Source organism: Aneurinibacillus tyrosinisolvens (assembly GCF_001015055.1).
GTDB lineage: Bacteria > Bacillota > Bacilli > Aneurinibacillales > Aneurinibacillaceae > Aneurinibacillus_A > Aneurinibacillus_A tyrosinisolvens.
In genome coordinates, this window is the sequence record NZ_BBWZ01000010.1 from 57,672 (window position 1) to 154,813 (window position 97,142).

Consider the following 97,142-nt stretch of genomic DNA (forward strand, 5'->3'; position numbering starts at 1 on the left):
CAGCGCTGCTCCTGAAAGAGATATTCCTCGAAATCATTATGGCTCCTGGCTTCACGGAAGAGGCACTGGAAATCCTGCGTGAGAAGAAGAACTTACGGCTTCTGCAATTGGGCGATATAAGCAGAGGAGAAAAAGCGGACTGGAAGCTCGCTTCTGTCGAGGGAGGGCTGCTTGTCCAGCAAGAAGACGCCAAACAGGTAACGGAAGCGGATCTGGAGGTTGTAACGGATCGGAAACCGACAAAAGAAGAAATCGAGCAGCTGCTCTTTGCATGGAAGGTCGTCAAGCATGTGAAATCGAATGCGATCGTTCTTGCCAAAGACAGCATGACGGTCGGCATCGGCGCAGGGCAGATGAACCGGGTAGGCTCCGCACGCATTGCCATCGAGCAGGCAGGAGAGAAAGCGTTCCGAAGCGTAATGGCTTCTGATGCGTTCTTCCCGATGCCGGACACGCTGGAGGAAGCGGTAAAAGCGGGGGTTACAGCCGTGATTCAGCCGGGCGGCTCGATTCGTGACGAGGACTCAATCAAAGTGGCGAATGAACATGGCATTGCCATGGTTTTCACAGGTGTTCGCCACTTTAAACACTAAGGAGGACGGGGAATGAAAGTGCTTGTTGTTGGCAGCGGCGGACGGGAGCATGCTCTCGTGTGGAAGCTTGCTCAAAGTCCTAAAGTTTCTCAAGTTTTTTGCGCGCCGGGAAATGCGGGCATCGCTTCTCTAGCCACATGCGTTGCGATTGGCGTTAATGACTTCGCGTCGCTGGCTGAATTCGCACAGAAGGAACAGGTCGATTTAACGGTTATCGGTCCGGAAGACCCGTTGTTGGGCGGCATTGTTGATTATTTTGAAGAGCGCGGCCTTGCCGTATTTGGCCCGGCAAAAGAGGCGGCTCTCCTTGAAGGAAGCAAAACGTTTGCGAAAGATATCATGAAGAAATACGAAATCCCTACAGGCGCCTACCGCTCCTTTACGGCTCACAATGAGGCGCTTGCTTACGTTCGCGAGCAGGGTGCTCCCATTGTAATCAAGGCCGACGGGCTGGCCGCAGGCAAAGGCGTAACCGTTGCCCATGCGCTCTCAGAAGCAGAAGAGGCGCTGGCGGCCATGATGCTTGATGGGGTGTTTGCGGAAGCAGGCTCCACCGTTGTCGTGGAAGAATATCTGGCCGGTGAAGAAATGACGATCCTTTCCTTTGTTGACGGAGAAACGGTGATTCCTATGGTTCCTTCTCAGGATCATAAACCTGTCTATGATGGCGACAAAGGGCCGAATACAGGTGGGATGGGCACGTATTCCCCGGTGCCTCATATCGATGAATCCATTGTCCGGCAGGCGATTGATACGATTATCGTTCCGACCGCTAAGGCGATGGTTGCGGAGGGGCGCCCGTTTCGCGGCATTCTGTATACGGGTTTAATCATGACGCAGGAAGGACCGAAAGTCATTGAATACAATGCGCGTTTCGGCGATCCAGAAACCCAGGTTATCCTGCCGCGCCTTCAAAGCGACCTTGTTGACATTTTTCTTGCGGCTGTTGAGGGAAGGCTGGCGGGCTGTAAAGTTGAATGGAAAAACAATGCGGCGGTCTGTGTCATTATGGCAGCGGGAGGGTATCCTGGTCCCTATACAAAAGGAGAAGAAATCACCGGCTTGCCTGAGAATACAGAAGAACTCATTGTATTTCACGCCGGCACGGCGGAAACGAACGGCCGGATTGTTACGAATGGCGGACGCGTCCTTGGCGTAACGGCGCTCGGAAAAGATTTGTATGAAGCGCAGGACAAGGCATACGAAGCGGCCCGGTCCATTTCTTTTGAAGGGGCACACTACAGAAAAGATATCGGGAACAAAGCGCTTCGGCAGGCGGAGGACAGGGGAAGAGCATAAAATCCCCATCCTATGACTTATAGCGGCTGTTTTTCTTGCTATTGTAAGTCAGCCAAACATAAACAACAATGGCAAGTGAAGCGAGTACAGTAACAATCACATAAGTGTTATCGCTCAACATTTCCCAGGTGAAACGGTTCATATGTACACCTCTTTTTTAAACAAGCGGCATACTCAGCCATTGAGTATGCCGCTTGTTGTCTTTTTATTTCATGCTGCGGGGATAATCGGCAATCTGGTACGGTTTCTTATCCACATTCCCTCTCGTGTTGGTTCTCATCAAGGCAAGCATCGGGCAAAAACGGGTAATCCCCTCCGCTACTTTCATGGCGGATAAAATGGCAATAATAAAAGGCGACGTCTTGTATGGGTACCTTGCCATCCTGGCGGTACTCCAGGACAGGCCGATTAAGCCGAGCATAATACGAAGAAGGGCGTCAATTGTGCCTACATTTTTTTTCATTGGTTACCTCCCTGCAAAAGTACGGCATAATGAAGGGCCAGTTCGTAGTTAGGATGTGAAAAATAGAAGAGAATATACGCCTAATTTATTAGGGTTGATAAAGTAATAAACCCCTTATATTTACATCAAAATTATCCCTTCCACATATTTGATAATTCAAATAAAAAGATAAATAGTGTAAAGTTTGACATTTTTAAAAAGTTAATGTTTTTTAGCTAGACGGGCAGGTAGGAATCAGTTAAAATAGTTTTCAGAACAATTAATCTGTTTTAAACATTAGATCAATAGGGGGTCAGAAGATGAAGAGAAAACTGCCGGTATTTTTACTTGTTTTTCTTCTTGTAGCAGGAATGCTCGCTGGTTGCAGCGGAGCGAAAGAATCAGCCGGAACCGCAAATAGCGGAGGCGGAGCAGGCGGTGGCGGTGACACAATTAAAATTGGGGCTAACCTTGAACTGTCCGGGGGGACTGCATCCTTTGGATCATCCATCGCAAAAGGCCTTGACCTTGCGTTAGAGGAAATTAACAAAGAGGGAATTAACGGCAAGAAGCTGGAAGTTATAAAAGTGGACAACAAGTCTGACGCCGCAGAAGCGACAAGCGGTGCGATTAAATTAGTGAGCCAGGATAAAGTAGTGGCGATTCTCGGTTCGGCTACAAGTACAAACACACTGGCCCAGACCCAGATTGCGCAGGACAATAAAGTTATTTTATTAACGCCAACCGGAACCAACCCGAAAATTACAGTACAGGATGACGGCAAGACGGCAAAGGATTATGTATTCCGTGCATGCTTCATCGATCCTTTCCAGGGAACGGTAGCGGCTAACTTCGCCAGCACTACACTGAAAGTAAAGAATGCGGCTGTGTTCATCGACAGCTCCAGTGACTACGCAAAAGGCCTTGCGGATGCTTTTAAAGAATCATTCGGCAAGAACGGCGGAAAAATCGTGGGGGAAGAAGCGTATGTTGCCAAAGATACGGATTTCCGTGCGACCCTCACTCGTCTTAAAGCGAAAAATCCAGAATTTATTTTCGTGCCAGGCTATTATGAAGAAGTAGGCCTTATTGTAAAGCAGGCGCGTGAAATGGGAATTAAAGCTCCAATCATGGGCGGAGACGGCTGGGATTCTCCAAAACTTGTTGAAATCGCGGGTAAAGACGCGCTTAACAATACGTTCATCACAAACCACTATTCACCTGAAGATAAGAGCCCGAAAGTTCAAGATTTTGTAAAAGCCTTCCAGGCAAAAAACAATGCCAAACCTGATGCGTTTGCCGCTCTGGGCTATGACGCTGCTTACTTCCTGGCTGATGCGATCAAACGTGCTGGAAGTGCAGAGCCGGATAAGATTAAAGCCGCTCTTGAGCAAACGAAAGACCTTGAGCTTGTATCTGGAAAAGTAACATTAGATGCGAGCCACAACCCGATTAAATCGGCTGCCATCCTTGAATACAAAAATGGAGAGCAAACATATAACTCAACGGTAAATCCATAGAAAATAGTTAGACCAAATGAGTGGGGGGCTTGCCCCCCATTCATAATTTTATAGAGTACAGCAGCGCGTTATTGCGCGAAAGTATGACTCAAGAGGAGTGCGTGTTATGGAATTTGTACAGCAGCTTATCAATGGCATTTCGCTCGGAAGCATTTATGCCCTCATCGCCCTTGGTTATACGATGGTATACGGGATTATTAAACTAATTAACTTCGCGCACGGTGACGTGTTTATGGTAGGGGCGTTTGTAGGGTTTTACGCCATTACCGGCCTTGGGCTCGGATTTGTGCCGGCATTATTAATCGCCATGGTTGTTTGCGCTATTTTCGGCATGTTAATCGAGCGGATCGCTTATAAGCCGCTCCGAAACGCAACAAGAATCGCAGCATTAATAACCGCTATCGGTGTTTCCCTCCTCATTGAGTACGGGACGATTTATATTCGTGGTCCGCAGCCGGAAGCGTATCCGGGTGATGCGGTACCGACAAAAACATTTGAGATTTTTGGAGCAACGGTAAACAGCCAATCCCTGCTTATTCTTGGTGTATCCCTCGGCTTAATGATTTTGCTTCAATTTATTGTTCACCGCACAAAAATCGGAAAAGCGATGAGAGCGGTGTCGTTTGACGCAGAAGCAGCCCGCCTGATGGGAATTAACGTAGATAATACAATCTCTGCCACGTTTGCTATCGGTTCTGCTCTTGCAGGAGCGGCAGGCGTTATTTTCGGGATTTACTATATTAAGATTGAACCTTTAATGGGCATCATTCCAGGGCTTAAAGCCTTCGTTGCCGCTGTTCTCGGAGGCATCGGCATTATCCCGGGTGCGATGGTCGGCGGACTGGTGCTTGGCGTAGTAGAATCCCTGGTAAGCGCAGTAGGATATTCACTCTGGAGAGACGGAGTTGCTTTCGTCGTACTGATTCTTATCCTTATCTTCAAACCGTCGGGTCTCTTCGGTAAAAATATCAGGGAGAAAGTGTAGGTGGGACAAGTGAAACGCATGCAATCCAAAGGATTTTGGTTTTCCATTGTCCTTGCGCTTATCGGTTACGGAATTATTGAGTTTCTTATTTCTTCTTCCGCATTGAATCCGTTTTATGTTAATACTCTTTTCTTTATGGGAATAAACATTATTTTGGCTGTTAGTTTGCACCTTATTATTGGAATTACAGGCCAGTTTTCGATTGGGCATGCCGGTTTCCTGGCGGTGGGCGCGTATGCGTCGGCTATTTTCACAATGAAGCTTCACCTTCCTTTCGGAGTTGGGCTGCTGGCCGGTGGGATCGCTGCAGCGGCTGCCGGGCTTATCATCGGAATCCCAAGCTTGCGCTTAAAAGGGGACTACCTTGCGATTGCGACACTCGGATTCGGGGAAATTGTCCGGATTGTTTTCCTGAATTTCCAGTACGTTGGAGGAGCCAGCGGGATGCAGGTATCCCACCTGGCAACCTGGTCCTGGGTGTTTTTTAGTCTGCTTGCAACGATTATCGTTATCACGAATTTCACCAACTCAACGCACGGCCGGGCTTGTATTTCTATCCGCGAAAATGAAATTGCCTCCGATGCAATGGGAATTAACACAACCTACTACAAGGTTATTGCTTTTGCAATCGGTTCTTTCTTCGCCGGTATTGCCGGCGGACTGTATGCACATAACTTCTATATTATCCAGCCGACGAATTTCGGCTTTCTTAAATCATTTGATATCCTGATTTTTGTTGTATTGGGCGGGCTTGGCAGCATGTCCGGCGCAGTCATTGCCGCGATTCTATTAACGATTATTTCTACGTTCCTCCAGGATTATCCGGAAACACGGATGATTTTCTACAGTCTCGTGCTGATTGTTACGATGCTGTACCGTCCACAGGGCTTAATGGGAACAAAGGAAATTACGCAGCTGTTTACAAAACGTTCCCGTACGGAAGGAGGTAAGTCTGATGGCAAACACACCGCTGCTTAAGGTTGACAAGGTCGGAATACAATTCGGCGGGCTAAAGGCTGTCTCCGACGTGAACGTTGAATTGCACGAGGGCGAGCTTATCGGATTAATCGGGCCGAACGGTGCCGGTAAAACAACGTTCTTTAACCTGCTGACAGGTGTTTATGTACCTACAGAAGGAGAAATTAGCTTTAATGGGGCTAAACTGAACGGATTGCCGCCATACCAGATTACCCGCAGAGGAATCAGCCGGACATTCCAGAACATCCGGTTGTTCAGTGAACTTTCTGTGCTTGATAATGTAAAAGTAGCCTACCATTCTTTATCCAAGCATACGATTTTCAGTTCTATCTTCCGCCTGCCGGGGCATTTTGCAGGAGAGAGGGAAATGGAAGAAAAAGCACTTCAATTCCTAAAAATCTTTAACCTGGATCAGGCGAAGGATGAGCAGGCGAAAAATCTTCCTTACGGGCAGCAGCGCCGCCTCGAAATTGCCCGCGCGCTGGCCGCGGGGCCGAAGCTGCTGTTGCTTGATGAGCCGGCGGCAGGGATGAACCCGCAGGAAACACATCAACTGATGGAGCTTATTGCTTTTATCCGCAAAGAGTTCAATTTAACGATTTTATTAATTGAGCATGACATGCCGCTCGTCATGGGCGTATGCGAACGTATCTACGTTCTGGACCACGGCCAGTTAATTGCTCATGGTTCACCATCGGAGATTCGCAACAATCCGAAGGTAATTGAAGCTTATCTCGGCGAGGAGGTCTCCTAATGTTAAAAGTAGAAGGAATCGATGTTTACTATGGAAATATCCAGGCATTGCGAGGCGTGTCGCTTGAGGTAAACGAAGGAGAGATTGTGACCCTTATCGGCGCGAACGGAGCGGGAAAGAGCACACTGCTTAAAGCAATTTCGGGGCTTTTGAAACCGAAAGCAGGAACCATCTCGTACCTTGGGCAATCAATCGGCGGCAAAGCCGCCCAGGTCATCGTTAAAGGCGGAATCTCGCACGTGCCGGAAGGACGGCGCGTGTTTGCAAATATGACGGTAGAAGAAAATCTGGAGCTGGGCGCGTTTCTGCGTAAAGATGCGGACGGCATTAAAAAAGATTTTCAGCGGGTGTATGACTTGTTCCCTCGTTTAAATGAGCGCCGCAAGCAATTGTCCGGCACGCTCTCCGGCGGGGAACAGCAAATGCTCGCCATGGGAAGAGCCCTGATGGCCCGGCCGAAGCTTTTATTGCTGGATGAGCCATCAATGGGACTGGCCCCTCTGCTCGTTAAAACGATTTTTAATATTATTAAAGAAATTAACGAGAGCGGCACAACGGTTTTGCTCGTTGAGCAGAATGCCCATATGGCCCTCTCTATCGCAAGCCGTGCCTACGTAATTGAAACAGGCCGCGTTGTTCTGTCAGGTACTGCTGAAGAGCTTAACGCCAGCGACCAGATTAAGATGGCGTATCTCGGCGGGCACTAAGGCCGAAACACGGTATAACAAAACTTCAAATCATCCCCACTTTCCCGGTCTTTTTCTGGAAAGTGGGGATTTTTTCCGTACAGGCTAATAAAATAGAGTATGAGGTTTCCCATTATATTGCCGATACAAATGGGGAAGGCTAATTTTTGGCAGAACAGAAAAGAGGTACATAAATGAAATATAAACGGATAACGACCGCTTTGCTCACGCTGGCAGTAACACTCACTGCGGCATGCAGCCACCAAACGGCTGCGCTAAACGGGGGAGCGAACCCGCCACAGACACAGCCAGTACCGGCTGCACCGGCCGATGCACCGAGCCCTGTATTCACCGCTCCACTGACCGGGCTTCCCATAAAGGAAGAGAGTAAAAAACGGGTAGTGCTCGTCATGGTTAATAATCATTCCAAAGCCCGGCCGCAATCCGGGCTCGATAAAGCCGACATCGTCTACGAGCTTCTCGAAGAAGGCCTGATTACACGATTTATGGCATTCTACCAGAGCCAGTCCCCTGAAGTCGTCGGACCGGTGCGCAGCATCCGGCCTTACAATGTAGACATCAGTGAAGGATTTGATTCCATCATCTCCCACGCCGGCGGAAGCGTAACCGCGCTGAGCATGCTGCGGGCAGGAAGCTACGCCGACATGGACGAAATCTACTCCTACAGCAAAGCATACTGGCGGGTGAAAACGCGCAAGGCCCCGCACAACTTGTATACAAGCATTGACAAACTGCGCAAAGGGGCAGAGGAAAAAGGGTACGCGGCGGAAGGGACAATCCCTTCCTTTCACTTCATGAAGGAGTCAGATCAGGTGCAGGGAGAGCCCGGAACAAGCATCCATGTTACGTATTCAAAGCGGAATACGGCGGGCTACGAATATGATGAAGTATCCAAGCAATATAAGCGTTTTACAGCGGAGAAGCCTCACATGGATAAAGAAACGGGCAAGCAGTTAACCGCCACCAACGTTCTTGTCATTGGTGCACGCCATCGCACCATTGACCGTGAAGGGCGCCTGGAAATCGACAGCAATGGACCGGGAGACGGCTACCTCTTCCAGCACGGAAAAGCAATACGAATTAGGTGGGAACGAAAAGACGGCGCCATTCGGGCTTATCGCAACGGAACGGAGATGCTGTTATATCCGGGAACAACCTGGATCAATGTCGTCCCTACAGCGCCGTCCCTTGCCAGCCATGTGAGCTTCCGCTAGAAGTTTTCCGGCAAAAGAAAACGTTTTCCTTGTCAAAGTTCCTTTTATTGCATATTATAAAAATAGCAAACACTTTAGTTCTTAAAAATTTTAAAGTAATGCTGAGATAAAGTATAATGTGCACGGGACGGAGGAATAGGTTCATGCAATTAGATAAAATCAAAGGGAAAGAACTGGAGCAGTTGTTTGAAGCCGTTCTGAAATTGAATACGATGGAAGAGTGCTATCTGTTCTTTGATGATTTATGCACGGTAAATGAAATGAAGTCGATGGCGCAGCGCCTGGAAGTAGCACGAATGCTGCGTGAAAAACAAACATACAGCCAGATTGAAGAAGAAACGGGCGCGAGCACCGCAACGATATCGCGGGTAAAGCGCTGCCTGAATTACGGAAACGGCGGCTACACCATGGCGCTTGATCGGGTGGGCGAACCGGAAAAAGCATAGGAATCAAGGAAGGTGTGAATCTCACTGCCGGTGGGGTTCACACCTTTCTTTTTGGAGAACGAAAATATTCTGTATAATGTAGGCAGATGCAAATAGAGGAGGATATTTACCTTGGAAATGGAAAAATGGCGGCACGTATTTAAATTAGATCCAGATAAGGAGATAGGTGAGGAGGCGCTCGAAGGATTGTGTGAATCGAGGACGGACGCCATCATTGTCGGAGGGACAACGAACGTTACCTTCGACAATACGATTGATTTGCTGGCCCGCATCAGGCGCCACGCCGTTCCTTGTGCGCTTGAAGTATCCAATGTCGATGCGATTGTTCCCGGCTTTGATGTTTATTTCATTCCTCTTGTTCTCAACGCGCAAAACCCGGAATGGATTCTGAATGCGCACGTGAAAGGATTGGAAGAACATGGGCCGTTTATTAACTGGAAAGATGTTTACGTAGAAGGGTATGTTGTCTGCAACGAGAACTCGTCAGTGGCCCGGCTTACGGAAAGCCGGGCTGACCTCGATGAAGACAAAATAAAAGCGTACGCCCGCCTTGCGGATCAAATGCTGAAGCTGCCGATTTTTTATATTGAATACAGCGGTATATACGGAGATGTGAGGAAGGTGCAGGCTGCTCACAAGGTCATACATAACAGTAGAATTTTTTACGGCGGCGGCATCAGCGGACCGGAGCAGGCGGCGGAAATGGCGGAATGGGCTGATACGATTATTGTCGGCAACATTGTATATGAAGATATTGAGCAGGCGCTTGCTACTGTATCAGCAGTAAAAAAATAGAAAAAAACTTTCTTGTAGCTGAAACAAATTCTCCTAAATTTAAGTATATAAAGAGAGGGATTCCAATTACAAAGAGAGGTCAGGTTCACCTATGAGAAAAATAATGGCGGTTCTGCTATTTACCGCATGCCTGTTTTTGCTGCGGGCAGCGCCTGGAATGGCGGCAGGAGAGATCGGAATCAAGGTAAGCCCCGGGCTAAACGGAGAATATAAAACATCCAGTTGGACGCCTGTCCGGGTTACAGTAACGAATAACGGAGAAGATGTTGAAGGGAAAATCGCGCTTGAAATCATAGGCAGTGATCAGTTCTCCGGAACGTATTATCAGCCTGTCAGCATTGCTAGAGGAGCGGAGAAGCAGGTGACGCTGCTTGTGCCGGGGCAGGGACTGCACGCCAACCTTCAGGTGAAGTTTATGAAAGAAAACACAGAGCTGGCAAAGGCGAAGCTTGGAGGCACGGGCATCTCACCGGAAACGCTGTTTGTCGGTATGCTGGCTGCCGATCCGGATACAGGGAACTTCCTGGCGGCTCTGCCTAAAAATAAGTTCTCCGCCCCCGTGCGGATTGTCGATTTAAAAGCCGAAGACATCCCTGCGTTTGCAGCTCCCTTGAAGGGGCTCGATGTTCTCGTGCTTAATAATTTTCCGCTTGACCGGTTAACTAAGCAGCAGGTGCAAGCGGTTAAAGAGTGGACGGAATCAGGCGGGCTGCTCATTCTCGGCGGCGGGGCGCAGTTTACGAAAACCGCGGGGGAACTTGCCTCTCTATCTCCCGTACAGGTGAATGGAACGGCACAGGTAAACCGCCTGGCGAGCCTGGAGAAAGCTGCAAATAAACCGCTGCAGCTGCAGCAGCCGTTCACGGTCAGCAGCGGCACTTTAAAGCAGGGGAATGTACTGTTCTCCGAAAACGGCCTGCCTATTTTTGCGATGGGAAAGGCCAGATCAGGCGAGGTGCTGTACGCAGCGTATGATTTAGTCGAAGAGCCGGTTGCCAGCTGGTCCGGAAACAGCGAGCTGTGGGGAAACCTGCTGTACAAGGCGGTGGGAACCCGGTTAATGAAAGGCGATATGGGATTGATGAACGGCAGCTATCAACTGGGAAGCGCATCAGAGCGGATTCCTTCCCTTCAACTGCCCGATACATCGTCCCTTGTGCTCGTTTTCGGAGGATACATACTTATCGTTGGACCGATTCTATATTTCGTGCTTAAACGAAGAGATAAGCGGGAGTGGAATTGGGTTGCCGTTCCTGTGCTTGCGTTTCTTACGGCATTTGCCGTCTATGAATACGGTGCGGCAAAGCGCGGAGACCGCGTAATGGTGCATAACGTAGCGTACCTGGATGTACAGGGTTCCGGACAGGCGGAATTAAACGGTGCTTCGGCCCTTTTCGTTCCAAGCGGCGGAGATTATACACTTACATTTAAGGATCGAAGTCTCGCGTTGCCTTTGCAAACGGATCCATTCCCCATGAATGCAGAACGAGTAAAAAATACGCAAATCTCTATGAATGCGGACCGTGCGGACGTCCAGTTTAAAAATGTAGAATTCTGGTCGCTTCGAAAAGCAACTGTGCAGAAAAAGGTAGATGACGCTGGCCGATTTGCTTCCGATCTCATGTATAAAGACGGGCAGCTCATCGGTACGGTTACAAATAAAACAAAATATGCACTGAAAGATGTACGCATTATGCAAGGCCGGCACGTACAGGACTTGCCTGATTTAGCTGCGGGAGCTTCTGCACAGGTTCACCTGAAGATGGATGCGGCGATCCAGCCAAATAATAATGGAGGCATCTACCCGATTCGCCAGCTGATGCCTGCCCGCCTCAGGAATACCAATATGGGAACGCCGGGCTCATCCCGGGAAGAAATGATGCTTCAAATGATGAATGATATGGCTACACAGCCCGGACCGGGGCCTGCCATGTGGTCCACTCCTGTTACCGTCATCGGATGGACGGGAGAGACCGTCATCACAAATGAAATTGCGGACCACACGTTCGATGCGTTCAACCTAACGCTCGTAAGGGGAACAGTCGATGTGAAGCCTTCGAAAGACGGGTATATGTACTTCCCGGCCGGGACGTTTGAGCCGGAAATGACAGAAAGTTCGGTGCAGGCTGATTTTACAGGCGACGGGTACTTCATGCCTGCAGGCGACATCACATTCGAGTTTCCGCTTGAAAAACCGGGCATGAAGTTTAACGTGAGCAGCATCCAGTTGTATACGTGGTCAAATGACGGAACGCGCGCCGATAAACAGGTATACAACTGGAAAACGAATGCGTACGAACCGTATGAAAAGGTGTTCACCGGAAGTAAACTGACAGGCGATAAGGTAAACGCATATCTTTCTCCTGATAAGCGCCTGCGGGTAAAACTGTCCCACTCGTTCCAGGGGGGCAACCGGCACATCGGGCAGCCGGCGATTAGTGTAGAAGGCAAGGTGGTGAAGTAAATGATCGGAATTCAAGATTTAAGCAAGAGCTATGGGAAGATGCACGCGTTAAAAAACCTTACCCTTGAAATCGAGAAAGGGACAGTGTTCGGATTTGTCGGACCCAACGGCGCCGGGAAATCGACGACCATGTCTATTCTGGCTACACTGCTGGCCCCAACGAGCGGCACGGCCTACGTGGGCGGATACGAAGTAACCAAACATCCGAAGGAAGTGCGCAGGCTCATTGGATATATGCCCGACTTTTTTGGCGTGTACGATAATTTAACGGCGTATGAGTACCTCGATTTCTACGGAGCAAGCTACGGAATCGCACAGGCGGAGCGCCAGCAAATTATTCCCCAGCTGCTTGAGCTTGTAAACCTAACGCAGAAAAGAGACGCCTATGTGGATTCGCTTTCGCGCGGGATGAAGCAGCGCTTAGGGCTTGCGCGCTGCCTTGTACACGATCCGGAGGTGCTCCTTCTCGATGAGCCGGCATCCGGCCTGGACCCACGTGCCCGCATTGAGCTGCGTGAAATACTAAAGGAGCTTCGGAATATGGGGAAGACTATTCTGATTAGCTCGCATATTCTTCCCGAACTGGCGGAGATGTGTGATGTAATCGGGATTATCGAGGCAGGAGAGTTGATTGCATTCGGTAACGTGGATGAAATTCATGCGAGGATGCAGGGGCAGAAGCTGCTTAAAATCCGCCTGCTGGGGCGCCTGGAGGAAGCCGAGGACAGCTTAAAAGAGCACCCGCTCGTGACGACGGTGTCCCGCCAGCAGCAGACGCTGTTCGCTGGCTTCACCGGAGCGGACGAAGAACAGGCTGCTCTTCTTGCACAGCTTATCCAGGCGGGCTATCCGCTCGCATCGTTCGGTGAAACGGAAGGAAACCTGGAAGAAATCTTCCTTGAGGTCACGAAGGGGGTTGGAACATGATACAGCGTATGGCAAATCCGGTATTATCCAAAGAACTCCGCCTGCGCATGCGCTCGAAGCGGACGCCCTGGGCCATTGTGTTTTATCTTGCCGCCCTGGGCGGAATTGCCTTCACCTTTATTTTTATGGAGACACAGGGGCGGGGCTACTACAGTCCTTCCAGCGCCCGTACGATTTTTATTATGCTGTGCATTCTGCAGTTCGCGCTTGTCGCTTTCGTGACACCGGGGCTTACGGCGGGCGTCATCAGCGGAGAGCGGGAGCGGCAGACATTAAACATCCTGCTGACGACGAACCTTTCGCCGGCCAAAATCATTTTCGGCAAATGGCTCTCTTCCCTTAGCTTTATGATTTTGCTTGTCCTTTCCTCCATTCCGCTCTACAGCATTGTTTTTCTGTTTGGCGGGATTTCCCCGGGCCAGCTGGTGCAGGTGTTTGGTGTTTACATCGTTACGATGCTTGCGATTGGAGCGGTGGGGGTGCTCGTTTCGACACTCATTAAGCGCACGGGAGTGGCCACGGTCGTCACCTATGCGATTATTTTCGGCTATACGGCCGGAATTACCGTTCTCATTATCGCGATCCAGCAAATGCTTATGCGTACACCCAATCAAGGATATGGCCCGCCGAAGCAGCTTCCTGTATGGGATCAGCTTCTCGTCAGTTTCCATCCGGCAGTCGGGCTCTTTTCCATTTTCGGTGAGGATGCCTTCTTTGGTCCGGTTATCACTCAATTGTGGAAGCTTCCGATCAGTCCATACTGGGTGTTTATGATATTCTATATAGTCATTGCCATTGTATGTATTTCACTGGCCATTTACTTCGTTAGGCCTGTAAGGCGCAGGTTGTTTAAAAAGTAGAGGAGGATTTGCATGGAGGAGAGGCAAGGAAACCGTTTGCTGGAATTGCTGCAGCCGATACGCAGGCAGCTGCTGTACCGGAAAATGTACAGCCACATCGGGCGTTTTTCTTTTTATGCGGTATGCACAGGGATGGTGCTTTTGCTCATCTCCTACTTCCTTCCGTTTCCTTCTGTGAGGGAAGCAGCCGTGCTGCTTGTCAGCGTTTCTACCATATCCGGCTTTGTTCTCGCCTGGCTTTGGGGGCCGGATAACCGTCAGGCCGCAGCCGTTGCCGACCGGAACGGTTTACAGGAAAGAGTAACGACCGCGCTTGACAATGTTGGCGCGGTCTCTCCTTTTTCCGCTGCGCAACGGGAAGATGCGGTCAAGCGGCTGCAAAAGGCGCTTCCATCCATTCTCAAAGCAATAAACGTATGGCCTTTCTCCAGGAAAGAAGTATACATTGGCGGCTTTCTCTTCACTTTCTGGTTCGTACTGCTTCTCAGCCCGAATTCCATGGACAGCATCCTGCGGCAGAAGGCACTGGAGCGAAAGGCGGTTTCCACTGTTGAGAAGAAAGTGGAAGAGACGGCGAAGAAAATCCAGGAGAATAACCGCCTGGCTGATCAGCAGAAGAAAGAAGCGGCAAAAGTGCTCGATGATTTAAAAAAGGATTTGAAAGAGTCCCGGACGATGACAGATAAACTAAATGCGCTGGAAACAGCCGGGAAAAGGCTGGATAAGCTTCAGGAAAAAGCAAATCAGAAGCAAAGCGCGCTGGCTGACATGAACAAAAAGCTGGCCGAAAATAAAATGATGAAGGAAGCGGCCGCTGCTCTTGAGAAGAAAGACAAAGAAGCGCTGCTTCGCGCCATGGAGCAGGTAAGAAACCAACTGGCTTCCCTCCCGCAAAAAGAAAGAGAAGAGATGGCAAGGCTAATGGAGGAAGTGGCCAGGAAGTGGCAGGAATCGGCTGGCAAAGCCGGTGAGCCGCAGGCGGGACAGCTTGCCGAAAATTTAAGAAAAGCCGCGGAAAATATTCGCAGCGGGAACCTGCCGCAATCTTATGAGGATATGAGAGAAGCGATGCTGCAGGCGCTGCAGGAAAGCGGGCAGGCGGAACAGATGAACCGGCAGCTGGCGCAGGCGATGGCTTCCCTGCAGCAATCGCAAATGACGCTGGCCGCAGGCGGAGCAGGACAGCCGGGGAGCGCGGCATCTCCTGGCAGCAGTACGGGTGGAACAGCGGGGACAGGCGCACCCGGGCAGTCCGGAGACAGTAGTGCACCGCCCAATTCCAGCCAAAGCGGTCAGGGAGCAGGTGGACAGGGGACCGGAGCCGGCTCAGGTAACGGTTCCGGCTCGGGCAGCGGCTCCGGTTCAGGCACTGGGACCGGCGGCACAGGCAGTGGAACAGGCACGGGTGGTTCAGCCGGCGGCCAGGGCAACGGAGCAGGAACGGGAGCGGGAACGCATGAGATGGTAAACATTCCATCCGAACGCCTAAACGGCCCGGGTCCTGAAGGTACGGTCGGCGGGCCGCTCGGGCAGGGACCGGCTGAATCGAGACAAAGCGGTAAAAGCCAGGTCTCTCCCGGTGTCTCGCGGCCTTACGAAGAGGTGTATCAGCAGTATGAGAAGTTTGCGCGGGAAAGCATGGATCGAAACGAGATTCCCGCAGACTACGAGAAAATCGTAAAAGACTATTTCAGCAATATTGAACCGTAAGGAAAACCGGAATGAAAATGAGAATAGAGGTGTGGCCATGCCATCTGTAAGCGGTGAAAACCGATTGATAGAATACCGGAATCACATAGACAAGGTTCGAAATGAAATTGCCAAAGTTATGATCGGACAGCGTGACGTCATCGACCAAATGCTGTGGGCGGTTTTCGCCGGAGGGCACGCGCTGCTTGAAGGCGTGCCGGGCCTTGGGAAAACGCTGCTCGTCCGCACGCTGGCGGAGGCTTTTGAACTGTCGTTTCGCAGAATTCAATTTACGCCGGATTTAATGCCTGCGGACATCCTCGGAACGAACATATTGCAGGTGGACGAAGAAGGGAGGCAGCACTTCTCCTTCCAGCAGGGCCCAATTTTTGCCCATGTGGTGCTCGCCGATGAGATTAACCGGGCCACACCGAAAACACAGAGCGCCATGCTTGAAGCGATGCAGGAGCACACCGTATCGGTTGGCGGCGTAACCCGCCCGCTGCCCGAGCCTTTCTTTGTGCTGGCCACCCAGAACCCGCTTGAGAATGAAGGGACGTATCCGCTGCCAGAAGCGCAGCTCGACCGCTTCATGATTAAAATCGACGTTCCCTTCCCCACAGAATCGGAATTACAGCAAATTGTAAGCCGCACTACGTCCGCTCCTTCCAACAATGTAGAAAAAGTAGCAGACGGATCCGTCATTCAGGAAATTCAGCGGGCGGCCCGCGACATCCTCATCGCCGACCGGGTGATTGAATATGCGGTAAAGCTGCTGCTCGCCACCCATCCTGGAGACAATGCGGCAGAATCTGTCCGGAAATACGTGCGCGCGGGGGCGGGGCCGCGCGGCGTGCAGGCCATGGTGACGCTGGCCAAGGTGCGTGCCCTGTGTGACGGCCGTTACAATGTTGCGTTCGAAGATATTACAGCCGTTATCCTGCCCGCGCTCCGCCACCGTATTTTCCTTAACTTCGAGGGAGAAGCGAACGGCATTCGCACCGATGAGATTATCCGTGATATTCTGCAGGCAGCGGGGAATGAAAAATGAGTACGGAACAGCCACTGCTTGAACCGGATTTTTTGCGAAGGCTGGAAAGAATGTGTGTCGCAGGTAAGCAGGCGATGCGGGGCACGCAGGCGGGGAAACGGCGTTCCCGGAACCTCGGCAGTTCGATCGAGTTCGCCGATTACCGCTCCTACACACCCGGGGACGACCTGAGGCAGCTGGACTGGAACGCCTACGCCCGGCTCGGAAAACTATTCTTAAAAACGTACCTTGATGAACAGGAAGTACATGTTTCATTTTACATTGACTGCAGCAAGTCCATGGCTTTCGGATCGCCTTCGAAGTTTCACCGGGCAGTGCAGCTTGTGGCAGCGCTCGGCTATTTATCCTTGCACCATTTTGATAGAATCTCCGTCTATGCATTTGATAGCGGGATTCGGGCGGCGCTGCCCTCATTGCTCGGAAAGGGGAAAACACACCGGCTCTTTCCATTTCTCGCTTCGCTCAAACCGGAGGGGACGGGAAATCTGAACGAAGCGCTCTTCGGCGGGCGTGCCGTGCACGGGAAACCCGGGATTTCGCTCATTTTTTCTGACTTCCTCTATGAGAATGGCTATGAAAAAGGCGTGAATTATATTCAGGCAGCGCGGCAGGAGGTCTCTCTCGTCCATCTTCTCGCTGAGGAGGAACGTACACCGGCCATGCAGGGGGATCTGCGCCTGGTGGACAGCGAGACACAGAGCAAAACAGAGGTCGCCGTGTCGCAGGCCCTTCTGCATACATACGAGCGATCGCTGCGTGAATTCAGGCAGGGAATGGCCGATTATGCGCACAGGCGGGGCTTAACGTACATCGATGTTCGTCCCGAAGCAAGCATTGAAGAAATCATCTTTCAAGTATTTCAGCAGGCAGGGCTCGTCCGCTAGAAGGGAGGAAAACAATGCAGTGGCTTGCGCTTTATAATCTTGGATTTTTACTTATGATTCCCGCCATTCTTGCTCTCTATCTTCTGAAGCGGAAATACGAGGAACAGGAAATATCGAGCACCTTCCTCTGGCAGCGCCTGCTTCGCGACCGCGAGGCGAATCGGCCCTGGCAGAAGCTGAAGCGGAATTTGCTTCTCCTCCTGCAGCTGGCTGCGGCAGCTCTGCTTATCCTCGCCCTTCTGAAGCCGGCAGTGCCCATAGAAGGCGCTTCGGCGGCACACACGATTCTTGTCGTTGACTCCTCGGGAAGCATGCTTGCAAAGGAAGGGGAGGGCACAAGGTTCCAACTGGCACAGAAGGAAGCGGAGACGGTCATTGAACACCTCAGCGGAAAACAAACCGTGACTCTGCTGGAGGCGGGCATTCAGCCGAGAGTTGTCCTTACCAGAAGTTCGGATACAAAGGCGCTTCGCGGAGCGCTTGCCTCCATTTACGCCCGGCCAGGGACAGCCGACTACCATGCTGCGTTTTCACTTGCGAAAGCGATTGCACTTTCAGATCGGGGCAGCGAAATCATCTGGCTGGGGGACGGAGCACAGGAAGGCCTGCTTGCCTCGTCTGATCATTTGCCGGCAGGAAGTTTCCGCCACATTCAAATCGGCAGCAGTAGAGAGAATACAGCCATTGCCGTCTTTGCGGCGCAAAGAAGGGAGAAGGCGGTGGAAGCGCTGCTCCGCATTGATAATTACGGAACACGCAAGCAAAAAGGAAGCGTCATCGTGTACGGGGCAGATAACCGTATGCTTGACGTGTCCGGTTTTGAAGTGGACGGGAACAGCAGCCGTTCCGTTACCTTTTCTAACCTGCCTCAGCGCCCGGCTTATCATGCCGTACTAAAAATCGACGGGGACGCGCTGGCGGAGGATAACGAGCGGTGGAGCGTTCCTTTCTCACAGGAAAAAGCAAAAGTGATGCTTGTCTCACCGCAAGGGAACCGCTTTGTAAGCCAGGCCTTATCGCTCGATCCGCGGGTGGAGGTAGAGAAGGCGGAGCGCATGCCGGATGGGAAAAAAGAGCCTGTTAACGTCTGGGTGTTAGACAGGTATGTTCCGGAGCGGCTGCCGGAAGGGGATGTTCTACTGCTTGCTCCCGGTAAGAGCACCGACTGGCTTCCGTATAAGACGGAAGGGGAGATAACGAAAGCGATCGAAGTAAAAAAGCAGGACCACCCCCTCCTAAAGCATGTCGATTGGAAGAACGTACATATTGCAAGCGCTGCTTCCTTCGGTGAAATGAATGGCATCGAACCCCTTGTTGTCTCCGGTGGGAAAACGCTCGTTGCCGCAGGAAACATTGGCGCTAGCAGAGTTGTCATTCTCGGATTTGACATCCATGCGTCTGATTTTGCGCTCCGTCCCGCATTTCCGATCTTCATCCAGAATGCGCTGTCCTGGCTGTCGCCTGCACAGGCCACTTCTGCAGGAGCCGCCTACCCCGGTGAAACGATGACGCTCTCCTTTGCGCCGGGTGCGGAAAGCCGGACGATGATTAGGCCGGATGGAACGAGGGAAGAACTGCAGACCCGGGGGACCGCTTTGCTTTACCGTATCCCTGAGCAGACAGGCTTGTACCAGCTGGAGGAAGTGGAAGGGGGCCGGAAGACGGTCCGCTTTTTTACGGCGGAAATGAGAGAAGAAGAATCCCGGATTACGCCGCGGGCCATTCAGGTGGCTGCGGTACAGCCGGATAGTAAAGAAGAACAATCCGGTGACGGTGAGAAGAAAACGCCCGGAAAAGGAGGGGGAGGACAGATGGAACTGACCTTCTGGCTTGCGGCCCTTGCGCTTCTCGTCGCTTTCATGGAATGGGTGGTGTATCAGCGTGGCTATTAGTTTCCAACAGCCTCTTTTCCTTTTTCTATTCATACCCGCGGTCGCACTCATTCTGTGGTGGTGGAGAAGCCGGCATAAGGCAGGCGCAGGCGGCAGCAAGCGGCACTGGATTGCGGGAATCCGCCTGCTTTTTTTCAGCTGTCTCATTCTTTCCCTTTCAGGCATTCTGCTTTTGTTTCCTGTACGGGGAGAAACGGTTGTATTTGTCGTGGACCGTTCGGCATCGATGAATGATGACGGGCGAATCGTGCCGTTTCTGCGGGATGCCGTCCAGGCGAAGAAACCGGAGGACAGCTTCGGGATTGTTTCCGTCGGCGGCGAGGCGGGGGTTGAGCAGCCGGTGAAGGACAGCAGGCAGCTGACCACTCTCGGTGTCCCGGTGAACCCGCATGCGACGAATCTCGCGGAAGGTATCCGCCTGGCAACCGGCATGATTCCAAGCCAGGCGAGAGGACGGATTGTTGTGCTGACTGACGGGCTGGAAACGCGCGGGGATGCGGCGGCAGAAGCTCGCCTCGCCAAAGAGCGGGGCATTGTCACCGATGCGGTGTATCTTCCCCAGCGTGCGGGCGATGAAGTGATGATTACTTCCCTCCAGCTCCCCGACCGGCTCTTTATTGGAGAAGCGTTTCAGGGGAAAGTTACGGTAAACAGCACGACCGCAACCAGAGGAATGCTTCGTTTCTATGAAGGAAACCGGGAAGCGGGCCAGCAGTCTGTTGCAATCGAAAAAGGAGAAAATCGTTTCGTTTTCGACGGCAAAGCGGCTGCAGAAGGATTCCATCGGTACCGGGCGGAGTTAACGGCGGATAAAGATACGATCCGGGTAAACAACGAGGCGTACGCGTTCACGCGGGTGAGCGGATCGCCGAAGATATTGATTGTGCAGGGACATGATGGAGCGGCGGATAACCTCGTTCATGCTTTGCAGGCGGGCGGGCTGAACGTCGAATTGAAAAACCCGGCGATGCTTCCGAGGGAATTGAATGATTACAAAGGATACGCCAGCCTCGTTTTTGCTCATGTCCAGGCCACGCAGATAAGCGACATTGATATGGGGCGAATTCGGACGGCGGTTCGCGATCTCGGGATGGGCTTTGTCATGACAGGCGGGCCGGACAGCTTCGGGATGGGCGGGTGGTTTAAGACGCCGATTGAGGAAGCGCTGCCGGTTGAGATGGATTTGAAGGGAAAAGAAGAGCTTCCTTCGCTCGGGCTTACGCTTGTAATCGATAAGTCAGGAAGCATGGCGTCCGGCATGGGCGGTCCGAACAAAATGGAGCTTGCCAAAGAAGCGGCCAACCGCGCAACGGAAATGCTGAACAGCAAGGACCAGGTAAGCGTGGTCGCCTTCGACAGTACGCCGTGGACGGTCGTTGAACCGACGCCGGTCACGAAGCTTTCGGACATTCAGGAAAAAATCGGCAGCATCTATGCAGACGGCGGAACCGAAATTTTCTCCGCCCTCGAGGTCGCCTACGAGAAAGCCCAGGAGATGAAAACGCAGCGCAAGCACGTGATTTTACTGACCGACGGCCAATCAAGCCAGCAGAGCGATTACGAAAGCCTGCTTGAAGAGATGAAGCAAAAGAACATTACCGTTTCAACAGTGGCCGTCGGAGGGGATGCGGACACAGCCCTTCTGGAGCAAATCGCACAGTTTGGAAAAGGCCGCTACTACCAAAGCAATGATGCGAGCAGCATCCCGAAAATATTTAGTAAAGAGACCGCGCTGTCGACGCGGACATTTATCGTGGAAAAACCACACGTTCCTAAACACCCGGCAGCGCATGACTGGTCCGTGCTTAATCAGCCGATCCCGCTGCTGCATACGTACATCGCAACGACTCCGAAGCAGACGGCGGAGCTTGCGCTTGTCAGCGCTGACTCGGATCCGGTTCTGGCCAGGTGGCAGTATGGGCTCGGGCGAACGGTGGCCTGGACGAGTGACCTGGAAGGGAAGTGGGCGCCGGGTTGGGCGGCATGGAATATGAGCAGCCGCCTGTGGAGCGACATTATAAGCTGGACGTTTCCGCAGATTTCCCATGCGGGATGGGAAACGGAAACCGGGGTGGATGGCACGCGGGCGACGGTAAAAGTGCAGCTTCCGCCGAACAGCCCGCTGCCGCAGAGCATGGAGGCGGTCATCCTGGACAATGAGCTGAAAAGGCAGGTTATCCGGCTGCAGCCGACAGCCCCCGGAAAGCTGCAGGGGGAGTTTGCCGCCGACAGGCCCGGCACGTATATGCTGCAAATCGTGCAGAAAGAGGGAGATAAAATCACCGCCAGCCAGACAGAGGGATTGACCCTTTCGTATTCCCCGGAGTACGGAATCAGGTCGGGCGGGGAGCAGAAGGCAGCCGCGATGGTGAAGGCGGGAGGCGGCAAGCTTCTGGAAAAACCGAAAGCGTCTTTCGCGGGGGATTTGCCCGGCAAGTGGGATAGGCAGGACATCAGCGATTTGCTTTTGATGGTGGCGGCGCTCCTCTGGCCGCTCGATATCGCACTGCGCAGAGTGCAAGTTCCCGCTTCCTGGATTCAGCGAATGAAAGCAAAGCTGCCCTTCTCCGCGAGAGAACAGGCACCTTCCTCGGAGAGGGCAGCCGCGCTCGGTACACTGGCGGCAAAAAAAGAGCAATACAAAGAAAAAGCGCCTGCCCCCCAGACACGGCCGGCACCGGTAAAACTGAGAGAGCCGCTGATAGCGAAGCAGAAAAAAGCGGCAAACAGCGGGGATAATCCCGCGGCACGCGGTGCTACGTTCAATCGTTTGCTTGAAGCGAAGAAAAACCATCGAAAAGAAGAATAGATGTTTGGTATAATGGCAGGGAGATGTTTGCTTTTGAAAGGAGTAAATTCCCTTGTTTATAAATAGTGAAGATGCATTAAAAGGCTTAAACCCGCAGCAGAGAGAAGCCGTGCTGGCCACGGACGGACCTCTGCTGCTTCTCGCCGGGGCGGGAAGCGGAAAGACGCGGGTGCTGACACAGAGGATCGCTTATCTGCTGAAAGAAAAAAGAATCACACCGTGGAATATACTAGCCCTTACATTTACAAATAAAGCCGCGCGCGAGATGAAAGACCGTGTTGCAGCTATTGTCGGCCCTGAAGCGGAAGACATCTGGATTTCCACGTTTCACTCGATGTGCGTGCGGATCTTGCGCCGCGACATCGACCGGATCGGCTACAACCGGAATTTTACGATTCTGGATGCCGGAGATCAGCTTTCTGTCGTGAAGCAGTGTGAGAAAGAATTAAACATTGATCCGAAAAAATATGACCCCCGCGCCGTACTCGGCATTATCAGCACAGCGAAGAATGAATTGAAGAGCCCGGAACAGCTTACCCAGGTGCCCGCAGGCCCGATCGAACAGATGGCATATAAGGTGTATGCGCTGTACCAGAAAAAGCTGAAGAGCAACAACTCGCTCGACTTTGATGATCTCATTATGAAAACGATCCAGCTCTTTAAAGAAGTTCCGGAAGTGCTGGGGTTCTACCAGAAGAAGTTCCAGTATGTGCACGTGGACGAGTACCAGGATACGAACCGGGCGCAGTACATACTCGTAAAGATGCTGGCCGAGCGTTTCCAGAACATCTGCGTCGTCGGTGATTCGGATCAGTCGATTTACAGCTGGCGTGGCGCTGATATTACGAACATCCTCAATTTTGAGAAGGACTACCCCGCTGCCAGGGCCATTTTGTTAGAGCAAAACTATCGCTCGACGAAAAAAATTCTCGAAGCAGCCAATAAAGTAATCGGCAACAATATAGGACGTAAGCCGAAAAACCTGTGGACGGAGAACGATGACGGGATTCCGATCCGGTATTATACGGCGGACAGCGAGCATTCAGAGGCGTACTTTATCGTGAATGAAATTCAGCATTCGATCCGCGAGGAAGGAAGAAACTACCGCGATGTCGCCATCCTTTACCGCACAAATGCCCAGTCCCGTGTGATAGAGGAAGTGTTCGTTAAATCGAACATTCCGTATAACATCGTCGGCGGCACGAAATTCTATGACAGGAAAGAAATTAAGGACATGCTGGCGTACCTGCGCCTTATTTCCAACCCGGATGATGATTTAAGCCTGACGCGCATCATTAATGTGCCGAAGCGCGGCATCGGTGCCAGCACCGTGGAGAAGATTGCTGCCTATGCCGCACAGCAGGGTATTTCCATGTACCACGCGATTCAGGAAATCGAGCAAATCGGATTGAGTGCAAGGCTGTCCGGCTTTGTGGCCGATTTTGCCAGGCTCATCCGCGATATGGAAGCGATGCAGGAATACTTGAGCGTCACGGAACTAACGGAAGAAATCTTGAAGCGGACCGGCTATAAGGATGAGCTTCGCAGAGAAGGGACGATTGAAGCGCGCAGCCGCCTGGAAAACATCGACGAATTTATTACTGTAACGATGGAGTTCGAGCGTACGAACGAGGACAAATCGCTCGTCGCGTTCCTCACTGACCTGGCGCTTGTTGCTGATATCGATAAGCTGGACGAGTCTGAAGAGGATAAGGGCAATTCCGTTGTGCTTATGACCCTGCACAGCGCTAAAGGGCTAGAGTTTCCTGTCGTCTTCCTTATCGGGATGGAGGAAGGGATATTCCCGCATTCCCGTGCGCTATTTGAAGAAGTGGAGATGGAGGAAGAGCGGCGCCTTGCTTACGTGGGCATTACGCGAGCGGAGCAGCAGCTGTTTTTAACGCGCGCGATGATGCGCACGTTATATGGTCAGACGAAAATGAACCCGCCGTCCCGCTTTATTGATGAAATTCCGGAGCACCTGCTGCAGCCGGAAGGAACGGTCCAGGAAAGACTCGCCGCGCGCAACAGCAGCTGGATGGGAATGGACAGCGGAAGAGCCGGCGCTGCAGACAGAGTTGTTTCCTTCCGCAGGGAGACGCCACGGGTAGAACCGCAATCCGTCAAAGGAGCGGATCTCTCCGAATCGTGGAGCACTGGCGATAAGGTGAAGCATGGCAAGTGGGGAACCGGTACAATTGTTACGACAAAGGGAAGCGGGCAGGACTTGGAGCTTACGATTGCCTTCCCGAATCCGGTCGGCGTAAAGAAACTGCTGGCCAAGTTTGCCCCGATTGAGAAAGCGTAGGAAAAGGAGCGGAACCAGGGATGGATCGAACGGAAGCGACTGCGCGCGTGGAAGAGCTGCGCCGGATTATTGAACAGCACAATTATTTGTACTATGTAAAAGACGACCCGCAAATCTCAGATTATGAGTGGGACCAGCTCATGCGGGAGCTCATTCAGCTCGAAGGAGAATTCCCCGAGCTTCTCACGCCGGACTCTCCGACGCAGCGGGTAGGCGCTACGCCGCTTGCGTTTTTTGAGAAGGTGGAGCACACCATTCCGATGCTCAGCCTGGCCAATGCCTTTGATGAACAGGATTTGCGTGATTTTGACCGGCGCGTACAGCAGGGCATCGGAACGGATGCCCCGATTGCCTACGTATGTGAGCTCAAAATCGACGGGCTGGCGGTTTCTCTCCGCTACGAAAATGGGCGTTTTGTCCGGGGAGCGACAAGGGGAGACGGCCGCACGGGCGAAGACATTACGCAAAACCTCCGGACGATCCGTTCGATCCCGCTCGCCTTTAATAAGCCGATGAGCTTCGAGGTTCGCGGGGAAGCGTATATGCCGCGCCGCGTTTTCGAGAGGGTGAACAAAGAGCGGGCAGAGAGGGGGGAACCGCTGTTTGCGAACCCGCGGAATGCGGCGGCCGGTTCCCTGCGCCAGTTGGATCCGAAAATCGCAGCTGAGCGCTCGCTTGATATTTTCCTTTACTCCATGGTCGGAGAAGAAGCGCTTCCTGCGGATTCGCACAGCGAAGCCCTGGCCCTTCTGGAGGAGCTCGGATTTAAGGTAAACCCGGAACGCCGGACGTTTGTCGGCATTGACGGGGTGATTGAGTTTATTGCCGGCTGGATAGAGAAACGGAGCCAACTCCCGTACGATATCGACGGCATGGTTGTGAAGGTGGACAGCTTTGCCTACCAGGAAGAGCTCGGATTTACGGCCAAAAGCCCGCGCTGGGCGATTGCGTATAAGTTTCCAGCTGAAGAAGCGGTGACCGTCCTGCGCGGCATTGAAATAACGGTGGGGCGCACGGGCGCTGTCACGCCGACGGCGATCCTCGATCCTGTTAGCCTTGCCGGGACAACCGTAAAACGCGCCTCCCTGCATAATGAGGATATGATTCGCGAAAAAGGCATTATGATCGGCGACCATGTTGTTGTGAAAAAAGCGGGCGACATCATTCCGGAAGTGGTGGAAGTAAAAACGGAGCAGCGGACGGGTGAAGAGCAGCCATACCATATGCCGACCCACTGCCCGGCCTGCGGCAGCGGACTCGTTCGCCTGGACGAAGAAGTGGCCCTGCGCTGCATTAATCCGCAGTGCCCGGCGCAAATCCGGGAGGGAATCATTCACTTTGTTTCCCGCAACGCCATGAATATTGAAGGGCTTGGGGAGAAGGTCGTTACACAGCTGTATGAGCACCAGCTTATTCGGGATGTGGCGGACCTGTATTACTTGAAGCGTGACGAACTGATTTCACTTGAAAGAATGGGCGAGAAATCAGTGGATAATATGCTGGCTGCCATCGAGAAGAGCAAAAACAATTCGCTGGAGCGCCTTCTTTTTGGCCTGGGCATCCGGTTTGTCGGGGAGAAAGCGGCCCGCCTGCTGGCCCGGCATTTCGGAACGATGGAAGCGCTGCAGGAAGCGTCTGAAGAGGAAATTCTCTCTATCCATGAAATCGGCACGAAAATAGCCGAGAGCATTGCTTTATACTTCTCCAAGCCGGAAGTAACGGAGACGTTGAACCGTTTGCGGGCTGCAGGGGTAAATATGACGTACAAAGGGCTGCGCCCCGAGGAAGTCGATCAGGATTCACCGTTTTCCGGTAAAACCGTTGTTTTAACCGGAACGCTTGAGCAAGTAACCCGCAAAGAGGCCCAGCAACTCATTGAGGGGAAGGGCGGAAAAGTATCAGGCAGCGTGAGCAAGAAAACGGATCTTGTTGTAGCGGGAGAGAGCGCCGGCTCCAAGCTGGAAAAAGCCAATGAGCTCGGCATCCAGGTTATTGATGAGCAGACTTTTATTGACTGGACAAAAGCATAATCATTGCAGAAGCTTCTCCTATTACAGGGGAAGCTTTTGTTCCTCATTGGCATGCGTGATAAATCTTATTCTTTTACGGCATGCTAAGCCTAACATGCTAAATTGAAGGCGGTTGTTCTATGCTAATCGTGCTCTTTTCCTTTCTTTTCAGCTTTTTTATCGTTCAGTTTCTCATGCCGTTTACCCGCAGGGTTGCCCTGCAATTCCGGCTTGTTGATAAACCGGGCGGCCGTAAAATCCACAACCAGCCCATCCCTCTCTCCGGTGGTCCGGCAGTATTTATCGGGATTGCCGTCACGCTTCTTCTCTTTATCCCCCAGAGTTATATGACCCCTATTCTGCTTGTCGGTGCACTTGCCCTTGGGATTGCCGGGTTAATCGACGATGCATACAAAGCCAAAGGAAAAGATTTTCCTGCATGGCCCAAGCTTGCGGCCCAGATTCTCACTGCATTGTTCGTCTACCAGAGCGGCATCGAATTATACGGAATTACAAACCCCATGCATATCGACGGATTTATCGTGTTTCCGGAATGGATCTCACTTCCGGCCACCATTCTATGGATTGTTAGCTTCATTAATATGTTTAACTTTATCGACGGTGTGGACGGGCTTGCCAGCGGCGTAAGCACGATCTCGGGGATTACGCTGTTTTTTATCGGATTCGTCAGAGGGCAGGCGGACATCCTGCTGCCGATCGCCGTTCTTGTCGGAGCGAGCGTTGCTTTTTTGCGCCATAACTTCCACCCGGCTACCGTGTTTTTAGGTGATACAGGATCGATGGTTCTCGGGTATATGCTGGCGGTCATTTCGCTGGCAGGCGCGATGAAAGGGGCGACCCTTGTGACAATCGGGGTAACATTGCTTGCGCTCGGCTTCCCTGTTCTCGACACGATCCAGGTTATGATTCGCCGGATTAAGGAAGGCAGCCCGGTCTATAAGGCAGACCGCAGGCATGTTCACCACCGGCTGCTGGCCAGCGGACTAACCCAACGCCAGACGGTATGGGTTGTTTATGCGATTAGTATTATTTTTTCTATGATTGCCATTGTATTGCTGTTCCTTACTATGTAGCTCCTTCCCTCCAAAACATTTCAATAAAAAAATTGATTGAAATGTTTGATTTCTAATGCTACGGTGCTTTTATAGGAGATTCGTACCGGGTAAAAACAAGTGTTACGAATTTTGCGGAGGGAAAAGCGATATGGGGAAGCAGCTTGAATGGTGGAGTTCACGCTTTGAGGATACAGCGCTGAATGATGAGCGCACCGGCATGCGGGAGAGCGGCTCCGGCCTCGGGCTTGCCATCTCCCAGCAAATCGTACAGCAGCACGGGGGAGAAATCGAACTGAACAGCACGCCGCATGAAGGGACAACGGTCACCATCCGCCTGCCGCTTCTGGCCTGGGATTAGTTGCGACTCCTCGCCTTCTCTGTTATTATCGTACGTAGATTTATAGAAGAACGGGAGGTGGAAAACATGAGTGCAATCTCACGTAATGAAGTTGAATATGTAGCAAAATTAGCCCGCCTGAACCTCACGGAGGAGGAGGCGGTAAAATATACGGAACAGTTGAACGGAATTCTTGAATTCGCCGGAAAGCTGAATGAATTGGATACAAGCGATGTCCCCCCTACGAGCCACGTATTGGATGTGTACAATGTCATGCGGGAAGACGAAGCCCGTCCATCGGCGAAGCGGGAAGACGTTCTGCGCAACGCGCCGGATGAGGAAGACGGACAGTTCAAAGTACCGGCTGTTATGGAGTAGAGAGGAGGAGTATACGTGTCGTTATTTCACAAGCGTTTAATGGAGATACACAGCGAGATTGACAGCGGCAGCCTTGCCGTATCTGATCTGGTACAGGCTTCTTTCGAGCGGATTGGCCAGGTGGAAGAGAAGGTGAAGGCGTTCATTTCGCTGGATGAAGAAAATGCCCGCCGCCGGGCGAAAGAATTGGACGAGCAGCAATCGAGAGGGGAGGAGAAAGGGCTTCTCTTCGGCCTGCCCGCCGGAATTAAAGATAACATCGTGACACAGAACGTAACAACAACATGCGCAAGCAAGCTTCTGGCGAATTACAAGCCGATTTATAACGCGTCTGTTATGGACCGCTTGCGTGCCGCGCAGTCTGTTATGGTCGGAAAAGCAAACATGGATGAATTCGCGATGGGAGGCTCTAATGAGAACTCCGGTTTCCACAATACATACAATCCATGGAATCTTGACTATGTTCCAGGCGGTTCCAGCGGCGGTTCTGCGGCGGCTGTAGCAGCCGGTGAAGTATATTATGCGCTGGGCTCCGATACGGGCGGATCGATCCGCCAGCCTGCCGCATTCTGCGGGGTTGTTGGCCTGAAGCGACATACGGGCTTGTGTCCCGTTTCGGCCTGGTAGCCTTTGCATCTTCTCTTGACCAAATCGGGCCCATTACGAAGAACGTTGAGGATTCTGCTTATGTGCTGCAGACGATTGCCGCGCACGATCCGTTTGACTCGACTTCCGCAGAAGTGGACATTCCCGATTACCTCTCTGCATTAACGGGAGACGTGCAGGGACTGCGGATTGGCGTGCCGAAAGAAATGATGGGTGAAGGAATCCATCCGGAAGTGAAAGAGAAAGTGACGGCAGCGTTAAAACTACTCGAAGGAATGGGTGCGATTGTAGAAGAGGTAACCCTTCCGCACACGGAATATGCGGTGCCGTCCTATTACATCATTGCTCCATCGGAAGCTTCCTCTAACCTTGCACGTTACGACGGCGTGCGTTACGGTGTGCGTGCCGACAATGCAGAAAACCTAATTGAGATGTACCGTGAAACGCGCAGCCAGGGATTCGGGCCGGAAGTAAAGCGCCGGATCATGCTGGGAACGTACGCGCTCAGTTCTGGCTACTATGATGCCTATTATAAAAAAGCGCAGCAGGTCCGCACGCTCATTAAGCGTGACTTCGATGAAGCGTTCGCGAAATACGATGTGCTCATTTCACCGACCGCGCCGACGACAGCTTTTAAAATCGGCGAAAAAGTGAACGATCCGCTCACGATGTACCTGGAGGATATTTGTACGATTCCTGTGAATCTGGCCGGCATTCCTGCCATCAGCGTGCCGTGCGGCTTTGCGTCTAACGGGCTGCCGGTAGGGCTGCAGATTATGGGAAAAGCATTTGATGAATCAACCATTCTGCGCGTTGCGCATGCGTACGAACAAAGCACCGAGCATCATAAAGCTCGGCCTGAGCTGTAGAGGGGGGACACGAAGCAATGGAATTTGAAACCGTCATTGGGCTTGAGGTTCACTCAGAACTATCAACCGAATCGAAAATTTTCTGCGGCTGTTCCACTGAATTCGGAGCGCCGCCGAATACACATACATGCCCGATTTGCCTTGGGCACCCGGGCGTGCTCCCGGTTTTAAACAAGCGGGCCGTTGAGTTTGCCATGAAAGCGGCGCTTGCGTTAAACTGCACGATCGGGGAAGAGAGCAAATTCGACCGGAAGAATTACTTCTATCCCGATCTTCCGAAGGCATACCAGATTTCCCAGTATGACAAGCCGATCGGCGAGAACGGCTGGATTGATATTGAAGTGAACGGACAGACAAAGCGAATCGGCATTACGCGCCTTCACCTGGAAGAGGATGCGGGCAAGCTAATCCATGCACCGGGAGGATATGCCACACTCGCTGATTACAACCGGGTCGGGACGCCGCTCGTCGAAATCGTCTCTGAGCCGGATCTTCGTTCACCAGAGGAAGCGCGCGCCTATCTGGAGAAGCTGAAAGCGATTCTGCAGTACTGCGAAGTTTCAGATGTGAAAATGGAAGAAGGGTCCCTGCGCTGCGATGCGAACGTCAGCCTTCGCCCCGCTGGCCAGCAGGAGTTCGGCATTCGTGCCGAGCTGAAAAACATGAACTCCTTCCGCAATGTTCAGCGCGGGTTGGAATACGAAGAAGTCCGCCAGGCGGAAATTCTGCGCGGCGGCGGACAGGTTGTCCAGGAAACGCGCCGCTGGGACGATGCCAACGGGCGCACGGTATCTATGCGCGGCAAAGAAGAAGCACATGATTACCGGTATTTCCCGGATCCGGATCTAATCAAGCTGAAAATTAACCAGGAATGGATCGAGGAAATTCGCTCGACGATTCCGGAGCTTCCGGATGCCCGCAAGGCACGCTATGTTTCTGACTTCGGTCTGTCGGAATATGATGCCGGCGTTATTACAATGTCCAAGGATACATCCGACTTCTTCGATGAAGCCGTGCAAACGGGTGCGGATCCGAAGGCAGTGTCCAACTGGGTGATGGGTGAACTGACGGGTTATCTCAATGCGAATCAGATTGAATTAAAAGATGTTAAAGTTACGCCGCAGGGTCTTGGTGAGTTGATTAAATTAATCGATAAAGGCACGATCAGCATCAAAATCGCGAAAACCGTCTTTAAGGAAATGATTGAAACCGGGAAATCACCGGATAAAATCGTGGAAGAGAAGGGGCTCGTGCAGATTAGCGATGAGGGCGAGCTGAAGAGGATCGTAGATGAGGTCATTGCAGCCAATCCGCAGTCTGTTGCTGATTTTAAAGCAGGGAAGGATAAGGCCATTGGGTTCCTTGTCGGCCAGTTGATGAAGGCGACAAAAGGAAAGGCCAATCCGGGTGTTGTAAACGAGCTGCTGCGGGATGCGTTAAATAAGTTATAAGATGATTAATCGTATCACGTAGAAAAGCCGGCCCCTCCAGGAGCCGGCTTTCTTCAGACACGAATTTCAATTTTACTAATACATGATATTGAGATATCGTAAAAGAAACGGAAAGAATAGAAAGGATAATTTTATTGGTGAGAAAATGAGTAGAAGAATACATTATGCCTGGGTTATATTAGCTGTCTCCTTTATCGGTGTTTTAGCTGCCCAAGGAGTGCGATACTCTTTTGGTGCCTTTATGGATCCGTGGGAGCAGGATTTTGCTTCCTCCAGAGGTACAGTTTCAGCCATTTCATTTTTAAGTTTCATTGTATTTGCACTATCACAGCCTATTGTCGGGAAGTTAATTGATCGGTTTGGAATTAGATTAATATTTTTGTCCAGTATGATTATTTTAGGTGTAGCAACTATTCTCAGCTTTTTCGCAACCTCGATTTGGCAATTGTTTTTTTTATATGGCATTATTTCTTCATTAGGATTCGGAGGAGCCTCAGGCGTAACAGCCTCTGTTGCTGTAACAAAGTGGTTTCATAAAAGGCAGGGATTGGCGTTAGGTATTGTTGAGGCTGGATTTGGGGCAGGACAAATGGTGTTGGTTCCCAGCTCCCTTCTTTTAATAAGCCAATTTGGCTGGAGAATGACAGTTCTTTTGCTGGGGGGAGGAGCAAAAGAAAAATAAAATAGAAACAAAGGAACTACCACTAGAAAAAATAACAGGACGAGTTCTTTTGTTTAATCGTGGATTTTGGTTTCTCATCATTCCATTCTTTGTTTGTGGATTTACAACCACTGGATTAATGGATACCCATCTTATTCCTTTTGCCCAGCATTGTGGGTTCTCTGTCTCTACTACGAGTGCTGCTGTAAGTTTATTAGCGGTATTTAATACAGCAGGAACGCTTGTAGCAGGGATTTTAGCTGATCGTTGGAACAATAGCAGATTGCTGGCTATCATTTATCTGGTTCGGGCTTTTACGCTTGCCTTCTTAGTGATCATGACAAGCAATCATGGACTTATGAGCATCTTTTTGGAGCATTCATGGTTACTTGTGCTATTTTCCATTTCCTTTGGCCTGGTTGATTTTTCAGTAGTAGCTCCTACTCTTAAGCTATTATCTAGTTATTTTCCAACAGGGGCCATTGGCATGGTTACAGGATTACTCTATATGAGCCATCAACTGGGATCTGCATTAGGTTCCTATCTTCCTGGAATATTATTTGACAAAACAAACAGCTATCAAATTTCATTTGAAATATCTTTTATCTTATTGATAATTGCAAGCATAGTGTCTGTGTGCTTCCCGAAAATTCAAGAATATAAGCAATTGAGCCGAGTATCGTAACAATACTTATCATAGAGATGTAAAACCGAAGACCTTCAGCTTTGAAGGTCTTTTGGTATGCTTATTGAACTACCCCATGACCAAGTGCGACATGACGATGATAATAATAATTTGAAACGTACCTTGAACAGCGGCGAGGATATTGTTTCTTTGATTTAAATGAAATATTTTCTGGATGTCAGGTTTTGCTTTTTGAAGCTCCAAATACGTTCGAATGGAATTAGGTAATAGGATACCCATTCCGGTAATCGCAAGAAACGTAATGATAACCAGTGCCGCCACGATCCAGGAACGTGCCGCGCTTTCCGGTGAAAGCATACCAAGCCAGTTAGCCATATACCATCCGGAGGTGCCTGTTGTGATGGCCAGGACAGGGAAATAAAGCATCGTTTTGGGTGTGAGCCCATAGCCATCAAGTTAAGGCTCAAAAACGAAAAGTTTTTGAGCCTTTTATCCATTCTTTATCTATAATCATTATTTTTTTCCATGCCAAAGAAACCTCTGTTCTTACCATTTTTATAATTCGCGATCAACCAACCTATCGTGAATCAACATGGCAAAGTTTCTAGAATATCAAGGGGACTGCTCTTTTTATCTCTCTTTGATTTTTTTCCATTTTTTCTAATGAGATCATACAGACCATCAAAAAAGGCCGTAATTTTTTCATGTGTTTCAAACAAGTGGAGATAAATCGTGGGTAACGCTTCTTTCACGATGTACATGGTTTTATATTCACTGATCTCCTTTCTCTCTTTTTGATAAAGGAGATTTCGTATTTTAAACGTAATCGTCGATGAAATCAGAATCGAAATGAGGGTACCGTATAAATGGCAATCCAATCGCTCTTTTTTCATTTTTTTAACCCGGTGAATCCGAAAAATCGACTTCCATACTTTAAACAGAATTTCAATTTGCCATGCAACGAATACAGTGGATAGACAGCTTCTTTCCCTATGTCTTCTGCGGATGTGTTGGTGATATAAGCGTAAATCGGGTGCGTTTGGCGATGTTTGGAGGTATGTTTCATCTTTTTTTGCCGCTGCTCCCACTTTTCCTCTCTGGCTCTTTCCTGTTGTTCGGTTAAACGATACAGAATGAGACGGGGTTGCGGCATTCTTTTTTGGCTGATATATACATTACGTACTTCCATGGTTTCTCCAGGTGCCAGCTCTTTCATGAAATCCTCCGCACATTTCGGTTCTTCTGTTCGGTCTTTGGTACGATATATTTTGACGTTATGCTTGACTCTGGAAATATAATATCCGCCTTGTTGATGAATGGCTTCGAGCCCTTCTAACGAGAAATATCCTAAATCACGGAGAAGTAAATCTCCTGGTTGTACGGTGTTTAGTAAGGCCGCAGCATACATGGCATCGTGTTCTTTCCCGTTTCGAATATCAAGATGGAGAAATTCACCTTGTTTCATTTCATACTCCACCTGAACTTTTAATGAAGGCTGCGCACAACCTTGATACCCTGTATCCGGATCATCCGTTGGCGTTTTAAAGCCGGTGGAATCGAGAATTCGAATCCGATGAAACGGTAGACTTTCTATGGGGAACAGGGAGTCTGAAAGCTGTTTCTGAAAAAGGGACTGAAACATCGCCTTAAGAAAAGCTACGGCTTGTTTATTAAACCGTTGATTCAAGGCTTCTCCTGTGATATTTACCTTTTTGACATCATACAAAGTAGCACATAACTGGCTTAACGGCTTCACGCCTGTTTCTTCGTTATAAAGAGCACATAAGGCGATAAAGTCCTCTGGTTTCATTTTTCGATTTCGCTTTTTAAAACCGTGCCGTACGGCGATTTCATTTACATATTCGGCAGAAAAAATTTGTTTGAACGTATGAACAAAAGGTATCCAATCTATCTTTTGAGGAGATAATGTAGGGCAAGACAAAGCAAAGACCATCCTTTCATTTTCAGCTTCACACTGAATAAGGATGGTCATTTTTTTGTCTTTTTATATCATGTTCTTAACTTGATGGCTATGGGGTGTGAGCCATTTAATCACAGCTCCTCGCTGCTCGGGTGACAGCCGCTTTCCCATAATTGGACCTAGAAAAAAGCCCATAAAAATATCTGCCCCTGTCCAAAGTACACCGGATAAAACATGCGTAAAATTAAGCAGCGAAAGATTGTGGCCAAGCAATGCGGCAGCCATAAGTGCCGGTAGGATCAAAACCCACCATGCCATTTTCCTTGCAAGGGACACATTTTCTTGCTGACCTATAGGTGCCATCTCAGGTGTTGTTTGCATGTCATTTTCACCTCCAGAAAGTTCTCGCTACACATACCGTTTCTATACCATAATGCTGATTTTTCGAATATATGCCTTTATCCTTTATAGCAGGAAATCAGATTTTTCATAGGTGGCTACCAAGCCGCCATTTGTCCATCCGTTCTTGGTTCGGTGCCTCCTGTTAACACACCGGTTTCAGGGTTTCTCCATATAATTTGTCCTCTCCCAAAACCATTGGAATCCTGTGCTCTTTTTATATGATGGCCCTTGCGGGAAAGAGCCTGGGCAATATAATCAGGGAAAGCGGGTTCCACTTCGATTACTTTGTCCTTCAACCATCGCCATCTTGGGCGGTCGAGAGCAGCTTGCGGATTTAACAGAAAATCAATCGTATTCATAATGACCTGTACATGCCCCTGGGGCTGCATGTAAGCTCCCATCACTCCGAACGGTCCAACAGGCTGATTATCTTTTGTTACAAATCCCGGGATAATCGTATGATACGTTTTCTTTCCTGGCTGCAGCGCATTCTCATGTTTTGGATTCAGGGAGAAATCCTTTCCCCGATTATGCAGGCTGATGCCTGTTCCGGGAACAACAAGCCCGGAACCGAATCCGTTGTAATTGCTCTGGATAAAAGAAACCATGTTGCCATCACCATCAGCCGTTGCTAAATACACGGTTCCGCCTGCGGCCGGGTTGCCCGCTTCTGGCTGCAGTGCTTCCTGTGTGATAAGCCCTCTTCTTTGCTTTGCATAAGATTCGGAGAGCAGCTGTTCCACAGACATGCTCATTCTGTCCGAATCGGTAATATACGTTACCCCATCGGCAAAGGCCAGCTTCATCGCTTCTATTTGTTTGTGATAGGTTTCCACGCTGTCTTTGTCGGCAAAATCAAACCCTTTTAATATGTTTAAGGCGATAAGGGCGACGAGGCCCTGTCCATTCGGCGGAATTTCCCAAACATCGTATCCACGGTAATTTACCTTAATAGGTTCCACCCATTGCGGATAGTAATCGGCTAAATCCTCTGCTGATAAAAATCCATCATACTTTTTGAAAAAGTCAATTATCTTTTCAGCCAGCTGACCGCGATAGAAAGACTCCCCCTTTGTCTCTGCGATGGAATGCAGCGTTTCGGCATGGGCAGGTGAACGCCACATCTGGCCGATTTCCGGCGGCTTGTCACCAGGGGCAAAAACGTTAAACCAGTTGGCAAATTCCTCGCCTTTTACATTCGATTTAAATGTATGAAAGGCGGATTTCCAGTACTGTCCAAGCGTAGGAGAGAGAGGGAATCCCTCTTCGGCATATTGGATAGCAGGGCGTAAAACTTCAGTAAGAGGAAGCTTGCCAAAGCGTTCGGATAAGGCAGCCCACGCTGAGGGAGCACCGGGAACGGTTACAGGAATAAGGCCGTATTTTGGCATGTCTGTGTAGCCGGCTTTTTGCAAAGCTTCGACGGAAATGCTTTTTGGGGCGGGACCGCTGGCATTTAGGCCGTGCAGCGTTCCTTCTGTCCAAACGAGGGCGAAGGCATCTCCGCCAATCCCGTTAGAGGTTGGCTCGACAACGGTTAAACAGGCAGCTGTCGCGATCGCTGCATCGATTGCATTCCCTCCTTTTTTAAGAATTTCCAATCCTGCTTGTGCAGCAAGCGGCTGGGACGTACCGACCATGCCTTTGCTGGAATAGACGGCATTTCTTCTGGATGCATAAGGGTAAAATAACGGATCATAGTTTATCATTGCAAGCGCCTTCTTTCTCTATAAACTCTTATTAAGATTCGTCTGCTTCCATGTCCGGAACAAGAAAATCAAAGTCACAGCCTTCGTTCGCTTGCAGAACATGGTTTTGATAGAGGCGGGTATAACCGCGGCTTGCGATGACAGGCGGCTTCCATTCAGCCCGCCTTTTCTCCAGTTCTTCTTCGTCTACAAGCAGTTCGAGCTTCCGGTTCTCGACATCCAAGTCGATCATATCACCGTTTCGAACGAGTCCAAGCGGCCCTCCGATAACAGCTTCAGGAGCAACATGGAGAACGACAGTGCCAAACGCAGTTCCGCTCATTCTCGCATCGGAAATTCGAACCATATCACGGACACCTTCCCGCAGAAGCTTTTCCGGTATCGGCAGCATCCCGGCTTCCGGCATTCCGGGCGCTCCAACCGGGCCTGCATTTTGCAGGACAAGAATATCCTCAGCGCTGACTTCAAGGTGAGGATCATGGATTCTAGCTTCCAAATCCTGAGTCGAGGTAAATACGACAGCTCTTCCCCGGTGCTTAAGGAGCGCAGGAGAAGCAGCTTTTGGCTTAATGATAGCGCCGTCCGGAGCCAGGTTTCCCCGCAGGACAGCAATCCCGCCATCTTTATGTAAAGGATCATCAAAAGGTTTTATAATATCCCGGTATACTTCGGAGATTTTTATATCTTTAATATTTTCCCCTATGGTTTTCCCTGTCACCGTCATCTCGTTAAGGTGGAGCAGGGATTCAAGTTCTTTTAGCAGAGCAGGGGTTCCGCCGGCACGGGAAAAATCCTCCATCTGGTATTTTCCGGCAGGGCGAAGATTACCGATGAATGGAGTTGTTCTTCCTAACTCGTCAAACCATTCTAGAGGAAGATCGATTTTTAAACGCCTTGCGATTGCGATAAGGTGAATCACCGCATTGGTAGAACCGCCAACAGCCATTAAAGCCCGGATCGCATTTTCAAACGCGTTTTTTGTCATGATTTTTGAAGGGGTTAATTCTTTTTCTACGAGTTCAACCATTTTCTTCCCGGTTTCCTGTGCAAGTTGAAGGCGCCGGTTATGTGTAGCAGGAACAGCGGCGGCTCCCGGGAGCATCATCCCCATCGCTTCTGCACATACTGCAATCGTACTTGCACTGCCCATCACCATACAATGGCCTGCAGTAGGGGCAAGTTCTGCGTTGATTTTTGACAACTCTTCTTCGCTAATTTTCCCTGCCCGGTATTCCTGCCAGTAGTACCGGCAGTCGGAGCAGGCACCAAGGGTTTTCCCCTCGTATTCCCCGTTGGCCATCGGGCCGCCTGTAAACATAATGGCCGGGATGTCGGCGCTTGCTGCACCCATAAGCTGCGCAGGCGTCATCTTGTCGCATCCGCCGATTAATACGACCCCATCCAGCGGCTGGGCTTTAATCATTTCTTCCGTATCCATTGCTGCAAGGTTTCGATAGAGCATCGTAGTAGGGCTCGTAAAGATTTCGCCCAGGGATATCGTCGGGAATTCAAGCGGAATGCCTCCGGCCATTAAGACGCCTCGTTTAATCGCTTCGACAATAGGGCCGAAGTGGGTGTGGCAGCGATTAATTTCACTTTCTGTATTACAAATACCGATAATAGGCTTGTTGAAATCTGCCTCATCAAAACCGAGATGGCGGTTGAAAGCTCTCCGTATAAATATGCTAAAGCCAGCATCGCCATATGAAGTAAGGTTTTTTCCCTGATTCGACAACATAATTCCTCCCGATCATTTTAATTGCGGAACAATAGGCAATACAGCTAAATTAATTTAGTATGGTCAGACCAATCATAAAGAAAGCAGACAAAATCTTTTTCTTACTTTATCATAATAAAAAAAATAATTGAATAACTGTTTAAAATATTTTAATAATTGTATTTACAAGCTTCAATTCGTTTGATATGGTAGTAGTAACATAAAAATAAATCGGGTGTAGAACTGTAAAGTCTGCCACACTTTCTTACCGTTAGTGTTACACGCAGATTAGAAACCAGTTTGTCCTAACCGCATGAAGGCTTTTTACTTTGTGTCGTGAAGGGGAACTGGTTTTTTTATGTGTAAGAAAGGAGGCAGGCCGTGAGCAAAGCATTGGAAGGAATTAAAGTGATTGACTTGACACGCGTACTCGCCGGCCCTTACTGCACGATGATTCTCGGTGATTTAGGTGCGGAAGTAATTAAAATCGAAGGGCCAGGAGGAAGCGATGAAACAAGGGGCTGGGGACCGCCGAATATTGGGGGAGAAAGCGCCTACTACTTATGTGCAAACCGAAACAAACGAGCGATGACGCTTAACCTGAAAACAAGTGCAGGGAAAGAGATTTTGAAGGAACTTATCAAAGACGCGGATGTCATCATCAACAATTTTAAAACCGGCACAATGGAAAAGTGGGGACTTGGATATGAAGTGCTGTCCGCGCTTAACCCCCGTTTAATCTATGCTTCCATAAGCGGCTTTGGCCATACAGGGCCTTACAAAAACGAGCCGGGATACGATTACATCGTACAGGCTATGGGTGGATTGATGAGCATTACCGGCAGCCAGGAGTCAGGGCCGATGAAAGTAGGCGTTGCAATTACAGACATCGCCACCGGGTTGTACACGGCCATTGGAATTCTGGCCTCCTTGCAGGAGAGACTGCGATCAGGCATAGGCCAGGCCATTGATCTTGCGCTGTTTGATTCTCAAATTTCACTGCTTGCCAATGTTGCAAGCAATTATCTTGTATCAGGCGTTGTTCCTAAAAGATATGGGAATGAGCATCCGAACATTGTTCCTTACCAAACCTTTGCGGCACTGGATGGAGACATGGTGGTAGCGGTCGGCAATGATCAGCAGTTTGCAAAGCTCTGCACGATTCTGAACAGGCCGGAATGGCCGGAAGATGTACGCTTTGCGACCAATCCGATGCGGGTGGCAAACCGCCAGGAGCTTTGCAGCCTTTTACAGGAAGAATTCCAAAAGCAGGTAATAGAGGATTGGCTGTTTGCACTTAAACAGTCCGGCATACCGTGCGCGCCGATTTATAACATGGAGCAATTGTTTGCCGACCCGCAGGTAGAAGCGCGTGGAATGAAGGAGGAAATCAACCATCCAACAGCAGGAAAGGTTCCGCTCGTCGGCAGCCCGCTAAAATTATCACGGACGCCGGTTTCGATTCGGAAGCACCCGCCGCTCGCCGGTGAGCATACGATCGAAATTTTAACGGAACACGGGTTTTCCCAGGCTCAAATTGATACGTGGATAGAAGAAGGAACAATAGATGCTTTATCAGCCATTGAAACTAAAAAAGTAGGAGGAGATGTACGATGATGAATTTTGGGTTGAGTGAGGAGCAGGAAGCAGTAAGAAAGATGGTGCGCAGTTTTGTGGATAAGGAAATTAACCCTTTTATCCAGGAATGGGATGCAAACTACCATTTTGAAACCGGTATCATGAGACGATTGGCTGACCTTAATTTGATGGGAGTTTGTATTCCTGAAGAATATGGCGGAAGCGGTATGGATTACAATACGCTGGCTATTGTTTGTGAGGAGCTGGAACGGGGAGACACGGCGTTTCGGACCGCAGTATCTGTTCATACAGGATTAAACAGCATGACCCTTCTGCAGTGGGGCAATGAAGAGCAGAAGCAAAAGTATTTGGTGCCGCAGGCGACAGGAGAGAAAATCGGAGCATTCGGCCTTACCGAACCGAATGCAGGTTCCGATGTCGCGGCGATGCAGACGACAGCTGTCCGCGATGGAGATTCTTATATTTTAAACGGGCAAAAAACATGGATTTCCCTTTGTGATGTAGCCGACCATTTCCTCGTATTTGCCTATACGGACAAAGAGAAGAAGCATAAAGGAATCAGTTGCTTTATTGTAGAGCGTACGTTTGAAGGATTTTCTTCCAAAGCGATTAAAGGAAAACTGGGAATACGCGCCGGAAATACAGGCGAAATCTTCTTCGATGATGTTCGTATTCCTGCGGAGAATTTGCTTGGTGAAGAAGGGGAAGGGTTTAAAATTGCGATGGCAGCCCTCGATAACGGACGTTTTACCGTTGCGGCAGGAGCGTGCGGCCTGATTAACGCCTGCCTGGAAGAAAGCCTCAAGTACTGCCACGAACGGAGTACATTCGGCAAGGAAATCGGAAAGCACCAGCTTGTTCAGCAAATGATTGCGAAGATGGCAGCGGGATTGGAAACGTCACGGCTGCTCGTCTACCGTGCAGGCTGGCTGAAAAATCAGGGAAAACGCAATACAAAGGAAACATCCCTGGCTAAATGGCAGGCATGCGATGCTGCATTTGAGGCTGCGTGTGATACTGTTCAAATTCATGGGGCCTATGGCTATTCCAATGAGTATCCCGCAGAGCGCTTTATGCGTAATGCGAAGGCGCCGGTTATTTATGAGGGAACAAGAGAAATCCATACCGTTATGCAGGCTGAATATGCGCTTGGCTACCGCCAGGATAGAACGCTGCGCAAAATGCTGCCGGCGTGGCCTTTTGAAGAAGAACCAGTTGAAGTATAAACTTTAAAAGTTTTAAAGATAAACGAAATGCCGGCAAGGAATGGGGCAGCAGATAACTTGAAGTCTCGCTGCCCTCATGCCGCGGATAAAAGCATAAGAAAGTCTGCTGTTTTTCCCCGATTCCCTGCCAAAAGGGCATCCCTGAACACCGAAAAATCAAATGGCTTTTCTTTGGCCAAGAAGTAACCGTTTTCATTTAATAGCTCAAAGGTATGGGAGAACAAACTAACATAGTACGGATTCGAAAGCTGTTCACCCAGACTCGTAATCAACACCATAAATTTGTTCCAAAAAGGATCCGTTTCCCCATCATTGGGCATAGGAAAAGTTATACAGCCGGTTTTCATCTTTTCTAAAGACAGGAACACAATTTTCTCAACGCACATGAGCGCAATCTCAAAGTACCTATCCAACTCGACGGCTTCGATTTTATGGTTTAAAACATGGCCAGGGATGAGAAACGAAGGAGGAGAGGATACAAAAGTTCCTTCACCCTGCCTGGAACTCAAATATCCAAGCAGCTCAAGAATCCGCAATCCTTCTCTTATTGAAGAGCGGCTTACCTGAAGTGATTCGCTCAATTGCCTTTCGGTAGGAAGTTTTGAATTTGGGCTGAGTTTTCCAAACGTAATAAAGTCGACAATTTGCCTTGTCACTTGTTCAAACATTCTCGGAATGGCCCGGACGTGATAATTTTTATTCATCGTATACAACAACTCCTGTAAATGTTTTTAGCGGGTATAGTCCAATACTATAGCTACCCAGGAGAAAAGTGCAATTATATTTTTTAGAAAATATAAAATATTCGATTGACATATCTTTAAAGATTATTTATATTTTAGTATATTCGGAAATCTGTATATAAAAATAACGTGTTTTCTCAAAAAATGATGATAAATCGCCTGCATAGTTGTGCAAAAAAAAAAGAAAGGAGTGAATGTGGTCAGACCATACTAATTTGGTAACTTTGTATTTGGCAACAAAATGATAGCTGCCTGGGGTGATGCTTTTGAGTGACTTGAAATTAATGGTGAATAACGAGGAAAAAGTTGCTCTTGTGATTGACAGGTCCGACAATGTGGCCGTTGCGCTGTCTGACATGAAAGAAGGAGATGTGTGTACGGTACGGATAGAAAATCGGACAGAAAAAATAACAGTCAAACACAATATCGATTTTGGCCACAAAATTGCGCTTTTCCCTCTCAAAAAGGATGAAAGCGTATATAAATACGGTGAGGAAATCGGGAAACTAAACACTCCTGTAGACAGAGGGGAATGGATACATTCTCACAACATGTACTGTGAAAGGGGGATGAAGGATGGGGGATAAGTTTTTAGGATATCGCCGGAAGGATGGCACCGTAGGCGTTAGAAACCTTATTGCGATTATCCCGTCTGTCTTCTGTTCCGGTAAGGTTGCAGAGAGAATTGCCTATCAGGTACCCGGTTCCGTCTACTTTCGGCATCCGGTAGGCTGCAGCCAGGTTGGTGAAGACCTGGAAGTAACCGCACGGACATTAATCCAAATTGGCAAAAATCCCAATTTCGCAGGTGTAGTCGTAGTTGGCCTGGGGTGTGAGCGATTCTCCCCGTATGAACTGGCAGATGGGATTGCCTCGGTAAATAAAATGCTGGAGACAGTCGTCATTCAGGAAGAAGGCGATTCGCTGGCCGCCATCCAACAGGGGGCAAGGTTTGCAAGGGAGATGCAGCAGGCAGCTTCCCGGCAGCAGCGCGAAGAAGCGGATGTAAGCGAATTAATTATCGGGTTAAACTGCGGGGGGTCAGATACGACTTCAGGCCTCATCGCCAATCCGGCGCTCGGCATCGCTTCCGATCGGATTGTGGCACAGGGCGGTACATCGATTTTAAGTGAAATTACAGAATTAATAGGAACGGAACATATTCTTGCCAGGAGAGCCAGCAATGAACAAGTGGCACAGGATATTATGGATACGATTTACCGTACGGAAAGGAAGCTGGAGAGACAAACGATGAATTCAAGCAACGAGAATCGAAAACACCTTATTTCTAAAGGGAACTATGATGGCGGATTATCCAGTGTGGTAGAGAAGTCTCTGGGCAGCATGAAAAAATCGGGCAATGCCCCCTTTAGCGGAGTGATTCGGTACGCGGAAAAGCCGCTAACAACAGGCTTGTTCTTAATGGACTCGCCAGGACACGACGGTGAAGTGACAACGGGGCAGGTAGCCGCGGGCGCCCAGATTATTTTGTTTCCCACAGGCAGGGGAACGCCAACCGGTTTTCCAGGGGTTCCTGTCATAAAAATAACAGGGAATCCGAAAACATATGAAAAAATGAAAGAAAATATTGATATCAATGCGGGAACCGTGATAACCGATGGGAAGAGTTTAGACGAAATCGGTGAACAGATTTACCAGGAGATTCTGGAAGTTGCTTCAGGGAAGCTCGCTAAGGCAGAAATATTGGGACATGATGAACAATTCTGTGTCACGAGATTGCCCTAGCCGGAAACCATTAATGAAATGATGAAATATTTTAAAGCGCTTACAGGGGAGATGAAATAGTTTAATTTGCTCACCTGTTTGTATTTTTATCTTGGCAGTCTATTAATTATTAATTGGGGGTCTGGAAATGAACAAGGTTTTAGTTGGAATCATGGCAGCGACATTATCGTTAACTACACTATTAACAGGATGCGGGAGCACGGGCAGTGCTGGTGGCGGCACGGCTGCTACTGCAGGCAAGACAGAGCCGTCGGCCAAGGAGCAGAATTACGTAACGATCGCGACAGGCGGAAGCTCCGGTGTTTATTACACACTTGGCGGGGCGCTCGCTAAGCTTTATAAAGACAAACTGGGGTATAATGCTTCAGCGCAATCTACCGGCTCTTCTGTAGAAAATATAAATCTCGTATCAAGCAAGAAAGTAGATATGGCATTCGTTATGTCTGACGTTACAGTAGAAGCTGATACAGGCAAGGGGAATTTTGAAAAGAACGGCCCTGTGAAAAACATCAAGGCCATGGGCGGCCTGTATATGAACTACGTTCACGTTATCACGCTGAACAACCCTGACATTAAGTCGATTGCTGACTTGAAGGGCAAGAGAATCGGTGTGGGAGCTCCAAACAGTGGAACAGAAGTAAATGCCCGGATGGTGCTGGCCGGATACGGAATGAGCTATAAGGACGTTAAGCCTGACTACTTATCGTTTGCGGAATGTGTGGAACAGCTGAAGAATGGAACGATTGATGCCGCATTCATGACGTCAGGGCTGGGTACTTCCGCGGTTATCGATTTGCAAACTGCAGGAACCGTAGGACTTGTGCCAATTGAGCCCGCCAAAATCGAAGAAATGAAGAAAGCGAACAAAGCCGTTATCCAGAGCGACATCCCGGCTGGAACGTACAAGAATGACAAGCCTGTTACTACAGTCGCTATGAAAAACATCCTGATTGTACGTGATGACTTCTCCGAAGAGCAGGTATACAAGATGACAAAAGCATTCTTTGAGAGCCTGAATGAGCTGGCGACCGCTCATAAGACGGCAAAAGAAATCGATGCGAAACAGGCCGGAAAGGATCTTGTAATCCCGCTTCACCCTGGTGCAGAGAAGTACTTTAAAGAAGTAGGAGGACTATAATTATTGGGTGATAAAGGAGGGATGAGGATAACGAGGAGGATGGCAAAACGCTTCCTGATTTTTGCAGCACTGCTCCTGCTCGTTATCCCGCGCCCTTTCTTAATTCTAAAAGACTTCAAATCACAGACTTCTTATGCGCAAATCCCTATTGAGAGAGATACCCGCTTTACTGTGGAATGGACTCACTCTGTAGAGAAAACACCGTGGAGGGAAACGTATGTAGCGGGATGGCCGCATGGGGTTAAATTAATTGAAACATCGTTTCGCTCCTATGGTGCAGGGGTACCGGCCGACACGGGTGTAGAAACGAAGGTAGTTAATGGCTGGATTACAGCAGAGCTTTCAGAACAAAGGGAACAGGTTATTTATTTGATTTCAAGGAAGGATTATAAGTTAATCATCGGACCGAAAACCATTGTTTTAACAAAATTAGTTCCTCGGTATACCTCTCTGGAAATAACGGCTGCCTGGCGTTTATGGTGGTGGGACCTATTAATAAACTGATAGAAGAGGAAGTGAAAACATGAGTAACACGGAGAAAATACAGGCTTCGGAAGAAATTATACCGGCAGAAAATTTAGAAAAGATGCAGGCTCTTCTTGAAGAATATGATCCGGAAGCGGGCTACCGGAAATTCGATAAAAAATGGATTAGTGTCCTCGTTTCTGTTATTGCGGTTAGTTTAGCCTTATTTCACTTATACACAGCCTATGCCGGCCCGATTATCACTTTAATGCACCGTTCTCTTCACGTCGCTGTTATCCTTTGCCTTATCTTCCTGCTATATCCCGGATTGAAAAAAAGCTCCCGTAAGAAGCTTTCCCTGTTTGATGCGTTTCTTGCCCTTGTCTCCTTATTTACCGCCGGCTATATTTTTATTTTTTATGCGGACATTGTAAGCCGGGGCGGAATTCCCTCCGCTATGGACGTTACATTTGCGACGATTACATGTATCCTCGTTTTAGAAGCTTCAAGGCGTGTGGCAGGCTGGGAATTAGCTGCCATGGCGGGGATCTTTATCGCTTATGCTTATTTAGGACCCTATCTCCCTGGTGATTTTGGCCATCGCGGCTACACGCTGGGGGATATCTTCAGCTATTTCTACGTAACGACAGAAGGAATTTATGGCGATGCTGTTGCTGTATCGTCAACCTTTATCATTCTGTTCATTCTTTTCGGCGCCTTTCTGTCAAGAACAGGGATGGGTACATTGTTTAATGATTTGTCTCTTGCCATTGCGGGAAGCAGTAAGGGTGGACCCGCTAAAGTTGGTGTTATAGCCAGTGCGGTGCATGGTTCTATCAACGGTTCTGCTGTAGCAAGTGTAGTAACGACCGGATCCTTTACGATCCCATTGATGAAAAGGGTAGGATACAAACCGGAGTTTGCAGGGGCAGTCGAAGCGACAGCCGCTGTAGGGGGACAAATCCTGCCGCCTGTAATGGGAGCGGCCGCCTTTATCATGGCCGAGACGCTTGGCGTTTCATATGCAACGATCGCACTAGCGGCCACCATTCCGGCTCTAATGTATTACTATGGATTGCTTGCCCAGGTTCATTTACGCGCGGATAAAGATAACCTCGAGGGTCTGAGGAAGGACCAGCTTCCTAAAGTAATCGATGTCTTAAAGCAGCGCGGACACCTTTTGATTCCGCTCCTTCTGCTTATCGGCCTTCTTATGGCAGGGTATTCTCCAACACTCACCGGATTTTATACGATTATTGCCACGGTTCTTATCGCTGCTCTGCGTAAAGAAAGCCGGATGGGTTTCCGGGATATCCTTGCAGCGCTGGAGGCGGGGGTACGGGAGACGTTAAGCGTAGCTGTCGCCTGTGCCGCAGTAGGTATCACGGTAGGGGTATTTAGTTTAACAGGATTAGGCTTGAAGTTCGCGAACATTATTCTTGAGTTAGGGCAGGGAAACCTATTCCTCACACTTTTATTAACGATGGTTGCTTCCATTATCCTCGGATTGGGACTGCCTTCGATTCCGTGCTACATTATTACGGCAACAATGGCAGCTCCTGCGCTTTCTAAATTCGGGGTTGACCCGCTTGTGGCGCATCTGTTTGTATTCTATTTCGGTGTTATTGCGAACCTGACACCTCCGGTAGCACTGGCCGCATTTGCCGGGGCGGGCCTCGCCGGATCGGATCCGCAGCGAACGGGCTGGATTTCCACGAAGCTGGCTCTGGCGGGATTTGTCGTTCCGTTTGTCTTTGTTTATAAGCCTGCGATTTTAATTATACATTCAGGCATTACTGATATTGTTACGGCCGTCGCTGTCCTTGTTGTTTCCGTAACAGCGCTGGCGGTCGCTGTAGAGGGGTATGTTTTCACAAAGGTACCGATGGTAAACCGGCTTGTTCTGATGGTGTGTGCCTTCGTCATTATGTTCCCTGGAATTCTGGCGGCAGGAATCGGATTCATCGGAATCCTTGGTGTGTTCGTATGGCAGTATTATAAGAAAAAGCAGCAGGTGAGCGGGCTGCCGTTATCCGCGTAAGAAATGATGAAAAAACCCGGCTGCACACGCAACCGGGTTTTTTTGAAACATCACGATTTAGGGAGGGAAGAGAATCATGCCGGTTAATACGGGCTCCATCCAGTTATATCCTATCCAAATTCGTTCACAGGCTCCGACTGTGGAACACATTCCATCCGCGATCGAGACAGCGGTTGAGCAAATCATCCAGAGCAGCGATCGTTTGCAGAAGCTTAAGCCCGGGGCAAGAATTGCAATTACAGCAGGAAGCCGGGGAATCGCAAACTACGTAGAAATCATGAAAGCTGTTGTCAAGTGCCTTCAAGCAAAAGGATATGAACCGTTTCTCTTCTCAGCAATGGGAAGCCATGGGCGCGGAGAAGCATCCGGCCAGCGGGAAGTTCTTGATAGCCTTGGCATTACAGCGGATGCAGTACATTGTCCGGTTTCCTGTTCAAGTGAATTGGTTGTGCTTGATACACTGAAGGCATTTGACCGTTCAATCCCTGTGTATTGTGCGAAAGAAGCGGTGGAGGCAGATGGGGTTATCGTAATTAATCGCATCAAACCACACACGTCTTTCCGTGGGGATTACGAAAGCGGACTGTTTAAGATGATGGCGGTCGGCATGGGCCGAGCGAAAGGGGCGGACATGTTCCACGGTTTTGGCGCCGGACTGCTTGCTGATATGATTCCTTTGATTGGGCGAAGCATCATACAGCATGCTCCGATTGTTGGCGGCATTGGGATCATTGAGAATGCAAATGAACGGACGGCCATTATTGAAGGAATGGGTTATGAGCAAATACCGGAACGGGAGAAAGAACTGTTGAATCAGGCGAAGCAATTTATGCCCCGCCTTCCTGTTGATACGATGGATATTTGTATTATAGAGGAGATGGGCAAGAATTATAGCGGCACCGGTATGGATACAAACATTATTGGAAGAATGCGGATTGAAGGGATAAAAGAACCGGAAAAGCCGCACATTACGTACCTTGGTGTGCTGCGCCTGTCTGAAGCTTCCCACGGTAATGCCAATGGAATCGGCCTTGCGGATTTAACAACGGAAACCTTAGTGCAATCCGTGGATAAAACAGCAACATACTTAAACTGTATGACTGCCGGCTTTGCCGTTCGTGCGGCCATCCCCATGACGTTTCCGGATGATAGAGCGCTGCTTGAGGGCGCTTTAAAAATGCTGAGATTAAAAGACATAAAGGATTTACGCATGGTTGTGATTAGGAATACCCTTCACATCGACCATGTATGGGTCACAGAGGCGATATACGAGGACATTAAGGCGGAGCAGGGAATTGTCCTCGCAGACGAACCGTTTCCGCTGGCATTTGATAAGGAAGGGAATTGGAGGTGGAACGATGTCCACGGGACCGTTAACAGGAGTTAAGGTAATTGAATTTACACATTGGCTCGCAGCCCCCTATTGCGGAAATATTCTTTCTGATCTTGGTGCCAGCGTGATTAAAGTGGAGTCTATCTCAGGAGATCAGGTAAGAAAGACGGGGAGCTACTATAAAGAAGGAGAAAACTTTCTTTATCTTGCTTACAACCACGGCAAGAGGGGAATTTCTCTGGACTTGAAAAAAGAAGAAGGAAAGAAAATCGCGAGGGAGCTGCTGCAGGGTGCAGATGTTCTGCTGGAAAACTTTCGTCCTGGCGTCATGAATAAGCTTGGTTTAGGATACGAAGACGTCTCCGGCTTAAATCCCAGGCTCATTTACTGCAGCGTTTCTGCCTTTGGGAATACGCCGGAATACGCAAACAGGCCGGGAATGGATCCGATCATACAGGGGATGGGAGCGGCCATGAGCATGACCGCGGCGGATGAGAACTCTCCACCACTGCTTCCCGGAGTGCCCATTGCAGACAATTCTACGGCATTCATGGCGTTTGGAGCCATATGTGCGGCGCTTTATGAACGTGAAAAAAGCGGAAAAGGGCAAAAAATCGAGTTGAATCTAATCGATATGATGGTACTTAATCTATCTACCCGGTTTGGCCAGTATCTCGCTACAGGTGAAAATCCGAAACCAATGGGCAATCAGCATTCCCAGGTTGTGCCTTACCAGGCTTTTCCGACACAGGACGGCTGGATGATGGCCGGGGCACAGGCCGATCATGCGTGGGAACCTTTTTGCAGGGCGATCGGGCAGGAACAACTGCTTTCTATCGAAAAGTACAGCACAAATACAGACCGGGTAATTCACCGTGAAGAATTGAACAGTTTGTTAAATGAAGTATTTAAGAAGAAAACGACGGATGAATGGTGTGAAATTTTTAAAGAACGAAATATTTTACACGGGCCGGTGTGGGGAATTGGTGAATTAGTCAATAGCGATGTCATTCAGGATCATAATATTATTGTTGACACCGAACATAGTAAACTGGGCACCCTGCCAGTTATCGCAGCGCCGGTTCACTATTCCCGGACCAAAGTAAAGGTGCAATCGGCTGCCAATTTACTAGGAGAGCACACGGCTGAGATTCTAACGGAACTGGGTTACAGCGCCGGAGAAATCGAACATTTTGTTTCACAGGGAGTGGTGAATGTCCATGAAAGACTTACTGTTTGAAGCTGACCTTTTCATACTTTAGCGGGGAAGGAAGAAGGGAATGAGCTTAAAGCCAATAAAAAAGAAACGTCTCTTCGAAGAAATCATTGTTGCGATCGAAAAATATATTCGCGAAGAAAAGATCCAGCCGGGGGAACGCCTGCCGTCCGAAAACGAATTAGCAGCCCTGTTCAATGTAAGCAAGACAGCAGTGAGGGAGGCGATGAGTGTGTTAAACGCAAATGGCGTCATTGAAACAAGATCCGGGGCCGGAATTTTTTTGAAGGATACAATCGAGGAAACAGTCAGCCAGCGCCTGGTGACGAGCCTGATCAAGAAGAGCGAGCTCCAGGAAATTCTTGAGTTCCGCAGAGGATTAGAAATCGAGGCGGCGGCTTTAGCTGCGATGCGGGCGACACCGCAGGATATTAAGCGAATCGTGCACAACCACGAAGTATTGATTGAGGCAAATAAGGCAGGAGAGTTTGGGATTAAAGAAGACTATATGTTTCACTATTCGATTATTATAGCTTCACATAACAACGTATACCGGAATGTATTTAAGGCGGTTTCCTATAAAGTAGAGAAAGGGATTCGTGTGAGTAAGATGCAGTCCATTTCTCTTCCGAACCGGTTTGCGCAGGCATACGAGGAGCATGAGGAAATTATCGAAGCGATATCCCTGCGCAATCCGGAGCAGGCATCTGCGGCAATGAGGGCCCATCTTACGAAAAACGAAGAAAAAATCTGGACCTATTTTAAAGAGAATGAACCAACAGAAGAGAATGAAGTCTAAAAATATTAAATTATTGAAATTATGCGTATAATTAACTATAATTTATTTGGATGTGCTGTTGTTTCGATAATTGGTCTGACCATAATAAATTGATAATATTTTTATTGCAGGATGGGAGGAAGGGAGAATGCCACAAAAACGATCCTCTACTTTGATAAAGTATTCGAGGAATTCAAGCAGCTTCTTTTGGAACACAAACCTCCGGGATTCGATTTATGGTATTGGGATGAAATGACCGAACAGGAAAGAACAGAAATGCTTCCGCAATCAGACTACCTGTTAGTCGCTACCCGCAAGGTTGGGAAGGATATTTTATCTCAGGCACATAGAGCGCGGTTTGTGCAAAAGACCGGGATTGGCGTAGATAACATTGATCTTGAAGAAGCAGCGAGGCTGGGGCTGCCGGTTTGCAATACGCCTGGCGGGAACTCCACTGGTGTGGCTGAACTGACCGTACTGCTGATTTTATCCCTGTACCGGAAGCTTCCCTTGCTTAATGAATCGCTGAAAAGCGGCCGTTGGCTAAGCTGGGAGGTGCGCCTCAACTCTTATCAAATGGAAGGAAAAACCCATGGATTTATTGGTTTTGGAAATATTGGCCGGGAAACCGCAAAACGTTCCCGGGCTTTTGGAACAAAAATCGTTTACCACGATAAATTCCGCTTACCAGAGGAGAAGGAAAGAGAGCTGGGAGCTATCTACCTGGAATTAGAGGAACTGCTTGAAACGGCTGATATTGTTAGTATTCATGCCCCTTTATTACCTGAAACGAGAAATCTCATTGGAGAAAAAGAGCTTAAGTTAATGAAGCCGAATGCGATTCTAATTAACGTTTCCCGTGGGGGAATTGTTGAGGAGGCCGCCCTCTGCCATGCGCTTAAGCAGGAGTGGATTGCAGGTGCCGGGATTGACGTATGGCAATCAGAGCCCCCGGATAAGGAGCATCCTTTGCTCACACTTGCTAATGTAGTCGCGACACCCCACATTGGAGCCGGTACGAGAGATACGCTCGATCAAGTCCTGCATATGGCTTTTCAAAATATAAAAAAGGCAGATGAAGGGCAGACACCCGATTATGCAGTAAACGGAGTAGATAAGGTCCGAGCAAATTTTTCGATTACGTAATAATGATAATGAATAAGGAGAGGGTTACATGCGTCTGGCTACCATTAAAAGAAATGGGAAGGAAACAGCAGCTGTTGTAGCACCATTCGGTGTTTTGCCGTTGGAAACGATTAATGAAAAAACAAAGCAGGAATGGTCCACAGATTTATTTGAGCTCATCCAATCGGGCCAATTAAATGAACTGAAAGAGTGGTACCAGAATGGCGGGAAAAACGAGCTTGAATCCCTTTCAGCTGAAGTCCTCCGGGAAGGGGAATGGGAGTATGCGCCTTTGTACCGCCATCCGCGGAAAATCTGGGGCATTGGATTAAACTATGTCGAGCATGCCGCAGATCTGCACGAGAAAGCGCCCAGCACTGAGCCCGCCAGTTTCATGAAACCGGATACAACGATTATCGGTCCTGACGATGCGATTAAAATTCCCCACCAATCCGACCGTACAACGGCGGAAGCGGAACTGGGGATTATCATTGGCAAGGAATGCAAGGACGTATCGGAGGAGGATGCGCAAAGCGTCATTGCCGGGTTTACAACCATTATTGACATGACAGCAGAGGATATTCTTGAAAAGAATCCAAGGTACCTTACCCGCTCCAAAAGCTTTGATACATTCTTCAGCTTTGGGCCGCAGCTCGTAACGCCGGACGAGGTGGAAGAGGTGCTGGATTTGAACGTCTCCACCGTCATCAATGGAAACATACACCGCAAGAATACCGTTTCAAATATGACATTCCGTCCCTGGTATCTTGTGTCTTTCCATTCTAAAGTCATGACGCTGCTGCCAGGCGACATCATCTCGACAGGAACGCCGGGCGCGGTCGTTATCCGCGATGGTGACATTGTAGAATGCCACATTGACGGATTTGAAAAACTCGTGAATCCTGTAGAGGATGTAAAAGTACAAAAATAGAAAAGAGGGAAAACTGATGGATTTGAACTTACAAGGGAAAGTAGCTCTCGTTGTTGCATCAAGCCAGGGATTAGGGAAGGCGATTGCGGCCCAGCTCGTAGAGGAAGGCGCCTCTGTTATGCTGACCAGCCGGGATGAGGAAAAGCTAAAAGCGGTACAGGAAGAGCTTGCTCAGTTAGGAAAAGGAAAGGTAGCCTTCCACCGCGCCGATATTACAAATGTAGAAGACATCCAGGCACTCGTGCAGGCTACCCGTGAGACGTTTGGAAAAATTGATATCCTGATTAACAATGCGGGAGGGCCGCCAGGGGGCACGTTTGAACAATTCTCCGATGAACAGTGGCAGCAAGCGTTTGAATTAAACTTGCTTAGCTATGTTCGGGTCATTCGCGAAGTGCTGCCGGATTTGAAACAGGACGGCGGAAGAATTATCAACGTCGCTTCTTCCTCTATTAAGCAGCCGATCCCGGGGCTCATTCTATCAAATACATTCCGTACAGGAATTGTCGGCCTGACGAAATCACTCGCAGAAGAACTGGGTCCGTATAACATCCTCATCAACACAGTGGCTCCTGGCCGGATCGCTACGGATCGGGTCGCCTTCCTGGATGATTTAAAAGCTAACAAAACAGGAAAGACAAGGGAGCAAATAGAAGAAGAGTCGAAGAAGTCGATTCCGCTTAATCGCTATGGCAGGCCGGAAGAGTTCGCGAAGGTTGTAACCTTCCTTGTGTCCGATGCGAGCACATACATAACAGGAAGCTCTCTCCTGGTAGATGGCGGCATGGTAAAATCAATTTAAGAAATAGACTCAGATATAGGAGAAAATAACAATGGAATCCATTCGTAATATTTATTGTGTAGGAAGAAATTACAGGCTGCATGCGGAAGAACTGGGAAACGCAGTTCCCACCTCGCCGTTTCTATTCTCAAAACCGACCCATGCCCTCGTGGAGGCAAACGGACAGGAAATCGAGCTGCCGGGTGACAGAGGCGAGGTTCACCATGAGCTTGAGGTTGTCGTCCATATTGCCCGGCCGTACAAATCAGGACTGGCGTTGGAAGATATCATTGACGGCTTTGCCCTGGGGATAGATTTTACGCTTCGTGATGTGCAAAGCGAGCTGAAAAAGAAAGGCCACCCGTGGCTCCTGGCCAAAGGGTTTCCGAATTCCGGCATCCTGACGGCATTTCAGCCGTTTCGTGGGCTGGACAGCTTACAAGAAACCGATTTTTCCCTGTTGAAGAATGAGGAAAGAGTGCAGATAGGGAATGTGAAGGATATGCTGTTTGACCTGCAAACGATTATTGAGTTCTCCACGCGCCATTTTGGGTTGGTAAAGGAGATATCATCTACACCGGTACGCCTGCCGGGGTAGGCCCGGTGGCATCGGGAGACCACGTTGCCCTGCTGTGGGGAGACGAACCGCTTGGAGATTTTACCGTAAAATTAGGATAAAGAGAGCAAAAGCCCCTGGTTCCTGGTGAACTGGGGGCTTTCAGAGTGTCGAGAAACTATTTTAAATGTATTTTTATAAGTTTTTTGTGAATTTATATAAAATTGAGCTTAAATCCGTCTAACTAAGACAGGTTTTTATTTGCTTTTTTGCTATTTAACGCCCATGTAAGAACGAAATTTTCTTACATCATCTGTGGTGCTGCACCGCAGCATGATTGGCTAATAGGAATCAATTGTTCAATAACGCTGTTTCAGCAGCCATTTTTTATTTACTCAACTAAAGGGCAGAATAGTTGAACAAGAAATGGCATTTTCCGCTGTGGTGAAATAAAAAAAGATAATTCCCTATTTTCAGACCGCTCATTTACTTTTTTAAAACGTATATGTTTTTCAAACTTTAATCCACTATTGCCGCGGTTTCGTCTTGTTTAAGGTTGAGTAGAATACTTAAAGATGAATAAAAAGGAGGAAAAATGTTGACAAAGAAAATGAAATCAAATTTAGAGTCGCATCACTTGCCAACAAAAAGTACTAAGTTTAACTCCTCAAATAAAATTCCTCGTGGTCCCTTTAACCTATTCGTCCGCTTTATAAGCCCAAACCCAAAGACAACTTTCAATCCAAAAAAGCATTTCCCTAAAATTAGTAAAACAGCATTTGTGAGTCCTTTTTCAAGTGTTATAGGGAATGTAATCATTAAAGAAAATGTTTATATTGCCCCCACTACCAGCATTCGTGCAGATGAAGGAACGCCTTTTTTTATCGGTTCCAATACAAATATTCAAGATGGGGTTATTCGCGAATTTCCTCCTTCTTATCATTTATTATTTGGTAAACATCGCTGTTCGTGTGGTATTGCATGCAATCGGCTACTACAATCTAGCTAATTTAAGAACCACTTAGAGAGTCCTTCATACATTTTTTATGTTATTGTGTATTTTTCATTAGATCCATATTGGAGGAGGTAGCATTAATTACGGAACTAACCGGAATCTATAGTTGAACAAACATGAATTTGCTTAACTTGACGAAGCCTTACTTAACGCAAAGGCTTTTTATTCAATGTACGTTGCCAGCATAAATGAAGCCTATTTTTGTCCCGTTTGTAAGCATTTCTCCATAAAATGAAAGAGATAACCCCATTGTACTTTTACTCGGAGTACGTAAAGAAAAAAGCGAATCAGGTTCGGATTGCTTTCGTTTTCTGCGGGGTGTTTCGGGTACTGCAGGGGTACTTTTGCTTTAGGTTGCCATAAATAAGGGTGAACCAATCATGTTTGCCCTTTTTTTATTTTAATTATTAATTGTAAAAAAATGTCGGATTTTTTAGGGTTTATTAATATGTTTAACGTGGTAGAGGTACGGGTATATAGAATACCCATACGGGTGGAGGCAAAGGGAATGAACGATGAAGAATGTGAGCAAAGAGTACATGCATGGATTTCAGAACACTTTGATTTAACTAAAGTTTCCATCGATAATTATGATGCTGTACCATTTGGAAAAAGGGTTACAGACAGGCATGACGATTATGTAATTGTTGCCTATGATACACAGTGGAATCGAATTGCTTATAAGTTTAAATAATCGTTGCTGTTCTGTTGAGGACAGCAATTTTTTCATTGAAAATTTTTATTGAATTGATGGGAATCGATAGTTCAATAAAAATGGTGTGAAGCTGGACATTCGTATTTTTAAAGCGTTTACAAAACATATTTACTATAGCTATAATAAACAAGAAAGCTTATAAATTTTATGTGTTTTTTTACATACTAGGAGGCAATATAAATGGAACGTGGTAAAGTAAAATGGTTTAATGGTGAAAAAGGCTTCGGATTCATTGAGCGTGAAGGTGGAGAGGATGTATTTGTTCACTTCTCCGCTATTCAAGCCGAGGGGTACAAATCATTAGATGAAGGTCAAGAAGTAGAATTTGAAATCGAAAATGGTCAACGCGGACCACAAGCAAAAAACGTACGTAAATTATAATAAGCGAACCAGTAAACAGACTCTAATTTTAGGGTCTGTTTTTATTTTTGTTGGATTAAACAAAAATTCTATTCAAGATGGATTTACTGCACTACGACGGGAATCGATAATTGGATAACGTTCGATAATATCAGTTATGAAAATAAAAAAAGGAGAGGTGTTAGACAAGCTGGCTAAAGATACAAGCAACGTGCATAAACCGGAGGAATGGAAGCCTACGAAGGCCCCCATTCCTTTAAAGAATAATCGTACGATTACGAAAATCTCAGGATTCTTCATGATTCGTATTATGATTAAGGTAACGATAAAGCAAAGGAGCGGTAAAAAAGATGAATCGTTTATATCAAATTCTTGCTGAAATCGGACATGTTGATTATGTTGAAAAAGTGCAGGATGAACCTGTAATACAATGGCATTTGTTAGATGATGATGTGAGTGGTACGATGTATGACGAACGATTGGTATATGAAACGGTAGAAGGCCATATTGATGAAATCCGCTTTACGGATGAAGTGGACCGTTTGCGATTTGCCGAATAAAAATCGACCTGAAGGATTTTACCTTCCAGGTGAAAAAAGGAGTAGCAGCATGAGCCAACTTGTTGTGATTGAATGTTATAACTGTGGGGCAGAAATTCCGGTTGAACTGGTCAATGAAAAGATGCCCGGTTGTATTCGATGCCCGGAATGTGGTCAAAAAACATGTGGTGAATAAAAGAATGACCTTAAAGGAGAAGGATGGATTATCTTTTTATCATTCGCTGGAACACAAAAAGGTAAGATAATAGAAGATGATTTTTCTTTTATAGGCTATTGATTTATCATAGTCCGGCATGACGTGTGCCGGACTTTTTTTATCCCCTTATCGTGAAAGAATAAAAAAATAACGTAGGGGGCCTTATGCTACAAATTCTACGCCCTTCGCTACACTCTCAAGGAAGAATCTTTACATACCACTTGGGGATTACTCAAGTCAACAATCACGGAGGGTAAACGGCAGAGTCATGTTAACTGTCCGTAGATACCTATCATTCGCGTACTATCCCGAACGGAGCTGGGATGCTGGTTTAATTTTGATATAAATCACTGGTTTTGTTATGTAGGAGCTGGTTCCAAACGTAATAAATGATATTCGTGTAATATTGACGTTAAAGACCTAGAAACATATAATGAAAAACTTCCCAAGGGAAAACGGCCTCGGCCATTAAGTGACTTTCTTCTTGAAGAATACGCCCTACCAAAAGATAGGACAAACACCATAGATGAACATGTTTCTTTTATCGGCATCGAAAAAGCGAGAAAATTTATTGAGGTTTATTTAAGGGGATGGCCCTGAAACTTCATTATTGATATCAAGGAACGTCCAATAAAATCACTACAAACACCCTATTATACCTGAGAGACAATGCCCATCGTTTATTCTTATTTCCTTTTTTGAAACTCAAAATATAGGATTGTATAAAAAGGTACGTTTTGGTAATGTTGTTTCAGTAGTTTTTTTGTTCTGTTTATCAACTATATTAAGTCATGGGAAAAATAATAGGATCCTTCTTCTTTAATAAATATTAATTTATATTAGGCAATCTTCCTTCTCCTCATCTTCTAAAAATTGGTGAAGCTTCTTTATAAGTCTTCTTCTTGCCAAGTAGGTACTTATATCGAGAGCAGATTCTAGTCCGATATTATTTAGAAAATGCAGGAACGCTACCATATGAATACGGCGAAAAACCCTATTGGTGATACCCTGTTCATAAAACCAGGTATTTATCGTATGGTATACCCCTTTATCTATCTCATAACAACAATAGCACCATGTGAAAAAGCTCGTTCGGATAACGTAAGATATACAGTTTTTTTAAAAGAACTTTTTCTATCCTCTTTTATATTGCCATTCCACACATTGGGATTGGTGCTTCCCATACGTGATGTCCTCCTTCAAATTAGCATATTACTAACTTTACAGCTTAAACTTTTTCTTTATTTTCATGATTTTGTCTCCGCTAATTGTAAACGTAGGGTAATTCGTGAAGCCTGTATGTTAATCGAGTACTTTAATATGTATCGGTTTACGTCCCCACTCCAGCGCATCTGATTCTTTTGCGAAGAAAACATCAATTTCTCTTCCATCAATGGCTCCACCAATATCATCGGCAATCGCGGTTCCGTACCCTTCTACGTATACCATGGAGCCTAATGGAATCACCTTTGGATCAACGGCAATAACCTTCTTTTCTGGATGTTTTCTTAAGTTGGTTCCCTTTTTTGTGATCCCAATGCAGCCCTCACAGTAAGCAGTATACGCTGTGCTCAGTACTTTTATCTTCTTACCAGGTTTTGCTTTCTGGGTATCTTTATGTAACACCCTAAATGTATGAGAACCAACAATTCCATCGACATGCAGGTCATAATCTTTTTGATAGTGTTTTACTGCTTTTTTGGTAATGGGGCCATAGTAGCCCGTGGGTGTATCCAGAGGAAAGTATCCTTTGGTGTGTAATTGTTCTTGCAGTTCCTTTACATCTTGGTTTCGTATCCCTTCATGTAACAATTGGTTGCCAAAATGGGCTTCTGCGATCGTAGGGGACAAGAGTGAAACACCTGCCACCATAGAAATAATCGAAGATGCGACTCCTACCTTACCCTTTTTTCTCATAAAACCCCTCCCGTTTCATTCTTTTCAAAAGGATGTCTTACTCGGATAGAGATGAAATAAAACACATCCTAGATAAAAATTAAAACTTTTTTACCGACTCTTCATCCTTATTTTTTCATCTGTAGGATCGGATTACCCACCCGAAACAACATATAAGTTATGGCTGCCGAATTGTTCTTCCTCAGGAGATTTTTTATGCTGTATCGGGTAACTTTGTTGATATAAAGTAGCCGCCTACAAAATGCAGACGGCTGCTTTACATTAAGAGGTCCAGTCGGCATATACATAAAGTATCAATGGGGCGTCTCATTGATACTTCCATGTAGTAGCTTACTTTAAAAATGTGACCAGTTTTTTATCTATCTGTTAAATCTTATGGGGGTTGTTGGACGCAGGACATAAAACAGCAGTGTCTACCGAATCTTTTAATCAACTAGTAAGGATTAATCATCCTTGGTAGTTTACCGTTGTACAAATTGGATGTACAAGAACAAGAAAGAGCCGTAACGCCAGGGGTGACGTTACGGCTCTTTCTTGTTCAATGGGAATTGATTGCATTTTATTTATGAACGTCTGATAAGAACGATTATGGTAACCTAAAAATATAAAGAAGCTGGAATTTGGTCAAATAGGGCTGGATTCTAGCCTTCTTATTATTGAAGAACTGAGGGGAAAATACATTTTACTGGAAAGATAGCTTCCCTTTTCCACGAATGACTGGTTTTACTTGTTTAATGATTTAAATTTCTTTTTCTAAAAAATACTATGAAATCAGTTAGAAACTAGAAAAGGGGACCCTGACTATATAATTTTCAAAGCAATTTACACCTGTAAATCAGTATGATACTATTTTTACGAATATTATGGAATTAATTCCATTATTTAAAGACAATAATTATCTCAAGATTTTTGTGAGAGGTATTTGGGGGAAGGTTATATGCTGAAATTACAGGAGAGTTCACTTGATAAAGCTTTAATCCATATTGAGAAATTTGGAGACACAGATATATTCCCAGTGCCTTTTGAATTTCAGGCTATTCGTCAATTTTGGGAAACTGATATCAGACCTTTTATAAGAGAAATAAACATGTTGGAGTGGGAACTTAGGTCTTTTCGTAGAATGCTGACACCCAAACATAAATATGGATTTAGGATTTCAACTCAATTAGATCCAATTGACTCAATCATTTTTACTGCTTTAGTCTATGAAGTAGGAGCTGATTTGGAAAGAGCAAGAATGGACATGACTAAGAATATATCCTTTTCAAGTAGATTTGCCCCTGATGATAGCAGTGGACGATTGTATGATCCTGATTATAATTGGAAAGCTTTTCAGGATTATTGTGAGCATTTGGCAAATAGTGAGGAGTATGAATATGTCCTTGTCGCTGATATTGCAGACTTTTTCCCTCGAATTTATTCCCATCCATTGGAACAAGCTTTGGCAAGTGCTACAACGAAAGTGAGTCATGTTAAGTCCATTAGAAGGTGTTTAGGCCAACTAAACGGCAGTGTTTCGTATGGGATCCCAGTTGGTCAGTCTGGAGCTCGCCTTTTAGCTGAGCTAGTGCTTGATGATGTTGATAGAGGTCTCTATGCGGAGGGAATAAAGCATTGTAGATTCGTTGATGATTTTAGAATTTTTTGCAAAAGTGAAAGGGAAGCATTACAAGCTTTAACCATATTAGCAAATTTACTGTTCGAAAATCATGGATTAACTCTTCAACAGCATAAAACCAGAGTATTAAAAATGAATGATTTCAGGACGGTAGTCCTAAATACTGAAGATAAAAGAGAGTTTGAGAGCTTGCAAGAACAATTTCATGACATTATTGAAACACTTGGACTTTCTAACCCTTATGAGGAAATTGAATACTCTGATTTAGATGAAGAAACGCAGGCAGAAATTGATAGGATGAACTTAGAGGAAATCTTACAGCAGCATATTGAGGATTCTAATGAATCCAATGATATTGATATTACCCTGGTCCGTTTCATACTTAAGAGACTTACGCAAATTGGAAACCCGGTTAGTGTAGATTTACTAATTGAAAATATAGACAAGTTATATCCCGTATTTAAAGATGTGATGAAATATTTTCAGAGTGTAAATGCTAATACTCAAACAAAACATAGGATTGGTGAGCAACTTTTAGAACTTCTTAATGATTCACTTATTGGTCACTTGGATTACAATAAAATGTGGATACTTAATACATTTACCCAGGATAACCAATGGAATAATGAGGAAAAATTTGCTGTGTTATTTAACGAACCCTATGATGAATATTCACAAAGAAAGCTAATCTTAGCTTTAGGTAGATCTCGTCAAGCCTTTTGGTTTCGAAGTAAGAGAAGGTCTATATCACAAATGAATCCATGGATGAGAAGAGCTTTTCTAGCTGCAGCAAGTTGTTTACCTGGAGACCAGGCTGAACACTGGTACAGATCTCTACCAGGACTTGATTCCTTAGACAAAGTAGTTACAAAGTGGGCATTGCAAAACAGGTTTTAATATTAATGGATAAAATTTGATTAATAGGTTATATCTAGTTAATTACACATAAAAATTATTATATATTATAGGGAAACGTACAAAATTAGTATATAATTTATCTAATCTTTCCGATAATGGAATATTACCACCAATTCTAGACGGTATAGCTGACATTATACGGAACTTAGGAAATACTGCGGCTCATCCTGAAGATACTGAGTTCTCAAATGAAATGGTATCGTCAATGATGGAGTTTACACAGACGCTCTAGATTATGTTTATAATATACCTAAAAATTTGGCAAAGGTTCAGGAAACAATTCGAATAAAAACAGATACTACTGCTGTAATTAGTGCTAATGAATAAATTGCTGGGCTATAAGTTATTACTTTTATAAACGATATAAATAACTGGTTGTTATTTGCGCCCCTCTCCGGAGTGGCTTTTTTGTTTATAAAAATACAGGTAAGAAAACAAATGTATTTTTGTTACCGTTTTTTATTTGTTCATACTATCAGTTATCTTCAGTTTTAAGAGTATCAAATAGTAATAATTTACTCGTTTCAGCTTGCTTAGTTGGTGGTATAGGACAATGTACAGGGAATTTGAAATGTGTGAAAAAAAGACTATTTAAGGGGATAGAAGGAATGACCAACAAACAGGCTGTGTCTTACACCATCCTCGCTTTGAATAAATTAGGTTACGATTTAGGAGACATTAGGAAAATACGTAGAGAAATGGAAAATCAAATTGATTTATACAGTGAAAATGAAGCGGAGTGGAAAGCGGTTCATTTGATAAGTGAATTGATTGAAAACCACTTAAAAGATATTAAATTGGAACCTCGAAACTGGAAAGAATTTATCGAAAGAGACACCGTCATTTAGGTGTCTTTTTTTATATTTCGTACTACTCTTGTTTACCTTCTTTCCTTTTCTCCTTTAAACCTAACCAAACTAAAATCGTAATGCCTGCCCAAGCACCTCCAACCATTACATATAATATTGTATCAATCAAATTTTCCAAGGGCTAAATTCACTTCCTTAATCTAAGACGTAAAAACTTTCCTTTAGTATGTCCAGTTATAATGGTTGTATATTCTATACAAAGTCAATGTCCGATAACATATTTGAGAGTACAAGGACAAGTAAAAAACCACCTATTTAATAGGTGGCTATCTCATAAGCATATGTGAATTTGTTATTACTTCCGCAATGAGAACATTTGGAAGTTACCTCGTACTTATTTTCCGAAGCAAGAGTAAACCTTGCAAAGGCTAAGTTGTCATTCGTTCGAATTAGTTTGTGCATATCCTCATCAATGTCGTTATCACGATTGCCTGTCCAGTCGAATTTTTCCCCACAGTTGATGCAAGTGTTAGTGCCAAATATCTGCATTCGAAGTCCCTTTCTGTCCGTTAGCGGACAAGAAACAGGTCTGTTTCGCTATCGAAAGAATAGGTAGCCCTAATTAAGCAGATATCTACTATTAAGTTAGAGAAAGAGAGTGTCTCTCTTCTTTACTTTGGAACGTTATTTTATTATAACACGATAAATCCCTTTTCATAGCAAGCCAGCAATCAATTATCAGAAAAAATGTAATTATCAAACGTTATATATTTTATACAAAATGAATGTCCGATAACATATCTGTCCGTAAAAGTACACTTTTATGAACGGTTCACCTCTCCCTATAAATTGCTAGATTTTAACGTTTGTAAACATGTAAAATTAATTTATGAACGTTCTTGGTTTTCTATATACTTTTGCGAACGTTTTTGGCTATAATAAAGATAAAGAAGCGACAAATAGAGGGAGAAGTGCATGGAAAGCAGAAAATTCGGATACATACGGGTAAGCAGCAAGGATCAAAATGAAGGCAGGCAACTGGAAGCGATGAAAGAAGCGGGGATTCATGAACGGGATTTTTTCATCGACAAACAGAGTGGAAAGGATTTTCAAAGGGAACAGTATCAACTTCTGAAACGAATGATGCGTCCAGGTGATATCTTGTATATCCATTCACTCGATCGCTTTGGAAGGAATAAAGAGGAAATCCTGCAGGAGTGGAACGATATCACGAAAAGCATAAAGGCAGATATTGTTGTTTTGGATATGCCGCTGCTTGATACGACCCAGTTTAAAGACAGTTTAGGGACATTTATTGCGGACCTGGTACTGCAGATTCTTTCTTGGATGGCGCAGGAAGAGAGGGAACGGATTCGCAAAAGGCAGCGTGAGGGTATCGATGTAGCTTTGGATAACGGAGTGAAATTTGGTAGGCCCAACGCAAAACTAACAAAGGAATTTATAGAAGCCTATGCCCAGTGGAAAGCTGGAGAGATAACGGCAGTGGCTGCCATGCAGCAAGCTGGCGTGAAAAAGACCACGTTCTATAAACTTGTGAAGGAATACGAAAAAGAAAAAGCAGCCGGTCAATCATGATGGGCTGCTTTGTTGTCTCTGATAACTTAGGTTGTAGAAAAGCGATATAGGATAGGTAATAAAGGTGCGGTTTTATTGAACTATTGGGCAGAATAGTTTAACAAATTAATACATGTAAAGAGGGTACTTGGAAGCCGTATTTTACCGTTGTCTATAAAATGTACCAATAAGCTCTACCCTATTGGTACTGTATAAAATTATCGATGGTTTTAAAGAACCAATAGGAATTATCAGCCTGATATTTCCTACAAACAGGACAAAGATACATTTTATTATAATTGGGATAAGTGTTTATACATCAATAATACTCCCTGCATATATTGTGTAAGCAAATAAAAAGGGGGTGATGATTTATGGTCAGTGCAGTACAACTTGTACCGGGTCAGACCCGTAGGTTTACACGTGGTACTCCAACAGGGAGCCGCATCAGAATTAACCTCGCACGTGGCGAAGCTTTGGTGATTAACAGGGGCCCAAACAATACAATTTTCGTTAAGTGTGGACGAGTCCGAGTTAATTCAACTCGTATTGTTAACCTCCGTGTAGGTCAGACTGTGGTTGTGCATTGTAGGTAATATTTATCGCACGAATATCCGTCCCCACATTTCCTCACTCACCCACCTTTTCACAGCATAAAAAAGGCACCCGTAAGGGTGCCTCACTTATTAGGAAAGGAGAGGCTCTACATTCCGAAATCCTCAGATGCACGGTTAATCAAAAAATGGACAAATTACCTCTCGATTAAAGGACATACACAAAATAGAAAAAAAGAACATAAAGTAGAAAATCACGTTTTATTCAAACGTTTCCCTTCTTGGTATTACGTCGGGTGTTATATGAAAGGATGAACCATAGATTCATCCTCTTTTTTATTTTGTAAACGAGTTACTTCACTAACGGGAATCGTTAGCACAATACGGCTGTTACGGCAGTCGTTTTTTATTTGTTCAACTATCGGGCAGGTTTCTTGAATAATGTGGAGAAGCAAATAAAAGTAGGTAATTCCTAGTTTTTATCTATCTTAGCAAGTTCATCTCGGTTTGCCATTAAAGGAGTTTGCTCCATCCATGATTAATCAGATAAAGAGCCTTGTGATTCTCATTCTTTTCACAAAGCTCTTTAATATTTAGTAAGGAGTAGGAATTGGTGGGCATGAAACTTGGTCAATATATCTTGGATCAAACCCATAGAACGTCCAGAAACGCCCGTTCCATCTATAACCTGTAACTGCGCCATACTGTACGCTTGTAGGATAAAACCAAAAACTCCTCCCATTTTTGAGCCATACATAAGTGTATCGATACATACAGTCAACGATATAGGAATTATAGGGTTTTTGTGGAATGTAGTGAGGGGGCGGAGAAGTAGGAGGTCCATATTGTTGTCTCATATGATTTCACTCCTTTTCAATGTGGTCTGTAACATTGTATGAAGGAATGAATTAGACGGATAAGGCGGATAAGGCGGATAAATTAGTAGCAGGAATTTTATCTCATCTCAGAAATATTAGTAAAGGCTAACTAACTTCGTACCAAGTATGGCAACGGTCAGTCTTGATGATACAAACCCCGTACCGTCCCATATTAAAAGATTTTCGACATACCCTAGTGTATCCGAATTAGAAGTACCAATAATACGTTGCAAGGCAAGTAAATCGTAACTCATTCTTTTTTCGTTTGTTACAATAGGAAATAATGCACTTAGAGCAAGGACCTCGCCCTTGATTGGTTGTTTTAGTTTACCATTCTCAGAGTAATACTGTGAAACATAATCATAGCCTTTGTAACTAATATCGATGGTGAAAAGCACGTCAAGTGGAGCATTTGCTACACTCACTTTATAAAAGTCCTGATAATTCACAATGAATTTATACTCTTTATTGTATCTTTCAACATCAAACATTTGGCGCAGAATGTTATTCTTGAAGGAATAGATATAAAATATACCATATCCACCGCTTCCTCCCGAATCAATACTTACTAAAATGTCTTGTACGTTATCCTTAGAAAAATCTCCAAGGAATAGCCTAGCATTGTATCCCGCATTATTTTGGAGGTTTACCGTCGTACTTTGGTTAGAATGTCCATCTTGAATAACAAGTGTAATGTTATCTGCAAAGATTCCTGTTCCTTCGGGTTTATTTCCGTATAAATACACGTTATCTATGATTCCGTCCCCATTTACGTCCCCTCGCTTCATATCAAGCAAGGCAATGCTTCTCGAATGAGCGTTGTTTTGATTCATATGCCCATGAGTTTGTCTATACAAATGAAACATCCCCTGTCTGTAATTAAAAATCTGTGTATACATTATGTAGGTCAATAACTATACGATTGTGTTAATGCCTATGAAGAACATGAAGATTCCTCAGTGAATATCGTTGTTTATTCCACTAACGGGAGGAGAGTGAAATAAGGAGCAATAAAGAAGAAGGTTAAATAAGCCCTATTTTCTTTAGTCCATAATAAATACCATCATCATCAATGTGTTTGGTTGTAAATTTGGCATAAGGCTTAACGGCATCATGTGCATTTCTCATCGCTATTCCCATTCCAACAAAAGATAACATTTCTCTATCATTTAAAGCATCACCAAATGCGACAGCCTCATCAGGGGAAATATCCAGATAGTTTAACATCGCTTCAATGCCCTTGGCTTTTGACCCCCCATGTGAAGTAATTTCAGATGAAAGTGGATGCCAACGGATAAAATGTAAATCTGAAAACTGTTCTTCGTACATTTTTTCTCTATCCTGTGGACAATAGAGCAAAAATTGATAGATAGGAATCTCCACTGAAGTAGGTTGAAGGTACATAGGATAGTCCAGCCTTAACCAATTCACAAATGTTTCGTGAACATGAGGATGTTCAATATGACTAACATACACACCTTCGCTTCCAAGATAAACGATTGGGTCATCATTTTGTGAAGCAAATTCAATTAATTGTTTCACTGTTGATGTTGGCAGTGGTTGGTTATAAATGATTTCGCCTTTATAGACGGCATAAGAACCAGTTAGACTTACAAAAGAATCAATTTCAAGTTCCTTAGAAATGTGACTCAATTGAGACGGTCCTCTTCCAGATGCAATCACGACTTCAATATTTGACTCTTTTAACTTTTTGATGGATTCTTTTGTACTCATTGGAATTCTTCCTTCTTTATTGACCAATGTTCCGTCAATATCAAAAAATACGATTTTATATGTATCTTTTATAGTTGTGAACAAGGATAATCCCTCCTATTTTTAAGGATAATTTTTTAATATTATAAACTTAAATGTAATTTACCTGTTATTTATTTATTACGCTCCCATGTAAGAACGAAGTTTTCTTGCATCATCTGTGGTGCCGCCCCTGCGGCATGGCTGGCTAACGGGAATCGTTAGTTGGACAAACATGGATTTAACTATTTACGTATGATAATCTCAATTATAGAAACCATGTCGGGATATAGATATGCTTTTTATTGTTTAACCTATTTCCATAAATTGAAAGCTTCACAAAAAGCATTACCTAATAAAAAAACGAGGTGTTACTAATGCTGCACTGTGCATGGTGCATGAAAAAAATTGGAGAAGACAAACCCTGTTTTGGATTAAGTGTTAAATTTGCCAAAGGTGTAGATTTCAATGAAAAAGACGGAAAAATTATCTCACTCTATTTAGCATCAAGAAAAACGAGCGTACCATTAATTGTTGTAGGTAATGACTCTGAAGCGAAGAAAAGTGGACAAGATGGAATATTTGCCATTTGTAGCGAGAAATGTGGAGAAAAGATGAGAAGTGCAGTAGCTAAGGAGTTAGAGTTATTCTCGGGAACTCCAGACTTCCTGGCCCTTAAATGATGAACCTGCGAAACTCGCGGGTTTTTATTACGTTAAATTGGTTATATATGCAACATGCTGCGCTAACGGGCAGTTTTGTTGAACAAGTTGTAAATTTAACATTTTAAAGTAAGAGCATTTCTTTGTAATGAGAAATGCTCTTTATTTTTGTCAAAATTAAAAGAATATAATAACAACAATAATAATATAATTAAAAACGATATGAGTTTATTGTAAAACGATAAATTATGTGTTAAATTCATTTTATCATTAAATCGTGAGGTGCTTTTTATGAAACAAGTTACGACACTCTTTTTAAAGCTAGCTGTTATTTTTATAGGAATCCCAGTTCTTGTATTGTGCATATTTTTGGTGCCTAAGATCGGGAATTTTGCTGGAGAATTGTATCCAGATATTGCTTATATGAAATCTCTCGTTTTAATCGATATGTACGCGGCAGCAATACCTTTTTACTTTGCTCTGTATCAAGCTTTTAAACTTTTAAGCTATATTGATAAGAACCAAGCGTTCTCGGAATTATCGGTAAAGGCTTTAAAGAATATAAAATACTGTGCCATCACGATCAGTACCTTGTACCTGCTAGGTATGCCGCTCTACTATCTCATGGCGGAAAGAGTTGACCCTCCAGGTATCATACCAATCGGATTGGTCATTATTTTCGCCTCTATGGTGATCGCCGTTTTTGCTGCTGTTCTCCAAAGACTTTTACAAGAAGCTATTAATATAAAATCAGAAAATGATTTGACGGTCTGAGGTGGAGGATATGGCAATTATTATTAATATTGATGTGATGTTAGCAAAACGAAAAATGAGCGTAACAGAGCTTTCGGAGAGGGTTGGAATTACTATGGCGAATCTTTCCATTCTGAAAAATGGAAAAGCAAAAGCGGTTCGTTTTTCAACATTAGAAGCGATATGTAAGACTTTGGATTGTCAGCCAGGCGATATTTTGGAGTACAAAAGCGATGAAGACACTCAATAAAAACAGACAACAAATTTATTTAACTAACGGGAATCGCTAGTGAACGAAGGGATTGAACCGATCCATCGCTTTCGCTACATTAACGAGCAGGATAAATGAATCACATTTTTTACCAATATTTAATGCGTCTGTCGAGTTTTCGGACAGATTATTCTAATATTTATTGACATTCTGCCATTTCTGACTATGATAGTAATATTAATATAAATGGAGGTTTAATATGGCAAAGGGTTCGCTGATCGTTGGTTGGGGTGAAATCATCGCGGGGCGTGAGAAGGCAGCACAGGCCACGCTCAACAATGCAATGCAATACTGTATACGATTGCAACAGGAAGGAAAAATCGACCGCTTTGAGGTAGTAGCTCTTGAACCTCATGGCAGTGATCTCAACGGCTTCGTCCTTATCACAGGCGACAAGGAGACCGTGGCCCAACTGCGAGCAGAGGACGAGTTTGTCTCGGTTATTGTTGGAGTGCAACTGGTACATCGGCATGTGAGGGTGGTTGGTGCCTATACAGGGGCTGAGTTGCAATCTTTGTTCGCGATGTGGGACGAACAAGAAGAGAAACTGCTCGTTGAATAAAATGGTTGTTTTAAGATTGAACTCCCATGGAAGAACGGATTTTTCTTGCATATTCTGTGGTGCCGCCCCTGCGGCATGGCTGGCTAACGGGAATCATTAGTGTACTAATGTCTGATAGCAACAATTATGTAAAAGAGCCACCCTATGTTTTAGGTGGCTCTTTTACATAGGAGGAAATTATTACGACAACTTATCCATGTAAAGGGCTAATGATATGTACTATGGATATCTCTTTCAATAAGTTTAATTTATTGATGTGATTATTTTTTATCATATGATTAAATATTTTCGTTTTAATAAGACCTTTATATCCAGATCCTTATGGATGGGTTTATGTCCCCAATCCAGTGTATCCGCCTGTTTTACGAAGAAAACGTCGATTTCTCTTCCATCAACTGCTCCACCGATATCATCTGCAATCTCTGATATATAGATAATAAAGGTCCAATTTTATTGAACTATCGGGCAGATTTGTGGAATAAAAAGATAAGATCGCGGTATTGCAACCATTTCATAAATTTATCGTCTAATCATTTTAGTATAATAAAGTCAATGGGGGGAACCACACTATGAGTCGACACGTTATATTTGGAAATGATGAGTTGGTTATTAGGTTTTCAGGACTAACTGCTCTTGCTGGGTTGAAACATGAACTGAAGATTCCATACAGTTCTATAAAAAATGTACAAGCTGGAAACTTCAAATTGCATTGGAATGCTTTACGATTATTTGGAACTTCCATACCAAACGGCTATAAAGCAGGGCGATTCATATACAAAGGACAGAAATACTTTTTATCCTATAATGATGCAAGTCAAGTCGTTGTTCTTGATCTAGAAGGATATGATTATGATAAAGTGGTAGTCCAAATTGGTACTCCAAAACAAATTAAACAAGCAATATTGAAGCGTTGCCCACAGCTAGCATAAGACAAAAAAGAAACCACTCTTTCCGATTTAGAATAGTGGTTTCTTTTTTGTTCAACTAACGAGCAGTAAAGTGAAATAAAGGAATTGAAAGGCTATTTAAAGAAATTGTTAGGAATAACCATTTATTTAAGGGAGGCATTGGAATGAACCTGAAAGCTGTATTATTAGAACAAATGGTTGCTTGTCATGAGCAAAAAAACTGGTTTGTACCCCTTAACGTTGCAATAGATGGACTCTCAGCAGAACAAGCTGCTTGGAAAACAGGGGATAGCAATTCCATCTGGCAAATAGTAAACCATCTTATTTTTTGGAATGAACGGTATTTGAACCTCTTCAAGAGTATTCCACTTTCCAAAGAAGAAGTTAACAATAATACTACATTTGGCAGTACGAATCCAAACGAAAATACTGAATGGCAATCCGTAGTATTACAGTTATATAGAGTAATGTCTGATTGGACTGATGCAATAAAACAATGTGATGAAGAAAAATTTCATCGTTCTGCATATAAAGAATCTAATGCACCATGGTCGTCAGTTATTGCTAATCTAAATATTCATAATGCATATCATATCGGACAAATCGTGGAATTAAGAAAAACACAAGGGGCATGGGATTCTAAAAATGGAGTTAATTGACCCTTCTTTACCTAACTAACGGGAATCGTTAGTTGAATAAGACATGGATTCAACTATTTATAATCTATAATCTGACTTATGCAAAAAACAGCTGCTATACTTAACAGCTGTTTTTTGCATAAAAGGATATTAATTTTGTGTTGTATTTGTTGTAGACTGTTGGGCTTGTTTTGCTTGGTGTTTAGCCTGTTGTTGTGCTTTTAATTGCTCAACCGTAATCCCTTTCTTTTGGGCAATTTTTTGAAGTTTAGCCTCACGTTTTGCTTTGGTTGCAGTGTGAATAGCTTGTTTAATTTGTTGAGGCGTTTTACCTGTCGTATCAATGTGTAGTTTAGCCGCTAGTTTATTCAAGCGTTCAACACGCTTTTGTTTTTTTGCCTGATGCTTTTCCTTTACTTGTTTATGAATGGCTTGTTTAATTTGTTTAGCAGTTGTCATGTTAGATGTATCAATTTTAAGTTTAGAAGCTCTGTCTTTGATTTTATCTAGATGTTGTACTTTTTGTTGAGTAGTTGCTTGGGTAGCTGCCGCAGTAGATATATCTGCCGCAAATACTGGACTAATTGACGCAAGAGCAAATACCGCACCTAATGAGGCTCCTATTACTTTCTTTTTTACATTTTTCATATTTGTTCCTCCTTATTATTTTCAATAGAGCTTGAAGCATTTATTAGGATACACTTGAAATGTTTCAGAAATATGTCAGTAGAAAATTATTTGGAGTTGGATACTATCTTAGACAGGACAACAAATTTTATTTGTTAGGCTAAAGGGAATCAATAGTGAATTACGGCTGTTTCGGCAGTCGTTTTTTATTTGTTCAACTATCGGGCAGGATAGTTGAGTAAGGGTAACAAAATCTTTCTGTTAAGAAAGGCTTTTTTATTTTTTTGTTGTAAATGCAACAAAAAAATATTATAATATTTTTTAAAAGTATTGGTTAGTAAAAGAAATTGATGGAGTTGCATATATGAAGGAAATCCTACGTGAAATTGGAATGATTGCCAGGGCATTAGATTCTATAAGCAATATAGAATTTAAAGAATATGACCTTACAAAAGGGCAGTATTTGTACCTTGTCCGAATATGTGAAAACCCAGGAATAATTCAAGAAAAGTTAGCTGAAATGATTAAAGTAGACCGAACAACCACATCTCGTGCAATAAAAAAACTTGAAATTAATGGCTTTATTGAAAAGAAAGAAGATAAACATAATAAAAAAATTAAAAAACTCTTTCCAACAGAGAAAGGGAAAAATGTTTATCCTTTTATAAAAAGAGAAAATGATTATTCCAATATCGTTGCATTAGAGGGATTTTCCGAAAGAGAAGTAGAAACCATTTTCAATCTTCTTCAAAGAGTAAGAAAAAATGTAGAAAAAGACTGGGAATTTGTAAAAAAGGGAAACAAGAGAAATTATTGATTATATAAAGGAGCGACATATTTAAATGGCTATAAATATAAAAAAGTGTACCCTTGAAGATTCACGCAAACTTCAAGAAATTAGTTATGAAACATTTAATGAGACATTTAAGCATCAGAATTCACCCGAAAATATGAATGCCTATTTGGAAAGGGCATTTAACTTAACACAATTAGAAAAAGAATTATCCAATATTTCTTCGCAATTCTTTTTTGTTTATTTCAATAATGAAGTCGCTGGATATTTAAGGGTCAATTCCAATGATGCTCAGTCTGAAGAAATGGGTGATGAATCACTTGAAATCGAGAGGATTTATATAAAGAACAAATTTCAAAAACAGGGGCTTGGTAAATATCTGCTAAATAAAGCTATGGAAATTGCGATGGAACGTAATAAAAAGAAAATCTGGTTAGGCGTATGGGAAAAAAATGAAAATGCTATTGCTTTTTATAAGAAAATGGGGTTTGTTCAAACTGGAGCCCACTCTTTTTATATGGGTGATGAAGAACAAATGGATTTTATCATGACCTATTCCATATCCGAGAGGTGATACCTATGTATATTCCTTCGCATTTTCAAATCGAAGATGAAAAAATCGCTTACGAAATTATAAAAGAACATAGTTTTGCGACCCTTTTTTCACAACATAATGGAATGCCCTTTGCTACTCATTTACCTTTAATTTTGGACAAGGAGAACCAATACTTATATGGTCATCTTGCTCGTCCGAATCCTCAGTGGAAAGATATTAGTAATCAAGTGGTCTTAGCGGTTTTTCATGGTCCTCATTGCTATATCTCTCCCTCATGGTACGAGACGAATAAAGCAGTGCCAACATGGAATTATGTGACTGTTCATGTATACGGAGAAGCTGAACTTATTCATGTTGAGCAAGAGTTAATGGATTCCTTACATGAGATGGTATTGAAGTATGAAGCAACTGATAGCCCATATAGATTGCAAGATGTAGACGCTGACTTTATTGCCGGAATGAACAAAGGTGTTCAAGGATTTAGAATTAAAATAAACAAGATAGAGGGCAAAGCGAAGTTAAGTCAAAACCATCCAGTAGACCGACAAGAACTTGTCATCAATCAACTGGAACGGATTTCAAGTGAGGATGAACAAAAGATAGCCTCTCTAATGAAAGCAAACCTAAAAAAATAACGTTTTGTTATTAAGCTACCATGAAAATTTATCTTGCTCAAAATCTAAAAAAGGCAATACAAAAATAGACCCAGCTAAAATGCTTTTTAAAAAAAGGCTGAGCCTCTTGGTGATACTTCGATATGTAATTACATGCTACTTAGAAGTAACTCCCTTCCAATATAGGTATAGAAAAAGGCTAGGCTGGTGCAACAACCAAAATAGGGTTAATCTCCCATGAAGTGCTACCCATATAGGGCGCGACAGTCTGTGATGCACCGTGGTCGCTGGAGTCAGACTAACGGTTGGGCTCTATGGCACCATAGCTCATCGACCTTCCTCTCCCAGCCGTACTATCAGTATGAACACAAAATAACACAAAATTCAAATTTTCATAATCTGTGGTGCAGCGCTTGCGCTGCATGGGTGGCTAACGGGCAGGTTAGTTCCAATATGTGTTAATATAGTTTATGTAAGACCAATAAATTAACACGGGCTAACCCAGGTGATTTGTATTAGTTTAACCCACGAATTTTTCCTTCTAAGCAACGATTTTGATTTGAATGACAGATATGAGATTATACGGGGTGTAAAAAAACGCCGGTGACCTTAAGCAGGTGACCGGCGTTTCCATATTAGCGTTTCGGCATTTTGCTCTCATCCATGTACAGCAGGTTCCAGCGGTGACCGTCCAGGTCGGCAAATCCTGCGCCGTACATCCAGCCGTCAATTTCACTCGGCTTGCCAAAGATGCTTCCTCCGGCAAACTCTACTTTTTGAATAAAGGCATCTACTTCTTCTCTGCTTTCAGCGCCAATGGAAAATATTACTTCTGCGCTATGGGAAGTATCTGCGGTTTTTGAACCTGTAAATTTCTCAAACGCCGCATCCGGGAACAGCAGAATCGTTGTTTGGCCTATGGCAAGCTTGGCTCTCTCGTTACCAACGCTCACCGCATGGAATCCAATCTCATTGAAAAAGGCAGTTGACCTCTCAACATCTTTGACCGGCAGGTTAATCCAAATCTTCTGTGACATGGCTGTAGCCTCCTGGAATATATTTTCAACTACTCCTACTATACTCTACTTCTGGCAGCAGAAGCGAATCTTATAAAAGAAACCGCAAGGTATGACATTCCTGTCATGCATCCTGCGGTTTCCTTAGTAAACTTATTTACTTGTCTGCTCCAGCATCGTCTCCGTCAAGGTATCGATCTGGCCAAGAATGGATTTCGCATCAAAGTAGAAGTGCATTTTGTAATCCAGCGGAAACATTGCCGTTCTTAACGGCCGGAAGTCCTTGCCAGATTTTGCTTTCGGTAAGAGCCTTAAGCTGCTCTTCAGATGTTTCCGTATACGAATGGTACAGAACTAATCGGTATACATGGGCTGAGAAGTCTGTAGTATCAGATGAAGTTATTCAATACATGACGGACTTTTTGAACTAGTTACCTTCATATAACCCCGAAACAAAAGAAAGTCACAAAGGGTTAAATTACTATGGGGTAACCGTTATTAATAAGCCGGGAGCAGAAAAGCTAATAAAGATATTAAATAAATGGCTTAAACTAATCGAAGTTAGTCGAAAAAGAAGCCCTTTACCAATTACATTCGGACTCTTCCGTTCTCCCTTTTAAATTTGTTCATTTCTCAATAAGCTGGTTATCTTCCTACAACATACATGTAACCGTCAAATATCCAGGAGCATTTGGTATAAACAGAAAATTAGATCTCAATTATACGCAGAAAGTAATCGCATTTAAGCATGAGACGGGTCCAGACAACTTCAGTTCTAAGTAATAAGTAAGACCCCACAATTGAACTCCCTCGATATGATTTAGTTTTCTCACTCAGACTCATGAATTCGCAGGATTTCATCCTTAGTTCAGATTAGATAAAGAAGGAGGCGGAGGAGCCAGTAGCTTGGAACAACTGAAAGGGCGTGCAGGAATAAAGGTGAGAAGTCAATCACCCAATTTGTTCCATATGCTGCACGTCTCCATGTCGCCCCTAGCGATTTTCGCTCCCATGTCTCAACGGGTCTAAGCCCTTTCATTCCTTCGTCACATCTAACTAAGGGGTGGAGGTCGGTTTTTCTAACGGAACGGGTCCGAGCCCTTTTGCTTAATTTCTCCCGATACCCCGTGCTTCTTGTCCATCCTGCGAATGCATCAGCCGATGAAATAACGTTCTTAAGCTGCTTGAGAAAATACTTTAGCCGAATCGTAAGCTTCGCTGGTCTTGGCTAGGCCAACAAGCATTCGAGCTACTTTACCGCATAACTTCATAATGGATTTCATTTTCTTGAGCTTCTTCATGAGGATCCGCAGCTCTTCGTAAGCCTCCGGTTTAAACCGTGCAGGCGAGTAGTGCGGTTTTTGATCATGTCGGCGATGACAAGAGCATCCTTGCGGTCGCTTTTGGATGGCGTGTTGTCACGGTTTTCCTTATTCTTTTTGACGAGATGGGGATTTACAAGAACTGCTTCGATTCCTTTGTCCTGGAGCCAGCGAGCCAGGCTAAGCCAATAGAGTTATACAATCCTCTCTAATAAATCTCCCACTTTTTCTGCCATTTCCTGCGGTGGATAAGGCATGCCATTTTTTAGCCACCATTCCACTACACCTACGTAAGCATTTGCAACAAATTCGACAACTACATCTTCGCTTTGACCAAAATTTTTGCCTTTTGTTATATCCACGTCTTTTTTGAACTCTTCGATATTGAATTTAAGGAACCGACTACGAAAATATCGTGCTCCTTCACTCGCCAACATCGTCGAAAAAAATAAATAATTACTTTCAAGATATTCCATGCAGTGTACTGTCGATTCAATCCAATCCATTTCAGCTTCCGACTCACAAAGGTTAACCATGTTATTGATATGTTCTTCTATGATCTTATCCAACACATCAAATTTATCCAAGTAATGAAGATAAACAGTTGCACGGTTAATATTTGCCCTGTCAGAAATATCCTGAACGGTAATGCTATCGAAATTTTTTTCTGACATCAATTCAAGAAATGCTTTTTTTATTGCTTCCTGAGTTCTAACAATTCTTCTATCTACTTTTGCCATGTTATTAACACCTTATCTTTTATAAGAAAGTCGACAATTTTTATTGATTTGTTGTATAAACAACAAAACTGATTAAATTAACGATTTCTATGCCTTGTTTTGTTTATAGTTATATTATAAATTATTGACAGATGTCAAGAAAACATCAATTGTAAATTTCATTTAATATGAAAGGATGTTTTTTAATATGTCAAACTATATTTTTGAGTTAAGCGATAAGATGTCCCGTGTGGCACGCAACGGTTTTAAGGACTCGTTGACCGAAGAAGAACGCAACAGAATACTCGATGCAGTTGCCGAACAACGCTATGCGGATTTTGAGGGCAACCCGCCAGCGCTTACCGATCGAGGAGCACCTATTGGATTTGACAATAATACAGACCCTATCGGTCGTGAGTTTGGCGAGTTCTATTCTACACCTCGCGGGTACCACCCAAATTCAATTACTCAATTTACTGTGACAAGCAGCATGTCATTTATGAACTTCTCTCTGCTTACGCACATTAAATCGATTTCGCCGCGACCAATTTTGTTCATCATGGGCGAGCACGCTCACTCACGATACTTTAGTGAAGATGCTTACGAATTGGCGGCAGAACCCAAAGAGCTGTACATCGTTCCAAATGCAGGACACGTTGATTTGTATGATAAGACGGATTTGATTCCATTCGACAAGTTGGAAGCATTCTTTACCGAGAATTTGAAGTAACAATCGTTTCAAAGTAAAAGAAATCATCTTAAGGGTAACGCTCATTAGAGTTAGAATTTTAAACGACAATTCTCGTTTCATTGGCGGACACTTCTTCTCACAAGAAGACTTACAACGATTTTAGATTATTGGAGGTTTTATTAATGATTACTGCTAAAGCACGAGCTGTTGATGGTCCAAACAAACCGTTTCGAGCGGCTGAAATTAAAAGACGCGATCTTGATTCGCATGATATTCTGATTGAAATTAAATATGCAGGCATTTGCCATTCTGACATCCACACTGCTCACGGCGAATGGGGTCCCGTGAACTATCCACTCGTACCTGGACACGAGATTGCAGGAATTATCACGGATGTAGGAGCAGAGGTCACAAAGTATAAGGTCGGTGACCGGGTAGGGGTCGGATGTATGGTTGACTCCTGTGGCGAATGTGAGAACTGTCGTAAAGGAGAAGAACAATACTGCTTAAATGGAATGATTCCTACCTACGCTGGCGTTGACAAATACGGCGAGCCTACACAAGGTGGCTATTCTACCCACATTGTCGTAACTGAGGACTTCGTAGTGAGAATTCCTGATAACATCGGGCTTGATGTCGCAGCTCCATTACTTTGCGCAGGTATTACGACATATTCGCCGCTAAATCGTTGGGGAGCTGGTCCAGGTAAAAAAGTAGCGGTTGTTGGTATGGGTGGTCTTGGTCATATGGCTGTCAAAATTGCACACGCAATGGGTGCCGAGGTCACTGTTCTTTCACAATCATTGAAGAAAAAGGACGATGGCTTGCAATTCGGCGCAGACAACTACTATGCCACAAGCGATCCAGAAACATTCAAGAAACTTGCCGGAACCTTTGACTTAATTATTAACACGGTAAGTGCAAAGATTGACATGGATTCTTATTTCTCACTACTCACTCTTGACGGCACCTTAGTTAACGTTGGCGCTCCTGGAGAACCATTGTCACTAAACGTGATGTCTCTCATCGGTCATCGCCGTTCATTTGCAGGTTCAATGATTGGCGGCATCCGTGAGACTCAGGAGATGTTAGAGTTCTGTGCAAAACATAACATTACTCCTAAAATCGAAGTGATTTCGGCAGACCAAATCGACGAAGCTTACGAACGTGTATTAGCTTCAGATGTGAAGTATCGATTCGTGATTGACATCAGCACAATGTAAGTTGCTTAAAAGTGGAATTAAGACTCAGATAAAATCAGCATAAGGGCATTTTTTTTGGTATTTTCAATAGTTTTGGAGGTATATTTTTTGGCTAAACAAAACAACTTGCTTATATTTATATTAACCATAGGAGTCTTTGGCATCTTAAATACCGAAATGGGGGTTATTGGGTTATTGCCTTCCATTGCTGGTCACTTTAATGTCAGCATATCAAAAGCAGGATGGCTGGTGAGTCTTTTTGCTCTTACTATTGCTGTATCTGGACCAACGATGCCGTTATTGTTTTCCGGGATAAATCGTAAGAAGGTCATGTTACTTGTATTAGGAGTTTTCATTTTAGGAAACATTGTATCCATATTTACATCTAACTTTACCATTCTATTAATTGCTCGTATAATTCCAGCCTTTTTTCATCCAATTTATTGTTCTTTGGCATTTACAGTAGCAGCTTCCTCAGTAAGTAAAGAAGAAGCTCCAAAAGCTGTTTCTAAAGTATTTATAGGAGTATCTGCTGGTATGGTAGCCGGCGTACCGATCGCAAGTTTTATTGATAGTGCCGTTTCGTATGAAATGGCGATGGCATTCTTTGCTGTTGTTAACTCTATTGTATTCATTGCTACATTGATTTTTGTACCATCTATGCCTATTGAGAGGTGTCAATACTTCGGTAACATACAAATTCCTCATCTCGAAACCACGGATGAGAATGTATTCATTTGGAATCAATTTGAAAGAGCTTTATACGCATTTACAATAGTGTAAAATGTCTTTTTTTACACCGAAATTTCACCTTTATGCAATTTAATATTCAGTTTAAGATATCCCAAGCAAATTGCTTATTGTACGACGGGAATCGTTAGTGCAATAACATTCTTAACGAAATCAACCTAATATACACGAATAAAGCCACCCAACTTTACGGGATGGTTTTATTCGTCTATGTAGCTGAACGAAATTTAAATTATATTAAAAAAGAGTAATGAAAAACGATGCTTTTTAACAACAAAAAACCTTATCGTATAGGCAAGGCTTAATCGTTTTTGGTGAGTGGATTATTTTCCATCCCAGTCAATTTCATTCGTATGATTTAATCCCTCATAAGCAGATTCAAACTCTTCAAGTGTCTTCCAAATCAAAACTAATGTCTTGTCATCTGGAGGGAAATCAAAATCATTCATTTGCTTTATAGAATCCATTTCTTTTTGAATTACTCTATCTAATGCCATTTTTAATAGTGTTAGTTCAGAAGAAAATTCTAATTCGATTTTTCCCTTTTCATATTCGCCATTTTGGTCACGTTTTACATGAACCTTTATATTAATCACCTACTCCATCAAATTCGTTTTCAATCTCACGAAGCTTCTTTTCTGCTTCTTCTTTACGTGCTAAATTATAACCCTCAGAAAAAGTAAACCTAATCATATCCTTTAAAAGTACATAATCACGCTCATCCAATTGGACACCGTGGATCGCTAAAAATTCCATAAATCCTTTTATACACTCTTGAAGTTTCTTTTCATATTCTAAACTCATATCATTCACCCTTTCTGTTTTTGGATTTTAATGTGATTTCCTGACTTTGATTTATGTTCTCCGCTTAAAATAACCACTTTGGAATTATACTGGTATGTACCTTGCACCCACCCAAGCAAAGGGTGCAACACTTTAATTGGTCTACCAGCTGTAAGAGGTAATTTCTCTCCGCTTTCTGTGATGATATGACCGCTACCGTTTACATTTTCAAAATTATCCTCTTCGTTATTCATCTTATCGCCTCTTTTAAATTCTCCCACTAAAAAGCAGGGATAAATAAGAATCTTGATTAAGGACTCTACTTTTGTATCTTAATTATATATCTCCATAGTTTAAATTGCATATTCCATGCGGAATTACTAATTCCCCTGAGCCTTGATAAACACCATTATCCCATCCATGTAAAGGATAAAGTAATTTGACTGCTTGTCCATCTGTCATAATTAATCGTCTACCCAAAAAGGGAGTATGGTAGGTTCCTACCTGCGTATGATGATACGTTCGTTGGAGAATCCACCTAGATGGATTATAAAAAGACCCAAACATCGATAAAAGATGTTGGGTCTTTTTTGTGTCATTCCTTGTCGTACTATTCTTTGCCTTCAGCATCCGGCTCTTTCGGTTCGTCCTCCGTATCCGGCTCTGCGGTTCTCGCTTCCATGATGGTACAGATTACTTCTTCCGGATCGGTGTGCAGCGTCACACCAGTTGGCAGTGTCAAATCGCGCGCATGCAGGACGTCGCCCACAGTAAGGTTTGCGATGTCGTGTATGATAGATTCCGGAACGTTGGTCGGCAGGTAGCGTACTGCGACTTCTCGCGTTTGCTGCTGAACCATCGCACCTTCGCCATCCAATGCTTGCAGACCATCTAGCACAACCGGCACTTCGGTATTTATTGGCTCTTTTAAGTTCACGGCGTACATGTCGATGTGCAATGGACGGTGATTCATCGTTTCACGGGAAATTTCGTTAATCATAGCCGGAACGTGCTCGCCTTCCAAATTCACATCAACAAGAATGTTACCATGTCCTTCTAATTGGAGGCATTCAAAAATGAAAACCGGATCGAGAATCCGGTTTTTTAATCTAATCTAATAAGATATCTTCCAAAATTTCTTGTGCAAGTGATTGAGCGCAATGACAATCGGTACGAGAGGTCTGACAGGAAAAACAAACCTCTTGAGACATCATTTCTTTCCATTGAAGCACTTTGGGTGCCGTATTTGGAGGAAAGTTGGTCAATTTAAACGGCATGGAACGTCACCCTTTTTGTTTAGTATTTTCTGTTTCATTCCGCTTTTTTATGCAGTTCTAGAAAAAAGTATTTTATATGGATTATTTGGGAAAGTCGTCGTTTAATCTTGAATTGAGAAGTTCACATTCACTCAATTATCTAATTTACCTCCAAAATATTTACTTAAATCTCCAAAGTTCAATCACTGATAATCATAAGCTTCCATATTTTATCCATCAGGAAAAAGATATTGAAATCGATGATTTTCCGAATATTTTTAGGGAATTATGGAACTCCATTGTGAGGAACTACTCGAACGAAGGAGCAGTGTTTTTTGACCCTTTTTTGACAAAGGACAGGAAATAATATAACCAAAATGATTATAAGTAAGTAGTGTCTCTGATATTCAACTGGAATCGATAGTTAAATAAAAGAACAATTTTATTGAACAAAGCCTTTCTTCTAGTGGACTTTAAATCCCAACTTTTTATAACTTACATCTAAGAATCAAACATAAAAACTCCCCCAAGGAAATCCATTGGAAGGGAGTTAAGTGAAGTTAAATCTAAGTGAGGCGTTATTATGTTTCCCATTAAATTAAATTCTATACAAAAATCCCTTCTAGAGAAAAAGGGAAATACAAGTGTAAAAATCGTGATTTAACCGTTACTTGATATTGTTCCCACCTAAGGGCAATGGTAAGGATAAAATCATCCTCATATGCTTAGTCCGTAAATAGGAATTTTAAACCACCTGAATGTAATCAGGGGGTTAACGAAAGCTGAGGTCTGGTATCAACAAGAATATAAATAAAGACAAACAAAGAGGCCATTCACATGGAAGTGGTCTTTTGTTGTACTTTTAGGTTTCTTAGTAGTGCGTATAAAAAATAATAAAATGCAAAGTATAAATTTTGAAGTTAAATTTAAGAAAAGGGAGTTTAATCGATATGCCAAGGAAACTACACATTGCAATAATGACTTTAATGCTAACAGCCGCAGTAGGAACTCAGGTTTTTGCTGAAGATATGGGTACTACAAGTGGTACTGGCACTCGAGGTGGTTACGGTACAACGGGTACAGGCGCGCCTGGTGGTTACGGTACAACAGGTACAACAGGTACTCGAGATGGTTACGGTACAACGGGTACAACAGGTACTCGAGATGGTTATGGTACAACAGGTAATACAGCCAGAACTAGGGCTACAGCTGCTCCTAGCAGAGGTCGCAATTGGGGATGGATAGGTTTATTAGGGTTGATAGGTCTTGCTGGGGCTCGTGGTGGAAACAAAACCCCTGGGAATAACCGTAGCTAATTTGTAAAAATATTGTTATCTAAAGATAAAAGGTTTATTACAACCACTCCTCGGAGTGGTTTTTATTTTATTAAAATAAAGCATGGATTTTATTGCACTATGCTGAAAATTCACTTCTGAAAATCCCGATGGGTGGCTAACGGGAGGCAAGTTCAATAAGAGGGGGTAAATGGAATTGGTTGATATACATACAATACCCTTTGCTAAAAAAGGAAATCGTTCTAGCTGTTTTGACCTCTTGGAAAGTATTGAAGACTTTGTATATCAGATTACATCAAAAATGAAACTGAAGCTGTGTATGCTTGCCAAGAAACATTGGTAGAAATGTATAAGGATATTCAAAGTTATAAAGAAAGCACTGAATTTTTAATAGGGGTAAGACAAAAGGCAGTTAATACATCCATTAAGAGATATGCAATAAATAAGAACCAGGAGCGAGCTTATTTACCTAATGGGAATCAATAGTGAAGTACGGCTGTTTCGGCAGTCGTTTTTTTTGATTTCTCAAACCATGGAAATCGTGACGAGGAACTTTTTTCTTGCTGCAACTCCATGCTTCTATTCCATCTATATTATGAAAATTCAGCTTGTTTCACATGCTTCCAGAAGGGAAAAGTATAGTATCCTAACGAACAGCAAGAAAGGTGGAGGTAACATGGATCGGAATTATCTCGTAAAAGAATATGATACCGAGACGAGTTGCGAAATATTGGCTTCACTCAGGAAGAGGCAGAACGTTATGAAGCCAAACTGGATGAGGGAAAAGTCCTGTTAGTTGTGAAAGGTTAATCATAACGGCACTGATACCACTCTGATTTAACCGTTTGTTTTTTACAGGGAAAGGGTAAAGGGAAATATGCTGATTTAGAGCTTATCAGCATTCAGGTTGCTCATAGTCCTCCCTTTGAAACGGTTTGAAGGGCTTCATTACTTTGGGTAATCGCTTATCACGGTTGCCGCTCTTTCTATCGTTACAAATGACTGTTCCGTTCGTATCCCTTTTAAAGTGAAAAAGTATACGTACTGAAATGACGTATTAACCTAAAGGAGAGTGAAGGAAAAATGAATACAAATCTTTTTGTAAAAGAATATATGAATGCAACCCAGGCATATGAGGCTGTAAACAAACTAAAAGAGAACGGATATGAAAAAGATAATATGTATGTTTTTGCCCATGACAGTAATGTTGCTAGTCAATTAGTTGATAAAACGGATGCAAACAAGGTAGGAGTCGTGGAAAAAGGGGTTATGGATACGGTAGCTAATTTGTTTAAAAGCCGGGGGGATGAATTACGAAATGAATTTGAAAATCTCGGTTTTTCTCCAATAGAGGCAAATCAGTATGAATCCAAGCTAGATGACGGCAAAGTCCTTGTTGTGGTGAAGAACTACAACAAGGATGTTGGACTCTTTCTCTAATTAAATAGCATGAAAGAGCCTAAAAGCCGTTCCTTAAGCAGGAACGGCTTTTCTTCCGTTTGTACAATGATGATTACCTAAAGTAAAGCGGTTGTTTTATCTCCCATCCCTCTAGAGTCACCAATTCTCCGGTGAGGTATCTGTTTTTTTCTCCGGTAGAATGCCCGGGGTGGTCTCTGGTCTATCTGACGTAGGTGGTTATGTTCCTTATAAATCTATTCACCGGTCGCCGAGGGCGAGTTTGAATAAAGGAACCAGCATGAAACCAGAACTCTTAATCAATGTGTTTATCCTTCAAATTCTTCATTCACTTTATGAATTGTAAGCAGGTTGGAATTGGATAAGGGGACTTGTAATAAGCCCTCTTTTTTTTCATTAAATTGAAAGTTGTTGAACCTCTAACGGGAATCTATAGTTCAATAACTAAAGGCGGATTATTCTATGGATAGCTTTTGATACGAAATGGTTCATGATGGAACTTTATATACCGTTATACAGTTTGCTTTTTAAATGTAAGGTTTCTCGACAGGGAATCATTTATTCTTACAGTCTTTCTTTACGCAGAAGAAACTGGCTATGTACATCACGCAATGCGGCGATCAGGGCATTTTGTGCCTTGCCTTGATAATTCTGCAGAATACGTTCCGTCATTTCCTCTACCCCGTCCTGCAAGCTGCAGCCACGGAGAAGCTGCCCGAAGAAATGTCTCCCATGCTCCGTTGCCAGCGTACAGGAAGCCTCGAGAATAACGTGGTATTTTACGTCCGCTTCTACTGTGATTGTCAACGTGTCAAATACGCTGCGCGCCGCCATTCCCTGCGGTAATTTCGCATGGCCGGCGATAAAATACGTTTTTCCTGTAAACATAAAATCCCCTTCTCCCAGAAGCTTTATATGTTTAATCTTAATAGGTTTTCCCTCGTTATGTCAATTTTCACAAATTAGTAGTGCAAACCATCGATTTTTCGCTATAATGATGGAGTAGGAGTATCGGGAATAATACATCGGAATAGTTGGAATTATAAAAAGAAAGGAGCGGGGTGAGACATGAAGAAAGGCGTCCTTGTGATTAGCCACGGTTCGCGAAATGCATCATGGATACAGAAAGTCCATGAATTGGTGTCACAGGTCGATACTGAGCTGCCTGTCGAAGCCGCTTTTCTCGACATGGTGGAAGGGTACGGTATCCGTGACGGTGTGGAAAGGCTGGAGGCGCAGGGCGTCCGGGAGATTCTTGCCGTCCCGCTCTTTGTGTCCAGCGGCAGTACGCACCTCAACGAGATTCAATATATGCTTGGCCTCATTCCTGAACCGGCGATTGAGACCGAACTGCGGCCTTTTTCTATGAAGGCTCGCATGACATGGGCAGGTCCGATGGATGATCACCCGGAAGTCCGGAATATTCTCAGAGACCGAATTAAGGAAGTGTCGACCGACCCGGCAGAAGAAGCGCTCATGCTTGTCGCGCACGGCAGCGGTATCCCGGGTTTTAAGGAAAAGTGGCTTTCGATCCTGGAACGATGCGCCTCAGACCTGGGCAGCGAAATGGGCTTTAAGCGGGCAGTGTACGCCACCATTCACCCGGATACCGTCCAGGAGCGTGCCGCTGAGGCGGCCGGTACAGGCCGCCTCGTTGTTATCCCGCTTTTTTTAAGCACAGGGTATTACACTGATAAGGTGATTCCGCAGAAACTATCGGACATTCCCCACCGCTATAGCGGGCGGGCGTACCTGCCTGACAACAGGGTAGCGGCGTGGATCGAGGAGAGAATCTCTTCTTTTACCGATACCGATTAAAGCAAATGGTGTCCCATCGCCTTTTCCACGCGGGAAAGGTGCTGCTCAATCATGCGCTTCGCTTTGGCGGCATCCCTGGCCTTAATCGCCAGAAAAATATCATGGTGCTCCTGATAAAGCCGGGTTGCCAGTTCCGCTTTATTATACAGCCACAGGTTCCGGGTATCGCGGATCGTATGATTCATTGCCTCTGACATGCTTTCCATCATCTTCTGGAGGAAAGGGTTTTTTGTCGCCTGGGCAATGGCCGTATGAAAATGAATATCGTAAATACGGCTCATTTCCTCGTCTGAAGTCGAAGCCGCCATTTTATTTATAATGTCCTCTAACACTTCAATATCACTGTCGTCATGGTACTGGGCGGCCAGTTCCGCGCAGCCGGATTCAACGATTTTACGCACCTGCAGCAGGTGTTCTAATTCCTCCCGGTTGCCGGCAATAAGGGGAGGAATCGTTTTCAGAGCGGCAATGGCATCTTTCTTTATGTATGTCCCTTCCCCCTGTTTTGCCTCAATTAATCCTTTGGCTTTGAGCCGGGTAAGCGCCTCGCGGATCGTCGATTTGCCGACGCCATACTGCTGGGCCAGCTGATCGATTGTGCTCAGCTTTGTACCGGGTTCAAGCACGCCTTCTTCAATCATTTTCTCTAATTCTTCCGCTACAACTTCATAGCTCTTTTTCACAAGACTCATAGACTGTCCTCTTTCCCAGTGTGTTGTTTCCTTATCTATACTCTACACAATTTTCAGTTTTTATGATAGAGTTAACTATGATAAATTCATCAGATGACCTGCTGAATTTGTAAAGGAGGATGTTTTATGGAAAAGGAAGCAAAAGGCCAGCTCCGCGGCATCGTAGGAAAGGATTATTTCCTCGATTCGCCGAATGAGCTCTACGTATACTCTTATGATGCAACCCCTTTATACCAGGCGATGCCTGACGCGGTGGTGATGCCGGGGAGCGTGGAAGAAGTCGCGGCGATTATGAAAGTCGCTACTCAGTACCGCATTCCAATCGTATCCCGTGGCTCCGGCAGCAACTTATGCGGGGGTACCGTGCCGGTTGACGGCGGAATTGTGATGGTTACAAACCGCTTGAATCAGTTTAAAGAAATCGATCAGCAGAACTTAACGGCTACGTTCGGACCGGGTGTCATTACACAGGACGTCCACAAAGCGGTCGAAGCGCTCGGGCTTTTCTATCCGCCGGATCCAGGAAGCATGCGGATTTCCACCATGGGCGGCAATGTGGCGGAGTGCGCCGGCGGTATGCGCGGATTGAAATACGGCGTAACAAAGGATTACATTATGGGCCTTGAAGCGGTGCTGCCAAGCGGAGAAGTTCTTCGTGTAGGAGGCAAAAGCGCAAAAGACGTAGCAGGGTATGATATTACGAAGCTGCTGGTTGGTTCGGAGGGGACGTTAGCCGTCGTCACTGAAATTACGGCGAAATTGTTACCGCTTCCAACGGCGAAGCAAACGCTCGTGGCTTACTACAATGATCTGACAGATGCAGCGCGGACGGTCCAGCGCGTCATCGCAGCGAAGATTATCCCGGCCACGATGGAATTTCTTGACCAGGCGACGATGGTCGTAGTCGAAGACTTCGCACGGATTGGCCTTCCTCTTGATATGCAGGCCATGCTGATTATTGAACAGGATGGAACTGAGCTTCAGGTGGAACACGACATTGCGCGCATTGCGGACCTCTGCCGTGCCGAAGGAGCAACCGAAGTGAGTGTTGCACAGACGGCGGAAGAAGGGGCGAAGCTGATGGCTGCCCGGCGCGCTGCCCTGTCAGCGCTTGCACGGGTAAAACCGACGACCATTCTCGAGGACGCAACCGTTCCGCGGGCAAACCTTGCCGAGATGGTAGAGCAGGTGAATCGAATCGCCAAGCAGTACGATTTGCAGATTTGTACATTTGGGCACGCGGGCGACGGGAACCTGCACCCGACCTGCCTGACGGATGAACGGGATACGGAAGAAATCCACCGTGTGGAGCAGGCGTTTGAAGACATTTTCCATGCGGCGATTAAGCTCGGAGGCACGATTACAGGCGAGCATGGAGTCGGGATGGCCAAAGCCGGATACCTGGACCTGAAGGTCGGCCCGGTTGGAATGGACCTGATGAAGCGGGTGAAAGAAGCGTTTGATCCGCACGGCATTATGAACCCGGGGAAAATCTTTGCGAAGAGTTCAAGAAGAAGAGTGGTGGTGAAAACGCATGCTTGCGAACATGAACACAGCCATAACTAAAGAACAGGAAACAGGGCCGGCGTGTGATGAGATGAATCCATCTCTCCTCTCCAAGTTTAATATGGATGAGATTATGAACTGTATGCAGTGCGGCTTCTGCCTGCCTGCCTGCCCGACGTACCGCCAGACCGGAAAAGAAGTGGCGAGCCCGCGCGGCCGTATCGCTCTTATGAAGGGGATCGCCGACGAGAAGCTCCAGGTAGATAACGAGTTTGAGGACAACATGTACCTCTGCCTTGGCTGCCGTGCGTGTGAAACGGCCTGCCCGGCGGGTGTTCCGTACGGAAGCCTTGTCGAGACGGCGCGTGAAGTGGTCGAGACAACGAAAAAAGACGAGAAAAGAGCTCCGTTTATCCGCGATATTATTTTCAACAAAGTGTTCCCGCATCCAAAGCGGATCGAGAAGCTCGGAACCGCCCTGTGGGCCGCCCAGTCGGCAGGCCTGCAGACGGTGGCGCAGAAAACCGGACTCATTAACATTCTGCCGCGCCCGATGGCGGAAATGCAGAAGGCAGTGCCGAAAATCGCTTCCCCTGCAGAGCGCCGCAAGCGCCAGCTGGTGATGCAGCCGGAAAACAAACCGGCCGCATTAAAAATTGCCATGTTCAAAGGCTGTATTATGGACGTTATGTTTTACGAAACAAACCAGGCCACCGCGCGCGTACTGGCGAAAGCCGGGTGTGAAATCGTCTTCGTAGAGGATGAAGTATGCTGCGGGGCGCTTCACGCACACGCCGGAGAAAAAGACGGTGCCATTGAACTGGCGAAGCGGAACATCATCGCTTTTGAGAAGGCCGGCGTGGATTTTATCGTGAACAACGCGGGCGGCTGCGGCGCGGCCCTGAAGGAATACCACCACTGGTTCCATGACGATCCGGAATGGAAAGAGCGGGCGATGGCGTTCGTTGCGAAAACACGCGATGCCAATGAACTGCTTGCCGAGCTTCCAGAAATCGAGTTCAGCAAACCGATGGATATGCGCGTTACGTACCAGGATTCGTGCCATTTGGCGCATGGACAGGGCGTGCGCAACCAGCCGCGCCAGCTCATTCGCAGCATCCCGGGCGTAGAATACGTGGAGATGATGGACGCGGATAGCTGCTGTGGTTCGGCCGGGATTTATAACATTACGAACTTCGATATGTCGATGCAAATCCTGGACGGCAAGATGGTGAACGTGAAGCAGACAAAAGCGCACCTCATTGTCACATCGAACCCGGGCTGCCTGCTGCAGATGAGGCAGGGCATTATCCGGGCCGGTATGGAAGGCCAGATGGAAGCAGTCCACATTATGGACCTGCTTGATCGGGCGCTCTAGAAAAAAATAATGTTATCCCGCCTGCATTTGCATGTAAGGCGGGTTTTTTATTTCCTTTCCAAAAACCACCTTACTTTCCGGTTGAAATCCTTGGCGTTTTCTATGTTGGACATATGCCCGGTTCGCGGCAGAATTTCAATCTCCGCGCATGGGATTTTTCTGTACATGGATGTTTGCAAGACTGGCGGAGTCACTCTATCGTGGCTTCCTCCAATCAGGAGAACAGGGACTTTAATCTCAGGGAGCAAATCGCGGAAGTCCGCGTATGCCCCGGCCTTGGCCGACGGCATGTAGGTCTCACGGCGAATATAAAAAGCCGATCTCAATTGCTTTCGTAAATCCGGATTAAACAGGTTAAACAAGCATTCATTGATGACCTGTTCGATATATACCTTAGTAGTCATTACGCCCAGCTTCCAATAACATCTCCAGAGGGAGGCTTCAGCGACCGGGCGGGGAATGTACGCAAAAGTATTGACTAAAATAAGGGACTTCACTCGTTCAGGAGCCATCCTGTACATTTCCTGGGCAACCAGTCCGCCGAGGGAAAGACCGCAGATATGTGCATTTTCTATACCGAGCTTATCCATCAGTTCAATGATGTCCCGGGCGAAGGCAGCCAGGGATATATTCTCTATAACCGGTGATTCATCGTGGCCCCGCAGAGCGGGACAGATGAGGCGGTATCCATTCATGAGTTCATACTGCGGAGCCCATGCGCTTCTTAAACAGCCAAGTCCATGAATAAAAAGGATAGGTTCTCCGCTTCCAACATCATCGTAAATCCATTGCTTTTCGCCAGCCGCTCTGGCCCAGCTTCCTTCCATGTCCATTCGCCTCCGCTCCTTGTACAGCATAAACATAATGCTTCTCAATTCTATTACTTTCTTCTTCCCGCTTTTTTTACGGAAGAACCAGGTATCCTGCCGCTTTTACAAAATCTTCAACTTTTCGGCAATAGAACAAAATCAAAAAGCTAGCTGGTAACGGAGACCGGCCTTTTGATTAAAGCATTTGAAATTGACTTGCCTTTCAATTGTATATCTATTCCTGTGCTCGTACTCTATCGCCGGGGTGCAGTTCATAGGTGCCCTGTGGAATAATCACTCTGCTGTTTCCCTGGTAAATCCCTGGCAGCCACCCGTGCTCAGGATGGAGCAGCTTAACGGCCTCTCCAATCGTAAGATTGATAAGTTTGTCATCGTCGGCCGCTATTTTAGCGCCGCCGTTAAGAGGGGTGAAAGGGCCTTCAATGTAATTCATAGATGTCACTCCCTTCAATATTGCTTGCTTTCTCTTATATAATATTATTACCACTCATATTACAAATTGAACCAGTTTAAGGGAAAATAATCCATTGTCTTTGGGTAATATTTATATGGAAAGGGACATCCAGCTGCGTGCTCCTTTTTACCGGGGAAATTTTTCTAGAAATCATGACTGAATTGTGAAATGCTTATGAATGAAAACTCATTCATAAGCAAAGAAGAAGGGGGTACAAAGCAACATGTCTGATTCTTTTTCAGCTTTTCGCTATATTACCAGAACGATAGTGTTCGCTGCCCTCGGGGGGTTAATTATCGGAGGCGCTATCGCATACTTGAACCACCTGCCGAGCCCTGCTATATGGTATACACCACTGTTCAGCTCGCTTGCGGCAGCTATCCTGGGCGCCGCCATCGGCGGAGCCAATTATCGTTCTATCGTTCTGCCAATGAAGGGAATGATGGAACACATCAATCTTTCGGCAGATATGTTAAAAACACTCGGCGGACGCTCACAGGAAATCGGAAAAATCGTCGATGTCATTACTGGGATCGCCAGCCAGACGAACCTGCTAGCGCTGAACGCCGCTATTGAAGCGGCGCGGGCCGGAGAGCATGGCAAAGGGTTTGCTGTCGTAGCGGATGAAGTGCGCAAGCTCGCCGAACAGTCAGCGGAATCCGCGTGCATCGCCAAAGAATCCGCTGTTCGTACAGAAAGCGCTTCCCGCTCGTCACAGGCGCAGATTTCTTCCTTTGCCGCCATTGCATCGTCTGCGGAACAACTAAACGGGATGGCCGAGCAGTTGCGCGCGATATTAGGCAGGCTGAAAGCGTAACGAGCGGAGAGGGTGCCTGCCTTTTTCTTATTCCGGCCTAATTGATAATCTCCTTCAGGTATGGCAGTAGATGGGCTTCTTTCTACGCCTGCCTGGACGAGATTATTTTTATGATGGGACTGGAGGGCGAAAAATGGTAAAATATATTATATTTACTGCTGATGCGCCATGCAGGAACCTGTTATATTGGTGCAGCAGAATACGAAAAAAGAATACATAGGGAGCTGCTAATACAATGGAGAAACAACACAAAAATGAGAACCAACAGGACACCTTTCTTAATACGTGGAGAAAAGAAAAACAGCCTGTTATCGTGTTTACGAAAAACGGGTTTCAGCTAAAAGGATTGATTACGGCTTTTGATATGTACGTGGTGGCCCTCGATACATTCGGGAAACAGCAAATCATATACAAGCACGCCATCTCGACGGTCGTCCCCGCCCCTGCCTTCGAGAAAAGCGCGCCAAAGAAGTAAAACGCGGCCATACATACAAATAAGAAACAGGAAGGAAAACACAGCACCTGAATGAAGGAGGCTGTGTTTTTATTTTTCCGCATATTTCAATCAAAGGAAAACCTATCTTATTATTGAATGAACATGTGGACCTAGTTAGAATAGACTAGTGAGAGAGAAAAAAGAGAGAAGGGGACATCATGTTTTGTATTCAATGCGGGCATAAGGTTACTGAGACAGGGAAGTTCTGTGCGAATTGTGGACAGGCTGTACAGCGAAGTACGGGCATGTCTGGCGGACAGAAGGAGGCAGCCGCAGCCACTACTGTAGGAAGGGGGGCTGTACAACCTAAGAAGCAGAAAAACAGCACCACGCTTAAAATGTGGATCGCTCCGCTTCTTGCTGCTGTCGTTGTATGCCTGGGGCTTGTCGGTGATTATACATACCAGCGCTATGTAAACAAGAAGGCAGAAGAGTTACGAATAGCAGGAGAGAGCCTTGCGCTTGAAGGCAACATTGCAGCAGGCAAAGAAAAAATGGCGGATGCTCTCCGGAAAAGGCCAAACAGCCCGGTACTGCAAACGGATATGGAAGTTCTAAGCGACGCTGCTGCGATTGATGAAGCGATAAAAGAAGCGCACGAATTCTCGGCGAAAAATAAACCTGCAGAGGCGCTGCAAAAAATCGAACAGGCAAAGAAGGACTTAAACAACCGCAAAGGGAGCCTGTATACGATGCTAAGCAAGCAGGTCCAGAAGGAAGAAGCTGTAGCTACGATTGCCCAGATAAAAAGTGAAATGCCAGCGAAAAAAACAATCGATGAACTCGTCCCTTTGCTGACGAAGCTGGATAATTTTAACGAGGAAGAAGCAAAAAAAGCAAAGCTTTCGATTCAAGGAAAAATATCGGGTATTGCCTACAATAACGCATCGAAAGCATTGAGGGAGAAAGATTTCACGCTGGCTGCGAATGTGGTCGATGAAGCTTTAAAATACGACAGCCGGAATAAAAAGCTCGTTTCATTTAAAGAAACAATTAATCAGAATAAAGCAAGCTTTGAAAGGGCGGAGCAGAAAAGAATGGAAGCTGCCATGGAGGCTGCGGCAGCGGAAGAGATGAAAAACCGTACACAGGCAGTTGAACTCGTTTCCGTAAATTCAGGTATAGATATGAACGGAGATTTTACTGTAACAGGGGAGGTGCGTAACGTAGCGACCCGTCCGATTGCTTCTATCCGGTTATATTACGATATTTTAGATTCAGCGGGACAAACCGTATCGACTGGATCAACGTACGTATATCCCATTTTATTGGATGTTGGCAGTACGGGGAATTTTGAAGACACCCAATACAATACGGGTGATATGGCAAGTGTCCACATTACACGGGTCGAGTGGAATTTGAATTAGAGGTGGAGAAGGTATGTCAGCAGGAAAAAATAAAATCATTTCACTGGGTCTTACGGCTGCCATTCTGGCCGGCGGCGGGTTCCTCATCTATCATGTTGATAAAACGATAAAGCAATCCGCGGTTTTCGCGGAGTCAAAGCTTGGCTCGCTTCCGAAACAAACGCAGACGAAGGACAAACCTGAATTCAAGCAAATTATCCGTGATACACAGAAAAAGGTTGTCCTTATTGAAGTTGAAAACGAAGAAGGATCCGGGATCGGTTCCGGTTTTCTATATAATGATAAAGGGGATATCATTACGAATGCCCATGTAGTGAAAGGCGCAACAAAGATTAAGGTGAAAACTTCAGACACGAGCGTATATGCAGGAAAAGTCATAGGGATGAGTACCGAGAACGATGTAGCTGTCGTCCGGGTAGCGGCGCTGGCCGGTAAAGAACCTTTAAAAATCAATGCGGACAAAAAAGCAGAAATCGGCGACCAGGTCATCGCTTTTGGAAATCCGCATGGATTGGAAAATACGGTAACGAACGGAATCATTAGCGGCGTCAACCGTGACTTTACGATAGAGGAAACGAAATACCGTGGCGTCTACCAGATTTCTGCCCCCATTGCGCCCGGAAACAGCGGGGGTCCGCTTGTTCTGCAGTCCAGTGGAGAGGCGATCGGCATTAACTCAGCCGGGGGAAGCGACGGAAACATAGGCTTTAGTATCCCGCTGTCTCAAGTGATGACGATGGTCGAAGGATGGAGCAAGCATCCCGATGAACAATTGGCAGCGGAATCGGTTTCAGGTGGAGACGGCCAGTTGACGGAACAGTATACGAAGGCAAGCTTCGAGGATGAGTCAACGTACCTTGTGCAAAACTTTTATGACAGTTTAAATACAGGGGATTATGTAGGAGCCTATGCCCTGCTGGGAAGCAGTATGAAGAATAATCTATCCTATGAGAAGTTTCGTTCCGGCTATTTAAATACGGTCCATGTAGAGGTACAAGGAATCACGGTTTCTTCTTCGACGCCTTCTACTGCCGAGGTAGTCGCGGTGATTGAAGCGCAGGAGTCCGACAGCGGGGATCAGCATCTTGCTATGTATAAGGTTACCTATACAATCGGCCTTGAAAATAACAGCCTGCGAATTCTAAAAGGAAAAGGGGAAACGGTTCAGTAACCGGCTTCCCCGGTAAAATAAGAGAGGTATCTGCATAGTTATTTCCATAGTTACGCCGTATAGAGAAACGATTCCCTTTCTTTTAGAAAAGAAGAGTGGAGTCGTTTTTTTCTTTTGCTTTTTTCTGCCGGAGGGAGGCAAACTTTTAAAATAGGGTAAAAAAAGATATGATAGGTGTAGAAAAAAATGTGTCGGGATAGGATGGATCGCCATGAAACGTGCTCGTTTGATATATAATCCGTCGTCAGGACGGGAGGAGGTCCGGAAAAAAGTGCCGGAGATCCTGGATGTGCTGGAGGAGGCGGGATACGAAACCTCATGCCACGCCACCAAAGGAGAAGGGGATGCCACACTCGCGGCACGCAAAGCGGTAGAAGACCGCTTCGAGCTTGTCATTGCCGCCGGAGGAGACGGCACCGTATATGAAGTCGTGAACGGGATTGCGGAGCAGCGCTACCGCCCCGCGCTCGGGATTATCCCGGGCGGCACAACGAACGATTTCGCCCGGGCCATCGGCCTGCCGCGCTCCATTATGAAGGCCGCGCAGGTCATTGCGAAAGGAAAGCCGAACCCGATTGATATCGGAAAAATCAACGACCGCTATTTTATTAATATCGCCGCCGGCGGGCTGCTGACAACGCTGACGTACGAAGTACCCAGCAAGCTGAAAACGATGCTTGGCCAGATGGCTTATTATATGAAGGGGATGGAAAAGCTCCCTTTTCTTTCTCCCATTCATGTCCGCATTGAAGGGGACAAACAGGTCATCGATGAGGAAATCATGATGTTCCTTATCGCCAACAGCAATTCCGTCGGCGGCCTGGAAAAGCTGGCGCCGAACGCCAGACTGGACGATGGGCTGTTCGACTGCATCGTGCTGCGAAAAACGTCGCTGCCGGAGTTCATCCGGATTGTTACGCTGGTGTTAAAGGGAGACCATATTAAGCATCCGAACGTCGTTTATTTCCAAACGAAAAAGCTGCAGGTTACTTCAAACGAGAAGGTGCCGCTGAATCTGGATGGCGAACTGGGCGGCATGCTGCCGTGTACGTTCACGGCACTTCCCCGCCACATCCAGCTCATACGCTGATGAAAAAATGAGAATACAGGTGAAGATAACGTGTCCAATAAACAACGGAAGAAAAGCAGCCCTGCGGCTGTCAGGCTCGATTTGCCTGTAGAAAAAAATCAAACGCTGGAGCTGACGATTGAAGACCTGTCCCATGAAGGGAACGGGGTCGGCCGGTATGAAGGATATACGCTGTTCGTGCCGGGCGCGCTTCCGGGAGAGAAGGTATCGGTTAAGGCGACAAGGCTAACGAAGAAGTACGGCTATGCCCGCCTGCTGGATATTGTGGAAACAAGTGCGGATCGCAGGGAGCCGCCATGTCCGATTTACAAGCGGTGCGGCGGCTGCACGCTGCAGCACTTTGATTATGAGGCTCAGCTTGCGTTTAAAAGGAAGCTGGTCGAGGATAACCTGCGGCGGATCGGGAAAATCGAGAATGTGATTGTCCACCCGACGATCGGGATGGAGGACCCGTGGCGCTATCGGAATAAGGCGCAGATTCCAATCGGTGAGGAAGAAGGCGGGCTTGTCGGCGGTTTCTATGCGCAGCGCTCGCACGAGATTGTGAATATGGAGAAGTGCCTGATTCAGCACGAAAAGACGGATTATGTGATTGAACAGGTGAAGCGGATTGCGGGCAAGCACGGCGTGCGTGCATATCAGGAGGAAACGCACAGCGGCTTGCTGCGGCATGTGGTGACGAAAATCGGGTTTGCGACCGGCGAGCTAATGGTTGTGCTTATTACAAAAGAGGACAAAATTCCGAACCAGGAGGCTCTGATTGAAGAGCTGGTGGAGTCAATCCCGGGCGTGAAAAGCGTTGTGCAGAATGTGAATCCGAAGCGGACGAATGTGATTTTCGGCGATGTGACCCGGGTACTGTGGGGCGAGGAGTATATATATGATACGATCGGGGATGTGAAGTTCGCCATTTCGGCTCGTTCGTTCTACCAGGTGAATCCGGTGCAGACGGAGCGACTGTATGGAAAGGCGCTGGAGTATGCGGCACTGACCGGGGAAGAGAATGTGATTGACGCGTACTGCGGGATTGGAACGATTTCGCTGTTTCTGGCGCAGAAGGCGAAGCAGGTGTTCGGTGTGGAGATTGTGCCGGATGCGATTGAGGATGCGAAGCGGAATGCGGTGCTGAACGGGATGGAGAATGTGACGTTTGCGGTTGGTGAGGCGGAACGGGTGATTCCGCGGTGGTATGAGGAAGGGAATAAGGCGGATGTGATTGTGGTGGACCCGCCGCGGAAAGGATGCGATGAGGCGCTGCTGCAGACGATACTGGATATGAAGCCGGAGCGTGTGGTGTATGTGTCGTGCAATCCGTCGACGCTGGCCCGGGATCTGCGGGTGCTGGAGGATGGTGGGTATGAGACGGTGGAGGTTCAGCCAGTGGATATGTTTCCGCATACAACGCATGTCGAATGCGTGGTAAGGCTGTATTTGAAAAAGGGAAAGCAAAAGGCATCTGCATAAGTCAGGTGTTTTTTCTTTGCCTATACCTTAAGGCGATTGTATATAATGGTGGAAAATTTTTTTTATTTACGTTTTACCAGGGACTATTCCGCCAAGACTGTTGCTATAAGGAGATAAATGAGATGAGAGGGAGTCTGATGAATAGAAGTTGGTCGATTAGTTACAAACCGATACAATTGAGCGCATCTGATAAAGAAAGATTATACTCAAAGGTTAACCAACTTATAAAGGAATCTTCACGCCTACGTACAATTGTAACTTTGATTAAAATTAAAGCT

93 protein-coding genes and 6 pseudogenes (1 of these 99 only partly in view) are annotated in these 97,142 nt (G+C 45.7%); 74 read left to right on the plus strand and 25 right to left on the minus strand.

Annotation, left to right across the window (positions count from 1 at the left end):
- A protein-coding gene (gene purH / locus MBEAL2_RS11515) for a bifunctional phosphoribosylaminoimidazolecarboxamide formyltransferase/IMP cyclohydrolase (RefSeq protein ID WP_047152451.1) crosses the window boundary here: on the plus strand, window positions 1-593 show its end. It extends 958 nt beyond the left edge of the window; 593 of the gene's 1,551 nt are visible here — the last part of the coding sequence; its start codon lies beyond the left edge, outside the window; it ends in the stop codon at window positions 591-593.
- Window positions 594-605: 12 nt separating this feature from the next.
- Complete coding sequence (purD, locus tag MBEAL2_RS11520) at window positions 606-1,892, plus strand: phosphoribosylamine--glycine ligase (protein ID WP_047152452.1); 1,287 nt, start codon at window positions 606-608, stop codon at window positions 1,890-1,892.
- A 10-nt stretch (window positions 1,893-1,902) separates the two neighbouring features.
- On the opposite strand, the gene MBEAL2_RS33600 is transcribed toward purD, so the two are convergent.
- Together MBEAL2_RS33600 and MBEAL2_RS11525 are read right to left on the minus strand one after the other, a co-directional pair.
- Window positions 1,903-2,034, minus strand: coding sequence for an EYxxD motif small membrane protein (locus MBEAL2_RS33600; RefSeq protein WP_269082468.1), 132 nt, complete (start codon window positions 2,032-2,034; stop codon window positions 1,903-1,905).
- 63 nt (window positions 2,035-2,097) lie between these two features.
- Window positions 2,098-2,355, minus strand: a complete 258-nt coding sequence (locus MBEAL2_RS11525; RefSeq protein ID WP_047152453.1) for a YgaP family membrane protein — start codon at window positions 2,353-2,355, stop codon at window positions 2,098-2,100.
- A 299-nt stretch (window positions 2,356-2,654) separates the two neighbouring features.
- On the opposite strand from MBEAL2_RS11525, the gene MBEAL2_RS11530 reads away from it, so the two are divergent.
- The 25 genes and pseudogenes from MBEAL2_RS11530 (at window position 2,655) to MBEAL2_RS32830 (ending at window position 32,689) form a co-directional block, all read left to right on the plus strand.
- Window positions 2,655-3,854 carry an ABC transporter substrate-binding protein gene (locus tag MBEAL2_RS11530; RefSeq protein WP_047152454.1) on the plus strand — a complete coding sequence of 400 codons (1,200 nt, stop codon included), beginning with the start codon at window positions 2,655-2,657 and terminating at the stop codon, window positions 3,852-3,854.
- A gap of 106 nt (window positions 3,855-3,960) precedes the next feature.
- Window positions 3,961-4,839 (plus strand): branched-chain amino acid ABC transporter permease, encoded by an 879-nt coding sequence (locus tag MBEAL2_RS11535; protein ID WP_047152455.1) that lies wholly within the window; start codon window positions 3,961-3,963, stop codon window positions 4,837-4,839.
- Between the two features lie 18 nt (window positions 4,840-4,857).
- Window positions 4,858-5,817, plus strand: coding sequence for a branched-chain amino acid ABC transporter permease (locus tag MBEAL2_RS11540; RefSeq protein WP_047152535.1), 960 nt, complete (start codon window positions 4,858-4,860; stop codon window positions 5,815-5,817).
- A complete protein-coding gene (locus MBEAL2_RS11545; protein ID WP_173427711.1) occupies window positions 5,795-6,571 on the plus strand; it encodes an ABC transporter ATP-binding protein in 777 nt (258 codons plus the stop codon). Before MBEAL2_RS11540 ends, MBEAL2_RS11545 begins: the two co-directional genes overlap by 23 nt.
- Window positions 6,571-7,278: an ABC transporter ATP-binding protein gene (locus MBEAL2_RS11550; protein ID WP_047152457.1), complete on the plus strand. Its 708-nt coding sequence runs from the start codon at window positions 6,571-6,573 to the stop codon at window positions 7,276-7,278. The genes MBEAL2_RS11545 and MBEAL2_RS11550 overlap by 1 nt, the downstream gene beginning before the upstream one ends.
- Window positions 7,279-7,451: 173 nt before the next feature.
- Window positions 7,452-8,492, plus strand: a complete 1,041-nt coding sequence (locus MBEAL2_RS11555) for a DUF3048 domain-containing protein (protein ID WP_047152458.1) — start codon at window positions 7,452-7,454, stop codon at window positions 8,490-8,492.
- A gap of 143 nt (window positions 8,493-8,635) precedes the next feature.
- On the plus strand, window positions 8,636-8,938 hold the full coding sequence (locus MBEAL2_RS11560; RefSeq protein ID WP_047152459.1) for a YerC/YecD family TrpR-related protein: 303 nt from the start codon (window positions 8,636-8,638) through the stop codon (window positions 8,936-8,938).
- 117 nt (window positions 8,939-9,055) lie between these two features.
- Window positions 9,056-9,733: a heptaprenylglyceryl phosphate synthase gene (pcrB, locus tag MBEAL2_RS11565; protein WP_047152536.1), complete on the plus strand. Its 678-nt coding sequence runs from the start codon at window positions 9,056-9,058 to the stop codon at window positions 9,731-9,733.
- Between the two features lie 91 nt (window positions 9,734-9,824).
- Window positions 9,825-12,197, plus strand: coding sequence for a DUF8815 domain-containing protein (locus MBEAL2_RS11570; RefSeq protein WP_047152460.1), 2,373 nt, complete (start codon window positions 9,825-9,827; stop codon window positions 12,195-12,197).
- Complete coding sequence (locus MBEAL2_RS11575) at window positions 12,198-13,124, plus strand: ABC transporter ATP-binding protein (RefSeq protein ID WP_047152461.1); 927 nt, start codon at window positions 12,198-12,200, stop codon at window positions 13,122-13,124. It abuts the gene before it with no gap.
- The gene (locus MBEAL2_RS11580; RefSeq protein ID WP_047152462.1) at window positions 13,121-13,984 is read left to right on the plus strand and encodes an ABC transporter permease; all 864 of its coding nucleotides are present in this window, start codon (window positions 13,121-13,123) and stop codon (window positions 13,982-13,984) included. Before MBEAL2_RS11575 ends, MBEAL2_RS11580 begins: the two co-directional genes overlap by 4 nt.
- A 12-nt stretch (window positions 13,985-13,996) precedes the next feature.
- Window positions 13,997-15,694 (plus strand): DUF8809 domain-containing protein, encoded by a 1,698-nt coding sequence (locus MBEAL2_RS11585; RefSeq protein WP_047152463.1) that lies wholly within the window; start codon window positions 13,997-13,999, stop codon window positions 15,692-15,694.
- A 37-nt stretch (window positions 15,695-15,731) separates the two neighbouring features.
- Window positions 15,732-16,724: an AAA family ATPase gene (locus tag MBEAL2_RS11590; protein ID WP_047152464.1), complete on the plus strand. Its 993-nt coding sequence runs from the start codon at window positions 15,732-15,734 to the stop codon at window positions 16,722-16,724.
- Window positions 16,721-17,608, plus strand: a complete 888-nt coding sequence (locus tag MBEAL2_RS11595; RefSeq protein ID WP_047152465.1) for a DUF58 domain-containing protein — start codon at window positions 16,721-16,723, stop codon at window positions 17,606-17,608. Before MBEAL2_RS11590 ends, MBEAL2_RS11595 begins: the two co-directional genes overlap by 4 nt.
- Window positions 17,609-17,622: 14 nt before the next feature.
- The gene (locus MBEAL2_RS11600) at window positions 17,623-19,500 is read left to right on the plus strand and encodes a vWA domain-containing protein (RefSeq protein WP_047152466.1); all 1,878 of its coding nucleotides are present in this window, start codon (window positions 17,623-17,625) and stop codon (window positions 19,498-19,500) included.
- Entirely contained in the window at window positions 19,490-22,309 is a 2,820-nt protein-coding gene (locus MBEAL2_RS11605; protein ID WP_047152467.1) for a VWA domain-containing protein, read from the plus strand. The genes MBEAL2_RS11600 and MBEAL2_RS11605 overlap by 11 nt, the downstream gene beginning before the upstream one ends.
- Before the next feature lie 52 nt (window positions 22,310-22,361).
- Window positions 22,362-24,617 carry a DNA helicase PcrA gene (gene pcrA / locus MBEAL2_RS11610; protein ID WP_047152468.1) on the plus strand — a complete coding sequence of 752 codons (2,256 nt, stop codon included), beginning with the start codon at window positions 22,362-22,364 and terminating at the stop codon, window positions 24,615-24,617.
- Window positions 24,618-24,637: 20 nt separating this feature from the next.
- On the plus strand, window positions 24,638-26,647 hold the full coding sequence (ligA, locus tag MBEAL2_RS11615; RefSeq protein WP_047152469.1) for an NAD-dependent DNA ligase LigA: 2,010 nt from the start codon (window positions 24,638-24,640) through the stop codon (window positions 26,645-26,647).
- Window positions 26,648-26,766: 119 nt separating this feature from the next.
- Window positions 26,767-27,720 carry an MraY family glycosyltransferase gene (locus MBEAL2_RS11620; protein ID WP_047152470.1) on the plus strand — a complete coding sequence of 318 codons (954 nt, stop codon included), beginning with the start codon at window positions 26,767-26,769 and terminating at the stop codon, window positions 27,718-27,720.
- Window positions 27,721-27,850: 130 nt separating this feature from the next.
- A complete protein-coding gene (locus MBEAL2_RS11625; protein ID WP_047152471.1) occupies window positions 27,851-28,060 on the plus strand; it encodes an ATP-binding protein in 210 nt (69 codons plus the stop codon).
- 66 nt (window positions 28,061-28,126) lie between these two features.
- Window positions 28,127-28,417 (plus strand): Asp-tRNA(Asn)/Glu-tRNA(Gln) amidotransferase subunit GatC, encoded by a 291-nt coding sequence (gene gatC / locus MBEAL2_RS11630; protein ID WP_047152472.1) that lies wholly within the window; start codon window positions 28,127-28,129, stop codon window positions 28,415-28,417.
- 15 nt (window positions 28,418-28,432) lie between these two features.
- Window positions 28,433-29,892, plus strand: a pseudogene (gene gatA / locus MBEAL2_RS11635) (Asp-tRNA(Asn)/Glu-tRNA(Gln) amidotransferase subunit GatA).
- Between the two features lie 17 nt (window positions 29,893-29,909).
- The gene (gatB, locus tag MBEAL2_RS11640) at window positions 29,910-31,343 is read left to right on the plus strand and encodes an Asp-tRNA(Asn)/Glu-tRNA(Gln) amidotransferase subunit GatB (protein WP_047152473.1); all 1,434 of its coding nucleotides are present in this window, start codon (window positions 29,910-29,912) and stop codon (window positions 31,341-31,343) included.
- Between the two features lie 145 nt (window positions 31,344-31,488).
- Complete coding sequence (locus MBEAL2_RS32825; RefSeq protein WP_269082469.1) at window positions 31,489-32,025, plus strand: MFS transporter; 537 nt, start codon at window positions 31,489-31,491, stop codon at window positions 32,023-32,025.
- A gap of 31 nt (window positions 32,026-32,056) precedes the next feature.
- Window positions 32,057-32,689 carry an MFS transporter gene (locus MBEAL2_RS32830; protein ID WP_269082472.1) on the plus strand — a complete coding sequence of 211 codons (633 nt, stop codon included), beginning with the start codon at window positions 32,057-32,059 and terminating at the stop codon, window positions 32,687-32,689.
- 69 nt (window positions 32,690-32,758) lie between these two features.
- On the opposite strand, the gene MBEAL2_RS11650 is transcribed toward MBEAL2_RS32830, so the two are convergent.
- The 5 genes from MBEAL2_RS11650 to MBEAL2_RS11670 all read right to left on the minus strand — a co-directional run bounded on the left by MBEAL2_RS11650 (window position 32,759) and on the right by MBEAL2_RS11670 (window position 38,420).
- Window positions 32,759-33,025 carry a hypothetical protein gene (locus tag MBEAL2_RS11650; RefSeq protein ID WP_152667773.1) on the minus strand — a complete coding sequence of 89 codons (267 nt, stop codon included), beginning with the start codon at window positions 33,023-33,025 and terminating at the stop codon, window positions 32,759-32,761.
- A 514-nt stretch (window positions 33,026-33,539) separates the two neighbouring features.
- Window positions 33,540-34,592 carry an IS4 family transposase gene (locus tag MBEAL2_RS11655; protein WP_161798204.1) on the minus strand — a complete coding sequence of 351 codons (1,053 nt, stop codon included), beginning with the start codon at window positions 34,590-34,592 and terminating at the stop codon, window positions 33,540-33,542.
- 63 nt (window positions 34,593-34,655) lie between these two features.
- A complete protein-coding gene (locus MBEAL2_RS11660; protein WP_052947675.1) occupies window positions 34,656-34,952 on the minus strand; it encodes a hypothetical protein in 297 nt (98 codons plus the stop codon).
- 116 nt (window positions 34,953-35,068) lie between these two features.
- A complete protein-coding gene (locus MBEAL2_RS11665; RefSeq protein WP_047152474.1) occupies window positions 35,069-36,682 on the minus strand; it encodes a gamma-glutamyltransferase family protein in 1,614 nt (537 codons plus the stop codon).
- 31 nt (window positions 36,683-36,713) lie between these two features.
- Complete coding sequence (locus MBEAL2_RS11670) at window positions 36,714-38,420, minus strand: IlvD/Edd family dehydratase (RefSeq protein WP_047152475.1); 1,707 nt, start codon at window positions 38,418-38,420, stop codon at window positions 36,714-36,716.
- A gap of 360 nt (window positions 38,421-38,780) precedes the next feature.
- On the opposite strand from MBEAL2_RS11670, the gene MBEAL2_RS11675 reads away from it, so the two are divergent.
- Together MBEAL2_RS11675 and MBEAL2_RS11680 are read left to right on the plus strand one after the other, a co-directional pair.
- Window positions 38,781-40,016 carry a CaiB/BaiF CoA transferase family protein gene (locus MBEAL2_RS11675; protein ID WP_047152476.1) on the plus strand — a complete coding sequence of 412 codons (1,236 nt, stop codon included), beginning with the start codon at window positions 38,781-38,783 and terminating at the stop codon, window positions 40,014-40,016.
- Window positions 40,016-41,224: an acyl-CoA dehydrogenase family protein gene (locus MBEAL2_RS11680; protein WP_047152539.1), complete on the plus strand. Its 1,209-nt coding sequence runs from the start codon at window positions 40,016-40,018 to the stop codon at window positions 41,222-41,224. Before MBEAL2_RS11675 ends, MBEAL2_RS11680 begins: the two co-directional genes overlap by 1 nt.
- A 74-nt stretch (window positions 41,225-41,298) precedes the next feature.
- On the opposite strand, the gene MBEAL2_RS11685 is transcribed toward MBEAL2_RS11680, so the two are convergent.
- Window positions 41,299-41,928 (minus strand): FadR/GntR family transcriptional regulator, encoded by a 630-nt coding sequence (locus MBEAL2_RS11685; protein ID WP_047152477.1) that lies wholly within the window; start codon window positions 41,926-41,928, stop codon window positions 41,299-41,301.
- Window positions 41,929-42,233: 305 nt separating this feature from the next.
- On the opposite strand from MBEAL2_RS11685, the gene MBEAL2_RS11690 reads away from it, so the two are divergent.
- The 17 genes and pseudogenes from MBEAL2_RS11690 to MBEAL2_RS33605 all read left to right on the plus strand — a co-directional run bounded on the left by MBEAL2_RS11690 (window position 42,234) and on the right by MBEAL2_RS33605 (window position 56,902).
- The gene (locus MBEAL2_RS11690; protein ID WP_439644859.1) at window positions 42,234-42,554 is read left to right on the plus strand and encodes a UxaA family hydrolase; all 321 of its coding nucleotides are present in this window, start codon (window positions 42,234-42,236) and stop codon (window positions 42,552-42,554) included.
- Entirely contained in the window at window positions 42,544-43,713 is a 1,170-nt protein-coding gene (locus tag MBEAL2_RS11695; RefSeq protein ID WP_047152478.1) for a UxaA family hydrolase, read from the plus strand. Before MBEAL2_RS11690 ends, MBEAL2_RS11695 begins: the two co-directional genes overlap by 11 nt.
- A gap of 127 nt (window positions 43,714-43,840) precedes the next feature.
- A complete protein-coding gene (locus tag MBEAL2_RS11700) occupies window positions 43,841-44,851 on the plus strand; it encodes a TAXI family TRAP transporter solute-binding subunit (protein ID WP_047152479.1) in 1,011 nt (336 codons plus the stop codon).
- A 3-nt stretch (window positions 44,852-44,854) separates the two neighbouring features.
- On the plus strand, window positions 44,855-45,355 hold the full coding sequence (locus tag MBEAL2_RS11705) for a DUF1850 domain-containing protein (RefSeq protein ID WP_047152480.1): 501 nt from the start codon (window positions 44,855-44,857) through the stop codon (window positions 45,353-45,355).
- A gap of 19 nt (window positions 45,356-45,374) precedes the next feature.
- The gene (locus MBEAL2_RS11710; RefSeq protein WP_047152481.1) at window positions 45,375-47,357 is read left to right on the plus strand and encodes a TRAP transporter permease; all 1,983 of its coding nucleotides are present in this window, start codon (window positions 45,375-45,377) and stop codon (window positions 47,355-47,357) included.
- Between the two features lie 76 nt (window positions 47,358-47,433).
- Entirely contained in the window at window positions 47,434-48,744 is a 1,311-nt protein-coding gene (locus MBEAL2_RS11715) for a nickel pincer cofactor-dependent isomerase, group 22 (protein ID WP_052947677.1), read from the plus strand.
- Entirely contained in the window at window positions 48,716-49,930 is a 1,215-nt protein-coding gene (locus MBEAL2_RS11720; RefSeq protein ID WP_047152482.1) for a CaiB/BaiF CoA transferase family protein, read from the plus strand. The genes MBEAL2_RS11715 and MBEAL2_RS11720 overlap by 29 nt, the downstream gene beginning before the upstream one ends.
- Before the next feature lie 40 nt (window positions 49,931-49,970).
- Window positions 49,971-50,705 carry a FadR/GntR family transcriptional regulator gene (locus MBEAL2_RS11725; RefSeq protein WP_047152483.1) on the plus strand — a complete coding sequence of 245 codons (735 nt, stop codon included), beginning with the start codon at window positions 49,971-49,973 and terminating at the stop codon, window positions 50,703-50,705.
- Between the two features lie 111 nt (window positions 50,706-50,816).
- The gene (locus MBEAL2_RS11730; RefSeq protein WP_047152484.1) at window positions 50,817-51,830 is read left to right on the plus strand and encodes a 2-hydroxyacid dehydrogenase; all 1,014 of its coding nucleotides are present in this window, start codon (window positions 50,817-50,819) and stop codon (window positions 51,828-51,830) included.
- A gap of 28 nt (window positions 51,831-51,858) precedes the next feature.
- Window positions 51,859-52,740 (plus strand): fumarylacetoacetate hydrolase family protein, encoded by an 882-nt coding sequence (locus MBEAL2_RS11735; RefSeq protein ID WP_047152485.1) that lies wholly within the window; start codon window positions 51,859-51,861, stop codon window positions 52,738-52,740.
- 16 nt (window positions 52,741-52,756) lie between these two features.
- Window positions 52,757-53,542 carry an SDR family oxidoreductase gene (locus MBEAL2_RS11740; protein ID WP_047152486.1) on the plus strand — a complete coding sequence of 262 codons (786 nt, stop codon included), beginning with the start codon at window positions 52,757-52,759 and terminating at the stop codon, window positions 53,540-53,542.
- A gap of 31 nt (window positions 53,543-53,573) precedes the next feature.
- Window positions 53,574-54,199: pseudogene (locus MBEAL2_RS11745) on the plus strand (fumarylacetoacetate hydrolase family protein).
- A 473-nt stretch (window positions 54,200-54,672) separates the two neighbouring features.
- Window positions 54,673-55,086, plus strand: a complete 414-nt coding sequence (locus MBEAL2_RS11750; protein WP_236692782.1) for an LbetaH domain-containing protein — start codon at window positions 54,673-54,675, stop codon at window positions 55,084-55,086.
- A 514-nt stretch (window positions 55,087-55,600) separates the two neighbouring features.
- Window positions 55,601-55,786 carry a hypothetical protein gene (locus tag MBEAL2_RS11755; protein ID WP_047152487.1) on the plus strand — a complete coding sequence of 62 codons (186 nt, stop codon included), beginning with the start codon at window positions 55,601-55,603 and terminating at the stop codon, window positions 55,784-55,786.
- 201 nt (window positions 55,787-55,987) lie between these two features.
- Window positions 55,988-56,188, plus strand: a complete 201-nt coding sequence (locus MBEAL2_RS11760; RefSeq protein WP_047152488.1) for a cold-shock protein — start codon at window positions 55,988-55,990, stop codon at window positions 56,186-56,188.
- A 329-nt stretch (window positions 56,189-56,517) separates the two neighbouring features.
- On the plus strand, window positions 56,518-56,727 hold the full coding sequence (locus MBEAL2_RS11770; RefSeq protein ID WP_047152490.1) for a hypothetical protein: 210 nt from the start codon (window positions 56,518-56,520) through the stop codon (window positions 56,725-56,727).
- 49 nt (window positions 56,728-56,776) lie between these two features.
- Window positions 56,777-56,902 carry a hypothetical protein gene (locus MBEAL2_RS33605; RefSeq protein ID WP_269082470.1) on the plus strand — a complete coding sequence of 42 codons (126 nt, stop codon included), beginning with the start codon at window positions 56,777-56,779 and terminating at the stop codon, window positions 56,900-56,902.
- Window positions 56,903-57,975: 1,073 nt separating this feature from the next.
- Here MBEAL2_RS33605 and MBEAL2_RS33610 read toward each other — a convergent pair.
- Window positions 57,976-58,107: a hypothetical protein gene (locus MBEAL2_RS33610; RefSeq protein ID WP_269082471.1), complete on the minus strand. Its 132-nt coding sequence runs from the start codon at window positions 58,105-58,107 to the stop codon at window positions 57,976-57,978.
- Window positions 58,108-58,225: 118 nt separating this feature from the next.
- Window positions 58,226-58,840: a 3D domain-containing protein gene (locus tag MBEAL2_RS11775; protein WP_047152491.1), complete on the minus strand. Its 615-nt coding sequence runs from the start codon at window positions 58,838-58,840 to the stop codon at window positions 58,226-58,228.
- A gap of 937 nt (window positions 58,841-59,777) precedes the next feature.
- Between MBEAL2_RS11775 and MBEAL2_RS11780 the strand changes: the two genes are divergently transcribed.
- The 4 genes from MBEAL2_RS11780 to MBEAL2_RS11795 all read left to right on the plus strand — a co-directional run bounded on the left by MBEAL2_RS11780 (window position 59,778) and on the right by MBEAL2_RS11795 (window position 63,781).
- Complete coding sequence (locus MBEAL2_RS11780; RefSeq protein ID WP_047152492.1) at window positions 59,778-61,355, plus strand: RNA-directed DNA polymerase; 1,578 nt, start codon at window positions 59,778-59,780, stop codon at window positions 61,353-61,355.
- Window positions 61,356-61,422: 67 nt separating this feature from the next.
- The gene (locus MBEAL2_RS33975; protein WP_369405498.1) at window positions 61,423-61,608 is read left to right on the plus strand and encodes a DUF4145 domain-containing protein; all 186 of its coding nucleotides are present in this window, start codon (window positions 61,423-61,425) and stop codon (window positions 61,606-61,608) included.
- Between the two features lie 376 nt (window positions 61,609-61,984).
- Entirely contained in the window at window positions 61,985-62,224 is a 240-nt protein-coding gene (locus MBEAL2_RS11785) for a hypothetical protein (RefSeq protein WP_047152493.1), read from the plus strand.
- Window positions 62,225-63,160: 936 nt separating this feature from the next.
- Window positions 63,161-63,781, plus strand: coding sequence for a recombinase family protein (locus tag MBEAL2_RS11795; RefSeq protein WP_047152495.1), 621 nt, complete (start codon window positions 63,161-63,163; stop codon window positions 63,779-63,781).
- A 1,506-nt stretch (window positions 63,782-65,287) separates the two neighbouring features.
- On the opposite strand, the gene MBEAL2_RS11805 is transcribed toward MBEAL2_RS11795, so the two are convergent.
- Window positions 65,288-66,049, minus strand: coding sequence for a YybI family spore inner coat protein (locus tag MBEAL2_RS11805; RefSeq protein WP_500778846.1), 762 nt, complete (start codon window positions 66,047-66,049; stop codon window positions 65,288-65,290).
- A gap of 166 nt (window positions 66,050-66,215) precedes the next feature.
- On the minus strand, window positions 66,216-67,010 hold the full coding sequence (locus MBEAL2_RS11810; protein ID WP_236692784.1) for a Cof-type HAD-IIB family hydrolase: 795 nt from the start codon (window positions 67,008-67,010) through the stop codon (window positions 66,216-66,218).
- A 311-nt stretch (window positions 67,011-67,321) separates the two neighbouring features.
- On the opposite strand from MBEAL2_RS11810, the gene MBEAL2_RS11815 reads away from it, so the two are divergent.
- The 4 genes from MBEAL2_RS11815 (at window position 67,322) to MBEAL2_RS11830 (ending at window position 69,192) form a co-directional block, all read left to right on the plus strand.
- On the plus strand, window positions 67,322-67,627 hold the full coding sequence (locus MBEAL2_RS11815; protein ID WP_047152497.1) for a hypothetical protein: 306 nt from the start codon (window positions 67,322-67,324) through the stop codon (window positions 67,625-67,627).
- A 270-nt stretch (window positions 67,628-67,897) separates the two neighbouring features.
- Window positions 67,898-68,380, plus strand: coding sequence for a DUF2975 domain-containing protein (locus tag MBEAL2_RS11820; protein ID WP_047152498.1), 483 nt, complete (start codon window positions 67,898-67,900; stop codon window positions 68,378-68,380).
- A gap of 10 nt (window positions 68,381-68,390) precedes the next feature.
- Complete coding sequence (locus MBEAL2_RS11825; protein WP_004434885.1) at window positions 68,391-68,609, plus strand: helix-turn-helix domain-containing protein; 219 nt, start codon at window positions 68,391-68,393, stop codon at window positions 68,607-68,609.
- Between the two features lie 220 nt (window positions 68,610-68,829).
- On the plus strand, window positions 68,830-69,192 hold the full coding sequence (locus tag MBEAL2_RS11830) for a hypothetical protein (RefSeq protein WP_047152499.1): 363 nt from the start codon (window positions 68,830-68,832) through the stop codon (window positions 69,190-69,192).
- 270 nt (window positions 69,193-69,462) lie between these two features.
- Here the strand turns inward: MBEAL2_RS11830 and MBEAL2_RS33980 are convergent, their stop codons facing one another.
- A complete protein-coding gene (locus tag MBEAL2_RS33980; RefSeq protein WP_369405499.1) occupies window positions 69,463-69,630 on the minus strand; it encodes a 3D domain-containing protein in 168 nt (55 codons plus the stop codon).
- Window positions 69,631-69,761: 131 nt separating this feature from the next.
- Here MBEAL2_RS33980 and MBEAL2_RS11835 point away from each other — a divergent pair, with 131 nt between their 5' ends.
- Window positions 69,762-70,121 (plus strand): PH domain-containing protein, encoded by a 360-nt coding sequence (locus tag MBEAL2_RS11835; protein WP_047152500.1) that lies wholly within the window; start codon window positions 69,762-69,764, stop codon window positions 70,119-70,121.
- Between the two features lie 143 nt (window positions 70,122-70,264).
- The gene (locus MBEAL2_RS11840) at window positions 70,265-70,759 is read left to right on the plus strand and encodes a DinB family protein (protein ID WP_047152501.1); all 495 of its coding nucleotides are present in this window, start codon (window positions 70,265-70,267) and stop codon (window positions 70,757-70,759) included.
- Between the two features lie 129 nt (window positions 70,760-70,888).
- Here the strand turns inward: MBEAL2_RS11840 and MBEAL2_RS11845 are convergent, their stop codons facing one another.
- Complete coding sequence (locus tag MBEAL2_RS11845; RefSeq protein WP_047152502.1) at window positions 70,889-71,386, minus strand: hypothetical protein; 498 nt, start codon at window positions 71,384-71,386, stop codon at window positions 70,889-70,891.
- Window positions 71,387-71,729: 343 nt separating this feature from the next.
- Here MBEAL2_RS11845 and MBEAL2_RS11850 point away from each other — a divergent pair, with 343 nt between their 5' ends.
- From MBEAL2_RS11850 to MBEAL2_RS11860, 3 genes are read left to right on the plus strand one after another with little or no spacing between them, the layout of a single operon-like run.
- Window positions 71,730-72,182: a MarR family winged helix-turn-helix transcriptional regulator gene (locus tag MBEAL2_RS11850; protein ID WP_047152503.1), complete on the plus strand. Its 453-nt coding sequence runs from the start codon at window positions 71,730-71,732 to the stop codon at window positions 72,180-72,182.
- Window positions 72,183-72,207: 25 nt separating this feature from the next.
- Entirely contained in the window at window positions 72,208-72,732 is a 525-nt protein-coding gene (gene paiA, locus MBEAL2_RS11855; protein WP_047152504.1) for a spermidine/spermine N(1)-acetyltransferase, read from the plus strand.
- A 5-nt stretch (window positions 72,733-72,737) separates the two neighbouring features.
- Window positions 72,738-73,349, plus strand: a complete 612-nt coding sequence (locus tag MBEAL2_RS11860; protein WP_047152505.1) for an FMN-binding negative transcriptional regulator — start codon at window positions 72,738-72,740, stop codon at window positions 73,347-73,349.
- Window positions 73,350-73,963: 614 nt separating this feature from the next.
- Here the strand turns inward: MBEAL2_RS11860 and MBEAL2_RS11865 are convergent.
- The 3 genes and pseudogenes from MBEAL2_RS11865 to MBEAL2_RS11875 all read right to left on the minus strand — a co-directional run bounded on the left by MBEAL2_RS11865 (window position 73,964) and on the right by MBEAL2_RS11875 (window position 76,406).
- The gene (locus MBEAL2_RS11865) at window positions 73,964-74,365 is read right to left on the minus strand and encodes a VOC family protein (protein WP_047152506.1); all 402 of its coding nucleotides are present in this window, start codon (window positions 74,363-74,365) and stop codon (window positions 73,964-73,966) included.
- 1,277 nt (window positions 74,366-75,642) lie between these two features.
- Window positions 75,643-75,857, minus strand: a pseudogene (locus MBEAL2_RS30180) (IS110 family transposase); the annotation flags it as partial.
- 3 nt (window positions 75,858-75,860) lie between these two features.
- Window positions 75,861-76,406, minus strand: coding sequence for a TetR-like C-terminal domain-containing protein (locus MBEAL2_RS11875; RefSeq protein ID WP_047152508.1), 546 nt, complete (start codon window positions 76,404-76,406; stop codon window positions 75,861-75,863).
- A gap of 187 nt (window positions 76,407-76,593) precedes the next feature.
- On the opposite strand from MBEAL2_RS11875, the gene MBEAL2_RS32835 reads away from it, so the two are divergent.
- From MBEAL2_RS32835 to MBEAL2_RS11890, 3 genes and pseudogenes are all read left to right on the plus strand, one after another.
- Entirely contained in the window at window positions 76,594-77,115 is a 522-nt protein-coding gene (locus tag MBEAL2_RS32835; RefSeq protein ID WP_236692790.1) for an alpha/beta hydrolase, read from the plus strand.
- A 143-nt stretch (window positions 77,116-77,258) separates the two neighbouring features.
- Complete coding sequence (locus MBEAL2_RS11885; protein WP_047152509.1) at window positions 77,259-78,299, plus strand: NAD(P)-dependent alcohol dehydrogenase; 1,041 nt, start codon at window positions 77,259-77,261, stop codon at window positions 78,297-78,299.
- 87 nt (window positions 78,300-78,386) lie between these two features.
- Window positions 78,387-78,968, plus strand: a pseudogene (locus MBEAL2_RS11890) (MFS transporter); the annotation flags it as partial.
- Window positions 78,969-79,351: 383 nt separating this feature from the next.
- Here the strand turns inward: MBEAL2_RS11890 and MBEAL2_RS11895 are convergent.
- From MBEAL2_RS11895 to MBEAL2_RS11910, 4 genes are all read right to left on the minus strand, one after another.
- Window positions 79,352-79,624, minus strand: a complete 273-nt coding sequence (locus MBEAL2_RS11895; RefSeq protein ID WP_047152510.1) for a hypothetical protein — start codon at window positions 79,622-79,624, stop codon at window positions 79,352-79,354.
- Complete coding sequence (locus MBEAL2_RS11900) at window positions 79,617-79,832, minus strand: hypothetical protein (RefSeq protein WP_047152511.1); 216 nt, start codon at window positions 79,830-79,832, stop codon at window positions 79,617-79,619. Before MBEAL2_RS11900 ends, MBEAL2_RS11895 begins: the two co-directional genes overlap by 8 nt.
- A 5-nt stretch (window positions 79,833-79,837) precedes the next feature.
- The gene (locus MBEAL2_RS11905; protein WP_047152512.1) at window positions 79,838-80,065 is read right to left on the minus strand and encodes a hypothetical protein; all 228 of its coding nucleotides are present in this window, start codon (window positions 80,063-80,065) and stop codon (window positions 79,838-79,840) included.
- Window positions 80,066-80,421: 356 nt separating this feature from the next.
- On the minus strand, window positions 80,422-80,925 hold the full coding sequence (locus MBEAL2_RS11910) for a 50S ribosomal protein L25 (protein WP_082129906.1): 504 nt from the start codon (window positions 80,923-80,925) through the stop codon (window positions 80,422-80,424).
- Between the two features lie 1,128 nt (window positions 80,926-82,053).
- Between MBEAL2_RS11910 and MBEAL2_RS31750 the strand changes: the two genes are divergently transcribed.
- The 3 genes and pseudogenes from MBEAL2_RS31750 to MBEAL2_RS11930 all read left to right on the plus strand — a co-directional run bounded on the left by MBEAL2_RS31750 (window position 82,054) and on the right by MBEAL2_RS11930 (window position 83,802).
- Window positions 82,054-82,383 carry a hypothetical protein gene (locus tag MBEAL2_RS31750; RefSeq protein ID WP_304511117.1) on the plus strand — a complete coding sequence of 110 codons (330 nt, stop codon included), beginning with the start codon at window positions 82,054-82,056 and terminating at the stop codon, window positions 82,381-82,383.
- A gap of 693 nt (window positions 82,384-83,076) precedes the next feature.
- Window positions 83,077-83,172, plus strand: a pseudogene (locus MBEAL2_RS34345) (YflT domain-containing protein); the annotation flags it as partial.
- Window positions 83,173-83,445: 273 nt separating this feature from the next.
- Window positions 83,446-83,802: a YflT domain-containing protein gene (locus MBEAL2_RS11930; RefSeq protein ID WP_047152517.1), complete on the plus strand. Its 357-nt coding sequence runs from the start codon at window positions 83,446-83,448 to the stop codon at window positions 83,800-83,802.
- 543 nt (window positions 83,803-84,345) lie between these two features.
- Here MBEAL2_RS11930 and MBEAL2_RS11935 read toward each other — a convergent pair.
- The gene (locus MBEAL2_RS11935; RefSeq protein WP_047152518.1) at window positions 84,346-84,669 is read right to left on the minus strand and encodes a DUF3870 domain-containing protein; all 324 of its coding nucleotides are present in this window, start codon (window positions 84,667-84,669) and stop codon (window positions 84,346-84,348) included.
- A gap of 180 nt (window positions 84,670-84,849) precedes the next feature.
- Here MBEAL2_RS11935 and MBEAL2_RS11940 point away from each other — a divergent pair, with 180 nt between their 5' ends.
- Entirely contained in the window at window positions 84,850-85,599 is a 750-nt protein-coding gene (locus MBEAL2_RS11940; RefSeq protein WP_047152519.1) for a sirohydrochlorin chelatase, read from the plus strand.
- Here MBEAL2_RS11940 and MBEAL2_RS11945 read toward each other — a convergent pair.
- Window positions 85,596-86,291 (minus strand): FadR/GntR family transcriptional regulator, encoded by a 696-nt coding sequence (locus tag MBEAL2_RS11945; protein WP_047152520.1) that lies wholly within the window; start codon window positions 86,289-86,291, stop codon window positions 85,596-85,598. The genes MBEAL2_RS11940 and MBEAL2_RS11945 overlap by 4 nt on opposite strands.
- A gap of 126 nt (window positions 86,292-86,417) precedes the next feature.
- Between MBEAL2_RS11945 and MBEAL2_RS11950 the strand changes: the two genes are divergently transcribed.
- Both MBEAL2_RS11950 and MBEAL2_RS11955 read left to right on the plus strand, forming a co-directional pair.
- On the plus strand, window positions 86,418-87,857 hold the full coding sequence (locus tag MBEAL2_RS11950; RefSeq protein WP_047152521.1) for an FAD-binding oxidoreductase: 1,440 nt from the start codon (window positions 86,418-86,420) through the stop codon (window positions 87,855-87,857).
- Window positions 87,826-89,175, plus strand: a complete 1,350-nt coding sequence (locus tag MBEAL2_RS11955; protein ID WP_369405497.1) for a (Fe-S)-binding protein — start codon at window positions 87,826-87,828, stop codon at window positions 89,173-89,175. The genes MBEAL2_RS11950 and MBEAL2_RS11955 overlap by 32 nt, the downstream gene beginning before the upstream one ends.
- A 47-nt stretch (window positions 89,176-89,222) precedes the next feature.
- Here MBEAL2_RS11955 and MBEAL2_RS11960 read toward each other — a convergent pair whose 3' ends face one another.
- Both MBEAL2_RS11960 and MBEAL2_RS11965 read right to left on the minus strand, forming a co-directional pair.
- On the minus strand, window positions 89,223-90,008 hold the full coding sequence (locus tag MBEAL2_RS11960) for an alpha/beta fold hydrolase (RefSeq protein WP_052947678.1): 786 nt from the start codon (window positions 90,006-90,008) through the stop codon (window positions 89,223-89,225).
- A gap of 211 nt (window positions 90,009-90,219) precedes the next feature.
- A complete protein-coding gene (locus MBEAL2_RS11965) occupies window positions 90,220-90,438 on the minus strand; it encodes a hypothetical protein (protein WP_047152522.1) in 219 nt (72 codons plus the stop codon).
- A 502-nt stretch (window positions 90,439-90,940) separates the two neighbouring features.
- Between MBEAL2_RS11965 and MBEAL2_RS32840 the strand changes: the two are divergent.
- The 6 genes and pseudogenes from MBEAL2_RS32840 to rlmD form a co-directional block, all read left to right on the plus strand.
- Window positions 90,941-91,276: pseudogene (locus MBEAL2_RS32840) on the plus strand (methyl-accepting chemotaxis protein); the annotation flags it as partial.
- A gap of 235 nt (window positions 91,277-91,511) precedes the next feature.
- The gene (gene hfq, locus MBEAL2_RS11975) at window positions 91,512-91,751 is read left to right on the plus strand and encodes an RNA chaperone Hfq (RefSeq protein ID WP_047152524.1); all 240 of its coding nucleotides are present in this window, start codon (window positions 91,512-91,514) and stop codon (window positions 91,749-91,751) included.
- Window positions 91,752-91,930: 179 nt separating this feature from the next.
- Window positions 91,931-93,139 carry an FxLYD domain-containing protein gene (locus tag MBEAL2_RS11980; protein WP_047152525.1) on the plus strand — a complete coding sequence of 403 codons (1,209 nt, stop codon included), beginning with the start codon at window positions 91,931-91,933 and terminating at the stop codon, window positions 93,137-93,139.
- A 13-nt stretch (window positions 93,140-93,152) separates the two neighbouring features.
- Window positions 93,153-94,310, plus strand: a complete 1,158-nt coding sequence (locus tag MBEAL2_RS11985) for a S1C family serine protease (RefSeq protein WP_047152526.1) — start codon at window positions 93,153-93,155, stop codon at window positions 94,308-94,310.
- A 211-nt stretch (window positions 94,311-94,521) separates the two neighbouring features.
- A complete protein-coding gene (locus tag MBEAL2_RS11990) occupies window positions 94,522-95,400 on the plus strand; it encodes a diacylglycerol kinase (RefSeq protein ID WP_047152527.1) in 879 nt (292 codons plus the stop codon).
- A 30-nt stretch (window positions 95,401-95,430) separates the two neighbouring features.
- Window positions 95,431-96,864 (plus strand): 23S rRNA (uracil(1939)-C(5))-methyltransferase RlmD, encoded by a 1,434-nt coding sequence (gene rlmD, locus MBEAL2_RS11995; protein ID WP_173427712.1) that lies wholly within the window; start codon window positions 95,431-95,433, stop codon window positions 96,862-96,864.
- Window positions 96,865-97,142 lie beyond the last annotated feature (278 nt).

Excerpts from the sequence above, each read along its gene's own strand:
- purD (WP_047152452.1), top strand. The coding sequence starts at position 606 with ATGAAAGTGCTTGTTGTTGGCAGCGGCGGACGGGAGCATGCTCTCGTG.
- MBEAL2_RS33600 (WP_269082468.1), bottom strand. The coding sequence starts at position 2,034 with ATGAACCGTTTCACCTGGGAAATGTTGAGCGATAACACTTATGTGATT.
- MBEAL2_RS11525 (WP_047152453.1), bottom strand. The coding sequence starts at position 2,355 with ATGAAAAAAAATGTAGGCACAATTGACGCCCTTCTTCGTATTATGCTC.
- MBEAL2_RS11530 (WP_047152454.1), top strand. The coding sequence starts at position 2,655 with ATGAAGAGAAAACTGCCGGTATTTTTACTTGTTTTTCTTCTTGTAGCA.
- MBEAL2_RS11535 (WP_047152455.1), top strand. The coding sequence starts at position 3,961 with ATGGAATTTGTACAGCAGCTTATCAATGGCATTTCGCTCGGAAGCATT.
- MBEAL2_RS11540 (WP_047152535.1), top strand. The coding sequence starts at position 4,858 with ATGCAATCCAAAGGATTTTGGTTTTCCATTGTCCTTGCGCTTATCGGT.
- MBEAL2_RS11545 (WP_173427711.1), top strand. The coding sequence starts at position 5,795 with ATGGCAAACACACCGCTGCTTAAGGTTGACAAGGTCGGAATACAATTC.
- MBEAL2_RS11550 (WP_047152457.1), top strand. The coding sequence starts at position 6,571 with ATGTTAAAAGTAGAAGGAATCGATGTTTACTATGGAAATATCCAGGCA.
- MBEAL2_RS11555 (WP_047152458.1), top strand. The coding sequence starts at position 7,452 with ATGAAATATAAACGGATAACGACCGCTTTGCTCACGCTGGCAGTAACA.
- MBEAL2_RS11560 (WP_047152459.1), top strand. The coding sequence starts at position 8,636 with ATGCAATTAGATAAAATCAAAGGGAAAGAACTGGAGCAGTTGTTTGAA.
- pcrB (WP_047152536.1), top strand. The coding sequence starts at position 9,056 with ATGGAAAAATGGCGGCACGTATTTAAATTAGATCCAGATAAGGAGATA.
- MBEAL2_RS11570 (WP_047152460.1), top strand. The coding sequence starts at position 9,825 with ATGAGAAAAATAATGGCGGTTCTGCTATTTACCGCATGCCTGTTTTTG.
- MBEAL2_RS11575 (WP_047152461.1), top strand. The coding sequence starts at position 12,198 with ATGATCGGAATTCAAGATTTAAGCAAGAGCTATGGGAAGATGCACGCG.
- MBEAL2_RS11580 (WP_047152462.1), top strand. The coding sequence starts at position 13,121 with ATGATACAGCGTATGGCAAATCCGGTATTATCCAAAGAACTCCGCCTG.
- MBEAL2_RS11585 (WP_047152463.1), top strand. The coding sequence starts at position 13,997 with ATGGAGGAGAGGCAAGGAAACCGTTTGCTGGAATTGCTGCAGCCGATA.
- MBEAL2_RS11590 (WP_047152464.1), top strand. The coding sequence starts at position 15,732 with ATGCCATCTGTAAGCGGTGAAAACCGATTGATAGAATACCGGAATCAC.
- MBEAL2_RS11595 (WP_047152465.1), top strand. The coding sequence starts at position 16,721 with ATGAGTACGGAACAGCCACTGCTTGAACCGGATTTTTTGCGAAGGCTG.
- MBEAL2_RS11600 (WP_047152466.1), top strand. The coding sequence starts at position 17,623 with ATGCAGTGGCTTGCGCTTTATAATCTTGGATTTTTACTTATGATTCCC.
- ligA (WP_047152469.1), top strand. The coding sequence starts at position 24,638 with ATGGATCGAACGGAAGCGACTGCGCGCGTGGAAGAGCTGCGCCGGATT.
- MBEAL2_RS11620 (WP_047152470.1), top strand. The coding sequence starts at position 26,767 with ATGCTAATCGTGCTCTTTTCCTTTCTTTTCAGCTTTTTTATCGTTCAG.
- MBEAL2_RS11625 (WP_047152471.1), top strand. The coding sequence starts at position 27,851 with ATGGGGAAGCAGCTTGAATGGTGGAGTTCACGCTTTGAGGATACAGCG.
- gatC (WP_047152472.1), top strand. The coding sequence starts at position 28,127 with ATGAGTGCAATCTCACGTAATGAAGTTGAATATGTAGCAAAATTAGCC.
- gatB (WP_047152473.1), top strand. The coding sequence starts at position 29,910 with ATGGAATTTGAAACCGTCATTGGGCTTGAGGTTCACTCAGAACTATCA.
- MBEAL2_RS32825 (WP_269082469.1), top strand. The coding sequence starts at position 31,489 with ATGAGTAGAAGAATACATTATGCCTGGGTTATATTAGCTGTCTCCTTT.
- MBEAL2_RS11650 (WP_152667773.1), bottom strand. The coding sequence starts at position 33,025 with ATGGCTAACTGGCTTGGTATGCTTTCACCGGAAAGCGCGGCACGTTCC.
- MBEAL2_RS11660 (WP_052947675.1), bottom strand. The coding sequence starts at position 34,952 with ATGCAAACAACACCTGAGATGGCACCTATAGGTCAGCAAGAAAATGTG.
- MBEAL2_RS11665 (WP_047152474.1), bottom strand. The coding sequence starts at position 36,682 with ATGATAAACTATGATCCGTTATTTTACCCTTATGCATCCAGAAGAAAT.
- MBEAL2_RS11670 (WP_047152475.1), bottom strand. The coding sequence starts at position 38,420 with ATGTTGTCGAATCAGGGAAAAAACCTTACTTCATATGGCGATGCTGGC.
- MBEAL2_RS11680 (WP_047152539.1), top strand. The coding sequence starts at position 40,016 with ATGAATTTTGGGTTGAGTGAGGAGCAGGAAGCAGTAAGAAAGATGGTG.
- MBEAL2_RS11685 (WP_047152477.1), bottom strand. The coding sequence starts at position 41,928 with ATGAATAAAAATTATCACGTCCGGGCCATTCCGAGAATGTTTGAACAA.
- MBEAL2_RS11695 (WP_047152478.1), top strand. The coding sequence starts at position 42,544 with ATGGGGGATAAGTTTTTAGGATATCGCCGGAAGGATGGCACCGTAGGC.
- MBEAL2_RS11700 (WP_047152479.1), top strand. The coding sequence starts at position 43,841 with ATGAACAAGGTTTTAGTTGGAATCATGGCAGCGACATTATCGTTAACT.
- MBEAL2_RS11710 (WP_047152481.1), top strand. The coding sequence starts at position 45,375 with ATGAGTAACACGGAGAAAATACAGGCTTCGGAAGAAATTATACCGGCA.
- MBEAL2_RS11715 (WP_052947677.1), top strand. The coding sequence starts at position 47,434 with ATGCCGGTTAATACGGGCTCCATCCAGTTATATCCTATCCAAATTCGT.
- MBEAL2_RS11720 (WP_047152482.1), top strand. The coding sequence starts at position 48,716 with ATGTCCACGGGACCGTTAACAGGAGTTAAGGTAATTGAATTTACACAT.
- MBEAL2_RS11725 (WP_047152483.1), top strand. The coding sequence starts at position 49,971 with ATGAGCTTAAAGCCAATAAAAAAGAAACGTCTCTTCGAAGAAATCATT.
- MBEAL2_RS11730 (WP_047152484.1), top strand. The coding sequence starts at position 50,817 with ATGGGAGGAAGGGAGAATGCCACAAAAACGATCCTCTACTTTGATAAA.
- MBEAL2_RS11735 (WP_047152485.1), top strand. The coding sequence starts at position 51,859 with ATGCGTCTGGCTACCATTAAAAGAAATGGGAAGGAAACAGCAGCTGTT.
- MBEAL2_RS11740 (WP_047152486.1), top strand. The coding sequence starts at position 52,757 with ATGGATTTGAACTTACAAGGGAAAGTAGCTCTCGTTGTTGCATCAAGC.
- MBEAL2_RS11750 (WP_236692782.1), top strand. The coding sequence starts at position 54,673 with ATGTTGACAAAGAAAATGAAATCAAATTTAGAGTCGCATCACTTGCCA.
- MBEAL2_RS11755 (WP_047152487.1), top strand. The coding sequence starts at position 55,601 with ATGAACGATGAAGAATGTGAGCAAAGAGTACATGCATGGATTTCAGAA.
- MBEAL2_RS11760 (WP_047152488.1), top strand. The coding sequence starts at position 55,988 with ATGGAACGTGGTAAAGTAAAATGGTTTAATGGTGAAAAAGGCTTCGGA.
- MBEAL2_RS11770 (WP_047152490.1), top strand. The coding sequence starts at position 56,518 with ATGAATCGTTTATATCAAATTCTTGCTGAAATCGGACATGTTGATTAT.
- MBEAL2_RS33605 (WP_269082470.1), top strand. The coding sequence starts at position 56,777 with ATGAGCCAACTTGTTGTGATTGAATGTTATAACTGTGGGGCAGAAATT.
- MBEAL2_RS33610 (WP_269082471.1), bottom strand. The coding sequence starts at position 58,107 with ATGGGAAGCACCAATCCCAATGTGTGGAATGGCAATATAAAAGAGGAT.
- MBEAL2_RS11775 (WP_047152491.1), bottom strand. The coding sequence starts at position 58,840 with ATGAGAAAAAAGGGTAAGGTAGGAGTCGCATCTTCGATTATTTCTATG.
- MBEAL2_RS11780 (WP_047152492.1), top strand. The coding sequence starts at position 59,778 with ATGCTGAAATTACAGGAGAGTTCACTTGATAAAGCTTTAATCCATATT.
- MBEAL2_RS11785 (WP_047152493.1), top strand. The coding sequence starts at position 61,985 with ATGACCAACAAACAGGCTGTGTCTTACACCATCCTCGCTTTGAATAAA.
- MBEAL2_RS11795 (WP_047152495.1), top strand. The coding sequence starts at position 63,161 with ATGGAAAGCAGAAAATTCGGATACATACGGGTAAGCAGCAAGGATCAA.
- MBEAL2_RS11815 (WP_047152497.1), top strand. The coding sequence starts at position 67,322 with ATGCTGCACTGTGCATGGTGCATGAAAAAAATTGGAGAAGACAAACCC.
- MBEAL2_RS11820 (WP_047152498.1), top strand. The coding sequence starts at position 67,898 with ATGAAACAAGTTACGACACTCTTTTTAAAGCTAGCTGTTATTTTTATA.
- MBEAL2_RS11825 (WP_004434885.1), top strand. The coding sequence starts at position 68,391 with ATGGCAATTATTATTAATATTGATGTGATGTTAGCAAAACGAAAAATG.
- MBEAL2_RS11830 (WP_047152499.1), top strand. The coding sequence starts at position 68,830 with ATGGCAAAGGGTTCGCTGATCGTTGGTTGGGGTGAAATCATCGCGGGG.
- MBEAL2_RS11835 (WP_047152500.1), top strand. The coding sequence starts at position 69,762 with ATGAGTCGACACGTTATATTTGGAAATGATGAGTTGGTTATTAGGTTT.
- MBEAL2_RS11840 (WP_047152501.1), top strand. The coding sequence starts at position 70,265 with ATGAACCTGAAAGCTGTATTATTAGAACAAATGGTTGCTTGTCATGAG.
- MBEAL2_RS11845 (WP_047152502.1), bottom strand. The coding sequence starts at position 71,386 with ATGAAAAATGTAAAAAAGAAAGTAATAGGAGCCTCATTAGGTGCGGTA.
- MBEAL2_RS11850 (WP_047152503.1), top strand. The coding sequence starts at position 71,730 with ATGAAGGAAATCCTACGTGAAATTGGAATGATTGCCAGGGCATTAGAT.
- paiA (WP_047152504.1), top strand. The coding sequence starts at position 72,208 with ATGGCTATAAATATAAAAAAGTGTACCCTTGAAGATTCACGCAAACTT.
- MBEAL2_RS11860 (WP_047152505.1), top strand. The coding sequence starts at position 72,738 with ATGTATATTCCTTCGCATTTTCAAATCGAAGATGAAAAAATCGCTTAC.
- MBEAL2_RS11865 (WP_047152506.1), bottom strand. The coding sequence starts at position 74,365 with ATGTCACAGAAGATTTGGATTAACCTGCCGGTCAAAGATGTTGAGAGG.
- MBEAL2_RS11875 (WP_047152508.1), bottom strand. The coding sequence starts at position 76,406 with ATGGCAAAAGTAGATAGAAGAATTGTTAGAACTCAGGAAGCAATAAAA.
- MBEAL2_RS32835 (WP_236692790.1), top strand. The coding sequence starts at position 76,594 with ATGTCAAACTATATTTTTGAGTTAAGCGATAAGATGTCCCGTGTGGCA.
- MBEAL2_RS11885 (WP_047152509.1), top strand. The coding sequence starts at position 77,259 with ATGATTACTGCTAAAGCACGAGCTGTTGATGGTCCAAACAAACCGTTT.
- MBEAL2_RS11900 (WP_047152511.1), bottom strand. The coding sequence starts at position 79,832 with ATGAGTTTAGAATATGAAAAGAAACTTCAAGAGTGTATAAAAGGATTT.
- MBEAL2_RS11905 (WP_047152512.1), bottom strand. The coding sequence starts at position 80,065 with ATGAATAACGAAGAGGATAATTTTGAAAATGTAAACGGTAGCGGTCAT.
- MBEAL2_RS31750 (WP_304511117.1), top strand. The coding sequence starts at position 82,054 with ATGCTAACAGCCGCAGTAGGAACTCAGGTTTTTGCTGAAGATATGGGT.
- MBEAL2_RS11930 (WP_047152517.1), top strand. The coding sequence starts at position 83,446 with ATGAATACAAATCTTTTTGTAAAAGAATATATGAATGCAACCCAGGCA.
- MBEAL2_RS11935 (WP_047152518.1), bottom strand. The coding sequence starts at position 84,669 with ATGTTTACAGGAAAAACGTATTTTATCGCCGGCCATGCGAAATTACCG.
- MBEAL2_RS11940 (WP_047152519.1), top strand. The coding sequence starts at position 84,850 with ATGAAGAAAGGCGTCCTTGTGATTAGCCACGGTTCGCGAAATGCATCA.
- MBEAL2_RS11945 (WP_047152520.1), bottom strand. The coding sequence starts at position 86,291 with ATGAGTCTTGTGAAAAAGAGCTATGAAGTTGTAGCGGAAGAATTAGAG.
- MBEAL2_RS11950 (WP_047152521.1), top strand. The coding sequence starts at position 86,418 with ATGGAAAAGGAAGCAAAAGGCCAGCTCCGCGGCATCGTAGGAAAGGAT.
- MBEAL2_RS11955 (WP_369405497.1), top strand. The coding sequence starts at position 87,826 with ATGCTTGCGAACATGAACACAGCCATAACTAAAGAACAGGAAACAGGG.
- MBEAL2_RS11960 (WP_052947678.1), bottom strand. The coding sequence starts at position 90,008 with ATGGACATGGAAGGAAGCTGGGCCAGAGCGGCTGGCGAAAAGCAATGG.
- MBEAL2_RS11965 (WP_047152522.1), bottom strand. The coding sequence starts at position 90,438 with ATGAATTACATTGAAGGCCCTTTCACCCCTCTTAACGGCGGCGCTAAA.
- hfq (WP_047152524.1), top strand. The coding sequence starts at position 91,512 with ATGGAGAAACAACACAAAAATGAGAACCAACAGGACACCTTTCTTAAT.
- MBEAL2_RS11980 (WP_047152525.1), top strand. The coding sequence starts at position 91,931 with ATGTTTTGTATTCAATGCGGGCATAAGGTTACTGAGACAGGGAAGTTC.
- MBEAL2_RS11985 (WP_047152526.1), top strand. The coding sequence starts at position 93,153 with ATGTCAGCAGGAAAAAATAAAATCATTTCACTGGGTCTTACGGCTGCC.
- MBEAL2_RS11990 (WP_047152527.1), top strand. The coding sequence starts at position 94,522 with ATGAAACGTGCTCGTTTGATATATAATCCGTCGTCAGGACGGGAGGAG.